The organism is Streptomyces sp. NPDC048603 (assembly GCF_043199475.1).
Classification (GTDB): domain Bacteria; phylum Actinomycetota; class Actinomycetes; order Streptomycetales; family Streptomycetaceae; genus Streptomyces.
This window is the reverse complement of sequence record NZ_JBICVY010000004.1, coordinates 283,271-394,410: the sequence shown is the minus strand read 5'-3', so window position 1 is coordinate 394,410 and position 111,140 is coordinate 283,271. Positions and strand designations below refer to the sequence as shown.

The window sequence follows — 111,140 nt, the reverse complement described above, 5'->3', positions numbered from 1 at the left end:
TGTACAGCGTGCGCAGGGAGACGGAGTGGTGCTCGGCGACGGCCCGCGGGGTGAGTTCGGGGTCGCCCAGGTTGTACTCGACGAAGCGGTTGATCCGGGCCCGCAGCGCCCGGGTGCGGGCCTCCGGCGACAGGTCCTGCGGGGCGTCCGTCTGCTGCGCCAGACAGGCCGCGGTCAGGTCCACGGCGATGTCGCCCAGCCGTGCCAGGTCCTGCGGACGGCAGTCGGCCCCCTGGGACTGCAGGGAGACGATGAACTGCGCCAGGATCGCCGCCATGCCGGTGCGGGCCGGGATGGGCCGGGCGAGCATGGCGTCCAGCCGCTCGGGGCGCAACGGGATGGCGCTGCGCGGGAACTGCAGGACGATGGCCTCGACGTGCCCGGACGCGTCCGGGACCCCCGCCTCCCACGGGTGCGAGGAGTCCCAGAACACCAGGTCGCCCGCGGACAGCGCCGACTCGTTCCGTCGCTGTGCGATCCATTCCTTCCCCGAGGTCACCAGGGCGAGCTGGTACTGCTGGGGGTCGCTCCGGCGGATCAGGGCCGGGGTGCGGCGCGAACGCAGCGGGGAGTAACGGAACTTCGACACCTGGAGCGCGCCGAGGTCCAGCGCGGAGACCTCGGCGTCGAAGGAGTCCGGGCGGTCAGTGCTGAGGGCGGTGGGCGCCAGCTCGCTGGCGACGACATCACTGAACCAGTCGAAGAGGTCCCTTGACGGAACGTCATCAGCGGAAATGTTCGTCCACATCGCTCGCGCACCCTCCCCCTTGCTCGCCTCCGATCCAGGCTAGCGTTTCGCTTCAGACGACGGGCTTGCCGTCGTGCGCGCCGCCGACGCAGACCCACGAGCCGGAGTCGTACAGGACAACTCCCCCACCGTCCTCGCACATCTGCCCGTCGACAGGGGGCGGCGGGACCTGCGCGACCACGGTGGCGTGCGCGACAGGAACGATGGGGCCGAGGGCGGCCAATATCACGGCGGCGGTGAACCCGAGGAGTCGTCTGCGCATCGGAAACCTCCGACAGGGACGAGTGACATGGTCGCCGCCAGCTTGGCCCCGTAAAGGTGTCGAGGGCGCACCCGACTACTCCATTCGGGTGATGGCTGTGCCCCGGCCATCGCATGGGAGGTCATCCCGGGAAGGGCTCTCCAGAGGCGTTCACCCAGGTGCGGCGGCAGTCTGGTGTCATGGAGAACACCCCCGAAGCAGTCGTGGGGCCACCTGATGACATCGGTCGACGGAAAGTCGTGATCAAGGGGAAGTCCGTCGGCAAGGTGCGGTCTCCCAACGGGCTGCTGAGAGTCCTGCGTCAGGCCGGTCTGACGTTTGAGGACGTCGAATGGCGCGGTGCGGACAGCACTGTCTGGCCGGATCGCCCGTGGCTTCGATGCGTGACCGGCGTCGTCGTGGCAGCCGCTCTCCTGGGGACCGCGTGTGCGCTCATCAGGATCGGAGCCAAGGACGCCGCTGATGCCCTCACCTTTGCCGGGCGAATGACCGGAATCGTCTTGTTGGCCGCGGGTTTGTTGGAAGCGCTTTGTGCGCTGGCTGCGGTCGACTACTGGGGCAGACGCAAAGTGCCTCAATCGGGGCCGGTCGTGCTGCTCGGGGTCTCGGTCGCCCTTTTTGTCAGCCTGGGTATGATCCTCATGCACATCCTCAACCGGTCGTATCCGTGGTACATGCTGATGTGGATAGCCATTGCGCTGGCTTCTTCCTGGGCTCTGTGGATGCTTCGTCAGGTGTGGAAGGCGTTTCGTCATCCCAGGAGAATCGCGATCGGGGCGACCGTCTCCATTCTTCTCGTCGTCACCAACCTGGCGTACGGGCTGGTTTACGTTCCCTCCGTGGCGCATCCAGTGGTGCACAGTACGGCCGAATTTGCGGCACCGAGTTTGGCGAGTTTGGGTGGCGAGAAGAAGGCCCTCTATGCCCGGATCCGTCTGAACATCAAGAACGTCGGCCAGGTCCCGGTCTACGTGCTGGGAAGCATCTACTGGATCAAGGTCAAGCCCGAACAGCGTCCAAGCAGCAAATACGCGGTGAAGGGGTCCGGTGAATTCATCGCGCCTCCGGGGCGGGCCCTGGGTGCGGCAGAGGAATATTCGGTGGATGTGGTCCATGAGATCAAGAACCCCGAAATGCTTGCACACGGGGCGGTCAGGGTCGAGACCGAGACGTACGTGATCAGGAAAGACAGGCTGACCATGACTGCCGATTACGAGGGTTCCGGGACGTGGCGAAACAAGCTTGTGGAGCAGGGCAAGGTCGCCGACCCTCCGGGGCCCGACGATAAGTCGTACAAGAGATATCAGTCCGGCATCTCCCAGAGCAGCGAGCTCCTGAACTGGATTCGAGGCCGGGAGCGTGTCACCGTCTGGTGGATTTATCGCGAGGAAAATCCGAATCTTGAGGTGGATGTGTCGCAGCCGGGTGAGAACAAGGTGTTTGCCCCCGACATCAAGAATGCTCAGGACCGGTACGGCCTCGCACGCGTGCGTGGCTCGATAGCGGAGGCGCCGGTGGCGGAACTCATGAAGTGGGCGCAGTCCCAGCGCCTGCGTTGAACCCGACCCCGCCCCCTCGCGAGGGCGGGGTCCCGCCTCAGAGGATCGCCACCGGTGCCACCGGGGTGCCCGTGCCGCCGACGAAGGGTTCGGGCATGGCGGAGAGGAAGAAGGCGTAGCGGCCCTCTTCTGCACAGGCTGTGGACAAGGTTTCGAGGTTCCAGTTCTGGCCCTGGTGCATGCCCATCTCGACCAGGTCGAGGGCGTGCACGGGCAGCCACAGGTCCTCGATCTCCGGGGGGAAGATCTCGAAGGTGAGGGTGTCGTTGGCCACGGCCGCCACGTCCCGTGCGTGGAACCACTCGGGGGTGCGCACCGAGAGTCCCGGGGACGGGAAGCCGTAGCCGTGCTTGTCGCCCGCCAGGTAGCTCCGGATCTGGCCCGTCCGCACCAGCACGATGTCGCCCGCCCGCACCTTCACCCGGCCGAACTCCTCGGCCTCGGCCAGGTCCGCCGGGGTGACCGCGTGGTCGCCGGGCAGCCGGTCCACGCCCTTGGCGCGGGCGACGTCGAGCAGGACCCCGCGCGAGGCGATCGGGGTCGCCTTGTCGATGCCGCTGAACTCGGCCCGGGCGTGCGGGGTGATCGAGGCGGCCGGGCGGCCGTTGTAGATCCGGCCCGAGTGCGAGACGTGGGTCAGGGCGTCCCAGTGGGTGGCCGCCTGCAGGCCCATGGTCACCGCGTCGTCGCTGCACGCCACCGTGCCCGGCCCGAAGATCTCCTGGTTGATCTGCACCATCGTGTGCAGCGGGTTGATCCGCCCGGGGATCAGGCCGGCCTGGACGCCGTCCTCCCTGAGCGGGAGGGCCAGCGGGACGCGCAGCCCGCTCCGGACCTCCCGCGCGGCCTTCCGCACCACCTCCGGGGTGATCAGGTTCAGGGTGCCGATCTCGTCCTCGGCTCCCCAGCGCCCCCAGTTGTTCACGCGCTTGGCGATCTCGTGGAACTCGGCCGGCAGGGACATGGGTCCTCCTCGGGGCTTGTGCGCGCGTATCCGACTGCCCCTAGAATCTAACGGTCCGTCAGAAACCGCGGGAAGGGGCCGGACGTGGGGAACTTCTTGGCAGGCAAGGTCGTCGCCGTCACCGGTGCGGGACGGGGCATCGGCCGGGCCGTGGCGCTCGCCGCCGCCGCCGAGGGCGCACGGGTGGTGGTCAACGACTACGGGGTCTCCATCGAGGGCGGCGAGCCCGGCAGCGAGGTCGCCGAGGCCGTGGTGAAGGAGATCACCGCGGCGGGCGGCGAGGCCGTGGCCGTCGCCGACGACGTGTCCACGATGGAGGGCGGACAGCGCATCGTCGACACCGCGCTCGCGCAGTACGGGCGGATCGACGGGGCGGTGTGCGTGGCCGGGATCCTGCGCGAGCGGATGCTGTTCAACATGAGCGAGGGGGAGTGGGACCCGGTCGTCGCCACCCATCTCAAGGGCACCTTCACCGTCTTCCGGGCGGCCTCCGCGGTCATGCGGAAACAGGGCTCCGGCACCCTCATCGGGTTCACCAGCGGCAACCACCAGGGCAGCGTCGCCCAGGCCAACTACTCCGCCGCCAAGGGCGGGATCATCTCGCTGGTCCGCAGTGCCGCCCTCGGCCTGCACAAGTACGGGGTGACCGCGAACGCCGTCGCACCCGTCGCCCGTACGCGCATGTCGGCCAACGTGCCCATGGAGCTCAAGGAGATCGGGGAGCCGGAGGACGTCGCCGCCCTCGTCACCTACCTGCTCAGCGAGCGGGCCAGGCAGGAGGGCATCACCGGGCAGGTGTACACCATCGCCGGCCCGAAGATCGCCGTGTGGGCGCAGCCGCGCGAACTGCGCGCCGGATACGCCGACGGCGCCTGGACCCCCGAGAAGATCGCCGACTTCCTGCCCGGCACAGTCGGCACCGACCCGATGCCGATGCTGGCGCAGCTGGAGGCCATGGCGAAGGCGGCGGCCGCCAAGGACCGCCCCAACGCGTAGGGGCCCCGCGGTGGACTTCGGATTCGGTGCGGCGGAGCGGGAGTTCCGGGCGGGCGCGCGGGACTGGCTCGCCGCCCACCTGGTCGGCCCGTACGCCGAGGCCGTGGGGGTGGGCGGGCCGGGCAGCGAGCACCAGGGGGTCGCCGCCCGGCGCGCCTGGGAGCGGGAGCTGGGGCGGGGCGGCTGGATCGGCCTGGGCTGGGAGGCGGACGCCGGCGCGTACGGGCAGCAGCGTGCCTCGCTCACCCAGCAGGTGGTGTGGGCCGAGGAGTACGCGCGGGTCCGTGCCCCCGGCCGGGTCGGCCACATCGGCGAGAACCTCCTCGCCCCCACCCTGATCGCGTACGGCAGCCAGGAGCAGCGGGACCGCTTCCTCCCGGGCATCGCGCGCGGCGAGGAGCTGTGGTGCCAGGGCTACAGCGAGCCGGGGGCCGGCTCGGACCTGGCCGGGGTCCGTACGACCGCCGTGCGCGAGACGGCGGCCGTGCGCGAGACGGCCGCCGTCCGGGAACGGGAAGGGGCGGCCGGGCGGACGGGCTACCGGGTCACCGGGCAGAAGATCTGGACCTCGCTGGCCCAGGACGCCGACTGGTGTTTCGTCCTCGCCCGCACCGAGGCGGGCTCCCGGCGCCACCACGGGCTGTCCTTCCTCCTCGTGCGCATGGACCAGCCGGGCCGGATCGAGGTCCGGCCGATCCGGCAGATGTCCGGGACCAGCGAGTTCAACGAGGTGTTCTTCGACGGCGCCCTCGCCGAGGAGGTCATCGGCGGCGAGGGGAACGGCTGGACCGTGGCCATGGGCCTGCTGGCCCTGGAACGGGGCGTGTCCACCCTGGTCCAGCAGATCGGCTTCGCGGCCGAGCTGGAGCGGGTGGTGCGGGACCACCTCCGGGCGGCGGGCGGCACCGCCGCGGCCGCCGACCCGGTCCTGCGGGACCGCCTGGTCCGGCAGTGGGCGGAGCTCCGCACCATGCGCTGGAACGCGCTCCGCACCCTGGGCGGCACCGCGGACACGGGCGCCCCGAGCGTGGCCAAGCTGCTGTGGGGCGGCTGGCACAAGCGGCTCGGGGAGCTGGCGGTGGCGGTCCGCGGTGCGGAGGCCTCGGCCGGGCTGCGGGACTGGGCGCCCGGTGCGCCGTACGAGGAGGGGCTGGACGAGGCGCAACGGCTCTTCCTGTTCACCCGCGCCGACACGATCTACGGCGGTTCGGACGAGATCCAGCGGAACATCATCGCCGAGCGGGTGCTCGGCCTCCCCAAGGAGCCCAGGAGGTTCAGTTGAGAGGCGTCGTGTTCGACGGCAAGCGGGCGCAGGTGGTCGACGACCTGGAGGTACGGGACCCGGGGCCGGGCGAGGTGCTGGTGGCGATCCGGGCGGCCGGGCTCTGCCACAGCGATCTCTCGGTGATCGACGGGACGATCCCCTTCCCGCCGCCGGTGGTGCTGGGCCACGAGGGAGCCGGGGTCGTGGAGGCGGTCGGTGCGGGCGTGACGCATGTGGCGCCGGGTGATCACGTCTCGCTCTCCACCCTGGCGAACTGCGGGGCCTGTGCCGACTGCGACCGGGGCCGGCCCACGATGTGCCGGAAGGCGATCGGGATGCCCGGGCAGCCGTTCTCGCGCGGCGGGCAGCCGCTGTACCAGTTCGCCTCGAACTCGGCTTTCGCGGAGCGGACGGTCGTCAAGGCGGTCCAGGCGGTCAGGATCCCCTCCGACATCCCGCTGACCAGCGCGGCCCTGATCGGCTGCGGGGTGCTGACGGGCGTGGGTGCGGTGCTGAACCGGGCGAAGGTGGACCGCGGCGAGAACGTCGTCGTCATCGGCACCGGCGGCATCGGGCTCAACGTGCTCCAGGGCGCCCGGATCGCGGGCGCGTCGGTGATCGTGGCGGTGGACGCCAACCCGGCGAAGGAGGCGGTGGCCCGGCAGTTCGGCGCCACCCACTTCGTGGACGCCTCGGCGGTGCCGGATCCGTCGGCGGCCGTGAAGGAGATCCTGCCGACCGGAGCGGACCACGTCTTCGAGTGCGTGGGCAACGTGAAGCTGATCCGGCAGGCCATCGACCTGCTGGACCGGCACGGACAGGCGGTGCTGCTGGGCGTGCCGGGCTTCACGGAGGAGGCGGCCTTCCAGGTCTCCTCCCTCTACCTGGACAAGACCATCATGGGCTGCCGCTACGGGTCCTCCCGTCCGCAGCGCGACATCGCGCTGTACGCGCAGCTGTACCGGGAGGGCCGGCTGCTGCTGGACGAGCTGGTCACCGAGGTCTACCCGGTGGAGGACTTCGCGAAGGCGGCGGACGACGCCCACCACGGGCGCGTCGCGCGCGGGGTCCTGACCTTCTAGGACGGGCCCGTCCGGGGAGGGCCTCCAGGGGGGGCTTCCAGGGAGGCCTCCAGGGAGGGCGGGGGAGCCGGGGCCGGCCCGGACCAGGCTCCCCCGCCCTCCCGGCACCGTGCCGTGGTCAGCTGTTCCGGCTGATCCAGACGGCGGCGAGTGCGGGCGTCAGACAGGCCGCGAGGAGAGGGAGATCGTCGAACCCGCCGACCTGGAACCCCTGTGCCTTGGGCAGCAGCAGGAGCAGCCCGGTCAGGAGCAAGCCCAGGGCGGGCAGGTGCACGCGCGGGCGGAACCTGCGAAGTGCGTGCACGTCCTCGGCTTCCATGACCGCCAGCACGCCGCAGTAGCCGAAGATGATCAAGGGTGAGGCGAAGAGGGCGATGCTCCCGGTCATGACCGGGCCCGGTTCCATCCGTTGGCCGTCGTCCGTCACTTCCGTGCCCGGATCGGCCGGGGCGTAGTACACCGAGACCCTCGTCCCCGGTGCCGGGGGTGCGTCCCTGGTGTACACGGCAGGGACGGTCACCTCGCGCGGTCCGCTGTCGAAGGGTATGCGGAGCACCAGGTCGGTCACCCAGTACTCGTCGCTGTCGCCGGAGGCCGGGTGGTGGGCCGGGTCGCCGGCCGACCGGACCACGGGCACCTCGCGCGGGCCGTATCCGACGGACTTCAGGCGCTCGGTCTCCCGGCCGTATTCGGCGGACACCATGGCGAACTGGAGGAGCGCGGCGAACGTACCGAGCACGATCACCGTGGCCAACAGCCAGCGCAGGAACGGATCGGCGGCCCCCGAGTCGCCGGCCGGGCGCTTGTCGAGGGGGCGGAGCCTGGCCCGGTACGAGGCCGCCACCCAGAGGGCGGCGAACACCACGGTCAGCCCGGCCAGCCCGAGCTCCGTCCGCAGCGGGGGATGGGGGCTCACCCCCCACAGGGCAGCCCCGACCGCCGCCGTGGCGCTGAGCACCATGCACCAGCCGGTCAGCGTGGTCCACACACTGCGCCCCGGCCGGAAGCCGCCTGCCAGACGTACCTCTCTCATCCCCGCCCCCTTGCCCAGGACGGCAGGATAGGAGAGTTGATCAGTCGGCGAAACGGCCGAACCTGCCCTTGTGGAAAAGCAGCGGTTCGCCCTCGCCGGCCGCGCCCATCGCCTCGACCCGGCCGACCACGATCAGGTGGTCGCCGCCGGTGTGCACGGCGTGGATCCGGCAGTCGATCCAGGCCGGTACGGCGGCCAGCCGGGGCGACCCGGTGACCGGGGCGGGGGCGTGCTCGACCCCGGCGAACTTGTCGGCGCCGCTGACCGCGAAGGCCCGGCACAGCTCGCCCTGCTCGGCGCCGAGGATGTTCACGCAGAAGACCCCGGCGCGGGCGATCCGCGGCCAGCTGGTCGACGTACGGGCCACCATGAACGTCACCAGGGGCGGGTCCAGGGAGAGCGAGGCGAAGGACTGGCAGGCGAAACCGGCCGGCCCGGACGCGCCGCCGCTCTCTCCCCCGCTCTCTCCGCCGCTCTCTCCGCCACCCTCGCCGTCCTCCGCGGTGGCCGGGGCGGTGATGATCGTGACCCCGCTGGCGAAGTTGCCCAGTACGGCGCGGAACTCGGCGGGACTGATCGGGGCGCGCTCGTCGTCGCCGACGGCGCGGAGATCGGGCCGCGGATGCGCGTCGACGGGCGCTGGCTCCGCGGCGGTGGGGGAGCCGACTGACCTGAGGTATCGGACGACGGTGGCCGCCATCCCTGCGTGTCCCATCACACTCCGATTGAAGCTGACGGATCGTCAGATTGGAAGCCTCGCGCTCCTGTCGCGCCGCCCTCCCGTGCCGGGGGTGGCTCGCGGAGCTTCCGCCAGGTGTACGCTCCTGCTTGCTTGAACGTGTTCAAATGCGAGTGGGGGGCGATGCGTCATGTCCGAGGCGGAGAACGGACCCCGGAGAAGCGGGCCGACGCCGGGGCAGTCCCGGCAGGGCCTGCCGGCGTATCCGATGACACCACCGCACGCGGCCGGTCCCGCACCGCGGCGCGGCGGCTACTTCGCCGTCGCCCCCGGAGCCGAAGCCGTGGCCTTCGCCCAGCTGATCCTGCTGGCCGTGGTCCTGCTCGTGCTCGGCATCACCGAGGACGACTACGGCGTCCCCGCCTACGACGCACTGGGGTTCCTCTTCGTCCTTCCTGTTCTCGGCCTGCTGGTCCTGCCCGTGCTGTGCCTCCTGCACAGCGCCCTCCTCACCACGCCGGTGATGGCGATGGCCCGCGAGTTCGCCGGCCGCACCCGGCTCCCCGAACCCCTCTGGGCGCTCGGCTTCCTGGCCGCCGGCGGAACCGTGCACGCCGGGCTGCTCGCGGTCGTCACCGGAGCGCCGTACGGAACGGCCTGGCTCTGGACCACCGGCAGCGGCGTGCTCCCGGTGGCCGCCGCCTGCCACGCCCACGCCAAGGGCATCGGCTGGGCCGGCATCCTCGGGCGCAGCGCCGCCCTGACGCCCGTTGCCGCCGCCCTCGTCGTGGCGGGCGGGATGACCGCGTACGAAGCCGGCGTGCTCTCCGCGTACGAGCCGCCCCGCCTGGAACGCGCCGCCTACGTGGGTACCTGGAGGGGGAACGGGGGAACGCTCCGGCTGGACGCCGACGGCCGCGCGACCGCCGAACACCTCGACCAGGACGACGGTTTCACGTCCGCCCGGCCCTGCGGCGGCACCGGCACCTGGACGGTGCGGGCGGCCACGGACCTCCGGCGGGCCGGCGTGGACATCCGCATCGACGGCTGCACCTCCCTGAACGAGTGGGAGGTGGCGGGCACGGCGGCCCGGCCGGAGCTCTTCGTCCTCCTCGAAGACCCGGACGCGGCGGACGTCCGCATCCTGACCAGGGAGGGCGGCGGGCAGTAGCCCCACCGGGTGAATGAGACGCCCCGAACAGGTCAGCCGTACGGCGGAGCGCGGCCGGACCGGTCATGGTGTCGGGGGCCGACGCGACGGACGGACCCCGAGGGATCCGGACGGTTCCGCCGGGATCCAGACCGCCCCAGACCGACCCTGGAGGACAGACAGCATGCTCGGCACCGACTTCCGCACCGGATCGCCCAACTGGATCGATCTGGGCAGTCCCGACACCACCGGCGCGGCCGCCTTCTACGGCCTCGTCTTCGGCTGGGAGTTCGTCCCGGCCGGACCCGACGCGGGCGAGTACGGCTTCTTCAGGAAGCACCACAAGACCGTCGCCGCGCTCGGGCCGCTCTCGGACGAAGGGGCCAAGAGCGCCTGGATGGTGTACTTCCAGTCGCCGGACATCCAGGCCACCGCCAAGGCCGTGGCGCAGGGCGGCGGCACGGTGCGGGCCGAGCCGATGGACGTGATGGGGGAGGGCTGGCTGGCCCAGTTCAGCGACCCGCAGGGCGCCGAGTTCGCCGCCTGGCAGCCCGGGAAGACCAGGGGGATCGAAGCGGCCTCCGCAGACGACACGCTGTGCTGGGTGGAACTGCACGTCGGCGACCCCGTCGCCGACATCGCCTTCTACCGGACGCTGTTCGGCTGGCGCTCGCAGGAGATGGACGTGCCGGGGATGACGTACCGGGTGCTCAGCATCGGGGAAGGCGACCAGGAGGACGGGTCCTTCGGCGGGGTGGCGCCGCTGCAGGAATCCGATGACGCGCGCTGGGTGCCGTACTTCGCGGTGGCGGACGTGGACACCACCGAGCGGGCCGTGATCGAGAACGGTGGCTCGGTGCTGCTGCCCGGCGTGGACGTGCCCGACGTCGGGCGGATCGCCTGGCTGGAGGACCCGAGCGGGGCGGTGTTCGCGGTGCTGAGGCCGAACCCGCGGCTGGAATAGGGCAGCGGGGGAGGGCGGGAGGGGGAGGGGAGAGGACGAGGGGCGGGGTCGGGGCGAGCGCTGATTCCCGACCCTCGCTCGCCCGGCCCCCGGCCCCTCGGCTCCCCGGCCTCTCCGGTCAGCAGCCCCGGTACTTCGGTGTGCGCCGCTCCACGAACGAGGCCACGCCCTCGTTTGCGTCCGCCGTGGTCATGTTGATCTCCACCGCCGTGGCCTCGGCTGCCAGCGCCGTGGCGCGGTCGCCGTCGAGCGAGGCGTTGACGAGCTGCTTGGTCAGGGCGAGCGCCCGGGTCGGGCCCTGCGCGAGGCGTTCCGCCCAGGCACGGGCCGTCGGCTCCAGTTCCTCCGCCGGGACCACCCGGTTGACCAGGCCGAGCGCCGCCGCGTCGGCGGCGTGCAGTGCGTCGCCGAAGAACATCAGCTCCTTGGCCTTCTGCGGGCCTACCAGCCGCGGCAGCAGGTACGCGCCGCCGCCGTCCGGGATCAGGCCACGGCGCACGAACACCTCGATGAACCGGGCTTGTTCGGCCGCGATGACCAGGTCGCAGGCGAGCGCGAGGTGGGCGCCGATGCCGGCGGCGGTGCCGTTGACGGCGGCGATCACCGGCTTCTCGCAGTCGAGGACGGCGGTGATCAGGCGCTGCGCGCCGCGGCGGATCATCCGGGCGACATCCCCCGCGACCCGCTCGCCGCCCGCCGCGGGCCCGCCGCGCAGGTCCGCGCCCGCGCAGAACCCCTTGCCGGTGGCGGTGATGACGACGGCCCGCAGGGCGGGATCGGCGTCGGCCTCGCCGAGCAGCGCGATGACGCGTTCCCGCTGGTCCCAGGTGACGGCGTTCATGGCCTCGGGGCGGTTGAGGGTGATCCAGGAGACGTTGTTCTCGATGCGGTGCAACACCGCGGCTTCGGGCTCGGCCATGGGGGTGCGTGCTCCACTTCTGAATGAGTGAATAAGCGTGTTCGGCTGGCGGCTGGCGGCTGGCGGCTGTGCGGCGGAGCGCGGGGGGTCCGCTGCGCGGGGCCCTTCCCCACCCCGCCCCTTCCCGGAACCGGGGCCTGCGGCCCCGGACCCCCCCTGTGGGGGCTGCGCCCCCACACCCCGCTCGGCGCTCCCCGCCAGGGGCGCGGGGAACTGCGCGACCAGCCACAACCGGCCCGCAGGCCCGGCACAACGGGGCCGCCCCCGAACCAGGGGCGGGGTCCGGGGCGAAGCCCCGGTTCCGGGAAGGGGCGGGGTGGGGAAAGGCCCGCGCAGCGGACCCGAGCCCCGACTGCGGACAGGCCCCGGCTGCGACAGGCCCGCTGCCGCCTCGGGGCCCGCTGCGGACAGGCCCGCGGTGCCGCCGGCCGGAGGCGGCTATCGGCAGATGGCCAGCGCATCCAGCGCGACCGCGCCCTGACCGCGCGGCAGGACCATCAGCGGGTTGATGTCCAGCTCCGACAGTTCGCCGCCCAGTTCCAGGGCCATCCGCTGGACCCGGAGGACCACCTCCACCAGCGCGTCCACGTCCGCCGGCGGCGCCCCGCGCACCCCCTCCAGCAGGGCGTGGCCGCGGAGTTCGCGGAGCATCGCGCGGGCCTGGTCCTCGCCGAACGGGGGCACCCGTACCGCCGCGTCGTGCAGGACCTCGACGAGGACACCGCCCAGGCCCACCGTGACGGTCGGGCCGAAGAGGTCGTCCTGGGTGACGCCGACGACCATCTCCACGCCCCGCTCGACCATCTGGCAGACCAGGATCCCGTCGAGCGGCACGTTCTCGTACCGCGCGATGTCCGTCAGCTCCCGGTACGCGTCGCGGATCTGGCTCGCCGAGGTCAGCCCGATCTTCACGAGACCCAGCTCTGTCTTGTGGGCCAGCTGCGGCCCGGACGCCTTCATCACCACCGGGTAGCCGACCAGCCCGGCCGCCCGGACCGCCGCCGCCGCGCTGGTCACCAGCTGCTCGCGCGGAACCCGGATCCCGTACGCGCGCAGCAGCTGCTTCGCCGCGTGCTCGCTGAGCTGCTGCCCCGGCCGCATCAGGGCCTGGGCCTTCCGGTACGAGGGCGACGGCGTGCGCGGGGCGTCGTCGAAGGGCGAACGGTAGCCCGTGGTGAAGCGGTGGTGTTCGAGGTAGGAGCGTACGGCGGTGATGCAGTTGCCGAAGGTGCGGAAGGTGGCGACCCGGGAGGAGCCGAGCAGGGTGGTGCGGTAGGCGTCCTCGGTCCCCACCGGGGAGCCCCACACCACGCAGATCAGTTTGTCCGTCTCCTCCGCCGCGTCCACCAGGTCCTGCGCGAGCTTGTCGCTCATGGGCGGGAACGGGCCGGTGATCGGGCAGATCAGCACGCCCACGGACGGGTCGGCGAGGATCGAGTCGATGATCTTCCGGCCGCGCCAGTCGCCGACCGGGTGACCGCCGTTGTCCACGGGGTTGGCGACGTTCAGGTACTCCGGTATCCACTGGTGCAGCTCGGCCTGCCTGGCCTCGGAGAGGGTGGGCAGGGAGAGCCCGGCCTCCGTGGCCAGGTCGGAGAAGTGCGCCCCGGTGCCGCCGGAGATGGAGTAGACGACCACCCCGTCGGCCTGTGGCCTGCGGGCGCGGGCGAGGAGCGCCGCGGTGTCCTGGAGCTCGTCCAGGCCGTCCACCCGGATCACGCCGAACTGCCGCATCGCGGCGTCCACGACGGTGTCCGCGCCGGTGAGCTTGCCCGTGTGGGAGGCGGCCATCCGGGCGCCGGTCTCGGTCCGGCCGACCTTGACGGCGACCACCGGGACCCCGTTGCGGGCGGCCCGGTCGGCGGCGAGCAGGAAGGACCGGCCGTCCTTGAGCCCCTCGACGTAGCAGGCGATCGCGCCGACCTCCGGCCGCTCGGCGAAGTAGGAGATGAAGTCGGCCGTCTCCAGGTCTGCCTCGTTGCCGGTCGGTGCCCAGTGGGAGAGGCGGATGCCCAGCTCCTGCAGGGTGTAGACGGGCCGGCCCTGGTGCCCGGACTGGGTGATCAGCGCGATCGCCGGCCCGTCCAGGTCCTCGCGGAACTCCTGGAAGGCGTTGAGGTTGGTGTTCGGGCCGAGCAGCCGCAGCCCGGAGCGCCGTACGGCCGCGGCGAGCCGGGCCTGCGCCTCCTTGCCCTGGTCCCCGGTCTCGGCGAAGCCGGAGGCGAAGGCCACTGCGAACTTCACCTTCGCCTCGGCGAGTTGCTCGATGACGGGGAGCGGGTCTGCCACCAGCAGGACGGCCAGGTCCACCTGCTCGGGCAGGTCGCCCACGGAGGCGTGGCAGGGCCGCCCGAAGACGGAGGCCCGGGTGGGGTGCACGGGGTGCAGCCGGGCGCCCACGCGTTCCGCCCAGGCGATGAGCTGGCGGGTGATGCCGGTGTTGGGTCTGCCCTCGGCGTCGGAGGCGCCGATCACGGCCACCGACTCCGGCCGGAAGAAGCGGTCGAGGTCGGGTACGTCGGCGTGCAGCGGCCGGCCGCTGACGTCGAGGGCGCCCGCGCCCGCCCCGTCGGCGGTGGGGTCGGCCGTCGTGGAGTGGACGGCGTTGCGGGCATGGTCCCCGCATGCCTCGACCCGTGCGCGGAAGTCGGTGGTGAGGGTGCCGTGAGTAGATCCAAGCATCGTTCCGCCCGCTCCTGCTCGATGACGCAGACAAACGCCATGTGAACTGACGCCTTGTCAGATTACTGAACTGACGCGTCGTCAGGAACAGGCCTGCGCAAGAATGCGGGCAGATGTTACGCGGCGGTACGTCCCGCACGCGCAAGGGACTTGGCGATCCGCTCGGCGTCCAGGGCCATCTCACGGAACATTCCGCTGATGGGGTTCGTGAAACCGGTGAAATACAGCCGTGGCGCATTCGGGGAGGTGCGCGAGCCGTGCACCACTGGCCTGCCGCGCCCGTCCAGCACGTCCAGGTGCCCGACCAGACCCTCCAGTCCCCGCCGGTAGCCGGTGGCCGCGATCACCGCGTCCGGGGTGATGCGCGAGCCGTCCGCCAGGACCACCCCGTCCCCGTCGAAGGCCTCCACTGCGGCGACCGGCACCACCTTCCGGGCCCGGACGGCCGCGATCAGCCCCACGTCCTGCACCGGGATCGCCCCTTCCAGGACCCGGCTGTACAGGCCGGCCTCCGGACGCGGGAGCCCGTACGCCGAAAGGTCCGGCACGGCCACCCTGGCCTGGAGCCTGCCGATCCGGTCCACCAGCCGTACGGGCAGCCGGCGCACCAGGATCCCGCTGCGCTGGGCCGGCCAGCCGGCCGTGGAGCGGCGCACGATGTGCGGGGCGGTGCGCACGGCGAGCCGCACCCGGGCGGCGCCGCCTTCCGCGAGGTCGACGGCTATCTCGGCGCCGGTGTTGCCGGTGCCGACGACGAGCACGTCGCGGCCCGCGAAGGGGGCCGGATTGCGGTAGCCCGCGGCGTGCAGCAGCTCCCCGGTGTACCCGTCGGCGCCGGGCCAGGCGGGGAGGGCTGGGGTGTGGTTGAAGCCGGTGGCGATGACCACGGCCCGGGCGGCGAGCCGCCGCCCGCCGGTGGCGTGCAGCACCCAGCCGTCACCGTTTCCGTCCCCGCTTCCGCCTCGGGCGCGCTCGATGCGGGTCACTTCCACGCCGGTGACGATCTCCAGCTCGTGGTGCTCGGCGTACTTCTCCAGGTACCGCACCACGTTGTCGCGGGCCACCCAGCGCCCGAAGCGGCGCGGCATCGGGAGCCCCGGCAGGGCCGAGAGGCGGCGGGTGGTGTGCAGACGGAGCCGGTCGTAGTGGCGTCGCCAGGAGGCGCCCACGGCGTCGGACTTCTCGACGACGACCGCACGGACGCCGCGCGCGCGGAGCGCGGCCGCCACGGCGAGACCTCCGGGGCCACCGCCGATGACGTACACGGGATGCGGCTCGGTGGTGGTCAGGTCAGGCGCTTCAGGCATGAAGGGTGAGCGTACCGTCACGTAGCGTTCATGGGTCTCGGTCGGGCGGGGAATCGGTTGCGGATCGGTCACGGCGGGGGAATGGGGGTGGGGCGGGCGCTCTCGTGCGGGCGTGCCGGAGCTCTTGCGCGGACGCGCCGGATCAGCTGAACTGACGTACCGTCAGATTTGTGCGTGGGAGGGTGGGAGGGGTGGCCGCATGCAGACCATCTGGCTGAGCGGGGCCGAGTGGCTCGCCGTACTGCGGATCGGCCTCGGCCTGTGGTGGCTGGAGAGCTGGCGGCACAAGGACAAGAAGGGCTGGTTCGAGCGCGGTACCGGCATCGCCTGGGCGGCCGACGTGGCGAACAAGCACCGGTGGCCCTTCGTGAAGACGGGCTTCGTGTCGGTGGTGCAGCCGCGGCCGAAAGTGATGGCGTACGTGGTCGTGTACGCGGAACTGGCCCTCGGCCTGGGGCTCGTCCTCGGGTTGCTGACCCCGGTGGCGCTGGTCGGCGGCCTGCTGCTGAACCTGCTCTACCTGGTGCTGATGATCCACGACTGGGCCGAGCAGGGCCAGAACTCGATGATGGCCCTCATCTCGCTCGTCGCGCTCTTCGCGATGAGCTGGCAGACCTGGTCCCTCGACTCGGCGATCGGACTCTTCTCATGACCGGGGCCCCCGCCTCCGGCGGCCCCCGCTTCGACCTGCCCGAGGTCGACGCGTTCACCCGGCCCTACTGGACGGCGGCCGCCGAGGGACGCCTGCTGCTCCGCCGCTGCGCGGCGTGCGGCCGCGCGCACCACTACCCGCGCGAGTTCTGCCCGTACTGCTGGGCCGGCGAGGACCGGGTGGCGTGGGAGCAGGCGAGCGGCCGGGCCGTCCTCTACACCTGGTCGGTGATCCACCGCAACGACCTGCCCCCGTTCGGCAGCCGGGTCCCGTACGTGGCCGCGGTCGTGGACCTGGAGGAGGGCCCGCGGATGATGACGGAGGTCGTCGACTGCGAGGAGGCGGACCTGCGCATCGGCATGCCCCTGGAGGTCACCTTCCGGGGGGAGACGGACGAGATCTCGGTACCGGTGTTCCGGCCGCGCGAACGGCCTGACGCGCGGCAGCCGGGGGCCTGAGGTCAGGGCCAGAGCAGCTCGCGGTCCCACCTGCTATTGGTGCCTGTGCCTGTGCTGATGCCGTCTTCGTCAACCTGTCGGCGGTACCGGAGCCGGACGTGCCGCCGCATGGCGTCGCCCTGGAAGAACTCGACCTCGTCGGGTGTCAGCGTGTACGCCGTCCAGGTCGGGACGGTGGCATCCGGCTCCGCGCCGGCGCGCTCCCACGCGGCGGCGGACGCCCGGACGAGCGTCTCGCGGGTGTCGAGGATCTCGCTCTGGTGGCCGGTGAGTGCCGCCGCGAGGGCCCCGCGGGACCGTACGGCTCCCGGACCGTCGGCGCTGACGCGTCCCCGGATACGGATCTGCTGCGCGACGGCGGGCCAGTAGAAGTGCAGGGCCGCGAAGGGGCGGGCGGCCAGCTGCTGCCCCTTGGCGCTGGTGGCGTGCGTGGCGAAGTGCCAGCCGCGCGCGTCCGCGTCGTGCAGCATCAGGGTCCGTACGTCGGGCAACCCGTCGGCGTCCACGGTGGCGAGCGTCATGGTGTGCGGTTCCACCTGCCGGGCCGCGACGGCGCCCAGGAACCACGAGTGGAAGAGCGTGAGCGGCTCCGCGGGAGCGGCGTCCGCATCGAACCCGGGCAGTTCCCGGTCCCACACGCGCTGGGCGCGCAGGGCTTCGGCGAACTCGGCGTGGGTGGTCACACGAACTCCTCGGTACCGCTCGGGGCCCAGCTTCGGACGTGGCCACGATAGGTGGCGTGGTGGGTGGGGCGGTACGCACCCACGGCCGAGGTGCGCTCGCTGTCCCCCGCGCCGGACCCGGCGGGACGGGGTTGGCCACCCACCCCTGGGGGCTGCGCCCGGACGGAGTCCGGGGCGTGAGCCAAGTACAGCTGACGGCCGTCGAGCGAGGGGGTGTTGGGAGGCGGGAGCGGGATTCCGGTTGTGGGAACGGGTGGGGTGGAGATGAAGCCCCGCCAGGACCTCGGCCGCGTGTCTTGGGCCGGAGCTCCGCTGGGTCGGGGGCGAGAGGGTGCCCGGGGGCTGCCCGTCAGTCCTCATCGTCCTTCCGTGCCGGCCGTCGGCGTCAAGGGCGCGACGTTGTCGCGTCGCCTCCGGCGATGGCCCTTCGGGCCACCCTTGACCCCGACGTCCGTCCCGGAACGACAAAGGACTGTCGGGCGGCCCCCGGGGGAACGGCATAGGGGGACCTACGGGTCGTGAGGCTCTGGCTCCGGCGGGCACGAGCCGCAGCTCCGCTCGGCCAGCCGCCCATCCGGGCGGACGCAGGACCGAAGTCGATCAGATCTACGTAATCCAGCTCGGCCTCACGCGCACCAGATCGCTACGCGCTCCTGTCTCTGAGCGAATGCGGCCCGCCAGCGGCCGGACATAGACCGCCAACGATCGCTACGCGCTCCTGACGAAATGGCGGGTGCGGCCCTCAGGGGCTGGGCGGATGACGCCCACGATCGCTACCCGCGCCTGCGGGATGGCGGATGCGGCCCGCTGTGGGCGGGGTGGCTCGCCATCGATGACTGCGTGCCGCATCCGCCGTCCGGCAGAAGCACGTAGCGAGCGTGGGCGGCCTCTGCCCAACCCCCGGCAGCCCGCGCCCGCCGACAAACAGAAGCGCGTAGCGATCGTTGGCGGTCTATGTCCGGCCCCCGGCGGCCCGCATCCGCCGAGAAATGAGAAGCGCGTAGCGATCTGGTGCGCGTGGGCCGAGCTGGATTACGTAGATCTGATCGACTTCACCGCTGCGTCCGCCCGGATGGGCGGCTGGCCGAGCAGGGCCGCTGCTCGTGCCCGCCAACGTCACAGCCAGGCAGGCCTCGGTCCCTCCATGCCGTTCCCCCGGGGGCCGCCCGACAGTCCTTGTCGTTCCGGGACGGTCGTCGGGGTCAAGGGTGGCCCGAAGGGCCATCGCCGGAGGCGACGCGACAACGTCGCGCCCTTGACGCCGGCGGCCGGCACGGAAGGACGATGAGGACTGACGGGCAGCCCCCGGGCACCTCCCTGACGCCGTCCAGGCGAAGCCGTGGCGCATATCCCGGTCTTGCCCTGCGGGCTGGTCGGCCTCGGGTGGAGTTCTGGCACCTCCTGTCCCGCCCCGCCGCCTGGTTCCGCCGTCCCGTGCGCCGCCCCAGATCCCGACCCCGCCCCAGATCCCGACCCCGCCCCCGTCACCCCCGCCCCCGTCACCCCCGCCCCAGCACCACCGTCCCCGATGAGCAGAACCAGCCGCCCGTGCCTGAGGCGACCGCCAGTTCAGGGAGGTTGCCGTTGCGTTTGCGGACCTGGCCGGGGCCCGCTTCGCCTCGGAGCTGGCGGACCGCCTCCACCAGGAGGAACAGGCCGCGCATGCCCGGGTGGCAGGCCGAGAGGCCGCCGCCGTCGGTGTTGACGGGGAGGTCGCCGTCGCGGAGCAGGCGGCCCTTCTCGACGAAGGCGCCGCCTTCGCCCTTCGCGCAGAAGCCGAGGTCCTCCAGGGTGACCAGGGTCATGTACGTGAAGGCGTCGTAGATCTCGGCGAGGTCCACGTCGGACGGGCGGACGCCGGCGCGTTCGAAGGCCAGGCGGCCCGAGACTGCGGCCGGGGACACCGTGAAGTCCTCCCACTCCGACATGGTCGTGTGGGAGACCGAGGTTCCGGCGCCCAGCACCCATACGGGGGACTTCGCGGTGTCCGGGACGTACTCCTCCGCCGCCAGGAGCACCGCGCAGCCGCCGTCCGAGCGGATGCAGCAGTGCAGCTTGGTGAAGGGGTCCGCGATCATGTCCCCGGACAGGACGTCCTCGACCGTGATTGGGTCGCGGAACATGGCGTCCGGGTTGGTCGCGGCGTTCGCCCGGGCCTGGACGGCGACCTCCGCGAGCTGCTCCAGGGTGGTGCCGTACTCGTGCATGTGGCGCCGGGCGGCCATGGCGTACTTGGAGATCAGCGTGTGCCCGTACGGGACCTCGAACTGGAGCGGGCCCCGCGCGCCGAAGGAGAGGTTCGAGGTGCGGCGGCGGGCCTTGATGTCGGCCCGGGCCGTCGAGCCGTAGACCAGCAGGACGGCGTTCACCGAGCCCGCCGCGATGGCGTCGGCGGCGTGCGCGGCCATGACCTCCCAGGTTGAGCCGCCGACCGAGGTGGAGTCCACCCAGGTGGGGCGCAGGCCGAGGTACTCGGCGACCTCGACCGGGGCCAGGGTGCCCAGTCCGGCCGAGGCGAAGCCGTCGACCACCGAGCGGTCCAGGCCCGAGTCGGCGAGGGCGCGGCGCGCGGCCTGGGCGTGCAGTGCGTACGGGGTGGGGCCGTCCACCCGTCCGCAGTCCGAGAGCGCGACGCCGACGACGGCCACTTTGCGGCGTTCCTTGACGTTGACCACGATGCTTCCCGCCATGAATCTGACGGTACATCAGATCGCGGCGATCGGTACATCCGTCGTATCCGTCGCCGTCCGGTCACCCGCCCCCTCCGGTCGGCGCCTTGCTCTGGGCATCTCCCCTCGCCCGCTCTAACATGACGCGCCGTCAGATACGGGAGGAGCCCGCCGATGGACGCCGCCTTCACCGCGGAGCAGGACGAGATGCGCCGCACCCTGCGCGAGATCCTGGGCAAACGCTGCGGTCCGGACGAGGTCAAGGCCGCCGTCCGGACCGCCGCCGGCTACGACCGCGAGCTGTGGCAGCAGCTCGGCCGGCAGCTCGGGCTGCCGGGGATCGCGGTCCCGGAGGAGTACGGGGGTGTCGGCTGCGGCCCCGCCGACCTGGTGCTGGCCTGCGAGGAGACCGGCCGGGCGCTGCTGCCCTCGCCCCTGCTCGGCACGGCCGTGCTCGCCGCCCCGCTGATCGCGGCCCTCGGCACCGCCGCCCAGCGGTCGGAGCTGCTCCCGCCGCTGGCGGCCGGCGGGCTCACCGCCGCGCTGGTGGTGCCGGGCACCGCGCTCGCCACCGCCCTCGCCCTGACCGGGGACAACGGCGCGGGGGAGTGGTCCGGCGGCGGCCGGGCCGGCGGGGTGCAGGCCCGGCGGGACGATACGGGGGGCTGGCGGCTGTACGGGGAGGCCGCCCAGGTGCTGGACGGGCACAGCGCCGGGCTGCTGCTGGTCGCGGCGCACACCGGGGGGTTCGCGCGCAGCCGCACCCTGCTGTTCCTCGTGCGGGAGGACGCGCCCGGTCTGGTCCGGGCACGGCAGGCCGTCCTGGACGAGACCCGGCCGCAGGCGCGCGTCCAGCTGAGGGACGTACCCGCCGAGTTGCTGGGGGCGCACGAGGACGGCGCGGCGGGCGGCGCGGACGTCCGGGGCGCGCTCGCCGCGGTCGGCCGTACCGCCGCCGCCGTGCTCGCCGCCGAGGCGGTCGGGGCGGCCGACCAGGCGCTGGCCCGGACCGTGGAGTACGTACGGGCGAGGGAGCAGTTCGGCCGGCCCGTCGGGTCCTTCCAGGCGGTCAAGCACCGGCTCGCCGACCTGTACGTACAGGTCCAGGCGGCCCGTTCGGCGGCCTACTACGCGGCCTGGGACCCGGAGCAGGGCGGGCTCGCGCTGGCCCAGGCGCTGGAGGCCCTGCGGATCACCGCCGGCGAGGCCATCCAGCTGCACGGGGGCATCGGCTTCACCTGGGAGCACGACGCCCACCTGTACTTCAAGCGCGCCGCCGCCGACGAGCTGCTCTTCGGTCCGGTGCACCGGCTGCGCGCCCACGCGGCCCACACCGCCGGGCTGTTCACCCCCACCGCGACGGCAGAGGAGAGGGCGGTCCTCCGATGACCCCTGGTCTCAAGCTCATGCAGAAGGTCTCCTCGACGAGGATGTTCGCGAGGATCGCACCGCACTTCATCCCGGCCATGGACAAGGCGGTGCACCGGCTGACCCGCGGCAAGGTCATGCTCAGTGCGCAGATGCTGCCCGGGGTCATCCTCACCGCGAGGGGTGCGAAGAGCGGCGAGCCGCGTACCACCCCGCTGGCCTGCATGCCGGAGCCCGGCGGGGCGACCTGGCTGCTGATCGGCTCCAACTTCGGGCGGCCCGGGCACCCGGCGTGGACCGCGAACCTGCTGAAGCACCCGGACGCCCGGATCAGTTGGAAGGGGCAGGACATCGAGGTCCGGGCCCGGCTGCTGGCGGGGGAGGAACGCGCGGCGGCGTGGCGGGCCGTGCTGCGCTTCTGGCCGCCGTACGCGACCTACCAGGCGCGGATCGAACGCGAGATCCGGCTGTTCCGGCTGGAGCGGCGCTGATCGCAGCACGCACAAGCTCACCACCGACCTTGCCAAAAACCACGGCCTGATCGGTATCGAGGACCTGCGCGTGAACAGCATGACCAAGTCCGCGAAGGGCAGCACCGAGTCGCCGGGCAGGAACGTCCGGGCGAAGGCTGGGATGAACCGGTCGGTCCTCGACAACACTCCCGGGGAGCGGCGGCGCCAGCTCGAGTACAAGGTAGGCCTGTACGGGTCCGTACTTGTCGCCGTGCCCGCATTCCACACCTCTCAGACCTGCGCCCGGTGTGGCCTGGTCGATCCCGAGTCCCGTCAGGGATGCGGCCGGCTGTTCGCCTGCACCCGGTGCGGGCATGAGGACGACGCCGACCACAATGCCTCGGTCGAGATCGAGGCCCGAGCCCGCCGGACGGGTGGCTCGGTCATCAACAGCACGCGCAGCATCCCCAGGGTGCGAGTCCAGGCCACCGGCCGGAGGCGGATGCGTGAAACCCCGAAGCCCGCTCACGCGAGCTAAAGGGAATCGCTCCCATTCATGGGGGCGAGCATCGTCACTTCGTCGGCTTCTTGCCCGTGATGCCGAGGTGCACGAGCAGCGCCAGGTTCGGCTTCAGCTCGGCTTGCTTGACGCCCCAGGTCTGGAAGCCCTTCTGGTGCGAGGCCACGGCCGCGAGCATGGCGACCAGCGAGCCGGAGACCGCGGCCGGGCTGACGTCCTTGTCGACCTTGCCCTTGGCCTGGAGCTCCTTGACCGATTCGGTGAGGGAGTTGGTGACCGAGTTCAGGATCTTCATGCGGATCTTGTAGAAGCGCTTGTCGCCCTCGGCCGCGCCGAGGTCGACGACGCGCAGGATCGCGTCGTTGCTCCGCCAGAACTCCAGGAAGCCGTCGACGAGCTCCTCGGCCGCCTGCCAGCCGGACTTGCCGACCCAGGAGCGGCCCTCGACCAGAGCCGTCAACTGCGCGCCCTCGGTCGCCATTTGCTCGGCGATCTCCAGGACGGCGCCCTCGACGTCCGGGAAGTACTGGTAGAAGGTCGCGGGGGAGGTCCCGGCCTTCCGGGCGACGTCGATCACCTTCACGTCGCGGTACGGCGAGCTGCTGAGCATCTCGCTGAGGCAGTCCAGCAGCTTCTGCCGCGTCGCCTGTCCGCGCCGGCCGGCAACGCGGCCGTCGACGGTGCGTACTTGTCCTGTCATGCCGTCAGCTTACCGAGGGGGGGTCGGGGCGCGATTCGGCCGCCTGCAAATGGGGTTACGGGGGGCTTGGCCTGCGATTCCCTGGCGGGGCGGGGCTGGGAGCAGTGCTCCGCCTGGAGCGGGTCCGACCCCGTGAGCGGGGTCGGGGTGCGGGGACACGCTGCGCGTCCGGCGCGGGCCGGTGTGCCGTGTGCCCACCTCCCCCAGACTCCGTCCGGGGGGACCCCCACCCCCAAGCTCTCGGCTTCGCTCGAGCAGGGGGGACCCCCATCGCCCTGCAGCACGCCTGCCCACACGGCGCGGGGTCCGGAATCGCCCGAATAGTCTTATCAACAGGCTGTGGACAACGGTTCTGGAGGATCATGGGTGGGCGCACAGCATGCCAAAACGGAAGGAAAGGCCCATGGCCGCATTCGCAGAGGGCACCCCCTGCTGGGTGGACGCCTCGCTTCCTGACGTCGAGGCGGGCAAGCGTTTCTACGGTGAGCTGTTCGGGTGGACCTTCACCGCGCCCTCCGCGCAGTACGGCGGCTACACCCAGGCCTACAGCCGCGGCCGCAACGTGGCCGCCCTGGCGCCCAAACCCGACGGCCGGATGCCCACAGTCTGGGGTGTCTACCTCTACACCGCCGACGCCTACGCCGCCGCCCGGCGGATCCGCAGCGCCGGCGGCCAGATGGTCATGGAGCCCATGCCGGTCGGCCCGTACGGCACGGCCGCGATGGCCGCCGACCCCGGCGGCGCCGTCTTCGGCCTGTGGCAGCCCGGCACCCACCACGGCTTCGAGGCCAGCATGGTGCCGTACACGTACTGCTGGACCGAGGTCTACACCCGGGCCCGCGACGCCGTCGACACCTTCTACGCGCAGGTCTTCGGCTACGTCGCAGAGGACCAGGAGGACGCCGGCATCGAGTACCGGACCTGGTCGCCGCCCGGCAGCCCGCCCGGCCCGGACACCGCCGTGGCCGGCCGGACGCTGATCACGGAGGCCTTCCCCGAGTTCATGCCCGCGCATTTCCTGGTGTACTTCGCGGTGCCCGACGTGGACGAGTCGGTGGCGACGGTGCGCCGCCTCGGCGGCCGGGTCAGCGCCGACCCGTTCGACACGCCGTACGGGCGGATCGCGGTCGTCGCGGACAATCAGGGGGCGGCCTTCGCCCTCCTCTCCGAGCCCGAGGCCGGGCCGGAGTCCGGGCCCGGGTCCGGATCGGAGTCCGGATCGGCGGCCGGGCCTGGCGCGGAGTCGGAGCCGGGTCGGCCCGGGGCCTGACAGAATCGGGGTGCGCGGGCCCGGACCTGGGTCCCGTACGGGGAGGTGTGAGGCGAGTGGTGGAGCAGCTGACGCAGCACGACCCGAGACGGATCGGCCCCTTCGAGGTGCTGGGCCGGCTCGGAGCCGGCGGCATGGGGCTGGTCTATCTCGCGCGGTCGGCATCCGGCCGCCGGGTCGCGATCAAGACGGTGCGCACCGAGCTCGCCGAGGACCAGCTGTTCCGGGTGCGGTTCACCCGCGAGGTGGAGGCGGCCCGCGCCGTCTCCGGCTTCTACACCGCGGCCGTGGTCGACGCCGACCCGCGCGCCGCCGTGCCCTGGCTGGCCACCGCGTACGTCCCGGCGCCCTCCCTGGAGGAGATCGTCAACGAGTGCGGGCCGATGCCCGCGCAGGCCGTACGGTGGCTCGCGGCCGGCATCGCGGAGGCGCTGCAGTCCATCCACCAGGCCGGCCTGGTGCACCGCGACCTCAAGCCGTCGAACGTGCTGGTGGTCGAGGACGGCCCGCGCGTGATCGACTTCGGCATCGCCAGTGGTGTCTCCAACACCCGGCTGACCATGACGAACGTCGCCGTCGGCACCCCGGCCTACATGTCGCCCGAGCAGGCGAAGGACTCGCGCAGCGTGAAGGGCGCCAGCGACGTCTTCTCGCTCGGCTCCACCCTGGTCTTCGCGGCCACCGGGCACCCGCCCTACCACGGGGCGAACCCGGTGGAGACCGTGTTCATGCTGCTGCGCGAAGGTCCGAACCTGGAGGGCCTGCCGGACGAGCTCCGGCCGCTGATCGACTCCTGCATGCAGATGGACGCGACGCTCCGGCCCACACCGGCCGACCTGCAGGCGCAGCTGGCCCCGCACCTGTTCGCCGCCGGGGACGACAGCGGCACCGCCTCGGCCTGGCTGCCGGGGCGCGCCGTCGCGATGATCGAGGCGCGGCGGGCCGGGCAGCGCACCAGCGGTGCCGGAGCGGCCGGTGCCGGTGGCGGCGGTGGTGCCGGTGCCGGTGCTCCCGGGCAGGGCCCCACCCACCGCCGCGAGCGCCCGGCTCCCGATGGCCGGCCCGCGCCCGGCGACCCGTGGGCGGACCCGCGCACCGGCCACGCCGCCCCGCCGCGGCCGCAGCACCCGCCGATCACCCCGCCGCCCGGCCAGGTGCCCGCGTCCGCGTCTGCGTCCGCGTCCGCACCCGCACCCGCTTCCGCCGAGCCGGTCCGGCTGGGCGCGTCCCCGGTGCCGATCGGCCCCGGCCCTCGTCCGGTCTCCGCCGCACCGGGCTCGGCCGACTCCGCCACCGGCTGGATCCGCCCGCCCGGCGGATCCGCGGCGTCCGCGCCCGCGGTGCCCGTTCCCGCCGTGCCCCGGCCCGGTCCGGCGCCGGACAGCGGCCGCTGGCGCCCCTGGCGGTTCCGCATGTCCAACGAGGTCTGGGGCACCCCGACCGTCGCCGGTGACCTCCTCTACGTCACCTCCTTCGAGGTCCACGCGCTGGACGTGGGCAGTGGCCGCCGCCAGTTCAAGACCCGCGACGTGGCCTGGGCGATGGCGGTCTCGGACGGCCGGATCCACGCCTCCGACGGTCCGTCGCTGTACGCGCTGGACGCCTCCGACGGCAGCGAGCGCTGGCGGCTCGCCTCCGACGCCTGGGTGTACGCGCTGCGCGCGGACCGGGGCACGGTGCTCACCGCCACGCGCGGCGGCGGCGTCCACGCGTACGAGGCGGCGACCGGGCAGCAGCTGTGGTCCCTGACCGGCGCCCAGACCGACTTCGAGACGGCCGACGCGGCACCGGTCCTGCACGACGGCTACGCGTACGTCTGGCAGGACGCCCGGCTGCGCGCGCTGGACGCCCGTACGGGCCGGGAGGCCTGGTCCTACCCGGTGGGCGACGCGGCCTCCTGCGGCAACGTGCCGGTCCGGGTCACCCCGGCGCAGGACGGGAACGTCTACGTGGCGGCAGGCACCCGGGTGCTGTCCGTGGACCGGGCCTCCGGCCGGGTCCGCTGGCACTTCGAGGCCCCCGCGGCGTTCCTGGCCGCTCCGGCCTTCGCCCCGGGCCCCGCGGTCACCGGCGGCGGTGTCTACCTGGCCGACTACCTCGGCACCGTCTACGCCATCGACGCCGCGACGGGCAAGGACCGCTGGCGCATCGCCACCGAGCCGCGACAGTCCACCGAGCCGGTGGTGGTCGCCGACGGCCACGTCCACCTGGCCTCGGGCAGTGCGCTCTACACGCTGGACGCGGTGACCGGCACCCCGAAGTGGCGGTTCGCGGCGGGCGCCGAGATCACCGGCGCCCCGGTGGTCGCGGACGGCCGGGTGCACTTCGGCTCGGCGGACCACTGCCTGTACACCCTGGACGCGGCGGGCGGCCAGCTGCGCTGGAAGCTCGCCACGGGCGGCGAGATCGCCGGCTCCCCGGTCGCCCGGGCGGGTGTGGTCTACGCGTGCAGCAAGGACCGCTGCGTCTACGCCCTGGACGCCTCGAAGGGCACGGGGACGCGGACGGGGTCCTGACGTGACGCCCCCGGTCCGGGCCCTGCCCGGACCGGCCGGGGAGGCGGCGGTTGCGGTCGGTGCGGAACGCTGTCGTCCAGGCGGACCGGCTGCCACGATCGTCGGGTGGACGAGGCCGTGGAGCAGCACCCGGACCGCACGATCGTCGAACGCTTCATGGAGCCGCCCGAGGACGCGGTCCTTCATGACCGGCCGGTCCGCATCCTCCAGGAAGTGCGCTTCTGGAGCGGTCTGGGCATCGCGCTGGTCGTGAAGGTGCCGGTCGCGGCCCAGGACCCGGAGGGCCTGGTCCAGTGGGCGCGCGACGGCGCGCTCAAGGTCGCGCTGACGCCCGTCCTGCTGCTCCTCTCGGTCCCCGTGGTCCTGGCGGTCCACATCGCCCTGGCGCGCCCCGACCACCGCAGACGGATGATCGGACGATTACCGGGCCCGCTGACCGCCGTGGGTGCCTTCCTCGGGCACATCCTGATGGCCGCGGGCGGGGTGCTGCTGCCGCTGTGGGCCTTCACCTTCGACAAGCCGCTGCTCAGCGGCTTCGCCGCGATCGCCGGCATCTATCTCGTCGCCCGGGGCGTCGGATTCGTCTTCTTCGCCGTACCGGCGATATCGCGGCACATGTTCCGCACGGTGGAGGTCCACCAGGCCCTGCCGGCCTTCCTGACCGTCGTCCTGGCCTGGGAACTGGCCCTCCAGGACGTCTTCTTCCCGGTGGGCGACCAGTTCGCGGACTCCACCGTGCTGCCCGTGGGCGGGGCGCTCGCGACGACGGCGCTCGCCGCCTTCGAGCTGTACCGGCTGCGGACCCGCCACGGGATCACGCTGCGGACGGTGACGGTGACGACCGGGGTTGGCCGCCGGACGGGGCGGAGCACGTAGCGCATTGCTGAGGGGTGCGGCACGAGGGATGCGGGGCGGCCCGCCGGGCTGCTCCCGGGACCCGGATCGGCCCCGCCGGGCTGCGCATCGCACCGGGAGTGACAGGATGGGACCCATGAGCAACGAAAACGTCTTCTTCGAGATCACCGCCGACGGCAAGCCGCTGGGCCGCATCGAGTTCAAGCTGTACGACGATGTCGTGCCGAAGACCGCCCGCAACTTCCGCGAGCTGGCCACCGGCGCGAACGGCTTCGGCTACAAGGGTTCCCCGTTCCACCGCGTCATCCCGCAGTTCATGCTGCAGGGCGGCGACTTCACCAACGAGAACGGCACCGGCGGCAAGAGCATCTACGGCGAGAAGTTCGCCGACGAGAACTTCACCAAGAAGCACGACCGCCCGGGCCTGCTGTCGATGGCGAACGCCGGCAAGAACACCAACGGCTCGCAGTTCTTCATCACCACCGTCGTCACCGGCTGGCTGGACGGCAAGCACGTCGTCTTCGGCGAGGTCGTCTCCGGCATGGAGGTCGTCGAGGCCGTCGAGAAGCTCGGCTCCCCCTCCGGCCGCACCGCCGCCGACATCCGCGTCTCCGACTCGGGCATCGTCACCGCCTGACCCCGGAATCCGTAAGCCGAACGGCCCCCGCTCCCCGCAAGGGGACGGGGGCCGTCGCCGTCCGCGGGACACCCCCTAGGCTGCCCCGCATGCCGACGTACGTGAGGTTCCAGGGCACCGTCCGCAGCCCCCGAGGGCACTTCCCGGGCGTGTTCGCCCTGGCCAACGGGCTCGCCCGGGAGGGCCGGCTCACCGAGGAGCAGCACCGCTTCTGGCGGGCCGCCAACGACTGGTACGACGCCGCCTACCCGGACCCCTCCGACCATGACCCGGCGGTCTACGACCCCGCCGTGAACCCGGGCGCGGTCGCGTGGTTCAAGGACACGGCGGGCCACCTCATCGAGCGGGTGGCCGGCTACCTGGAACTTCTCAACCTGCATGACGTCCCGTGGGAACGGGTGGAGTCCGCGGACCCCGGGCGGATCGTCTACGAGGACGAGGTGCAGGTGGTCGCGGTGCCCCGGTCCGGCTGACGGACGCGGGCGGCAGGCGCGCGGGGACGGCCGTCGTACCGCTTACGGAAGGGGGGTCGGACGGCGGCCGTCGTCCTTGGAGGCGGAGGCGGGGGCGGGGCGGGTCCGCCGGCCTCTGGTCCGAACCTACGCCCGGCCGTGCGGGGGCGCATGTCGGTGCCTGCTGGTACCGTCACCGGCTTGTAGTCCAGGGGGAGGAGCACCGGTCATGGCCGGTCGTAGTTTTGTCAGGGGCACGGCGGTAGTCGTCGCGGTCGCGCTCGCGTTCACCGTCGGCGGGTGCGGCGGCAAGAGCAAGAGCAAGAAAAAGAAGAAGAGCAGCAGCGTGTCCGTGAGTGAGGGGCTCGCGACCCCGTCGGCGTCGCCGTCGCCGTCAGCCGTGGGCCAGGACTTCCTCGTCGAGCTGACCTGTCCGACCACCGCCCGGCGGGCGACCACGGTGAAGATCACCTCCCAGCTCGACCGGTTGTCGAACTACAACGTGGTGGTACGGCTCGACGACGCCTCCGGGGTCGAGATCGAGACGGGCAGGCGCAGCGGCGTGCTGGAGGCGCGGGGGACCCGGACCTTCAGCCTTCCCATGATGAAGATCGCCAGGGCGGGCGAGGTCAAGACCTGCCGGGTGGTGGACGAGGACGGGGACAAGACGCCGAGGCCTTCCTCCTCCACGCGGGTGTCGGTGCCCAGGCCCACCTCGAAGGGGACGTCCGGTTCCTCGTCCGGGTCATCCGCCGGGTCCTCGTCCGGGTCCTCGTCCGGCTCCGGGTCCAAGGGGTCCAAGCCCCGCCGGCGCTGAGCGGCCGCGGGCCGGGCCCGGCCCGGCCCGGCTCGCGTTCAGCGCACCCGGAACCCCGGTGATGTACGCCGCGAGGCGAAGAGGGCGGCCTGGCGGTCCGGGGGGAGGTTCCCCAGGGCGATCAGGGCCGGTGCCTGGGCGAGGGCCTGCTGCAGGGCGGCCTGTTTGGCCGACCACAGGGCCCGTACGGTGCCCTGGACCGCCTCCGTGGGGAAGCCGGCCAGGGTTTCGGCCGTGCGGAGGACGGACGGCAGAAGCTCCGCCGGTTCGGTCAGCTCCGAGACCAGGCCGATCTCGTACGCGCGTTGCGCGCCGACGCGTTCCGCCGTGCCCATCAGCGCCATCCGGGCCGCCTCCCCGAAGGGCACGCGCTGGGCCATGTACACCGCCTCGTACGCACTCACCATGCCGTACGCGGTGTGCGGGTCGAAGTACGTGGCCGTGGACGAGGACACGATGAAGTCGGCCTCGCCCAGCAGGTAGAAGGCGCCGCCGCAGGCCATCCCGTTGACGGCGGCGATCACCGGCTTCCACAGGTCGCCCGCCTTGGGCCCGATGGCGGCGAGCGGGTCGTCCACCGAGTACGGCGAGCCGGGCTGCGGCACTTCCGCGTCCCGGTCGATGCCGGTGCAGAAGGCCGCCGTCCCGGCCCCGGTCAGGACGACCGCCCGGACGTCCTCGTCGAAGCGGAACTCCCGCCATACCGCCACGAGTTCCGCTGCCGTCGCCAGGTCGATCGCGTTGTGCCGGCGTTCCCGGTCCAGGGTGACGACGGCGACACCGGTGGTCTTGTCCCGTTCGACCGTCAGGCTCATGACGCCGCCAGAAGCCAGCGCGGCACGGTCATCCCGCCCTGCTCGGCGAAGGCCACCTGCACCTTCGCCCCGATCCGCAGCCGCGCCGGGTCCACCGAGTCGAGCGGGGCGTCCGGGGCCGAGACCAGGTTGCCCGCCAGCCGGATCTCCGGGGCCTCGGCGAGCTCCACGAGCACGACGTTGTAGGGGGCCTGGGCCGCGTAGGCGGGCAGCAGCGGCGGGTGCGGCCGGACGAACGACCAGATGCGGCCGCGGCCGCTCATCGGCTCCCACCGGGAGGCGAAGGACTGGCAGTGCGGGCAGCAGGGCCGGGGCGGGAAGCGGAGCCGCCCGCAGTCGGCGCAGGCCTGGACGCGGAGCTCGCCGCGGGCGGCGTACTCCCAGAAGGGTGCCCCGTCCTCGTCCGGGACGGGGAGGAGGAAGCCTTCGGCATCGGTGGTCATGGGAGGCGTTCCCTTTCAGTTCCGGAGGAGGATCGCGGAGGTGGGGACGCCCTCGCCCGCCGTCACCAGGCAGGTCGAGGCGTCCGGGACCTGCGCGGTACCGGTGCCGCGCAGCTGCTTGACGCCCTCGTTGATCAGGTTGAAGCCGTGGACGTACGCCTCGGACAGCCCGCCGCCGCCGGTGTTGATCGGCAGCCGGCCGCCGGTCTCCAGTGCCCCGCCCTCGGTGAAGGCGGCGCCCTCGCCGCGCCCGCAGAAGCCGTAGCCCTCCAGGGAGAGCGGGATGAGCGGGGTGAACGCGTCGTAGATCTGTGCCACGTCGATGTCGGCCGGGCCGAAGTCGGCCTGCTTCCACAGGTGGCGGGCGGCGGTCCAGGCCGGGCCGCTCAGCGGGTCGTCGTTCCAGTAGTTGACCATGCCGTGGTGCTGGGCGGGCAGGCCCTGCGCGACGGAGTGGACGTACACGGGCTTCTGCCGGCAGTCGCGGGCGCGTTCGGCGGAGACGATCACGCAGGCCAGTGCGCCGTCGGTCTCCAGGCAGTTGTCGAAGAGGCAGAGGGGCTCGCTGATCCACCGCGCGGTCATGTACATCTCGCGGGTCAGCGGCCGTTCGTACATCATCGCGGCCGGGTTCTGGTTGGCCCGGTTCCGGCAGGCCAGGGCCACGTTGAAGAGGTGGTCGCGGGTGGCCCCGTACTCGTGCATGTAGCGGCGGGCCAGCATGCCGATCTCGTCGGCCGGGCGGAGCAGTCCGAAGGGGCGGGTCCACTGGCCGGGCGTGGGCAGCTGGACGGCGGTGTTCTTCCAGGGGCGCGGGCCGGACCCGCGCTTGCGGGACCGCCAGGCGACGCCGACGGTCGCCTGTCCGGTGGCGATCGCGGCGGCGAGGTGGCCGACGGTGGCGCAGGAGCCGCCGCCGCCGTAGCCGACCTTGGAGAAGAAGGTGACGTCGCCGGCCCCGATGGCCTTGGCGACCTCGACCTCGTCGGTCTCCTCCATGGTGTACGAGGCAAAGGCGTCCACCTCGGCCGGTTCTATGCCGGCGTCGGCGAGGGCCGCGAGGATGGCGCGGCAGGCCAGTTCCTTCTCGGTCTGCGGGAGCCGCTTGGCGAAGGCGGTCTGCCCGATCCCGACTATCGCCGTGGCGTCCTTGAGTCCTGCGGCCATCGCCCCACCTCTTCAAGCGTGCTGCACCGGTGTGCTGACAGCCGCGAAGGCTACAGCTAATCTGACGGATAGTCAGCTACTGGCGACCGTGAGGGTGGTGGGCGATGGCCGAGGACGAGCGGGGCGATCTGCGCTGGGGCAGCATCCCGGGCCTGGTCCGCGCGGCGGCGGAACAGTACGCCGGGCTGGAGGCCGTCGTCGACGGCCGAGTGCGCATTCGTTACGAGGAACTCGGCGAACGGGTGGAGCGGGCCGCGGCCGCCTGCCTCGCCGCCGGTGTGGAACCCGGCGACCGCGTCGCCGTCTGGGCGCCCAACTCCCTCGACTGGATCGTCTCCGCGCTCGGCGCGGTCACCGCCGGAGCCGTCCTCGTCCCGCTCAACACCCGCTTCAAGGGCTCCGAGGCCGCCTACGTGCTGCGCCGCAGCGGCGCCAGACTGCTGTTCGTCACCGGCACCTTCCTGGGCACCTCCTACGTCGCCTCGCTGCGCCGGGCCGCCGCCGAGGGCCCCGGCACCGGGCCGCTGCCCGGCCTGCCCGACCTGCGGGACGTGGTGGTGTTCGCCGAGGACGCCCCGGAGACCTTCCGGACCTGGACCGAGTTCCTGGCCGACGGTGCCGACGTACCCCGCGCGGCCGTCCGGGTGCGCGCCGACACGATCCGCCCCGGCGACCCCTCCGACATCATCTTCACCTCGGGCACCACCGGCAGCCCCAAGGGCGCGGTCATCACCCATGCGCAGACGCTCCGCTGCTACGAGGTGTGGAGCGAGCTGGCCGGCCTGCGCGAGGGCGACCGCTACCTGATCGTGAACCCCTTCTTCCACACCTTCGGCTACAAGGCGGGGATCATTGCCTGCCTCATGCGCGGCGCCGTGATGGTCCCGCAGCCGGTTTTCGGCGTGGACACCGTGCTCGCCAACGTCGCCGCCGAACGCATCTCCGTACTGCCCGGACCGCCCACCCTCCACCAGTCCGTCCTGGACCACCCCACACGCGACCAGCACGACCTGTCCGCCCTGCGGCTGGTGGTCACCGGGGCGGCCGTGGTGCCGCTGCAGCTGGTGGAACGGCTGCGGGCCGAACTGAAGATCGCGACCGTGCTCACCGCGTACGGGCTGTCCGAGGCCGGCGGGATCGTCACCATGTGCCGGAGGGGCGACCCGGCCGAGGTGGTCGCCGCCACCTCCGGCCGCGCCATCCCCGGCACGGAGGTACGGGTCACCGGTCCCGCCGGGGAGGCCCTGCCGCCCGGTAAGCCGGGCGAGGTGCAGGTCCGCGGCCACAACGTGATGCGCGGCTACTACGAGGACCCGGAGGAGACTGCCCGCACCATCACGCCCGAGGGCTGGCTGCGCACGGGCGACATCGGCGTCCTCGACGAGGACGGCAACCTGCGCATCACCGACCGGATCAAGGACATGTTCATCGTCGGCGGCTTCAACGCCTACCCGGCGGAGATCGAACAGCTCCTCGGCCTGCACCCGGACATCGCCGACGTCGCGGTCGTCGGCATCCCCGACCCGCGGCTGGGCGAGGTCGGCAAGGCGTACGCGGTCCGCCGCCCCGGCTCCACCCTCACCTCGGACGACCTGATCGCCTGGTCCCGGCGCGAGATGGCGAACTACAAGGTGCCGCGGGCCGTGGAGTTCGTGACCGAACTCCCGCGCAACGCGAGCGGAAAGGTCCTGAAGACCGAGCTGCGGGCCCGCCGGGCGTCCCTCGCGTGACGGCGGGCGTCCCACGGGCCGCATACCGGGCCCGCGGTGACCCGTGCGTCACGGCGGGCTTACTGCGGGCTCATCACGAGGCCCTCCCGGGACGCCCCGGGCGGGCCCGGGGGGAGACTCCGGTTAGCCTGCACGCGTGACCAGGCAAAGATCAGTCGTTCGGTTCCGCTGGGAGATACCCGTCCTCGGGGGCATCCTCGCGCTCGCCGTCCTCATCGTGGGCATCGTCGTGCTGCTGCGAACCGGAGGGGACGGCTCGGACAGCGCGGAGAAGAAGCCGGAGGGCCCGCTGCGGTCCGAGGTGTCCGTACCCTTCCGGGCCTTCTCCGAGGGCTACGACTGCTTCCGCATCCCCACCCTGACCAGCACCGGGAACGGGCACCTGCTGGCCATCGCGGAGGCCCGCACCAAGAGCTGCTCGGACGTCGGTGACATCGACCTGGTCATGAAGCGGTCCACCGACAACGGGCGCACCTGGGGCAAGCTCCAGGTGATCCGGGGCGCCGACGACTCCGGCGGCTTCGGCAACCCCGTCCCCATGGTCGACGCCAAGTCCGGCCGCCTCACCCTGATCTACGCGTACAACGACTGGAGCGCCGGGCCCAAGGGCGACCGGGTCCGCGCCCCCCGCGAACTCCGCATGGCCCACAGCACCGACAACGGCGCCACCTGGACCGCCGCCCTCACCCAGCTCGACCAGCTCAAGCGCGACGACTGGACATGGGTCTCGGTGGGCCCCGGTCACGGCATCCAGCTCCAGCCCACCGAGTCCGGCAAGCCCGGCCGCATGGTCGTCACCGGCGACTACCGCACGCGCGACGACTCCCACGGCGCGATGCTCTACCACAGCGACGACGGCGGCCTCACCTGGCAGCTCGGCGCGAGCTGGGACGCGCCCCAGGGCCAGGCCGCACCCGGCGAGCCGGCCCTCAGCCAGCTGCCGGACGGCCGCGTCTACATCAACGCCCGTTCCATCCAGACCTGCGGCACCGACGACCACCGGATGTCCGCGGTGATCGACGACGTCACCGCCCCCGGCTTCCCGGACGCCGGTTTCGAGCCGGTGCCCCACCTGCCCGCCCCGCCGGTCTCCGGCTCCCTGCTGCAGCTGCCCGACGGCGGCCCGCTGCTGTTCTCCTCCCCGGCCCGCCAGGGCGGCGAGTTCTCCGACCGCTGGACGCTCGCCGTCCGCACCTCGGAGGACGGCGGGGAGACCTGGTCCGAGAAGGGCGCCGTGGTGGCCCGGGACCGGGCCGGCTATTCGGAAATGGCCCTCCTGCGATCCGGCGAGGTCGGCCTGCTCTACGAGACCGGGAAGTCCGCCTCCACAGGCTCCCTGGTGTTCACCTCCTTCACGCCGGGAGCGGTCAAGGGCGCCGCCGAGGACCTCACCCCGCGCAGGACCAGCGACGGCACCGCGAACAAGAACCACGCCCTGGTGCACGGTGACCCGCAGCTGGTCCCGCGCGCCGACGGCACGGCCCTCTCCCTCAACGGCACGGCCGACTTCCTCCGGATCGGCTGTGCGGACTCGCTGCGCATCAGCGGTGGGGACTTCGCCGTGACCGCCTGGGTGAAGTTCTCCAACACCCCCGGCCGGCGACCGCTGATCTGGGCCTCCGGCCAGAACGCCGCCAACAGGCAGCTGGTGGTGGAGACGGTCGACGGCCGCATCGAGGCACGGACCAACAGCGGCGCCCGCGCCGTGACCGTGTCGACCAAGAGCCGGTTCGACGACGACCGCTGGCACCACGTCGCCTTCCAGCGGCTGGGCAGCCAGCTCCAGCTGTCGGTGGACGGCGGCTACCGCCAGGTCGCCGATCTGGCGCCGGAGGACATGGACTTCCAGCCGTCCGACGCCTTCACGGTCTACGTCGGCACCCAGCCCGACCAGAAGGTCTTCTTCGGCGGGGCCGTGGACGACGTCCGGATCACCGGACGGGCGCTGACCGACGAGGACCTCAACCGCGTCCGGGCCAGGGAGAACTCCTCGGACCCGGCCGAGCGGGCCCGGCTCGTCTTCGCGAAGATCTGGTGACCAGAGCCTGTCCGGCGGATCGGGGTCGCCCCGGCCATGATCCGCCGGACAGGCCCTACGGCCGCCGGGCCAGCAGCAGGCGCCAGCGCGGAGTGCCGTCGGGCCGGTGCCCGAAGTGCTCCAGCGGGAGGGTCTCCACGGCGAAGCCGGCCCGGCGGAGGTCCTCCCGGACCCCGCCGAACGGGAAGGTCCGGTAGTACATCACGAACCGGGGCCGCCACACCGCGTTCCGCACCCGCATCACCGCGTCGAAACCGGCCGTCGCCCAGTAGTACGGCGAGGCCATCGGCAGCGGGGCCGGCACCGGGAAGGCGAACACGCCGCCGGGCCGCAGCGCCCCGTACACGCTGCCGAAGAGGGCGGGGCGCTCGGCCGGGAGGAAGTGGCCGAAGGCCCCGAAGCTCACCGCCAGGTCGTACGAGGACCGCAGCTCCGCGGGCAGCGCCCGCGCGTCCGCCCGGACGAAGTCCACGGCGGGCCGGCCGGTCCCGGAGGCCGTGTCGCGGGCGCCGTGGGCCCGTTCGGCCTCGGCGAGCATGCCGGCACTGAAGTCCGCCCCGGTCACCCTCTCCCGGCACAGCCGCCGGAGCACGGGGATCGCCGCGCCCGTCCCGCAGCACACGTCCAGGCCGGCCCCGAAGCCGTCCTCGTACCGGGCGAGGGTCTCCTCGACCGCGTCGAGCATCCGGTCGGGCGTGCGGAAGGGGGTCAGATCGAACTTGGGCGCGAGCAGGTCGTAGCCGTGCTCGGTGGACGACATGGCCTGCACGGCCAGTTCACGCAGGCTGGGGCCCTTCGGAGCGAACATGGCCTCACCTTAGGCACAGTTGCCCGGAAACACGCATGCAGCGGCCGCGGTGGCTCCCCCTCCGGGCCACCGCGGCCGCCGTCCCCCGTTCCCCCCGGTGGGTCCTCGTCCCCCGACGGACCTCCGAGTGTTTCCCCCTTGTGGTTCCCCCGCGTCCCCTGCGGGTTCCCCGTTCCCCCGTATCCCCCCGTGGGTCCCCCGTTCCCCCGTGTTCCCCCGTGGGGCCCCGCGCCGTGCCGGGCCGTGCCTTACGGGCGCGGGCCGGTGGCGTGGTTGTCGAGCGTCTGGAGTTCCTCGGCCGGAACGGCGCCGGCGCCCGTGGCCGGGGCGGTGCCCGTGCCGGTGCCCGTGGCGGGCTCGCCCAGCGGCTTGATCTCGATGCCGGTGGCGTGGTTGTCGAGCGTCTCGATGTCGCCGTTCTCCGGCGTCGCGTTCTCGGTCGTCGTCATCGTCACTCCTGAATGGGCGGGGCTTGGCCTTACCCGTTCGGCGATTCCCCCGCGGACCGCCGAACGGGTCTTCGTTCCGACCCGTCTGCCCCCGGCGCGGCGAGTCGATGCACCCATCATGTAGGACAGCGATAAACGAACGATGAACGCCCTCGTTCAGGCTGCCAGTTCGGACGCCAGCAGCGCCCTGACCTCGGCGAGTTCGGCCGAGCCGAGCTGCTCGAAGACGATCTCCGCGTCCATCCAGCAGGCCCGTGCCCGGTCCCGCTGCCCCATCCGGTGCAGCGCCCGGCCGAGCACCATCACCACGCAGGCCCGCCGCCACTCACCGCCCATCACCCGCAGGGCGATGGCCTGTTCGGCGTGCGAGGCGGCCAGCGTGGCCCGTCCGGCCGCCAGGTGGGCCTCGGCGATCCGGTAGTGGGTGATCCCCTCCCACAGCGGCTGCCGGTTGTCGTGGAACAGGGCCAGGGCGGCTGTCAGCTGGTCGAGGGCCTCGACGGGCCGGCCCGCCTGGACGAGCACGATGCCCAGGGCGTAGCGGCCGTTGGCCAGGCGCAGGGTCAGGCCCATCCGGTCGTAGATGGCGATGCCCTCCCCGGCCAGCTCTATGGCGCTGGACAGCCGTCCCAGTGCCGCGTGGATCCGGGACAGGTTGCAGAGCGCGCTGGCCTCGCCGACCTTGTTGCCGTCGGCCCGGAAGCGGTCGATGGCCTCCAGCAGGTGCCGCTCGCCGTCCGCGTGCCGCCCCTCGTAGAGGGCGATGATGCCGCGGTCGTTGGCCGCCCAGCAGCTGGACAGCGCGTCCCCGGTGCCGCGGGCGAGCAGTCCGGCCCGCCGGGCCTCGTCATCGGCCTCGGTGAAGCGGCCGGCGACCAGGTGGACGTTGGTCAGGACGGTCCGGGCCCGGCCCTCGGCGTACGGGTCCCCGGACGCCCGCGCCGCCTCGCACAGCGACACGGCCCCGGAGGCGTACTGCGTGGAGTTCGCCCCGGACTCCAGCAGGTCCTTGGCGGCCAGCAGCAGGTCGGCGGCCCGCCGGAGCGCGCCCACCTCGGCGTCGGTCCGCGCGGCCGCCTGCCGTACGCAGGCCAGCAGCGGGTTCCCCTCGGCGTACAGCCAGTCCAGCGCGGCGTGCCGGTCGGTGAACTCCAGCCCGGGGTAGCGGGTCGGGGCCAGGTGGGCGACGAGGCGGTCGCCGGGGCGTTCCAGGGCGTATACGGCGGAGGCCGTGGCCAGGTAGAAGTCGAGCAGCCGGGACAGTGCGGCGTCCCGCTCGGCCGGGGGCTGCTCGTCGCGTTCGGCGCAGGCACGCGCGTAGAGCCGTACGAGGTCGTGGAAACGGTAGCGGCCGGGCGCGGCCGATTCCACCAGGGAGCAGTCGACGAGGGTTTCGAGGAGGTCCTCGGCGTCGTACTCGGGGAGGTCCAGTACGGCCGCGGCCGCGGGCAGGGAGATGTCCGGGCCGTCGGCGAGGCCGAGCAGCCGGAAGGCGCGCTGCTGGGCGGGTTCGAGCTGGCCGTAGCCGAGTTCGAAGGTGGCCTTCACGGCCAGGTCGCCGGTCTGGAGCTCGTCAAGGCGGCGGCGTTCGTCGGCGAGCTTCGCGGCGAGGACGGAGACCGTCCAGGTGCGGCGTGCGGCCAGCCGGGAGGCGGCGATGCGGATCGCGAGCGGCAGGAAGCCGCAGGCGCCGACCACGTCCAGGGCGGCCTGCCGCTCGTGCCCGACCCGCTCGGCGCCGACGATCCGGGTGAACAGCTGGAGGGCCTCCTCGGGGGACATCACGTCGAGGTCGACGAGGTGCGCTCCGGCGAGGCCGGCCATCCGGACCCGGCTGGTGACGAGGGCGGCGCAGCCGTTGGTGCCGGGCAGCAGCGGCCTGACCTGGGCCGCGTCGCGGGCGTTGTCGAGGAGGACCAGGACGCGGCGGCCGTCGAGGGTGGAGCGGTAGAGCGCGGCCCGCTCGGCGGCCGAGTCCGGGATGGCGGTGTCGGGGGTGCCCAGGGCGCGCAGGAAGGAGCCGAGGACGGCGACGGGCTCGGCCGGGCGCGGGTCGGTGCCCTGGAGGTCGACGTAGAGCTGGCCGTCGGGGAAGTGCGGGCGGGCGGCGTGCGCGACGTGCACGGCGAGGGTGGTCTTGCCGACGCCGCCGATGCCGGCCACTGCCGAGACGGCCATGACCTGGCCCTCGGAGCCGGCGCCGGACAGTACTTCGGAGAGCTCGTCGACGAAGGCGGTGCGGCCGGTGAAGTCGGAGACGGTGGCGGGCAGCTGGGCGGGCCGGACCTGGACGGGCGCGGCGGCCGGGGCCGGATCGGCGGACCGGGCGAGCTCGGCGTCCCCGCGCAGGATCCGCTGCTGCAGGGCGGCGAGTTCGGGGCCCGGGTCGACGCCGAGCTCGTCGGCGAGGAGGCGCCGGGTGTCGGCGTACACGGCGAGGGCCTCGGCCTGCCGGCCGCTGCGGTAGAGGGCGAGCATGAGGAGCTCGCGGAGGCGTTCGCGCAGCGGGTGGGCGGCGGTGAGGGCGGTGAGCTCGGAGACGGCCTCGGCGTGCTGGCCGGTCTCCAGGTCCAGGTCGAGCCGGTTCTCCAGCAGGGTCAGCCGCCACTCGCTGAGCCGGGTGCGCTCGGTCTCGGCGTACGGGCCGGGGACGCCGGCCAGGGGTTCGCCCTCCCACAGGTCCAGGGCGCGGCCGAGCAGGGTGCGGGCCGTGGACCGGTCTCCGCCGGCCCGTGCCGCCTCGGCGTCGCCGGCGAGGCCGCGGGCGACTCCGAGGTCGAGGGCGGCGAGGTCGCCCAGGCGTATGGCGTAGCCGCCGGACTCGCTGACCAGGAGGCCGGGGTCGAGGATCTTGCGGAGCCGGGAGGCGTAGGTCCGGATCGTGGCAAGGGCCTGCGCCGGCGGGTCCTCGCCCCAGATGGCGTCGATGAGCTCGGGGGCGGTGGCGGTGCGGCCGTCGCGCAGCAGCAGGGCGGCGAGCAGGGCGCGCTGCTGCGGGCTGCCGGAGGCGAGGGGCTCGGTCCCGCGCCAGGCGCGGATGGGCCCGAGCACGGCGAACCGGGAGCCGCCGACGGCCGGTTCGGCCTCGGGTGTGCCTTCCATGTGTCTCCCCCTCTCATGGGCCGGGCCGGTGACGGTTGTGTTCCTGCTTCTGCGCGTTCCTGCTTCGGCGCGTTCCTGCTTCGGTGTGCCTGCTCCGGTGTTCTTGCTTCCGTGATCGGACGGATGTGGAGTGCAACGGTCAGTCTGCCCTGTTTGGGGCGAGCGCGGCAGCCCGCCAGGGCCCTGCTGTGTACCGAGCGCGTCCCAACTAGCTGACGGTTCGTCAGATCGACGCTACCGTGGGGTGCATGGAGACCTTCCCGAAGATCATCTCGGTGGACGACCACACGGTTGAACCTCCTCACGTCTGGCGGGACCGGCTCCCGTCCAAGTACCGCGACACCGGCCCGCGCATCGTGCGCGCCCCCTTGAAGGAGATGACCTTCCTGGGCGGCAAGTTCGCCCCGGTCATGGGCGCCAAGGGTGACGACGGGCCGATCGGCGACTGGTGGGTCTACGAGGACCTGCACCGGCCGCTGACCCGGCTGGACACGGCGGTCGGCTACGACCGCGACGAGATCCGGCTGGAGGTCATCACCTACGAGCAGATGCGGCCGGGCTCCTTCTCCGTCCCCGACCGCCTCGCCGACATGGACGTCAACCACGTCCAGTCCGCCCTCTGCTTCCCCACCTTCCCGCGCTTCTGCGGCCAGACCTTCACGGAGGCGAAGGACCGCGAGCTCGGGCTGCTCGGCGTACGGGCCTACAACGACTGGATGGTGGAGGAGTGGTGCGGCCCCCAGGCGCGGGGCCGGCTGATCCCCCTGACCCTGATCCCGCTCTGGGACGCCGAGCTGGCCGCGGCGGAGGTGCGCCGCAACGCGGCGCGCGGCGTACGCGCGGTCGCCTTCTCGGAGATCCCGCCGCACCTGGGCCTGCCGTCGATCCACACCGACGACTGGGACCCCTTCCTGCGGGCGTGCGACGAGACCGGGACGGTCATCGCCATGCACATCGGGTCCTCCTCGCGGATGCCCTCGACCTCCGCGGACGCCCCGCCGGCGGTCGGCTCCACGATCACCTTCGCCAACTGCTGCTTCTCGATGGTCGACTGGCTGATGAGCGGCAAGTTCGAACGCTTCCCCAACCTGAGGATCATGTACGCGGAGGGCCAGATCGGCTGGATCCCGTACATCCTGGAGCGGGCCGACGTGGTGTGGGAGGAGAACCGCGCCTGGGGCGGGGTGGCCGACAAGGTCACGCGCCCGCCGTCGGAGCTGTTCGCCGGGCACGTCTTCGGCTGCTTCTTCGACGACGCGTTCGGCCTGCGGAACCTGGACGCGATCGGTGTGGGCAACGTCCTCTACGAGACGGACTACCCGCACTCGGACTCCACCTGGCCCAAGTCCCGAGAGGTCGGCGAGGCCCAGATGGGCCATCTGCCGGCGGAGGACGTGCACCGCATCGTGCGGGGCAACGCGATCTCCCTGCTGGGCCTGACGGAGGACGGCCTGTGGGCGGGGCCGGGCGGCGCGTCCTAGAACCGGTCGTCGGGCCGCCCGCCTCCTGGTTCCGGGGGCCGCGGACGGACCCCGGCCAGTGCCGTGGTCCGTCCGTGAGGGCTCTGCGGGGGCGGGCCCTCGGCAGAGCGGGTCGTCACCCCGAGCTCTCGGGCGGGAAGAGCGAATCCTGCCTGCACCGTGGGTCCGCTGTTCCGATCCCTGTCCGGCCGCTCTCCGTGCACGTCTCGGGGTGGAACTCCGCGTAGAGGACGCGATGGGTCCACCGCCACCGGTCGCCGAAGCGCTCCATGTACCGGTACGACGGCTCCGGCGCATCCGGCCACACCTCAACGACTTCTGCCCATTCCCCCTGCACACTCACCTTCTGCAGGTTGCCCGAGGCGGCTTCGTCGAGCGAGGCGGACTCCGAGCTGGCGAACAGTTCACCGACGGCCTTGGCGCAGGTGTCCGGAACCTCCTTCTCCAACCGCGCCCGGTAGTCCGGGGTCATGAGGGCACACACGGTTTCCCCGTCGCCCTTTCGTACGGCCTCGGACGTAGCGACCCACGTGTCGCGTACTCCGTCCTCGCCCGGCCGGGCGCCGATCCCCGAGACCGAGTCACCCTGGGTGGCCCAGTAGACGCCCCCGCCGGTCCCGGCCAGCAGCAGGATGGCGATGGCGACTCCCCACGCTCCGCCGATCTTCGTCGTGCGCCGTGAGTTGTCGATGTCGCGACCCGCGACCGTGCCCCAGTTGTCACCGCCGATTGACGGACCGGTGACGGTGTCCCGCACGTCCCGGCCGGCCATCATCGCTCCATCGCCCGCGGTGAACGCGGTGGCGGGAGGATAGTTGGGCGGCGGCGGCAGAGGGCGCTTCTGGTTTCCAGGAGTGGGGTAGTCCGGTTCAGGCGTCATGAGTGTGTGGCGTCCTCTCCGGCCGTCACGTCACGAAGATGCCCGCCGGAGAGGACGGCGCCGTCGCCGGCGGCCATCTGTACGTTCTCGCCGGCGTCGACCGGTGAGGAAGCGCCGCTGGGAACGCGGGCGTGGGACCGCTCGATGTCGCCCTGGGCGAGGAGCGAGCCGTGTCCGGCCCGCATGGTGATGGCCTGGCCAGAGCTGCCCTGATTCCGCAGAAGCAGGACCAGGGACACCACCGCCGCGACAACGCCGGCAACGGCTCCGCTGACGCTCGCCACCTGATCGGCGCGGTTCAGATCCCCGAACAGCGCCAGAGCCACGAGGCCCACGGCAACCAATGCTCCCAAGCTTGCCAATGCCCCACATAAGATGCGCCTTTGCATCTCTTCTCCCTGTGCGTGCGACCGCTACGACTCAATGGGCTTCAGAAAGTAGCGCACCGGCGAGCGGGGCGGGCCCGGTCCGCTACAGCGGCTGCGGCTCCACCGCGGCCCAGCCCGTGCCGGACGGGGCGAAGACCAGGCCGCCCACCACCAGGAAACCGGCCGGGCCCTCCGGGTCGGTGCGGGCGGGGGCGGAGAAGCGTTTGACCGTCTTTCGCGCGGCCAGGTCGACGACCCGGCCCTCCGGCCCGCAGCGGACGTACGCCAGCCCGCCCGTCACCACCACCGCGTTCGCCTGCTCCGGCCGCTCCGGTGCGGAGCACTCCTCCGGCAGCGGGACGCGCCAGAGGCTGCCGCCCGACTCCTGGTTCAGCTCCGTGAAGCCCGGCTCTCCGCTGATCGAGGCGGCCGCGAAATAGATCTTCCCGGACGCCGTGGAAAGGCCCGACAGGGCGTGACCGCCGAAGGGAATGTCCACCGACGCGTCCTTCTCCGGGTCCGCTGCGTCCTTCTCCGGGTCCATGCGGAGCACCCCCTGCCTGTGCTCCCCGTGGCACAGGAACACCGTGCGCTCCTCGGCCGGCGCCACCGCCAGGCCGCGTATCTCGCACGTGTCCGACAGGTTCACCCTCGTTGTCTGCGTGCCCTTCGCGGAGTCGAGGGTGCTGACGAAGGTGTAGGAGGTCATGTTCGGGTTCTGGCCCAGGCCCTGCACGTAGACCCTGCCGCCGGAGGCGCGCAGCGCGGGGTAGCCGACGACGGAGTCCTTGGCCGGCGGGGCCTTCCAGAGCAGGCGTCCCACGGAGGCGTCCAGGGCGGTCACTTCGCCCTTGAGGGTGACGGCATAGGCGCGGTCGCCGTCCGCCGCCAGCCGCCGCAGTATGTGCGGCGTGGGTGCCGACCAGCGGCTCTTCCCGTCGGCCAGGGCGAAACCGAGGAATCCGCCCTTGCCGCCGAGCACCACGACCGTGTCGCCGGTCACCGCCGGGCCCTCGCTGTCCACCACGTCCACCGGGACCGACCACCGGACCCGGCCGGTGGCCGCGTCGAGCCGGGTCACCTCGCTCCGGCCGCTCGTGACGGTGGTGGTGCAGACCAGCGAGGAGTCGGCGTACACGCACGGGCCGAGCCCGTCGGCGCCGCTCCACGGCTGCCAGCCGGCCGGGCGGCGCTCGGGGGAGTCGGCGTAGGCGTTGGTGTTGGCCGGAGTGCCGCCCTCGGTGGGGGCGTACGCGGCGAGTACGCCGGTGTCTTCGCCGCTCCGGGTGGCGGAGGACGGGGAAGGGGAGGTGCCCGGGCCGGACGTGCCGGATACCCGGGCGCCGGTGCGCCAAGACGGGTCCAGGTAGAGCACGGCCCCGGCGATCAGCGCCACGGCGGTGACCGAGGCCATGGCCGTACGGAGCAGGAAGCGGCGGTGGGGCCTGGTGCCGGCGGCATCCGGGCGGGCGGGGGCGGCCGGTCCCGCGGGGCCGGCGAGGGCGGGCCGGCCGGGCAGGTCCGCCGGAGCCGTCGGCGGGCCGCTGGGGCGGGTGGACTCGACGGGGGTGGCGCCTCCGGCGGTGGCAGCGGGGCCGCCGGTTTCCCCGGCCTCGGCGGCGCCGGGTTCCGCGGCGGCCGGGGACGCCGCCACCGGCGGCTCCCAGTCCGCCGGTTCGGCGGCGGTGAACGCGGAGAGGAGTTCGCCCGGGTCAGGGCGGTCCGCCGGGTCCTTGGCCAGGCACCGTTCCAGAGTCCGGCGCAGGGGTCCTGTGAGCGGACCCAGCTCAGGCGGGTCCGAGACCACCCGGTAGGCGGTCATGAAGTGGGACTCGGCGTCGAACGGACCGCGGCCGGTGGCCGCGAACACCAGCACCGAGCCGAGCGAGAACACGTCCGACGCCGGGGTCACCCGGTGCGGCGCGGACAGCTGCTCGGGCGACATGTAGGGCGGGGTGCCGAGGATCTGGCCGGTCGCGGTGAGGGTCTGCTGGCCGGTGGCCCGCGAGATGCCGAAGTCGATGACCCGGGGGCCGTCCACGGTCAGCAGCACGTTGTCCGGCTTGAGGTCGCGGTGGATCAACCCCGTGGTGTGCAGCTCCCGCAGCGCCTCCACCAGGCCGAGCGCCAGCACCCGCAGTTCCGCACCGGCCACCGGGCCGTCCGCCTTCACCCGGGAGCCGAGCGTGCGGCCGGGCACCAGCAGGGTCGCCATCCACGGGCGTTCGGCATCCGGGTCGGCGTCCAGTACGGGCGCGGTGAAGGCCCCGCTGACCCGGCGGGCCGCCGCGACCTCCTGCCGGAAGCGGGTGCGGAACTCGGAGTCGTCCGCGAACTGCTGGTGCACCAGCTTCACGGCGACCATCCGGCCGGACGCCGACCGGGCCGAGTAGACCGTTCCCATGCCGCCCGAGCCCAGCCGGTCGATCAGGACGTATCCGCCGATCGAGCGCGGATCGCCGTCCCGCAGTGCCATTCCCGCCGTCCCCCCGCGCGTGTGCCCGTGCCCGCGCCCGTCCCGTGGACCGCGCCCGGCCCGGCGGCAGCCTATCCGTCCCCCGTCGGGCGGGACGGACCGGAGACCCGGTGCCGCGCGGCGTATGGGCCCGGCGCCGGGTGGGCGGGGGTAAGGGTGCCCGGAGCCGGGCGGTTCCGGTAGGACGGGGCCGGAGCCGACGGCGGAGCGCTGCCGGGCCAGGGCAGCGTCCGTTGGGAGTGGGCCCGTTCGGCCGCGGGCTCGTCCGGCGTGGGCTCGTTCGGGCCGGGCTGCCCGTTTGGGGCCCGGCCGGGCCATGGCTCCGCCGGTCCCCGGGACGTGCCGGAGACGGGCCCGCCCCGGTTCCGGATCGGCTCAGGGGCGCCCCAGCAGGGCCGCGCCCGCGACCGTGTCCGTACGGGCGGTGAAGAAGTCGGTGAAGGCGGCGGTGAACTCCTCCTCGCTGATCCGCCCGTCGCCGTCGGCGTCCAGCTGCCGGAAGCCGTCGTTGAGCTCGGCCGGGTGGACGCGGGAGCCGCCGAACAGGGTGCGGTACTCGTCCGCGCACAGATGGCCGCTCGCATCGGTGTCGGCGGCCCGGAACAGGGCCCGCATCGCCGGTGCCAGGCCCCGATCCAGATAGCCCGGGTCCCCGTCGACGCCCTTGAGCATCGCGGACACGAACTCGGCGCACTCCACCCCGCCGTCACCGTCCGCGTCCATCGCCCCGCACAGCTGCTTCCACCAGGTTTCGAAGGCGGCGTAGAGGCGGTCCTCGCGCTCGACGGGGAGCTCCAGCTGCCAGCACACGTTGTGCACCATCGCCTGGAGGTCGGCGGAGTCGACCCGTCCGTCGCCGGTCTGGTCGAGGACCTGGCGGAAGAACGCCTCCAGGCGGGCCGGCCGGGAGTCGGCCGTACGGGGACGGGGGAGGGGAGCGGGGGCGCGCCGCCGGTCGTCGGCGTGGTGGCTGCGGTAGCGCAGGTGGTCCGGCAGCCGGGTCATGATCTGGCGCGCCCCGTGGTGCAGGGTCCAGGACAGGGCGGCGGCGGTACGGGTCCGGGGCGTGCCGAAGCGGGTGTGCCAGGCCGGGGGCAGGTCGGCGATGGTCAGGCCGGTCAGCACGGCCGAGACGGCGACGCGCAGCACGGGCCAGGCGGGCCGGAGCCGGCCGAGCCGGCGTGGCGCCGGGGCTTCGCGGAGCGTGTCGAAGAGCAGATGACGGGCCACGGCCCCGAATTCGAGGACCTCGCGGACGTTCCGGTCGATATAGGCCGGCACGTCGGCGGCGGTGGCCGGGAGGACCTCCGCGGGGATGCCGAGGTCTTCGCAGACCTGCTTGAACTCGGCGTAGAGCGTGTCGCGTTCGGCGGGCCCGAGGGGGTCCCCGGAGAGGTCGCCCATGGCGGTCATGGCCTCGTACAGCGTCACCATCACCCAGGCACGGACCTCCGGGTCCTCCGCGGTGTACGGGCGCCCGGCGTCGTCGGTGCCGCGGATCCGGCGGTGGGTGCGCTCCAGGCGGGCGATCTCGCGCTGCCGGTCCTCGGGGCCGGCGAAGAACAGCCGGCGGCCGCTGTCCATCGTGTGCTCGATCCGGCGCCAGGGATGGTTCCGGTAGGTGGAGTAGCGGCCCATACCGGCCGCGACGGCCGGGTGCGCGGCCTGCAGGACGAGCAGCCGCCAGGCGACCAGGCCGATGCGCCGTTCGCCCAGGGTGCGGCGGAGGGGGGTGTCGGGGGCTGTGGCCGAGGGCGTCGGGGTGGGCGAGGGCGTGGGCGTCACGTGGTGCTCCTGGGGCTGGTGGGGCCTGCAGGAGGTACAACGGCCTTGTGAGGGGCCATGGGGTGGCGTCGCCGTGATGATCACCCGCATGTGCGGCGCTGCGAACTGCCGCACGTATGGATCGTGTTGGGCTGTCCCCGCTCCTGTCCACCGGCGTGCGGACCGATCGCGCCGACGCCGGTGGATGGTGGTGCCTACCGCACGAGCCCCAGGTGCACCGGGCCGTTCTCGGCCGGTGCCGCCAGCAGTTCCGGCAGGCCCGGCGGCCACGTGGGCTCAGTGAGCGCCGCGAGGGCGGCCCGGTCGAGCCACTGCCACCTTCCGCGACCCTTCTCGATCTTCTTCGGGACCCGGGCGGGGCCGCTGGTGACGTAGATGTGCTCGTGCTGCCGTACCGGCACGCCCTCGTGGGTGAAGTCGTGCTCCCAGGTGCAGAGCAGCCGCTGCGGGGTGAGATCGGTCCAGCCGGTTTCCTCGCGCAGCTCCCGCACAACGGTCTGCTCGGGGCTCTCACCCGGATCGATGCCGCCGCCGGGCGGCAGCCAGTGGATGCCGACCTCGACGTTGTTCTCGCGGAAGAGGAACACCGAGCCGTTGGGGGACAGGATCACAACGCGGGCGGCCCGCCGGGGAGTTCGCATCAGACCAGCGTACGATGCCGGTGCGCGGGAGCACGGTCTGTGACAAGGGGGAGTTGGAGCGTGACCGGAGGAACGGGGAGCCGTCCTGATCCACGTCGGGCGTACGGGCAGGAGCCCCCGCCCGTGCCGCCGAGGCCGGCCGCGCCTCCCGCCGTGTCGCCGACCGCGCCGCCGTATGCGCCGGGGGGCGTGCCGGGACAGTCGGGTCAGCCGGGGCAGCCGGGACAGCCTGGCCACGCGGCGCAGTTCGGGCAGCAGGCGCAGGCGGGACACCAGCCGCGGTGGGCCTGGTGGGTGATCGGGATCGTGATTCCCGTGATCGGAACGGCCGTCACGCTGTTCGCCACCGCGGACGGGGACTCGGGGTCCCGTTCACCTGCCGCCGCCCCCACGAACTCCCAGTCGTTGCCGTCGCCGTCGGGGCCATCCGCCACGCCGTCGGCCTCGGCGTCGCCGTCGTCGGGCGCCTCCTTGGCGCCACTCCCGGGGGTCACCGCGTCCGGATCGGCGTCCGCCCCGTCCGGAGCATCCGGGGCGCCCGGTCGCGAGGACCTCACGGCGCCGGCCGGGTACCAGGCGAGGCAGGGGCGGTGGGGGATCTCGCCGCCGTCCTGCGAGGAGACCCAGCTCGTGGATCTCGACGCAGGTGTGTCGACGAACGTCGAGACGACGGGTGACAGCGGGCCGAAGGACGAACAGGCGGCGGGCATCGAGGTCGAGTACCGGCCGAACCGGCACTCGTGCGGGGTGGACAACAGCCCGAGCGTCATCGAGCTGAGGTCGGTCACCGGGCGGCAGGTCGGGGTGCTCCGGGCGGATCAGCCGCACGATTTTGAGAGCTGCCGCGCGGCGGCGGGGACCGGCTTCGGCCCCGTCAGTCCCGGAAACGGCAGGTGGACGGACCGCGGCCTGGTGGAGGGCGCGGCGTTGTGCTCGGTCACCGACAAGGGCGCGGTGGCGATGGCCGTCCTGGAGAAGGTCGGCGAGAACGAGTCCGCTCCCACGGTGACGGGAAAGCTCGTCGTCTGGTCGAAGGACTGACGTCTGCCGTACCTCTTGTCTGACGTTATGTCAGATAAGACGATGGCCCCTGCCTATGACGGATCGTCAGAACGAGGTGGGTGCCGTGGCGCGCGTGTTTCCGGAGGGGCGACTGGTCTACGGGATGCAGCTCCCGGTGCAGTCGCAGAGCACCATCTACGCCGAGCCCTGGGAGGCGTCGGCCACGGCGGCCGATCTCGCCGAGGTGGCCCGGGCCGCCGACCGGGCCGGGTTCGGCTACCTGGCGTCCTGCGACCACGTGGCCATCCCGCGGCGTCTCGCCGCCGCCATGAGCACCGTCTGGTACGACCCGGTCGCCACCCTGTCCTTCCTCGCCGGGGTGACCGAGCACGTACGGCTGCTCAGCCATGTGGCGATCGTGGCGCTGCGGCATCCGCTGATCAGTGCCAAGCAGTACGCGACCCTCGACCACCTGTCGGGCGGGCGGCTGATCCTCGGGGTCGGCGCGGGGCACGTGCAGGAGGAGTTCGAGGCCCTCGGGGTCGACTTCGAGCGGCGCGGCGCGGTGCTGGACGAGGTGCTGGACGCGCTGCGGGTGGCGCTGGGGCCCGAGGAGTTCCCGGAGTTCGAAGGGGAGTTCTTCCGCTTCCAGGGGCTGGGGCAGTTGCCCCGGCCTGCCCAGGAGCGGGTGCCGGTGTGGGTGGGCGGCTCCTCGCCGGCCGCCGTCCGGCGGGCCGCCGTACGCGGGGACGGCTGGCTGCCGCAGGGTGATCCGCGGGACCGGCTGCCCGCGCAGATCGCCCGGATCCGCGAGCTGAGGGAGGCCGCCGGGATCGCGGAGCCGGTCGAGATCGGCGCGATCACCGAGGCCCTCTACGTCGGTGAGCCCGGCTGGGAGACCGGCCGCCGCACCCTGACCGGGAAGCCGGAGCGGCTGGCGGAGTCGCTGCGCGAGTACGCGGCGCTGGGCGTGGACCAGATCCAGGTGCGTTTCCGGAGCCGGGACCGGGGCGAGCTGTGCGACCAGATCACCGCTTTCGGGGCCGAGGTGGCCCCGTTGCTCAACGACTGAGGCGGCCGTACCCCGGTCGTCACGACGAGGACGAAGGAGACGGGTAGTGGGCAAGCTGGACGGGCGCGTCGTCATCGTTACCGGGGCGGCGCGCGGGCAGGGTGAGCGGGAGGCCCGGCTGTTCGCCGCCGAAGGGGCGAAGGTGCTGCTCGGCGATGTGCTGGACGAGCAGGGCGCGCGGGTCGCCAAGGACATCGGGGAGGAGAACGCCCGGTACGTGCGGCTGGACGTGAGCCGCGAGGAGGACTGGGCGGGGGCGGTGGCGGCCGCGAAGGAGGCGTTCGGCGGCCGGATCGACGGGCTGGTCAACAACGCCGGCATCCTGCGCTTCAACGAGCTGGTGAACACGCCGCTGGACGAGTTCCAGCAGATCGTGCAGGTCAACCAGGTGGGGGCGTTCCTGGGCATCAAGAACGTGGCCCCGGAGATCGAGGCGGCGGGCGGAGGCACCATCGTCAACACCTCCTCCTACACCGGGCTGACCGGGATGGCCTTCGTCGGGTCGTACGCCGCGACCAAGGCGGCGATCGTCGGCCTGACCCGGGTCGCCGCACTGGAGCTCGCCGCGAAGAACATCCGGGTCAACGCCATGTGCCCGGGAGCGGTGGACACCCCGATGGCCAATCCGGCGCTGCTGGACCCGGAGGGGCCGTCCGCCGAGGCCACCGAGGCGATGGCGGAGCTGTACCGGAAGGTGGTGCCGCTGGGGCGGGCCGGCCTGCCGGCCGAGGTGGCGCGCCTGGCCCTCTTCCTGACCTGCGAGGACTCCTCCTACATCACCGGTCAGCCGTTCGTCATCGACGGCGGCTGGATGGCCGGGGTGAGCATTCTCTGACGCGTCGTCAGGTATTGACGTCGCATCCCGCGGATGGAACAGTCGAACCCATCGATCTGACGATGCGTCAGAAATCAAAGGACGGTGAACCCCCTTGGAATTCGGCATCTTTGTGCAGGGATACGTGCCCGAGGCGCGGTCCAAGGTCGACCCCGAGGCAGAGCACAAGGCGCTGATCGAGGAGACCGAGTACGTCATCCAGGCCGACAAGTCCGGCTTCAAGTACGCCTGGGCCTCCGAGCACCACTTCCTGGAGGAATACTCACACCTGTCGGCGAACGAGGTGTTCCTCGGGTACCTCGCCCACGCCACCGAGCGCATCCACCTGGGCTCCGGCATCTTCAACCCGCTCGCCCAGGTCAACCACCCGGTCAAGGTGGCCGAGAAGGTCGCCATGCTCGACCACCTCTCCAAGGGGCGCTTCGAGTTCGGCACCGGCCGCGGCGCCGGCAGCCACGAGATCCTCGGCTTCCTGCCGGGCATCACGGACATGAACCACACCAAGGAGATCTGGGAGGAGACCATCGCGGAGTTCCCCAAGATGTTCCTCCAGGAGGAATACGAGGGGTTCCAGGGCAAGCACTGGTCGCTGCCGCCGCGCAAGATCTTCCCCAAGCCGTACGGCAAGGCCCACCCCGCCATGTGGTACGCGGCCGGCTCCCCGTCCTCGTACGCCATGGCCGCGAAGAAGGGCCTCGGGGTTCTCGGCTTCAGTGTCCAGAAGGTCTCCGACATGGAGTGGGTGCTGGAGCAGTACAAGACCGCCATCCGGGAGGCCAAGGCGGTCGGTGCGTTCGTCAACGACAACGTCATGGTGACCTCGACCGCGATCTGCGCCGAGACCCACGACAAGGCCGTGGAGATCGCCGTCAACGCCGGGATGAACCGCTTCCAGTCGCTGGTCTTCCGCTACCACGACACCTTCCCGCGCCCCGAGGCCATCCCGCAGTGGCCCGAGACGCTCCCCGAGTACAACGCGGAGATCATCGAGCTCCTCATCGCCGAGGAACTGATGATCTGCGGCGACCCGTCCGAGGTGCTCGCCCAGTGCAAGCGCTGGGAACAGGCCGGCGCGGACCAGCTCTCCTTCGGCCTGCCGACCGGGGTCTCCCGCGAGGACACGATGAACACCATCAAGCTCCTCGGCGAGCACGTCATCCCGAAGATCGACACGGACCCGGTCCACCGCACGACCCGCTTCCGCGAAGCGTCTGCCTGACGGCGGGCCCCGAACAGGGACGGCGTCTTCCCGGACCGCCGTCCCGAACCGGCCCCGGCCGGAGGCATGCCAGGGCCGCGGCCGGCCCGGCGGCCCCCGGCCGGGGCACGCCCATGACCGCAGCGGCACGCATGCCGACAGCCGGCCGGGAGAGACGACCGGCCAGGAGAAGGGACGTCATGCTCGACCACCTCATCAAGGGCGCGACCGTCGTGGACGGCACCGGCGCCCCCGCACGCGTCGCGGACGTCGGCCTCAAGGGCGGCCGGATCGCGGTGATAGCCCCGCCCGGCGGGATCACCGAGGAGGCCCGGACCACCGAGGACGCCACCGGACTGGTCCTCGCCCCCGGCTTCGTGGACCCGCACACCCACTACGACGCCCAGCTGTTCTGGGACCCGTACGCCACCCCCTCCATGAACCACGGGGTCACCACCGTCGCCGGGGGCAACTGCGGCTTCACCCTCGCCCCGCTCAACCCCGGCCGCCCCGAGGACGCCGACTACACCCGGCGCATGATGAGCCGGGTCGAGGGCATGGCCCTGGCCGCCCTGGAGGAAGGCGTCGACTGGACCTGGTCCACCTTCGGCGAGTACCTCGACGCCCTCGAAGGGCGGATCGCCGTCAACGCCGGCTTCATGGTCGGCCACTGCGCGCTCCGCCGCCACGTCATGGGCGAGGCCGCCGTCGGCGGGCAGCCCACCGAGGAACAGCTCCGGCAGATGCTCGACCTGCTGCACGAGGCCATGGACGCCGGCGCCTGGGGGCTGTCCACCACCCAGTCCGCCACCCACTCCGACGGCGACGGCGCCCCCGTCGCCTCCCGGCACGCCCGGCCCGCGGAACTGCTCGCCCTCTCGCGGGCGGTCGCCGAGCACGAGGGCACCCAGCTGGAGGCGATCGTCGCCGGCTGCCTCGACCAGTTCTCCGACGACGAGATCGACCTCTTCGTCGAGATGAGCGCGGCCGCCGGACGCCCCCTCAACTGGAACGTCCTCACCATCGACGCCGCCGTCCCCGAACGCGTCCCCCGCCAGCTCGTCCCCAGCGAACGCGCCCGCAAGGCCGGCGGCCGGATCGTCGCCCTCACCATGCCGATCCTCACCCCCATGAACATGTCGCTCGGCACCTTCTGCGCCCTCAACCTCATCCCCGGCTGGGGCGAGATCCTCGCCCTGCCCGTCCCCGAGCGGATCGAGAGGCTCCGCGACCCGGACGTACGGGCCGAGATGCTGCGCCGCGCCGACAGCAAGGAGGCCGGGGTCTTCCGCCGGCTCGCCCATTTCGGCCGGTACGTCATCGGCGACACCTACAGCAAGGCCAACGAGGGCCTCTCCGGCCGGGTCGTGAACGACATCGCCGCCGAACGCGGCCAGGACCCCTTCCACTGCCTGGTCGAGATCTGCGCCAACGACGACCTGCGCACCGTCCTGTGGCCCATGCCCACCGACAACGACCCGGCCACCTGGGCGCTGCGCGCCGAGACCTGGCAGCACGAGGACGTCATGCTCGGCGGCTCCGACGCCGGCGCGCACCTGGACCGGATGTGCGGCGCCCCGTACACCACGCGCTTCCTCGGCGACTGCCTGCGCGGCCGGAAGCTCGTCCCGCTGGAGCAGGCGGTGCGGATGCTCAGCGACGACCCCGCCAGGCTCTTCGGCCTGCGCGAACGCGGCCGGATCGCCGAGGGCTACCACGCCGACCTGGTCCTCTTCGACCCCGAGCGGATCGACGCCGGCCCCGCCACCCTGGTCCACGACCTCCCCGGTGACAGCCCGCGCCTGGACTCCCGCGCGATCGGCGTGGTCTCCGTCCGCGTCAACGGCGTCGAGACCATCCGAGACGACGAGGTCACCGGTGCCGTCCCCGGCATCGTCCTGCGTTCCGGCCGCGACACGAGGACGGTGAGCACCCGTTGAGCACATCGTCGGGCGGCAACACGGAAGGCAGGCTGTACATCGGGGGCGAGTGGGTGGAGCCGGCCGGCGGCCACTACGAGGTGGTCAACCCGGCGGACGAGTCCGTGGTCGGGGTGGCCCCCGAGGCCTCCCGCGCCCAGGTCCACGAGGCCGCGCGGGCGGCCCGTGATGCGTTCGCGACCTGGTCCCGTACGAAGCCGGAGGAGCGCGCCGCGATCCTGGACCGGGCCGCGGACATCATCCAGCGCGAGTACGGACCGTGGACGGCCCTGGCACAGGCGGAGACCGGCGCCCCCACCGGGATCGCCCGCGGCATGCAGGTCGGCGTCGGCGTGTCCCGCTTCCGGCGGTACGCGCGCGGAGCCCTGGAACCCGTGGAGAAGGGACTGCCGCCCCAGGTCACGGAGGCCGGCCCGATGGGGAAGGCGTCCGTCCTGGGCGCGCTGGAACTGCGCCAGCCGGTCGGCGTGGTCACCTGCATCACCTCCTACAACAACCCGTGGGCCAACCCGGCGGGCAAGGTGGCCCCGGCCCTGGCCATGGGCAACACGGTGGTGGTCAAACCGGCCCCGCAGGACCCGCTGTCGGTGTTCCGGATGGCGGAGGCCCTGGCGGAGGCGGGCGCCCCGCCCGGGGTGGTCAACGTCGTGGGCGGACGGTCGGTGGAGGTCGGCGAGGCGGCGGTCGACTCCCCGGACGTGGACATGGTGTCTTTCACCGGCTCCACGGCGGTCGGCCGGCGCATCGCCGAGGTCTGCGGCCGCGACATGAAGCGGCAGCTGATGGAACTCGGCGGGAAGGGCGCGGCCATCGTCTTCGACGACGCCGACCTCGACGCGGCGATGATGGGCATCGGCACCACCTTCTCCTTCTACTCCGGCCAGATCTGCACCGCGCCGACCCGCGTCCTGGTGCACCGCCCGGTCCACGACGCGCTGGTCGAGAAGCTCACCGGCTACCTCGCCTTCATGAAGGTCGGCGAACCGACGGCACCGGGCACGGTCGTCGGCCCGGTGATCTCGGCGGCCCACCGCGACCGCATCGAGTCCTACGTCGAACTGGGCCGGAAGGAGGGCGCCACCGTCGCCGTCGGCGGCGACCGCCCGCAGGTCCGCGCGGACGGCAGGGGCTTCTACACGGCTCCCACTCTCCTCACGAACTGCACCAACGACATGCGGGTGGTCCGCGAGGAGATCTTCGGTCCGGTGGTCGTGGTCGTCCCCTTCGACACGGAGGAGGAGGCCGTCGCCCTGGCCAACGACTCCGACTACGGCCTGATCAGCTACGTCTGGTCCGGTGACGCCTCCCGCGCCTTCCGGGTGGCCCGCCTCCTGCGTGCGGGCGGGGTCGGCGTCAACACCATCGGCCGGAACATGGAGGCCCCCTTCGGCGGCTTCAAGCGCTCGGGCGTGGGCCGCGACGTCGGCTCGTACGCGCTGCACGCGTACAGCGAGATCCAGTCGATCGTCTGGACGACGTAGTCGGGGGGAGGGGCGGTGCGGGGCGGAGTCCCGGCGGTCATCCGGCGTCGAGCCGGAACGCCGCCTCCCCCTGCACCCGCCCGTTGACCTGCAGCTGCACCAGGTGCTCCCCGGAGTGGTAGCGCCGGGTGGTGATCGGCTTGAAGGAGTGCCGCTTGGTGCCGGTGAGGGTCTCGCCGGGCGCCAGCGCCCGGGTGGCCAGCTTGAAGACCTTCGGGGTGCGGCTGCCGTTCGCCTTGACGTGCTGGATGACGTAGTCGAGGACCAGCTCCGCGGGACCGGCCGCGTCGTTGGTGACCTCGTAGTCGAAGACCAGGTACTCGCCGACGGCGACCCGCGGGGTGGTGACCCGCGGCCCGCCCACCGTGACCGGCGCGTCCGGGGCATGGCCGAGGACGGTCAGGGCCTCCGGCCGCCCCGCCTTGACCAGGGTGCGCAGGCCGTGCCGGACCACGCGGTCGGTGGTCGGCGCGGGGTCGCCGAGCCAGCGGCCGGCGGTCGCGACGGCCAGCTCGGGGTGGTCCCGGCTGATGTCGTTGAGGTGGTTGGAGACGGAGCGGCGTACGTACTCGGACTCGTCGCGGTACAGCGCGTCCAGCACCGGCACGGCCGGCCGCGGGTCGGCGATGAAGGCGGGCAGCTGCGCCGCCCACGGCAGCCGGGGCCGGCTGCCCTCGCTGGCCAGGCGGCGTACGTGCGGGTCGGGGTCGGCGGCCCAGTCCCGTACGACGGCCAGGGCGCGGGCGGGGTCGGCGCGCAGGAAGGGGCGTACGGCGGACTCGGCGGTGAGCCGCGGGGTGAGGTCGTGGAGCAGCGCGAGGCCGGGCTCGAAGACCTCCAGCCCGCGGACGGCGACGGCCTCGTTGACCGGGAAGGTCATCCAGCCGTCGAAGCCGGGGTCCTCGAGCGCGGTCCGTACGACGGCCTCGAAGCCGGGCCAGTCGGCGGGCAGGTCGTCGAGGACGGCGTCCCGGACGGCGGCGACCCGCCCGCTGTAGGAGAGGCCTTCGAGGGCGTCGGCGCGGGCGCGCAGCGCGGGGGCGGGGGACCGCCGGCCGGCGGCCCGGCCGAGCAGCCGGGCGAGTGCGCTGACGGTATCCGCGCCGATGAGTTCGTCTGCGGTGGGCACGGGCCCAGTCTGCCGGACGGAGGCCGGTCCGGGCCCGGCTCCGGGGCCTTGGAAAATTGCCACGGGAAAGTTTTGAAACGGACAAAACGGGTACTCCTGCGGTTTCCGCATTCCGAAACCCCGGAGTCGGCGCCTGCTGAATCGTGGATGGATGCCTGAGTGAACCTTTCATTGCGAGTGCGTGAACGGATTTGATCTCGCCAATCAAAGGGTTTTAGTCCTGTGGACTACCGGACTTAACTCCTCCGGATAAGGAAACCGCAGCATCTACCGTCCTGTCCCATGACACAGCTGGACATGCGGCCCCAGGCCGGAGACACGGTAAGCGGCGTCGCCGAGGGCGGCGTACGCGGCAAGGGACTCGGCAAGGGTTCCGTCGGCCTGCTGGGCAGTGCCGTGATCGGTGTCTCCACCGTCGCCCCGGTCTACTGCCTCACCTCGACCCTCGGGTCGACGGCGGGCGAGGTCGGTGTCCAGATGCCTGCCGTCTTCCTGGCCGGCTTCCTCCCGATGCTGCTCGTCGCCTTCGCGTACCGCGAGCTCAACAAGGCCATGCCGGACTGCGGCACCTCCTTCACCTGGACCGTGAAGGCCTTCGGCCCGCGCGTCGGCTGGATGTGCGGCTGGGGCCTGGTGATCGCCACGATCATCGTGCTCTCGAACCTGGCCGGCGTCGCCACCTCCTACTTCTGGCTCCTCGCGGGCGAGATCACGAACAACCCCTCGGTCGCCGCCCTGGACGACAACAAGCTCGTCCACATCACCACCTGCCTGACCCTGATCGCCCTCGCCACCGCGATCAGCTACCGCGGCATGACCGCGACGAAGGGCGTGCAGTACGCCCTGGTCGGCCTGCAGCTGGTCGTCCTCGCGATCTTCGTGGCCATGGCCTTCCAGAAGGCCTCCGCCGGCACCTTCGACACCGGCCTGGACTTCTCCTGGTCCTGGATGAACCCCTTCGCGGTCGAGTCCATGGGCGCCTTCACCGCCGGACTCTCGCTCTCGATCTTCATGTACTGGGGCTGGGACGCCTGCCTGGCCACCAACGAGGAGACCAGCGGCTCCGAGAAGACCCCCGGCCGCGCCGCGCTCCTGGCCATGGTCGTACTGGTCGGCTCGTACCTGGCCACCGGCATCGCCGCCCAGATGGCCGTCGGCTCCGGCGGCGAGGGCCTCGGCCTCGCCAACGAGGAGACCTCGGACAACGTCTTCGCGGCCCTGGCCGGCCCGGTGATGGGCCCGGTCCTGGGGATCCTGCTCTTCGTCTCGGTGCTCGCGTCCGCCGCCGCCTCGCTGCAGACCACCTTCATCCCGGTCGCCCGCACGGTGCTGGCCATGTCGGCCTACGAGGCGCTGCCGCCCTCGTACGCCAAGGTCCACCCGAAGTTCAAGACCCCGGGCCGCGCCACGGTCATGGCGGGCATCGCCACCGGCGCCTTCTACACGATCATGACGCTGGTCAGCGAGAACGTCCTCACGGACACGATCTTCGCGCTCGGCCTGATGATCTGCTTCTACTACTCGCTGACGGCCTTCGCCTGCGCCTGGTACTTCCGCAAGGAGCTCGGCCGCTCCGTCCGCGACCTGTTCCTCAAGGGCGTCTTCCCGGTCCTGGGCGGCCTGCTGCTGGCCGCCGTCTTCTTCAAGACCCTGTACGACACCTTCGACCCGGCCTACGGCTCCGGCTCCGGCATCCTCGGCGTCGGCAGCGTGTTCATCATCGGAGTGGGCCTGCTCCTCCTCGGCCTGGTGATCATGCTGGTCACGGCCCGCCGCAGCCCGGCGTTCTTCCGCGGCGAGGTGCTGACGAAGGAGACCCCCTCGCTGGTGGTCGAGGACTGACCCGACGGACCCCACCGAACGACCCACCGGCCTGACCGGTCCCCTCCGCTCTGTCACCGGGCCCCGGATCGAGAACCCTCGATCCGGGGCCCGCGGGCGTCGTGCGCGAGACAACGCCCGGGTCAACGGTCAACGCGGGACGCGGCGGCAAGTGACCCGCGGCGCGGTGAGGTCGTTGGGCGGGGCATGAACATGAACGTCATGAAGCGCACCCTCGCGGCCCTGGCCCTCACGGGCGGCGCCGCCGCCGCCCTGGTCCCCGGCGTCGCGCACGCCCAGTCCCCGTCCGAGTCCCCGTCCCCGGCCTCCGCCACCGCCGACGAATCCACCACCATGAGCGGCGTCGGCCCGGTCGTCGAGCGGGTCGCGGGCGTCGTGGACAACCCCTCCGGCGCGGTCAAGGACACCCAGACCGCCATCGGCGTCGCCGCCGAGGCCACCGGCAGTGCCACCAAGGCCACCCAGACCTCCCTCTCCGGCGCCGGCGGCGCCCTGCAGAACGGCCTCCCGAACGCCCCGAAGGTCGACTGACCCCACCTGCCCGCCCGCCTTGCCCATGGCCTTCACTCACCCGGCCGTCGCCCGTTGACTTCGGAACGTATTCCGAACTAACGTCGAAGGGTGCTGACACCCACGGTTTCGTTCTCCGAGCTGTCCAAGAACTCCAAGCGGGTCGCCGAGACCTTGGACAAGGCGCAGCGCGTGCATGTCACCCGTCGGGACGGTGAGGACATGTACCTCACCACTGCCGCCCACGACCGGCAGCGGGAAGAGACCGCCGACATCACTGCCCGCCTCTTCAGCGCACTCATCACGACCGACGGCGGGGCGAGAGCCATAAGCCTCGCCCTGCCTGCGGTCTTCCCGTGGGTGCGCCACTTGCCGGCAGAAGACCTTCGGCAGTTCATCGCCGAACTGAGCGGCTCGGCGCAGGATGTGGCGGACCTCGATGTGCATGCCAACCTGCACAGGGTGATCGCGGAGTGGCGGGCGACGGCACGCATCCTTGCCGACCCCGGACTCACCGCCGAGCTCACCCGCCCTCTGCCGGGGGAAGACCACGGCGAGGTGGTCGGTCCGTGAGTCCCAAGCGTGGCGACGACGTCGCTCCACCGGCGGTCGCGGGCGAGTGGAGGCTGCGGTTCGCCACCAATGAGGCGGCGAAAGGCTGGGGTGAGCTGGCTTCGGAGGCGCCGGGAAACACCAGGCGCTGCTTTGAAGCCCTCCGGAAGCATCCGACTTCGCAACTTGAGCCGAGTCGCCAACACCGGCTTCGAGGCCCCCTCGAGGCCAGATCCCTTGGAGGCAGGGAGCTGCCCCAATGGGAGTACGAAGTGACGGCCGGCGGGCGGGTCCGGTACCTCGTGGACGAGACGACACGGACGGTCTGGCTGGTGCACGCTGCCACGAGGCATCCGAAGGACACCGAATAGCCGGCGAGGCGAGGCGAGCCGCGGCCGTCACCCGGACGGGGTGAGGAGGAGCAGGGGGATCTCCCGGGTGGTGGTGGCGCGGTAGGCGGCGTACGACGGCATGGCCGCCACCACCCGCGGCCACAGGCGGGCCGCTTCCTCCGGGGTCGCGGGGCGGGCCGTCGCGGGAAGGGCGTGCCGTCCGACGTGCAGGGTGGCACGGGGGTCGGCGAGCAGGTTCAGGTACCAGGCCGGGTGCCGGTCGGAGCCCCGGTTGGAGGCGGTGAGGACGTACGCCTCCCCGTCCCGCACGTACGCGAGCGCGGTGCGGCGCAGCACGCCAGAGGTGCGGCCCCGGGTGGTCAGCAGCAGGTCGTCGATACCGGGCCGGGGGAGACCGCCGGTCTCCTCGAAGCGGCGGATGTGGGCGGCGACCCAGGCGTCGGGGCTGTCGACGACGGGCTCGGCCGGTGCTGTCATGCCGTCTCCCCGGCCGTGACGCCGGCGTGGGCCGCGTGCACGGTCGGGCTCTCGATCTCGTCGAGCAGGGCGCGGACGAAGTCGGCCGGGGTGATGCGGGCCGCCGCATCGGCGGGTGCCCACACGTACCGCCCCGCCGGAGTCCCCTCGTGGTCGAAGTCGCCGGACGGGCTGAGCACCGCCCAGTCGAGCGCGGCGGGGGCCGCCGCGCGCAGCGCGTCGGTGCCGGCGGCGTGGGCGGCGTAGAACGGCCTCCACTCCCGGGGATAGCCATCCGTGTCCATCAGCAGCCCCCCGGTCGCGGTCGGCAACACGGACGCCAGCCCGACGGAGACGAGCCGGCGGACCCCGGCGTCCGGGAGCCCGGCCGCCAGCGCGCGGCCGACGGCCGGGAAGAAGGCGGCGGGCGCCGCCGCCGGGTCGTACACGGCGACGATCGCGGAGTCGTGCCCGGCCGCGGCACGCGCGACGTCCTCGGGCGAGGTGACATCGGTGCCGGGACGCAGTGCCTCGGTGACATGGTGACCGCGACGACGCGCCTCGGCGACGGCGGCACGGCCGACCCGCCCGGCGGCACCGAAGATGATGATCTTGTGGCTGCTCATGGGTGGGAGGCTAGGGGGAAGGGCGGTTACCGATCGGATACCGCCATACGGTGAGGGGCGTGGAGGTGGGGGAGATGAAGCACCCGTCGGAGGGCGCGCCGTTGGATCCGGAGATGTTCGACCCTGTCTGTCCGTCCACGCTCGTTCCGTTCCGGGTGGGTGACAAGTGGGCGCCGATGATCCTGCGCTGCCTGGAAGGCGGGCCGCGCCGCTTCTCGGAGCTGAAGGTGCCGCTCCGGGGGATCACCTCGAAGTCGCTGACCCAGTCGCTGCGGGGGCTGGAGCGGGACGGCTTCGTGGCCCGGGTCGCGCCCGGCAGGGCGGGCGGTTACGCCCTCACCGCACTCGGGCGCGGGCTGCTGGGGCCACTGGACGCGGCGTGCGAGTGGACGCGGGAGCACTGGGACGAGCTGATCGACGCACGGGAGGCAGGGATGGCGGGCCGGGGGCCGCTCGAATAGCCAAATCCCGAGGGCCGGCCGGTCGTTGATCCGGGCATGGCTCTTTGGTTGCTCAATCACTTCAGCACCCTCACCCTCGGCATCCTCGTGGTCGGCTGCGTGGTCGGCCTGGCGGTGGCGGGAAGCCTCGCCACCCGGCGCCGCTTCCCGCACCTCGCGGGCGGCGAGCACAACGAGATGGTCGGCGTCGCGCTCGGCATGTTCGGCGCGATCTACGGGATCATCCTGGCGTTCGTGGTCGTGACGCTGTGGACCCAGGTGGAGAACACCCAGAACATCGTGGCCTCGGAGGCCACGGACCTCGCGCTGGTCGTCCGCAGCGCGGAAGTCTTCCCGCCGGAGGACCGGGCACGGATCGAGAAGGCGGTCGGGGAGTACACACGCGCGGTGGTCGAGGTGCAGTGGCCCCTGATGAGGGAGGGACAGCCGAGCTATTCGGCGACGGCGCGCCAGACGGCGGGAATGTACGCGGGACTCCAGGCGTACGAGCCGCAGTCGGCCCGCGCCCAGACCTTCTACGAGGAGGCCGCCGTGCGCCTGAACGACGTGGCGGAACAGCGTCGCGCCCGCATCACCATGGCCGAGACGTCACTGCCGGTACTGCTGCAGGTGCTGGTGTACGGCGGCGCGCTGGTCATCCTGCCGCTGACGTTCCTCTTCGGGCTGCGAAGCCTGAAGATGCAGCTGCTGTTCGTGTCGGCGGTGGCGGCCCTGATCGGCTTCAGCCTGCTGCTGGTACTCGTCCTGGACCGCCCCTTCTCAGGCGACCTGAGCGTCAGCTCGGCCCCGTACAAGGAGGGAGCCCTGGCGAGGTTCTGGACGGAGGAGTAGAGGGAGGGCGCGGCAGTGGGAAGAAGCAGAGCCCCTGGCGGCCCGCACCCGCTGAGAACTCAGGAGCGCGAAGCGATCTGGTGCGCGTGGGCCGAGCCGGATTACGTAGATCTGATCGACTTCACCGCTGCGTCCGCCCGGATGGGCGGCTGGCCGAGCGACAGCCGCCGCCCGTGCCCGCCAACGCCACTGCCAAGGGAGCCTGGGTCCCTCCATGCCATTCCCCCGGGGGCCGCCCGACAGTCCTTGTCGTTCCGGGACGGACGTCGGGGTCAAGGGTGGCCCGAAGGGCCATCGCCGGAGGCGACGCGACAACGTCGCGCCCTTGACGCCGGCGGCCGGCACGGAAGGACGATGAGGACTGACGGGCAGCCCCCGGGCACCCTCTCGCTCCCGACCCGGCGGAGCCCCGGCAACCGGCAATCCCGCCAAGCGGCTTGGCGGCCCTCCGCTCGCCCCCTGCAAGCTCGGCCGTACAGGTCGTACAGGTCGTACAGGTCGTACAGGCCGTACCGGCCGAGCCGCAGTCGAACGGCAGTTCTGTAAGGTCGTCGGGTCGACGATCAAGGGGGGCGCATGTTCAAGTCATCTATGCGGGGTACTGCCATTGCGGTTGTGGCTCTGGCGGCGGTCGGGGTTTCGTGTACCGCGACGCCGAAGGCCGACAAGCCGGCCGGGGGAGCCACGACGGTCACGGCGGAGGCCAGTGCGCCCGCCAGCGCGTCCGCCGGTGCCGTCGGAGGGAGCGGGGTAGCTGCCTCGCCTTCGGCGGGCACGGGTGACGGCGGTGCCGCCGCTACCCCCAGGCCCTCCGGATCGCCCTCCGGATCGCCCTCCGGATTGCCGTCCGACCTGCCGCCCGAGAAGGTCCGGGACGCCTTCGCCGGGCTGCAGGCGACCTTGAACGACTCCTGCACCCCGGGCAACTGCGAGTACTTCCTCGGGCGGGTGTACGACGAGCTCCACCGCCTGGACAAGGCAATGAAGGCGGACCCGAAGGGGCCCGGTCACTTCCCCGAGCCGATCGCCCTGGTCCGGAAGCTCGATGTGGAGCTCGGTGGTGACCGGTCCTTCGAGAACCTGAAGAAGCACCAGAAGACGCTGATCGGGACCCGCGACAAGATCAACACATGGATGCAGGGGCACCCCGATGACTACCGCTGACGGACCCTCCCGGAGATCCGTCAGGCGGTGGTGGGTGGTCGGCTGGGCCGTGCTCGTCGTGGCCGGGGGCACGGCCACCCTCTGCCTACAGGCCGGGGACGATGCCGGGGAGGGCCAGGAACACCTCAGGTGGGAGCGCTCCACGCCCACCGCCGGGCAGCCGGACCCGGACCCGGACCCGTGCCCGAGCCTCACCGGCGGGGACTCGGGCCGGCGCGCCGACTGCGCCTACTGGGAACGGAGTTAGCCCCAGGTCCGGGAGCAGAGCACCAGGCGGTAGCCGTCCGGGTCCTCGAAGGTGACGCCGTACTCGTCCCAGTAGGGGTTGTGGGAGGGGACGCGGGTGCCGCCGTGGGCGGTCAGGCGGTCGATCAGGGCTTCGTCCGGCTGCTCGCCGAGGTAGACGACGAAGAGGTCGTCGACCGTGGGGGTGGGGACTATCGGGTTGTCCGGGTCGAGGGTGAGCTCGAAGTGCCAGCCGCCGCCCTTCGGGCCGACCATGAGGAGGTCGTGCTCGCCGGGGACGTGCTCGGTGCTCCGCCACACGACGTCCAGGCCGAGGCCGTCGACGTAGAAGCGTTCGGCGGCGGCGAGGTCGCGCGACGGGCGGGCCACGCGGATGTGGGTGGAATTGTTGATCATGGGGCGAGCGTACGGGACGGGCCGGGATCGGCCGGACGGAAAACGCTGACCGTGTAGGACGTCCGGTGGACGAGGCGGCCGCACGGCATGTCGATGCGGATCATGTCCGGATCGGTGACCCCGCCTTCCGTGACCAGCCGGTGCAGGAAGGCCCTCAACTCGTCGTGCTCGTACGTCGTGAACACGGCCTCCCACTCGCCGTCCCGTAGCTTGGCCGCCTGCCGGCGCGCCGCCGCCTCCGCCCGCTTCTTGCGCTTCCGCTGCCCCGGCACCGTAACGCCACCCCCGTCAGGTACTTCGGTAGATCTCCCGCCGGTTGCCGACGGCGAGGACCCACACGACGAGCTGACCGTTCTCCAGTGTGTACACGACCCGGTAGTCGCCGACCCGCAGCCGGAATCGTGAGGCGCTGCCCTGGAGCGGCTTGACGTCGAAGCCGTTCTTGTCGCCGAGGGTGAGCGCTCGTTGCAGTGCCCGGCTTGGCGGGCGGCCTGCCTCGGCTACGTCGCCTTCGCGCTCGACATGATCTGGTCGATCTCCTGGCGTTCCGCCGCGTCCGAGGGCTGGGCGATGCCGAGGAGGAAGGCGGAGCGGTCGTCCGCGACGGTCATCACCGTGAGGCGGAGGTGGGCGGTGCCGCCCCTGCCGTCGTCGACCTTGAGGGCCACGGTGTGGGCGGGCCGGCCGCCGACCGTGGTCGGGCGGGACTCGTCGATCGTGGACCTGCCGTCCGGGAAGAAGAAGGTCGCGTTGGAGCGGGCGGAGCGTTCCGTCCGCTGCTTGAGTTCGGCCTCCGGGATGGAACCGGCCCGGCCCGCCAGGACCGTCGCGATGGAGTCGGGGGAGGTGTCGGGGGTGGCGGCGGTGGCCTTGCTGATCGTGGAGGTGAAGGCGTTGATCAGGTCTTTGTCCTCGGGCTGCTTCCAGCCCTCCGGGATCGCGTACGAGACCCCGGCCGCCTGGTCGGTGACCCGGGGGCGGCCCGCCAGCGGGCTGTCGTCCGCGTCGCGCAGCAGCCACCAGCCGGCCGTGCCGGCCACCGCGAGCAGGACCGCGGCCAGGGTGCACCAGAGCGCGGTGCGGCGGCGGGGCCGGGGCGGATGCATGGCCGGGGGCGGGCCGAACGCGTCCGGCGTGGTCCCTGCCGGATTCGGCGGCGCGGTCGGCGGGACGGCCGGCGGCGGGGTCGGCGGGGTGGTCGGCGGCGGTGGGGTGCTCATGGGGTGAGTCTGGCCGAGCGTGGAGCGGGACGCCTGAGTACCCCCGCTCAGGGAGGTACTCAGATCCGTGCCGTGCCGTGCCATGTCATGCCATCCCGTGCTTCGCCGTGCCATGCCGTGCCGCGTCATCCCGTGCTTCGCCGTGCCGTCCGCGGACCGGCCGGGCCGGCTACAGGTACTGCGCGAACTCGTCCAGGACGCGCAGGACTTCCGCCTCGCCGGCCGAGGGGAGCTGCACGACGACCTCCTCGATGCCCAGGTCGGCGTAGTGGGACAGCTTGCCGGGCGTGGGCTGGACCGCGTACGGGATCACATGGAGGGTTTTCGGGTCGCGGCCGGCGCGTTCCCACACGGTGCGGAGGGCCGGGAGGGTCTCGCTCAGGCCGCGGCCGCCGATGGGGATCCAGCCGTCGGTGAACTCGGTGATGTGGGTGAAGAGTTTGGGACCGGGAGTGCCGCCGATCAGAGTGCGCGGGCCGTGCAGCGGTGTGCCGTCCGCGAGTTCGCGGGGAGGCTGGGCCGGCTTGGGGTGGGCCATGCTGGCCCGGACGGAGCCGAACTCCCCGATGTAGCCCTCGGGTTTCGGTGCCCACAGGGCGCGCATGAGGGCCATCCGGTCGCGGACCAGTTCGCGGCGGGTGCCCCATTCGACGCCGTGGTCGGCGGCTTCCTCGACGTTCCAGCCGTAGCCGATGCCCAGGGTGAGCCGGCCGCCGGAGAGGTGGTCCAGGGTGGCGACCTGCTTGGCGAGGCCGATGGGGTCGTGCTGGGCGACCAGGGTGATGCCGGTGCCCAGGCGGAGCCGTTCGGTGACGGCCGCGGCCTGGGCGAGGGCAACGAAGGGGTCGAGGGTGCGGCCGTACTGCTCGGGAAGGTCACCGCCCATGGGGGCGTCGGTGTCCCGGGAGACCGGGATGTGGGTGTGCTCGGGCAGGTAGAGGCCGTCGAAGCCGCGTTCCTCCAGGACGCGGGCGATCCGGACCGGGGACGGGGTCCGGTCCGTGAGGAAGATGGTGGCGGCGATCCGCATGGGCGCTTGCACCTCCGGCGAACGGCGGGCCCGTTCGGCCGGCGAGGCTGTTCAGGTGCCGGGCCTGTCCGGGCGGCGGGTCTTCGGGTGATGCCCCACCGTACGGGCTGCGCCCTCGAATGTTGAGAGGACGCAACCTGTGTTCCGGGTGGTGGGTGGTGCCCGGTGCCCGGTGCCCGGTGCCCGGTGTCCGCGGCCCGGTGTCCGCGGCCCGGTGTCGCGCAGCCCGCTCCCCGCCCCGCCCCGTCAGCTCCGCGGGTAGCGGGCCAGCCAGCCCGGGGAGGAGACCGCGGGGCCGTGCAGGGTCGGGCCCTGGGTCATCTCCAGGGCGAAGTCGTCGGAGAGTTCGAGGACGGTGGCCCGGCCCTCCAGTTCCGCCAGCCACGGCGCGGGCAGGGCGGTCTCGCCGTGCAGGGCTCCCAGCAGGGCACCGCAGAGCGCTCCGGTGACCGTGGAGTCGCCGCCGTGGTTCACCGCCAGGCGCAGGCCGTGCCGGATGTCCTCGGCGACCATCGCGCAGTACACGGCCACGGCGAGGGCGTCCTCGGCGTCCCGGCCGTCGCCCGGCGACAGGGATTCCACCACCTTGGGGGAGGGCGACCCGGTCGGCACGGCGGTGACCGCCCGCTCCAGGGCGTCGGTGACCGGCTGCCGTCCCGGGCGCGACTCCAGCAGGGTGATCGCCCGCTGTACCGCCGAATCCAGCGAGTCGCCGCGGGTCAGGCCGTGCACGATCACGGCGAACGCGCCCGCCGACAGGTAGGCGGTCGGGTGGCCGTGGCTCTGCACCGCGCACTCCACGGCGAGCTGGAGGACGAGGGAGGGCTCCCAGCCGACCAGCAGCCCGAACGGGGAGGAGCGGACGGTGGCCGCGGCATCGCGCGCCGTGGGGTTCTTCGGCTTCCGCAGGGTGCCGAGGATGTCGTCGCCGAAGCCGGTCAGGCAGGCGCGGTCCGGGCCGCGGCGGGCGTAGAGCCACTCCTCGTGGGCGAGCCAGCCGTTGTCCCGGCGGCGTTCGTCGGGTCCCCAGTCGTGCTGGGTGGCGGCCCATCGCAGGTAGGCGCGGTGGATGTCGGTCGGCGGGTGCCAGGCGCCGGTGTCGCGGCGTACGTGGGCCCGGATCAGCCCGTCCACGGTGAACAGGGTGAGCTGCGTGGAGGCGGTGACCGTGCCGCGGCGCCCGTAGGCGGCGGCGGGTTCGGTGAGGCCCTCCAGGCCGTGGGCCTCGCGGATGCCGTCGAGGGAGAGGCCGGCCACGGGCGCGCCGAGGGCGTCGCCGAGGGCGGTGCCGAGCAGGGTGCCGCGTACCCGGCTGCGGAAGTCCTGCTGTTCGGCCCGGCCCCACAGGCCGGTGGTGATGGCGCTGGTCCGGACGGCGCCGGTCGTGACCACCGGGTCTGCCGGGTTCAGCGGGCCCGCCGCACTCGCCGTACTCGCCCCACTCGCCCCACTCGCCGTGCCGGCCGTATTCGCCGCACTCGCCGGGTTCAGAGCGTCCACAGGTTGTCTTTCGGCCAATGTCCCCGTGTGCTCCTCGGTGCCGTCGGTCGTGTTCTTCGCAGCGCTGCGCGTATCGGCGTCCATGCGGTATCCCCCCACCCGTCGCTCTGGCGCGCACTGTAGTGGACATGCCCGGTCGAAACCGGAAGGAGTCAGTCATGCAGCCGGTTAGCGACCGTAGATAGGCCGGAAAGCGAATCTTTCCGGCCGGACGGGGGCACAAGATCGGCATGGTTGGCATCAGTGGCATGTTTTGCCACTTGCCTTCAGGGGGGCCGGTTCCAGCCATTCCGTGTTCATGCGACGTTTCCCCCGGCCCCGGAGCCTCGCCGACATGAAGAAGGCAACCCTCGCCGCGACCGCCGTCGCCGCCGCCGTCACCGTCTCCCTCGCCGTCGTTCCGGCCGCCAACGCGTCGAGCTGGGACTGGCCGTGGAGCGGCCACCACCAGTCCGCCGACGCCATCCCGTTCACCGAGGCCACCGTCACCGCCGCCGCCGACGGATCGTTCAACCTGAAGTGGAAGGCCCAGGGCGTCAAGCGCGTCGAGATCCGGGCGAACGGAAAGGTCGTCGCCAAGGGTGGCGCCACCGGTGAGGCCGTGGTCACCGGCCTGCCCGCCGTCGGCCGCCAGTGGTTCTGGTTCGACGCGGACCGGGGTCAGGGCCTGCGCCTGGCCGACCGCCAGATCAAGCTCTCCGGCGCGGTCAACTTCCGCGACGCGGGCGGCTACCGCACCACCAGCGGCCAGTGGGTCAAGATGGGCGAGGTCTACCGCTCCGACGCCCTCAACAAGCTGACCGCCGACGACCTGGCCAAGCTGCAGCGCCTGCGCGTCAAGACGGTCTTCGACCTGCGCATGGCCGACGAGCGGGCCAAGGACCCCGACAAGGTCCCGGCCGGCGCCGAGTACGTCGTCGCCGACGTGTTCGCGGGCTCCGGCTCGTTCCAGACCATGCCGCGCACGCCCGACGAGGCCGTCAAGGCGATGGTCGACGCCGAGAAGGCCATGGTCAGCGGCGAGGGCGGCAAGAAGGCCTACACGCAGGTCTTTGAAGCGATCCGCGAGGACGACGCCCGCTCCGTCCTGTTCCACTGCACCGCCGGCAAGGACCGCACGGGCTGGTCGAACGCCGCCCTGCTGACCGCCCTCGGTGTGCCGCAGGAGACGGTCATGGCCGACTACCTGGCCAGCAACGACTACCGCAAGGCCGCCAACGACGCGATCCTCGGCCACCTGCCGCCGCAGCAGGCCGCCGTCTACAAGCCGCTGCTCGACGTGCGTCCCGAATACCTCAACGCGGGCTTCGACGAGGCCGAGGCGAAGTTCGGCACTTTCCAGGGCTACCTCAAGGACGGCCTGGGCATCGACGCGCGCGAGCTGAAGCGCCTGAAGAAGGACCTGCTCGTCGGCTGATCCCCCGCCGATTGTTGCCGTGTTCTGTTTACGTCCCTCTTATGTCCGGGACACGTCACGAAGGGGCTCCCGGCCTGGCCGGGAGCCCTTTGCGTCCCCTATCAAGATCCACAGAGGCGTCGTGCCACACCCGCGACGCGCAATCCATGGGGGAGTGAAGAGAACAGTGGGCAACACCAGCATGCGCAAGACCACCCTGGGTGCCGTGGGCCTGGCCGTCGTCGGAACCCTCGTCCTGACCGGCTGCAAGGACGGCAACGAGGAACTGACCCCGGGCCCGTCCGCGGCGTCCCCGTCCGCGCCGTCCTCGCCGTCGGCGCCGTCCGAACCGTCCGATCCGTCGGCGGCGGTCTCGCCGCCCGCGAGCCCTGCGGCCCCCGCGAGCCCGGGCGCCCCCGATGCCCCCGGCGCCCCCGCGGGCACCGCCAAGGACGGCCAGCAGTTCAAGCTCGGCGAGGCGGCCGCGTTCCCGTTCAAGTACGGGAGCACCAAGGGCGACATCGCGCTCACCGTCACCAAGATCGAGAAGGGTGACCCCGCCGACCTGGACGCCATGAAGCTCGGCGACAAGGTGAAGGGGAAGGTCCCCTACTACATCCACTACACGGTCAAGAACATCGGCAGCACCGACCTCGCCTACAGCTCCGTCGGCCACATCCGAGGCCTCCTCGGCGACGGCACCGAGGCCCAGGACCTGATGGTCATCGGCAAGTTCGCGAAGTGCGACAACGAGTCCCTGCCGAAGGGCTTCACCAACGGCAAGACCCAGACCAGCTGCGCCATCGCGCTGGCCCCGTCCGCCGAGACCAAGGTCGCCGCCGCCCAGTACTGGGGCGACCCCTTCCTCATGGGCAAGGGCCTCGTCTGGAAGTAGTACGCCCGCTCACCCGCGTGTGAAGAGCCCCTCCGGCACCGCAGCCGGAGGGGCTCATCGCGTACACCGGACGTCTCGTCGAGCCGGGCGACCGCGAGCCCGGCGTGATCGACGAGACACCCCTTCAGTCCACCAGCGGCAGCAGCTCCGGCAGGTGCCCGTCCGAGGACGCCGCCGCGCGACGGCGTTCCTCCGGGACCTCCCCGTACAGCGTGGTCCGGGGCCGGGCCGGCCGCCCCGCCGCCGCAGCCACCGCGACCAGGTCCTTCACCGACTTGTACGAGCCGTACGACGACCCCGCCATGCGCGAGATGGTCTCCTCCATCAGCGTGCCGCCCAGGTCGTTCGCCCCGGACCGGAGCATCTCCGCCGCGCCCTCCGCGCCGAGCTTCACCCAGCTGGTCTGGATGTTGGTGATGTGCGGGTGCAGCAGCAGCCGGGCCATCGCCGTCACCGCCCGGTTGTCCCGGACCGTCGGCCCGGGCCGGGCGATCCCCGCCAGGTACACCGGCGCGTTCGTGTGGATGAACGGCAGCGTCACGAACTCCGTGAAACCACCCGTCCGTTCCTGGATCCGCGCGAGGGTCCGGAAGTGCCCGAGCCAGTGCCGGGGCTGGTCCACGTGCCCGTACATCATCGTCGACGAGGACCGGATGCCCAGCTCGTGGGCGGTGGTGACGACGTCGATCCAGTCGGCGGCCGGCAGCTTCCCCTTCGTCAGCACCCACCGCACCTCGTCGTCGAGGATCTCCGCTGCCGTCCCCGGGATCGAGTCCAGCCCGGCCTCCTTCGCGGCCGTCAGCCAGTCCCGTACGGACATCCCGGTGCGGGTCGCCCCGTTCACCACCTCCATCGGCGAGAACGCGTGCACGTGCATGCCCGGCACCCGCTCCTTCACCGCCCGCGCGATGTCGAAGTACGCCGTCCCCGGCAGGTCCGGGTGGATGCCGCCCTGCATGCAGACCTCGACCGCGCCGACGTCCCACGCCTGCTGTGCGCGGTCCGCTATCTGCCCCAGCGACAGCGTGTACGCGTCGGCGTCCGTGCGCCGCTGCGCGAACGCGCAGAACCGGCAGCCCGTGTAACAGACGTTGGTGAAGTTGATGTTCCGGGTGACCACGTACGTGACGTCCTCGCCGACCACGTCCCGGCGCAGCTCGTCCGCGATCCGGCACAGCGCGTCCAGCGCCGGCCCGTCCGCGTGCAGCAGGGCCAGCGCCTCGGCGTCGGTCAGCCGGGTCGGGTCGTCCGCTGCGGTCGACAGCGCCGCCCGTACGTCGCCGTCGATGCGCTCCGGCGCCATCCCCGGGTCCGGGGCCATGCCGGGGGCCGCGGCCTCCCGCAGCGCCTCCCAGTCCCCGTAGACGTGGTCGAAGTCCTCGCGCCGGTCGCCGGTCCGGCCCTCGCTGTCGATGGTCCGGTGCAGGTCGGTCCGTCCGGCGGCGGTGAACGCCTCGTCGGGCTCCTGCCACGGACGCCCCGTCACCTCGGCGTCCGGGAGGGCCAGCCCGGTCTCCGGGTCCGCCAGCGCCCGTACGTGCGGCAGCACCCGCGGGTCCAGCCACGGTTCCCCGCGCCGCACGAACTCCGGGTACACGCACAGCCGCTCGCGGAGCTCGAAGCCGGCCGCGGCGGACCGCTCCGCCAGCAGCTCGATCTGGGGCCACGGGCGCTCGGGGTTGACGTGGTCGGGGGTCAGCGGGGACACCCCGCCCCAGTCGTCGACGCCCGCGCCGATCAGCCGCGCGTACTCGTCGTCGACCAGGTTCGGCGGGGCCTGCAGGCAGGCCGAGGGCCCCATGATGTGCCGGGCCACGGCCACCGTGGCGACGAGGTCGTCCAGCTCGGCGTCCGGCATCCCGCGCATCGCCGTGTCCGGCTTGGCGCGGAAGTTCTGGATGATGAGTTCCTGGATGCCGTGGTACGCGCGGGAGACGCGGCGCAGCGCGAACAGCGACTCCGCGCGCTCCTCGACGGTCTCGCCGATGCCGATCAGCAGTCCCGAGGTGAAGGGCACGGAGGACCGGCCGGCGTCCTCCAGCACCCGCAGCCGTACGGCCGGCTCCTTGTCGGGGGAGCCGTGGTGGGGCTGCCCGGGCTCCGACCACAGCCGTTCCGAGGTCGTCTCCAGCATCATGCCCATGGACGGCGCGACCGGCTTGAGCCGCTGGAAGTCCGCCCAGGACATCACCCCCGGGTTGAGGTGCGGCAGCAGGCCGGTCTCCTCCAGGATCCGGATCGACATGGCCCGTACGTAGGCGAGGGTGTCGTCGTACCCGTGGGCGTCGAGCCATTCGCGGGCCTCGGGCCAGCGGTCCTCCGGCTTGTCCCCGAGAGTGATCAGCGCTTCCTTGCAGCCCAGTTCGGCGCCGCGGCGGGCGACGTCGAGGACCTCGTCGGGGGACATGTACATCCCGTGCCCGGCCCGGCGCAGCCTGCCGGGCACGGTGGCGAAGGTGCAGTAGTGGCACTTGTCGCGGCACAGCCGGGTCAGGGGGATGAAGACGCTCTTCGAGTACGTGATGACGCCCGGCCGGCCGGCGGCGGCGAGCCCCGCGTCGCGGACCCGCGCGGCCGAGGCCGTGAGGTCCTCCAGGTCGGCACCGCGCGCCCGGAGCAGGACGGCGGCCTCCGTCACGTCGAGCGCGACGCCGTCCCGGGCCCGCCGGAGCGCGCGGCGCATGGCGTTGTCGGTCGGAGCGGGGTTGCCCGGCGGATTGCCCGTAGTGGTCATGGGCCGAGCATACGATCGGCCGTCATCGCATCAGCTCTCCGGCGTTGACCAGCAGGGATTGGCCGGTTATCGCCCGGGCCCGGTCGGAGGCGAGGAAGGCCGCGGCGTCGGCGACGTCGCCGTCCGTGGCGAGCTCCGGCAGGGCCATGCGTTCGGCGAGCCGGGCCTTCACGGTCTCCTCGGGGACGTTCTCGCTGTGCGCGGTGAAGGTGACGAACGCCTGTACCGGCGGCCCCCACATCCAGCCGGGCAGCACGGTGTTGACCCGGATCCGGTGCGGGCCGAGCTCGCGGGCCATGGAGTACATGGCGGAGGTCAGGGCGCCCTTGGAGGCGGCGTACGCGGCCTGCTGCACCTCGTTCGGCGCGGCGACGGCGGACTGGGTGCCGATGATGACCACGGACCCGCCGTTCTCCTTGAGCGCCGGCAGGCAGGCGCGGGTCATCCGGAGCGTGCCGAGCAGGTTGACGTCGACGATCTGCTGCCAGGTCCCGAAGTCGGCGTCCTCCAGGCCGCCGAAGTACGAGTCCCAGGCCGCGACGTGGACGACGGCGTCGATCCCGCCGAACCGCTCGGTGGCGAGGTCCGCCAGGGCGCGGCACTGCGCCTCGTCGGTGATGTCGGTGGTGCGGTAGGCGGTGTGGATGCCGTCGGGGTCGATCTCGGCCGCGGACTTCGCGAGGTTGGCCTCGGTGCGCGCCCCGAGCACGGCGTTCCCGCCGTCCCGGACGACGGTCGCGGCGACCTGGTGGCCGAGTCCGGCGCCCACGCCGGAGACGATGACGGTCTTCCCTTGCAGCAGCATGTCGCCTCCCGGCGGGGCCAGTTGTCTGACGGCGAGTCAGATTAGGTGGCGGGCCCGCAGGAGGGAAGGGGCCGGACGGGGGTCGGACAGGGGACGGGTGGGGGCTGGGTGGGGGCTGGGTGGGGGACGGGCCGTGACCGGATTCGAGGCGGGCCGTTCTCGGCCACGGCCGAAACATCGCTGATCGGCCCGGCAAACGCCGCGCCGGTCAAGATCACCGTATCGAGGTAATGCGAGCCGGTCGCAGGGGGCGGATGGGTGCACGGGCCGTTACTGTTCCCCAGGATCTGGACGGATTCCACGAATCCCCGGATTCCCCGATATTCCCCGCCTTTCCCTCTTTTCCTCTTTTCTCGTTCTCTTCTCTTTCACCGGTGACGCGCGGGTGTGCGCCGCTCACCGCCCTTGCGAAGGAGTTCTCGACCGATGAGCGTTGACACCGGCCCCGAGGCACAGCTGCAGCCGCCCCGGCAGTCCAGCCTGGCCACGGCGGCGGCCCGCAACCTCGCCACCACGACCAAGTCCGCCCCGCAGATGCAGGAGATCACCTCCCGCTGGCTGCTGCGGATGCTTCCCTGGGTGGAGACCAAGGGCGGTACCTACCGGGTCAACCGCCGCCTGACCTACACCGTCGGCGACGGCCGCATCGAGTTCGTCCAGGACGGCGCCAACGTCCGGGTGATCCCCCGCGAACTGGGCGAACTGGCCCTGCTGCGCGGCTTTGACGACGAGGGCGTGCTCATCGGGCTCGCCAACCGGTGCGTCCAGCGCGAGTTCCAGGCGGGCGAGGTCCTGGTCCGGCGCGGCAACCCCGCCGAGCAGATCCACCTGATCGCGCACGGCCGGATCGGCCAGACCTCCGTCGGCAAGTACGGCGACGAGGTCCGCGTGGCCGTGCTCGCGGACGGCCAGCACTTCGGCGAGAACGCCCTGCTGGACGCGGACGCCACCTGGGACTACACGGCCACCGCCGAGACCTCCGGCACCCTGCTCACCCTCTCCCGCGCCGACTTCGCCGCCGTGGTCGCCCTGGCGCCCGGCCTGCAGGGGCACATCGAGCGCTTCAGCTCGCTCCCGCTGCAGCGGCAGAACAAGCACGGCGAGGCCGAGATCGCGGTGTCGGCCGGCCACACCGGCGAGCCGGAGATCCCCGGCACCTTCGTCGACTACGAACTCAACCCGCGCGAGTACGAACTCTCCATCGCGCAGACCGTGCTCCGGGTCCACACCAGGGTCGCCGACCTCTACAACGGGCCGCACAACCAGACCGAGGAACAGCTCCGGCTGACCATCGAGGCCCTGCGCGAGCGGCAGGAGCACGAACTCGTCAACAACCGCGAGTTCGGCCTGCTCCACAACGCCTCGTTCAAGCAGCGGATCCAGACCCACTCCGGTCCGCCCACCCCGGACGACATGGACGAGCTGCTGTGCCGGCGCCGCGGCACCAAGTTCTTCTTCGCCCACCCCAGGACCATCGCGGCGATCGGGCGCGAGTTCAACGCCCGCGGGCTCTACCCGGACCACGTCGACCTCGGCGGACAGCAGGTACCGGCCTGGCGCGGGGTCCCGATCCTGCCCTGCAGCAAGATCCCGATCAGCAAGGACAACACCAGCTCGATCCTCGCCATGCGCACCGGCGAGGAGAACCAGGGCGTCATCGGCCTGCGCCAGACCGGCCTGCCGGAGGAGTACGAGCCGGGCCTGTCGGTGCGCTTCATGGGCATCAGCGAGCAGGCGATCATGTCCTACCTGGTCACCACGTACTACTCCGCCGCAGTTCTGGTACCCGACGCGCTCGGCATCCTGGAGAACGTCCAGATCGCCCGCAGGCAGGACTGACACCGGGCCCCTCCCGGGGCCACCCGGACCGGGAGTTCCCGGTCCGGGTGCCCCTGGACGTGGGCTCACCCGGACCGGGGGCCTTCCGGACCGGTGCCCACCCCGGGTTCCTGGGCCTCCCGGGCCGATCCCGCCCCTCACCGGGACCCTTCGGGGCTGCGGCCCCGACCCCCAGGGCCTGGCGCCGGCCGTTCCGGGCCCGTCCCGGTCGGCCGCGCGGCCCGCGCACTTGCGCGGGTGCGGGACCAGGACCCGGGTCCTGCAGCCGGGACCGCCGGAAACGGACCCGAGGTCCTGGAGCGGCACACCGGGCCGGTCTTGGAACGGGATCCCGGGCCGGGCTTCTGGCTGGGTCTTGGGTCCAGGACTTCGGGAGGGACCGCGAGCCCGGACAGCCGGACCCGCCGGACGGGAGGAACAGCGGACCGCTGGATCGCCGGACCAGCGGACGTCAGTCCGCCGGACCAGCGAACTGCCCGACAGCCGGATCCGCGGGACCAGCGGGACCAGCGGACCGCCAGGCCGCAGGACCCGGACGACCCGCAGGACCCGGAGGACCAACGGACCGCCCGGCCGGCGGAGTGCCCGACAGCCGGACCGGCGGATCGCCGGACAGCCCCATCACCTCATCAAGGAGCCTTGGATGCCCGAGCCCGGGCTTTCCCCCCTTCAGTCGAGCCTGCCGGGCGCCGCAGCCCGCTTCGGGGCCCACGGCCACGGCCGTGGTGCCGAAGCCCTTCCGGCGGCCGACGGCGTACAGGACGCGGTCGCGGCGGTGGCCGCGGTCGCCGCCGCCGTGGGGGTGTCCACAGCGGGCGGCTCCCCGACCGCGCCAGGACCCGCCGGTGCCGCCGTCCAGGGTGCCGCCACGCGACGGGCCCTGCCGACCGGGCCCGCGCTCCCCTTCGGGCCGGCCGTCCGGCCTTCGATCCCCGAACCGCCCGTATCCGGCGTGGACGTGGACGCGTCAGCCGTCCCGACGCCCGGCGGCGACCTCGTCGCCGAGCCGGCCCGCGCGGCCGCCGCCACCGCGCCGGCCCGGGAGGAGAACCCCGCCAACCCCGCCCTGGAGCGGATCATGCGGGGCCCCAGCGGCGTGGGCACCTCGGGGCTGTACTTCACCCCGCGCGAGGAGCCTCCCGCCCCGCCCGCCGCGGACGGTCTCGCACGAGCCCTGGCATCGGCGGCGACAGCCGCGGCCACGGTCGCGGCCCCGCCGGAAGCCTCCGGCGCTCCGGCGGAGGGCAGGCCGATCCCCGGCCTCTACTACCACCCGGTGCCCGAGCCCGACGCCGCCCGCGTCGCGGAGGTCAGCCGTCGCATCAAGCGGTGGGCGGTGGACGAGGTGGAGGCGTATCCCCCGGAGTGGGAGGACCAGTTCGACGGGTTCTCCGTGGGCCGCTACATGGTGGCCTGCCACCCCGACGCCCCGACCGTCGACCACCTGATGATCGCCACCCGGCTGATGGTCGCCGAGAACGTGGTCGACGACGTCTACTGCGAGGACCACGGCGGTTCGCCGGTCGGTCTCGGCGGACGCCTCCTGATGGCGCACACCGCCCTCGACCCGGTCCACACCACGCGGGCCTACCAGCCCGGCTGGGCGGACTCGCTCCTCTCCGACGCCGCGCGGCGCTCCTACCGCTCCGCCATGGAGTACTTCGTCCACGCGGCCACCCCGTCCCAGGCCGACCGCTTCCGGCACGACATGGCACGGCTGCACATGGGCTACCTCGCCGAGGCCGCCTGGGCCGAGACGGACTACACGCCCGAGGTGTGGGAGTACCTGGCCATGCGCCAGTTCAACAACTTCCGCCCCTGCCCCACCATCACCGACACCGTCGGCGGCTACGAACTGCCGGCGGACCTGCACGCGCTGCCCGCCATGCAGCGGGTCATCGCGCTGGCGGGCAACGCCACCACCATCTCCAACGACCTGTACTCGTACACCAAGGAACTCGAGGCCCGCGGCAAGCACCTGAACCTGCCGGTGGTGATCGCCGAGAGGGAGGGCCTGTCCGACAAGGACGCCTACCTGAAGGCGGTCGAGGTCCACAACGACCTCATGCACGAGTTCGAGGCGGCCTCCGCCGAGCTGGCCGCCTCCTGCCCCGACCCACGCGTCCTGCGCTTCCTGCGAGGCGTGGCGGTGTGGGTCGACGGCAACCACTACTGGCACATGACCAACACCTACCGCTACAGCCTGCCCGATTTCTGGTAAGAGGATTGGACTTATACGTGACCACCGAGATGACCCCCGCCTCCGCGTTCATCCCCGCCCCGGCGACGCCTTACCAGGGCGACATCGCCCGCTACTGGAACGCCGAGGCCCGCCCGGTCAACCTGCGGCTGGGCGATGTGGACGGCCTCTACCACCACCACTACGGCATCGGCGAGATCGACCACGCCTCCCTCGGCGACCCCGAGGACAGCACGTACGAGAAGAAGCTGATCGCCGAGCTGCACCGGCTGGAGTCGGCGCAGACCGACGTCCTCCTGGACAACCTCGGAGCCATCGGGCACGACGACACGCTGGTCGACGCCGGCTGCGGCCGCGGCGGCTCGATGGTCATGGCCCACCAGCGCTTCGGCTGCAAGGTCGAGGGCGTCACGCTCTCCTCCAAGCAGGCCGACTTCGGCAACAACCGGACCGCCGAACTGGGCATCGGGGACTCCGTCCACGCCCGGGTCTGCAACATGCTCGACATGCCCTTCGAGACGGGCCAGGCGGCGGGCTCCTGGAACAACGAGTCCAGCATGTACGTCGACCTGCACGACCTGATGGCGGAGCACTCCCGCATCCTGGCCGTGGGCGGCCGCTACGTCACCATCACCGGCTGCTGGAACCCGCGTTACGGCCAGCCGTCGAAGTGGGTCTCCCAGATCAACGCCCACTTCGAGTGCAACATCCACTCCCGCCGCGAGTACCTGCGGGCCATGGCCGACAACCGCCTCGTCCCCCAGGCCGTCATCGACCTGACCCCGGACACCCTCCCCTACTGGAAGCTGCGGGCCACATCGTCCCTGGTCACCGGCATCGAGGAGGCCTTCATCAAGTCCTACGAGGACGGCTCCTTCCAGTACGTCCTGATCGCCGCCGACCGCGTCTGACACCGCGGTGCACGCTTGACGGCAGGGCCGGACCCGTTGACCCGACGGTTCCGGCCCTGCCGCACGGTTGCGACACACTCGGGATATGAAGACTTCCCGGACGCTCGCGACCGCCGATGAGATACGTGCCTACCTCGTCGGACAACTGAACATGGCGCTGACGCGGCCCGGGATGTACGGCGGTGAACAGGCCCTGAGCATGCTGGTCGACCACTTGCTGGTCGTGGAGTCCCGGCCGGAGGAGTGCCACGAGTCCGCCATGGCCTCGGTCTACGCCGAATTCGCGCACCGATGCGACTGGCTCCTGCCTGAGCGCGTTCTCCCGATGAAGGAGTACGAAGCCCTGCGCGGGAGGGCGCGTCAGTGGGCTGCCGAGGACCGCACCTGGGCGGACGTGACCGCCGAGTTCGGGAGCCCTTCAGTGAGGTTTGGTGCCCGAGACCCGCGCTCCGTCAAGACCGCCGTCTACATCGGGGAGGACCCGGCACAGCCGATGGTCGTTTTCCACCTGGGGGCCGGTCGGGCGGTTTCCGAAGCACAACACGAACAGCAACAGGCGGTGCTCCTCGCCGTCCGCTGCGGTGACGGGCCGCTCCCCACGACGTTCACCTTCGCCCCCGAGGGATACCGCCGTACCCCACCGCCCGATCGCCCTTGCGGCACATGAACGCACCGTCTTCGTCGCGCGGTTCAGGAGCCCAGTGCGGCGGAGATCCGGACCAGGCGGTTGGTCGACCGGGCGAAGTTGTGGGCGGGGTTACGGCAGGAGTGGCCACCGTCGTTGACCAGGTAGCCGCCGTCCTCGGCTGTCGTCCAGTGCGTGGGACCCCACGGTCCCTGATACGACAGGCGAGCCGCGGCCAGCCGCTCGGGCACCTCGACCTGAGTGCGCGCGCGCAGCGCCGCGGTCAGGCGCTCGACGGCATCGTCCGGGACGGCATCGTCGCCGAACGCCGGAAGCAGGAGCAGCAGGCGGGCGTGGGGATCGGTCGTGCTGCCGCCGGGCAGGCCGTTGTCTGCCGCAGCGGTCAGCTCGGCCCAGGACAGGCCGGGACCCATGAAGTTCCCGTCGTCCTGCGCCAAGTGCTCGGCTACGTCCCAGTCAGGGTGGTGCACGAGGTAGTCGATGCCTGCCTCCCCCTCCAGCGCGCGATACACCACATGCAGGCGGTGGTCACCGGCGAGCGGCACGGTGAAGACGGGCCAGGTGTCACCTCCCAGAAGCCGGGACAGCAGGGCTGCTGCTTCCGGTTCCTCCGTGCCGCCGAGATGCAGGTGGGCCAGCCAGAACAGGTGCTCGTCCAGGCGTTCGGGCTCGTGGCGGAAGGGGCCTCCCTCATAGCCCGGGATCCGCGCCAGAGCTGTCTGCGGGTTCGTCACGAGGATCACCGTTCTCAGTGCCGGTGGACTGGGGCCGTGCCGTCCACCCAGTGCCAGTTCACCGGGGCGTACTGGCGCTTCAGCGCGTTGCGTCCGGGGCCGTAGGCCTTCAGGGCGGCGCGGACCGCGTCCTCCAGGCCGGCCAGGTCCTCCGGGACCGGCACCCGGAGCAGCAGGTGCTGCTTCTGGTGGACGAGGAGCAGTTCGCCGGCCGGCGAACAGCCCATGAGGAGGAAGTTGGTGAGCGCCTTGAACGGCGCGTCCGAGGTGGGGATCCGGGAGCGCATCCGACCGTCCGCGTCCCACGCGTAGAGGCCGTAGCGGTTGAGGTGGAAGGCTCGCCCACGGTACGGATCGCCCACCACGGTCCAGTAGAAGCCGGTGAAGGGGCTGTCCTCGTACCGGTGCATCCCCTCCAGCTTCCCGCGTTCCTCGCCCTGCCCGTCGAGCAGCAGGAACGAGAACACCTGCCCGCGGCTGCCCGACCGGTAGGTCTTCCCGAAGACGGGGACGACGAACAGGTCATCGCCCATCGCCGCCGGACGGCCCATCTTGCAGCCGGTGTAGTCAAAGCGGGTCCGGTCGTCCGTGGACACCATCTCGGTCAGCGAGGGGGACGGCCGGTTGCTGCCGCCGACGGGGGCGCCGTCGTACACGACGTGCGGGTACCGGTCGGCCTCCTTCTGCCGGTCGGAGCGCGCGTCGTGCGTCGCGATGGCCCGCAGGGTTGCCTTGGAACCGGGGCCGAGCGTGCTGCCGGGCTCGGAGAGCGCGACGAGGTTGGCGACCTGCCCGGCCCAGTTGCTCACCCCGTACTCGGCCACCCCGCACAGCAGCCGGCCGGAAGGCGTGACGTCGATCGAGAAGGCGTACGGATCGCCGTTCCGTTCCTTTTCCTCCTCCCAGCCCCAGGGCGAACGCCACGACTCCACGAGCCGGCTCAGATCGGCCGAAAACAGGTGGGTGTTCCCGGGCTTGGAGCTGACCGCCACCGTCCCGTCCGCGAGGACCGCGAGGCAGAAGTCCGATCCCTCGGTGAGCCCGGTGGGCGCACTGCCCTCCGTCGCGCCGCCGTAGAGGGCCGTCGCGGTGGGCGTCCCGTCGGGGGCGTACCGGGTGATCAGGTGGTAGGTGAAGTCCATCTGGAACGGGTCGGGGGACGCGCCGTCCCGCCTCCGGTAGCGCACCGCCCGGGACAGCGCGTACGTCTCGCCGGCCGCGTTCGCGGCGACGCCGGACGTCATGAACGCCCACCCGTCGGAGTGCTTCGCGGTCAGATCGACGCGGTGCTCACCGACGACCGAAGCGGGCAGGGTCAGGGGAAGGGTCGCAGCCATGATCGCCATCTTCCTCCGGGCCACTGACAGCGGTGTGGGGAGGTGTCCCCGGGCTGTGGATGCACGGGTACTCACCAAGAGCTGAGTAGGTGCGCTCTGCGCCAGGACCAGGGTGGACCGCGACTCTTGGGGCATGCGCCAGATATCCCCGAAGCTCGCCCCCGTCCTGATGTTCCTCCTGCCCGTCGTGGCATGGGCCGCCTGGCTCGGCTGGGACCAGCACCGTGACGTGCACCCCGACGGCTCGGTGTCCGGCCCGTACGAGGCGTGGCAGGTGATCGGGCTGGTGCTGACCCTGCTCGCACCGCTCTACTGGGCCGCGTCCCGGAGCCGCATCGCGGGCGCAGTGCTCGGCACCACGGCCGGTCTCACCCTCGCCGCCTACTACGACTGGTCGGACGACGCCAGCGGCCTCTTCATGATCGGCGTGGTCATGGTCATGGTGGGAAGCCTCGCGGCGACCTCCCTTGTCTCCCTGCTGATCGCCTCCGTGACACGGGCCGGACGCCGCGGCCTCCCGGGACCGTCCGGAGTCTGACACCACCGTGGTCCGCTGTCCTTGAAGCGTCGGCGCCAGTTCCGCCCACTAGGGTTGGCCGCCACTCAACCCAGGAGGCCACCATGAGCGTTCATCCCGACGTCGCCGAACTACTGGATCTCGTCCCGGCCGATTTCCCGGGCGGCGAGCGGATCAACTGGGCCGCGGCCGAAGCCGAACTGGGCACCCGGTTGCCGAGTGACTACAAGGCCGTGCTGGACGTGTACGGCGTGGGCGACATCGGCGAACTCGTCATACTGCCGCCGCTCCCGAGCGATGTGCGCGGGTGGGAGGGGTGTCACATCGGAAGCATGACGGCCGGTGTGCGCGGGCTCTGGGACGACGACGGAGGCGTCCCGGGCGTGGCGCTCGGCGCCGATGCCGTCCTGCCCTGGGGATCCGGCATGAACGCCAACGAGATGGCCTGGCTCATGAACGACCCCGATCCGGACAAGTGGCCTGTCGTGGCCTGGCGCCGACACCACGAGTGGGGTGAGTCGCCTTGGGCGCTGTTCGACTGCGGCATGGTCCAGTTCGTCACCCGCATGATGCAGGGCCGGTTCGACACCTGCCCGCTCGGTGACGAATCGCTCTGGAAGGAGACGGGCACGTTCGTCAGCTGGCGCGAGCAGGACCGACGATTCCGCACGGGACTGGATCCGCACACGGGCTACTAGCCCAATCCCTACGCCCACATGTTCCCCATGGCTGAGGACTGACCCTGAGCATGACCTCTTGCGACAACGACGACGACCTGCTGTCGGCCATGCAGGGTGCCGACTCGCCGTCGTGGTCGGTACGGGCGGCCGCGGGCCGGCGTCTGGCGGCCGGAGCGGAACAGCCCGAGGCGGCAGCGGTCCTGCACCGCCTGCTGCTGGACGCACAGGACACCGCGGTCACCCGCGCCACGGCCGAGGCGCTGCTCGCACGGTGGGACGTGTGCGGGCTGCGCTTGGTGCTGGCCGCGCTGGCGCGCGCGGACGCGCAGACCGGCGACTGGCTGGAGGTCGCCCTCTACGACGTCTGCCGTCAGTCCGAGGAAGACCTCGCCCGCCTTGAACGGCTGGCGTCGGAGCTGGTGTCGGACCCCGATCCCGCGATCGCCGGCGAAGCGCTCAGGCTCGCCGGGCGGCCGTGACGAAGCTGCCCCAGGCGGCGGGGGAGAAGTTGAGGTGGGGGATGGCGGTGTCCTTGGAGTCCCGGACCAGGACGGCGGCGACCGTGGTCGCGACCTCGATGCAGTCGTTGATGTCGCTGGAGCTGCTGTAGCTGCTCTTGAACCATTCGAGCTCGGGCTTGCCGTTCATGTTTCTCCCAGCACTTGCTCAATGAAGGCCAGCGACTCCCGTGGCGTGAGAGCCTGGGCTCGGATCATGCCATAGCGCAGCTCAAGAACCCGCAGGTGTTTTGGGTCGGTGAGCGGCCGACCGCCGACCTGGCTTTCGTCCCGCCCGACAGCTGAACCGTCGGGGAACTTCAGCACTTCGGCATAGCCAGTCATTCCCGCATGGCCGCCTTGGTCTGTCGGCATGACCTGGATCGAGACATGGCGGAGCTGCCCCACCTCCAACAGACGCTCCAGTTGGCCCCGCATCACCACTGGCCCCCCGATGGGACGACGAAGCGTCACCTCTTCCTGCACGAAAGTGAGAGCGGGAGCAGGGTTGCGGTCGAATACGGTTTGCCTTGCCACGCGAGCGGCTACACCCCTCTCCACTGCTTCTGGGCTGTAGGAGGGCCATCGCGTCTCGAAGAGCGCCTGCGCGTATTCCCCGGTCTGTAGCAGGCCGTGTATGGCGTGGATGCTGTAGACGCCGATCTCAACGGCTTGTGCCTCCATCTTGGCCAGGTCTCGCACCCGCTTCGGATAGCGGGCCTGTTCCACGTCCCGCCGCATCGCCGCCAGGCGGCCTCCGGCCGCCAAGACCTCGTCCGCCTTGTCCAGGTACTCGGGGCGGGGAATCCGCTTCCCCGACTCGACCTTCCGGACCAGGTCCTCCCCGTATCCCATCCGGGTGGCGAACTCCGCGACGCGGAGACCTGCCGCCTCGCGCCACACCTTCAGGTTGCGGCCGACCGAGGCCACGACCGCGGCGCCCTGTTCGTCCTCCGGGTCGACCTCCCAGCCAGGCTCTTCCCGGCCGCCGCTGTCGCTGTCGTTGTCGCTGTCCACGCTCATGCGCACCCACTCCCGACGTGCCCGACATCCTCAACGCCCCGTACCCGCAAGGGCGGTCCGGACAGGCAGGACAAGGCCGGACAACGTCCGGACAGTCCCGCTACACACGGGCGCCGAGACTTCTCAGGGTATGCACGCACGGCCACGCTGAGTGACGTGAACGACGAACTGCTCTTCTGCGTCCAGCTGTCCTCCACCCCGCGCGGGGCGCGTCTCGCCCGGCTGCTGGCGGTGGAGCAACTCCGTTCCTGGGGGCTCCCCTTGGAGGGGCCGGCGCAGATCGTGGCCGAACTGGCCGCCAATGCCGTCACCCATGGCAGGGTCCCCGGACGGGACTTCCGGCTTCTGCTGACCGCCGTCGAGGCCGGTCCGCTCCGGATCGAGGTCACCGATACGCGGGGTGACCGCGAGCCGGAGGGGACGGGGCACGGGCTGGCGATCGTCGGGGCCCTGGCCGATCGGTGGGGAGTCGACCGGGGGCCCGTACCGCGCAAGACCGTCTGGGCGGAGATCGGTCCGGCACGGCTCAGCCGGCCGTCCGGGCACGGCTGACGGAGAGTTCGCGGACGGACTCGGCGACGGCCCCGAAGTCGTTGCGCAGGATCTTGGAGTGGTTGCTCGCGACCTTCGCGCTGACCCGGATGTTGGGGTTGCGGGCGCACACCGGGTCGATGTTGGCGCGGATCTGCTCCATCAGCTCCGGGTCGCCGCCCAGGTTGCCGCCCGTGGCGAGCACGTAGCGGACGGGTGCGGTGATGCTGTCGAGGACCGGGACGAGGGAGCCGGGCGCGCAGAGCTCGTTGGCCTCGATGTTGATCTCGGCGTGCTGCTCGGCGCTCATCCGCGCGGCCAGGCCGAGCCGGCGGGCGATCGGGAACAGCGGGCTCAGCCGGCGGAACAGTTTGCGGATCTGCGCCCGGGCGGCGTCGTCGAGCCATTCGTGCGGGAGGGCGCCGTCCACGGAGACGACTCCCAGGGCGCGGTCCGGGTTGCGGGCGGCCCAGTGCATCGCGAGCGCCGCGCCGTAGGACCAGCCCACCAGGATCGGCCGGTCCACGCCCCTGGCCTTGAGGACCGCGTCGAGGTCGCGGACGCAGGCCTCGAACGAGTAGTCCGCCGAGCGCTCGGACTTGCCGCGGGCGCGCTCGTCGTAGGTGATGTGCCGGTAGTCGCCGCCGAGGGCGGCGATCACGCGGCGCCAGTGCTTCTGGTCGGCGTAGGAGCCGTTGAGGTAGACCACGGTCGGGCCGGAGCCGCCGGTGTCGGTCACGGCGAGGGCGGTGTCGTCGATCGGGACCATGCCGGTCCAGGCCTGCTGTTCGGTGTTCATGGTCTGGCTTAGCCTTTCTTCGGGCTGGTTACAGGCTGCGGGCGGTGATGTCGCCGTAGGCGGTGGTGGCGCGGATGTTCAGGTCGGCGGCCGGGCCGCTGGTGTTGTTGAGGGCGTTGTGGATGCGGCCGTAGGCGGTGCCGGCGTCGAGCGTGGCGGAGGCTCCGCGGGCGGCGCCGATCAGCACGTCGCCGGAGTCGGTGCGCAGGACGACCGTGCCGCGCACGGCCTCGGAGATCCGGATGTCGCCCTTCTGGGTGCTGATCTCCGTGGGGCCGCTCAGGCGGCCGACCGCGATGTCCCCGGCCTGGACGGTGAGGCAGGCGCTCGCGGCCTCGTCGAGCTTGACGGTGGCCTGCGCGCCCTCGAAGGTGACGTCGCCGAGCCGTCCGACGCCCCGGAGTTCGGCGGCGGAACCCTTGGCCTCGATGTGGGAGCCGGCGGGCAGCTGGACGGTCACCTCGATGGCGCCGGAGTTCCCCAGGAGCCGGTTCTTGGCGGCAGGGACCCCGATCCGCAGGCTGCCGTCGGCGAATTCGACCGTGGTCTCCTCCGCCGCCTTCACATCGCGGCTCCTGGAGGCGTCCGCGGGGAGGACCTCGACGATGGTGTCGGCCCGGTCGGCGGCGATGAAGCGGATGCGGCCCGCGGGGACGTCGACGGCGGCGGTGATCGGGGCGAGGGTCTGGAACTTCTGCATCGTGCTGCTCCTTCGTGTGCGGCGCGAGCCTTTGCGGCCCGCTCTTTCCGACAGGCGAAAAGCTACGTTGCGTTCGAAGGGTCGGCAACTATTTCATTGCGCATGTTCGGTATTTGTGCAGGTCAAAGCCGCAATTTCGTTGCACTGAACTCGCGCATAACGCAACGTCGCAAGGCTTGCGTGTTGCAATGAGCTGCGACCGAACGCTATGTCGGAGGGGTCGGCTGCCGGAGGGGTCGGCAGGTTCGAGGTCATCGCGGCCCGGGTGGGTCGCGGCACGGTGAGTGCGATGCGAAGACTTCGTCCAGTGGGGCGGGCCAAAACCGGTGGAGCGGCGCCGCTGTGCGCCCTTACCGTGCTGCCGGACCTGTCGTCTGGGCAAGGACGTGCCGTTGTACACCCTGTGAGACCTCCCGAGCGCTGATTCGTCGCGCGTCGCGCCATGTGCGCCGCGCTGCCTTTTGCTGCGGACTTCTCACTGAAACCGGTGTACTTCTGTGCTCGAAAACTGGGCGGTCGTGCCCACCCGCCTGCCACTCGTCCTCCGACGTTGCCCCGCGTGCGCGTCCGAACGCCACCGTGCGAGCGGCAAGTTCCGCGTCAACGCCAACCACAAGCTCATCGACGCCTGGCTCCTCGTCCTCTGTACCGGGTGCGGGGACACGGCGAAGCTCGCGGTCCTGGAGCGGATGAACGTGCGCTCCGTGCGGCCTGAGCTGCTGGACCGGCTGCACGACAACGACCCCGGCCTGACGGCCGAGCTGCTCCGGGATCCGGTCGTGCAGCGCCGCAATCGCATCGCCCTCGACTGGGACGGTGCCTGGCGCCTCGACACCGGGCGGTCGGATCACCCGGACCCCGTACGGGGGCTCCCCTGTCCGGGCGAATCCGAGAGCTCGGGGAAGACCGATGTCTCGGTCCGCTTCGAGGCGCGGATCCCCGTGCGGCCGGTGCGGCTGATCGCCGAAGGCTGCGGTCTTCCGCGGGGTGAGGTCGAGAGGCTGATCACTGAGGGCAAAATCGTTTCTTCGGTCCGCTTGGGCGGCAGGCTCTCCGGCGACTTCACCTTCATGCTCAAACGCTGAAGCCTTCCGACCAGAACAGCCCGCGGCCTACGGGCCGCGGGCTGTGCCGGTCGGTGCCGATGGGTCAGCGTGCCGAGGGCGGTCCGCCCGGGAGTCGCAGGGCCAGGCCGTCGAGCATGGCCTCCAGGCCGTAGTCGAACTTGGCGTCGCGGGCGGCGACCGGGTCGAACGTGTCGGTCGCGGCCTCGGCGTAGGCGTCGGTCAGGTGCTCGTGGCCTTCGGCCGCCAGCTGGGCGGCCGGCATCAGGCGGGCGACGAACTCCGCCTCGGACTCACCGGACTTGGCCACCGTGGTCAGCCAGGCCGCCTCGGTGGTGGCCATGCCGATCACGTATCCGCAGATCGCCTCGATCGCGCGGCTGGGGGAGGGGAAGCCCGCCTCGACGAACACCGATCCCAGCCGGTTCGAGAAGTTCATCAAGTTGGGGCCGAGATGGGCCAGGCCCGCCTGGCCGAGCACCGAGGACAGCCAGGGGTGGCGCAGGGCGGTCGCGCGGAAGGAACCGGCGGCCGCGGTGGCCGCGGGCCGCCAGCCGCCGGAGCCGGTGGGCGGCACCGCCACCGCCACCTCGGCGAAGACCTGGTCCACGGCGAGTTCCATCAGCTCGTCCTTGGTGGCGACATGGCGGTACAGGGAGGTCGCGCCCGCGTTGAGGCGTGCGGCCAGCTTCCGCATGCTCAGGGCCTCGATGCCGTCGGCGTCCAGCATGGCGATGGCCTCCCGGACGATCGCGTCCTGGGAGAGCCCGGGCTGTTCCGCCTCGCGTGCGGCCCGGCGGGCCCAGACGGAGGGGACGGGTTGCGTCTTCTGGCCGGCAGCCATGGCTCACTCCTCTGCGTACGGTGTGCGCATTCAGCGTACAGGGATTGAGAGTTGCGAACAGTGTGCGCAGCGGCGTACGGTGTTCGCAACGGACGGAACAGTGTTCGCATCAGCCGGAACAGTGTGCGCAACGTGTGCGCAACCCGAGGGGGGAAGACCGATGACAGTCGATGCCGGGGCCCGTAGCCCGCACCGCTGGTGGATCCTGATCGTGCTGTGCCTCAGCACCCTGGTGCTGGTGGTCGACAGCATGGCGCTGACCGTCGCCGTGCCGGCCATGACCGAGGACATCGGGGCGAGCCCCCAGCAGATCCAGTGGATCCTCGACTCCTACGTGCTCGTCTTCGCCGGTCTGCTGCTGACCTCCGGGAGTCTGGGGGACCGGTTCGGCCGGCGGAAGGTGATGATCGTCGGCCTGCTGCTCTTCGGGGCGGCGTCGCTGGCCGCGGTGTTCTGCACGAACCCCGGTGAGGTCGTGGCCGCCCGGGTGGCCATGGGAGTCGGCGGCGCGCTGATCATGCCGTCCACCCTGTCCATCCTGATCACGGTCTTCGACGAGGAGGAGCGGCCGAAGGCGATGGCGGCCTGGGGCTCGGTGTCCATGCTCGGTCTGGTCGGCAGCCCGGTCCTCGGCGGTGTCCTGATCGACCGCTTTTCCTGGCACTCGATCTTCTTCATCAACGTCCCGGTCGTCGTCCTGGCCGTCGTCGCCGGTCTGCTGCTGATGCCCGAGTCCAAGGCCCCCTGGCAGAAGGCCGACCCCCTGGGTGCCGTCCTCTCCGCCGTCGGCATGACCTCCCTGGTCTGGTGGATCATCGAGATCCCGCAGCACGGCGCCTTCGAGGGCCGCGGGCTGGTCACCCTCGCCGTCGCCGTCGTCTCCCTGGTCGGGTTCGTGGTCTGGGAGAACACCACTGCCTCGCCGATGGTCCCGCTGGTCCTCTTCAGGCACCGCAACTTCACCGGCGGTTCGGTCGCGCTGGCCCTGGTCCAGATCGGCAACGGCGGTCTGCTCCTGGTCCTCACCCAGTACCTTCAGTCGGTCCTCGGGTACTCCCCGGTCGCGGCCGGTCTGGCCTTCACCCCGCTGGCCGTGGCCGCGCTCATCGGCAACGGGGCCGGCGCGAAGCTGGCCGCCAAGGTCGGCTTCCGCAAGCTGATCCTGGCCGGGATGCTGCTGATGGCCGCCTCCTTCGGTCTGCTGACCACCGTCACCACCGACGGCGGGTTCACCGTCCCGGCCGTCGCGCTCGGCCTCCTCGGCCTCGGTGCCGGCCTGGCCATGCCGGCCGCGGTGGGTGCCCTGATGGGGACCATTCCGGCGGACAAGGCGGGCGTGGGATCCGCCCTCAACGACACCATCCAGCAGGCCGGGACCGCCCTCGGCATCGCCATCCTCGGCTCCCTCCTCACCAGCGGCTTCTCGGCGAAGATGCCGGCCGGTACCCCCGAGCAGGCCAGGCAGTCCATCGGCGGCGCGCTGGCCGCCGCCCAGGGGGACGCGGGACTGGTCCGGGCCGCCAAGGAGGCGTTCACCGCCTCGATGTCCACCACCCTCACCGTCAGCGCGATCGGCATCCTCGCCGCCGCCCTGCTCGCCGTGGTGGTCATGCGTGAGCCCAAGCAGGACCTCCCGGAGGGAGAGGGGGAGGGGGCGGCTGCCGCCCCGGAGAAGGAGCTGGTGTCGGCGGCCTGACCGCCCCTTAGCCCGCTGTTCCGTGCCGGAAGGCCGGCGCCCGTACGACAGGGCGCCGGCCTTCCGGCGTACCCGGAAAGAAATCTGCCCGGTGGGCGATGAGTTCCGGGCGCCCGGACGGTCTGAACTGATGAACGCGCCCGGCCCGCAAGGGCGGAGCGCGGGAACGGGAAAGATGTGGACGCCGTCCACATCAACCGCTAGAGTCATCGATGTGGACGCCGTACACATACGGCGCCGAAACCGGAGGCGGATTCACATGCGTGTTGTGGTCAACGAGTTCATCAGCCTGGACGGCGTCGTGCAGGCCCCGGGCGGCCCCGAGGAGGACACCGACGGCGGCTTCCGCCACGGCGGCTGGACCCACCAGTACTTCGACGACGAGGTGATCGGCGGCTTCATCGCCAAGGGGTCGAGCACCACCGACGCCCTGCTGTTCGGCCGCAGCACCTGGCAGACCATGGCCGGCGCCTGGCCGGAGCGGGCCGGCGATCCGTTCGCCGACTGGATGAACTCCATCCGCAAGTACGTGGTGTCCGACACCCTGACCGACACCGAACTGGCCGGCTGGGGCAACTCGGTGCGGTTCGGGGTGGACGAGGGCGTCGCGCAGATCCGCAAGCTGCGTGAGGGCGAGGGCCGGGACCTGACCGTGATGGGCAGCCCCACCCTGGTCCGCACCCTGCTCGCGGAGGGGCTGGTCGACGAACTCCGTCTGGTGGTCATGCCGGTCCTGCTCGGCGGCGGCAAGCGGATCTTCCCCGAGGACGGCGGGCTGCGCGCCATGGAGCTGGTCTCCACCGCCTCCAACGACAAGGGCGCCCAGGTCCTCACCTACAGGGCGGTGAACGCGTGAGCACACCTGCGCCCAAGGGCAACCCGGCCTCCTACTTCCCGTCGATCGAGAAGAAGTACGGCCGGCCCGTCGGGGAATGGCTGGAGCTGGTGCGCAGCTCCCCACTGGACCGGCACATGGACCTGGTCAACTGGCTCAAGACCGAGCACGGCATCGGACACGGCCACGCGAACGCCCTCGTCGCGCACGTGCTCCGCGGGAACTGACCCGGGGTGGCCGCCACCCCGGGCGGCCGGCCCCGGGCGGCAGCGGGGCCCGAGTGGCACCCCGCAGGACCCGGGACGGCGCGGGCGCCGACCATGCGATGCCGGCCCCTCCGGACCGTGATGCAGAATCGGCCGACGCCCGCGGTCATCGGGTCAGGGCTTGTTCAGATCTTTTCGGACGTGGTTGTAGAGGCTTGGGGTTCTTCTTGGCGTGCCGACCGCAGCTCACACCGCGGCCGCCGCGGCCAGCCGGCGCAGGCCCTCGGCGATCTCGGCCGGGGTGTGGGTGGTGAAGGAGAGGCGCAGGGTGCGGGGGTCCGGGTCCGCGCCGAAGAAGGGGGCGCCGGGGACGAAGGCCACGTCGCCCGCGACCGCCGACTTCAGCAGGGCGGTGGCGTCGTGGCCCTCCGGGAGGCTGGCCCAGACGAACATGCCGCCCTCCGGCCGGTTCCACTCCGAGCCCGGCGGGAGGGCCCCGGGCAGCCCGGACAGCAGGGCGTCGCGGCGCTCCCGGTAGGCGTCCCGGATGCGGCCCACATGGGCGTCCAGGTCCGAGGCCGCCAGGTAGTGTGCCGCCGCCAGCTGGTCGACGGTCGAGGTGTGCAGGTCGGCCGCCTGCTTCGCGACCACCGCGGCGCGCCGCAGCGCAGCCGGGGCCCGCAGCCAGCCCAGCCGCAGCCCCGGAGCCATGATCTTCGAGAAGCTGCCGAGCAGCGCCGTACGGTCCGCCGCTCCCGGGTGCGCCGCCACCCACGGCACGTCCGTGCCCTCGTAGCGGAGTTCGCCGTACGGGTCGTCCTCGACCAGCCAGAGACCGAGGCGGGCCGCGGTCTCCGCGACCGCCGCGCGCCGGGCCGCCGGGAGGGTGCGGCCGGTGGGGTTCTGGAAGGTGGGGATCGTGTAGAGGAGCTTGGGGCGTTCGCGCAGGACGAGTTCCGCCAGGGCGTCCGGGAGGATGCCCTGCTCGTCGCAGGGGACGGCGACCACGCGGGCCCCCGCCAGCCCGAAGCACTGCAGCGCGGCGAGGTAGGTGGGGTTCTCTACGAGCACGACGTCGCCCGGCTCGACCAGGGTGGCCGTGATCAGGGTGAGGGCCTGTTGCGAACCGGTGGTGACGAGCAGGTCGTCCGGGCCGGTGGGCAGGCCGCGGGCGGCCACCCGGGCCGCGACGGCCTCGCGGAGCTCCGGCGCGCCCTCGGTGGTGGAGTACTGGAGGGCCCGGCGTGGCGCGGCCGTGAAGGCCGCGTCGTACGCGGCCTGCAGGCCGCGGGTGTCGAACAGCTCGGGCGCGGGCAGTCCGCCCGCGAAGGAGATCACCCCGGGCCGCTCGGTCAGCGCGAGGATCTCCCGTACGGGCGACCCTCCGACCGAGGTCGCACGGGCGGCGAACGCGGGCGGCGGTATCTGGTCGCGCATACGGGGCTCCTTGGCCGGAACGGTGTGGTTGGCGGACACCCTAGTGAATGAACATGTATCCGCCAACTACTTGTCCGGGGTCCGGACTCCCCCGCTAGAAGGCGCCGTTGAGGCCGAACCACTGGCTGTCGCGGACCACGGCGGAGGTGAACGTGCCGTCCCCGCGGCCCGCGTGCAGCAGCAGCCGGCCGTCGGGCAGGGTCGTCACCAGGTCGTTCCGGCCGTCGCCCGTGCTGTCGCCGTTCGCGATGAACCCGCTCATGGCGTTCCAGCCGGTGCCGATCAGCCGGCGCGGCGAGAGGGCCGAGGAGCCGCCGGGGTACAGCCACAGCCGGTCGGTGGCGGCCTCCCGGGCCAGCAGGTCGGGACGGCCGTCGCCGGTCAGGTCCCCGGCGCCCACCAGGGCGTTCATCGCGCCCCAGCCGCTGCCTCCGATGAGGATCCGCGGGGCGAGGCCGCCGGCCGCGGTTCCCGGGTAGAGCCAGAGCCGTCCGGTGGCGGTCTCGCGGGCCACCAGGTCGCTCCGCCCGTCCCCGGTCAGGTCGCCGAAGGCGGTGATCAGGGACATGCCGTTCCAGCCGCTGCCGCCGATCAGGCGGCGGGCCAGGAAGTCGCCCGCCCCGGTGCCCGGGTAGAGCCAGAGCCTGCCGGTGCCCGGTTCGCGCGCGATCAGGTCCTCGCGGCCGTCGCCGGTGAAGTCCCCGTGCCGGGTGAAGGAGTCCAGTGCGTTCCAGCCGCTGACGCCCACCAGCCGGCCGGTGCCGTCCCCCGGCAGGAACCACAGCCGCCCGGCGTCGTCACGCACCAGCACGTCCGGTCTCCGGTCGCCGTTCAGGTCGCCGAAGCCCGAGGCCCGGGGCGCCGTCACCGACCGCCAGACCGGGTAGGCGGGGAGGGTGCACTCGCGGGCGGTGCGCACGAACTTCAGGGAGCTCTTGTCCAGTTCCGTGGTGCCGGAATGCCCGTCCGCCGGCAGGTCGGGGCGGGCCGCCGTCCAGGTGCCGGTGAGCGGCTCCACACGGTGGTCCCGCCCGGAGTACAGACAGGCGATGGAGGTGGTCCGGTTGATGTAGGAGCGGATCCGGTTGTCGAAGGTCGCGCTGAAAGAGGTCAGGTCCCGGTCGGTCTGCAGCCTGCTGCCGGTGCCGTTCGCCCCGGTCCAGGCGCAGAACCGGCCCACCGGGCAGTCGTCGTACGAGGCCGTGCCGGCCTGGGCGGCGGGGGCGGCGGCCAGCCCGAGGGCGGCGAGCACGAGTCCGATGGCGGCGGTGCTGCCCCGTCGCAGAAGTCCCTTGCGCACGGGGGCGTTCGTGGCGGTGTTCATGGCGGTGTCCCCTTCGCGGTGGTGGCGTGGCACAGGCGAGGGATGCGCGCGGGGGCGCCGCGGGTTCCCGGCCCGGCCGGGTGGTGCCCGGCTGTGGCCGGATCGGCACAATGTCCGTGAGGGGTCCCGGTGTCCCGACCCCTCGCCATCTGATGCCCCATCAGCTACACCGGTGGCATGACGACCGAAGAGCAGGAGAGCCGGGCCGCGCGCCGCGTCGACGACTACGCCGAACTCGCGGCCGCGGGGCCGTACGGCGTCCACCCGGGCCACGCGCTGATCACCATGGTGGAGCCGCACCCGGGCCACGAGTACGCGTACAACCGCTGGTACGAGGACGACCACTACTACGCCGGGGCGATGGCCATGCCCTGGATGTACGCCGGACGCCGCTGGGTGGCCACCCGGGACCTCCAGGAGCTGCGGTACCCGGAGAAGTCGGCTGTGGCCCAGCCCGTCACCGCCGGGTGCTACATCTCGACGTACTGGATCACCGACGGCCGCTACGACGAGCACATGAAGTGGACCGTCGGCATCAACAAGCGGCTCAACCGGGACGCCCGGGTCTACCAGGACCGGACGCACGTGTTCACGTCCTTCCAGGACCACGAGGCGACCGTCTACCGCGACGGCGCGGCCGGTCCCCGCGACTTCCACGCGCTGGACCACCCGTACCAGGGGCTCGTCGTGCAGGTCGTCGACGCGGAGGGGCCGGAGCAGCGGGACGGGCTGCTGGAGTGGCTGCGTTCCCGGTGCCTGCCGGGGCGGCTGGCGGGCGGCCCGGCGGCGATGGTGACGGTCTTCCGGCCGACGCCGCTGCCCGGGGACCGGATGACCTACGTGAAGCAGGTCGAGGGGGTCGACACCCGGCTGACGCTGCTCTGGTTCCTGGAGGCCGATCCCCGCGACTGCTGGGACCGCTTCCGGGGCCTGGACACGGAACTCGCGGAATCCGGTCCGGGCGGCCGGGTGGAGCTGGTGGCGCCCTTCGTCCCGACCGTGCCCGGGACGAACCGGTACGTCGACCAACTCCGCTGACGGGAGCGGCGGGACGGCGGCCGGGGGACGGGGGCCGGCCGGCGGGGCGCGGTGGCCGGCGGGGAAAAGGCCGAGCCCCCTCGGCCGGGACGGCGGACCAGTCGAGAGGGCTCTGTCGGTGTCGCTCTTCGGTTGTGCCGGTGGTGCGTCGTGAGGCTCAGACGAGGCGTCCCAGCCGGCCCGAGGTGACCTCGGTGACGAAGGAGGTCCAGGAGGCGGGCGCGAAGGCGACGGACGGGCCGTCCGTCACCTTCGAGTCCTGGACCGCGATGGCTTCCGTGACGGGGGACTTGACTTCGACGCATGCGCCGTTTCCGCCGGAGTAGGAGGACTTCATCCAGTTTTCCGTGGCGCCCAGGCGAATGGCCATGTTTCTTCTCCGGTTCAGCGAGTGGGTCCGATTACCGCCGGCCTTTGGTCTGGTCCGGCGTGATCGACGCTACCGGCACCACCTGATAGGTGAAGTGGTCATTCACCCGACCGGGTGGCATATTCCATCCGGGTCTTCTGCGGCCGGGCGGTGACGGTGTACCGTACCGGCCGCCTCTCCGGCTGGTCTGTTTTCGGCCCTTCTCGGGCCTTCTCAGGCCTTGTTCGCGTATTCGGCGATGATGTCGGAGATGAACTCCCTGGTCTGCTCCACGTTGTGGGCCTGGGCGCGCAGGTGCTCGTACATCACGCTGTACTTCTGGACGTCGTTGGCCTTCTCCAGGTACAGGTCGCTCGTGACGCCCTCGATGTAGACGACGGTCGAGTCCGAGGCGTCCGGGAACTCGAGAATGGCGTACTGGCCGTTGACCCCCGGATGCGCACCCATGGAGAAGGGCATCACCTGGACGGTGACGTACGGCCGCTCCGACTGCTCTATCAGGTGCTCCAGCTGCCGGATCATCACCTGGGCGTCGCCCACGCGGCGGCGCAGCACCGCCTCGTCGATGACGGCCCACAGGCGCAGCGGGCCGACGTCGGGATTGCTGTTGTCGCTGTCCGAGAGGCGCTTCTGGCGGTGCATGCGGACCTGTACCCGCTTGTCGATGTCCGCGGGCGAGGTCTCCGGCAGCGCGCCGCGGACCAGCGCCTGGGCGTACTCGGCGGTCTGCAGCAGCCCGGGCACCATCTGCGGCTCGTACACGCGCAGGCTGGCGGCGTCCGTCTCCAGGCCGATGTAGACGCTGTACGGGATGTCGCCGAAGGCGTGCCACCACCCCTGCTGGCGGGACTCCTTGGCCATCTGCATGAGGGAGTCCACTACCCGGGGGTCCTGCACCTCGTACACCTCGCACAAGTCGCGTACGTCCCGCTGGCTGATGGAGCGGCGGCCGTTCTCGAGCCGGCTGATCTTCGACTGGGAGACCAGCAGGCGCTCGGCGACCTGCTCGGCCGTCATGCCTTTGTCCTCACGGAGTTTGCGCAACTCCATGCCGAGCCGGCGCCGCCGGACGGTGGGATTGACATTGGACGCCACGGAAACGGCACCTCCGCCTTCTGTCGCTCTGTTGTTCTGTCGCTGCTCTGGGAGCTCTGCGTGTCTGCTGGTGAGCAGACTGCCACCGAAGGCGGGCCCGGCGGGCGGGAATGCGCCATCGCGCGGTGATCTTGCCTTGATCGCACGGCAATTCGGGCGCGAAAACGAAACGCGCGGGGCGGCGGGGCCGGTGTACCGGCCCCCACCACCCCGCGCGTCGGCGGCTCCCGGAGAGACGTTGCGGGTCTTCCGGACGCTGCTGTGTCGGTGCTGCTGTGCTGCTGTGCTGCTGTGCCGCTCGTGCTCCGGTGCGTCAGTGCGCCGCGCCGGCGCGGGCCATCGGGGCACCCCGGCGGGGCTGCAGCGGTACGCCGCTCGCCGTGGCGCGCGCGGCCGGTGCGGCGGCGCGTTCCCGGCGCGGCTGTGCGGCCACACCGTTCTGGACGTCCATCACGGCGTGCGCCACGAGGCCGCCCATGGGGTCGTGCCGGATCAGGTCGCGCAGCCTGGAGCGGGACGACCGTCCTTCGTTGCCCGGGTACAGGTGCTTGCCGAGCCCGACCGCGTGGGCCAGGGCGGCGAGCGCCGCGGTCCGCGGGTCCGGGGGTACCCCGGTGCGGATCGCACTGTCGAGCCGGGCGCGGATCTCCCGGCTGATCGCCGTGTCGGTCGCCTGGTAGCGAGTCGTCGGCAGCACCCCGCACATCTGTCCCGCCACGGCATGCACCATGCCGCACCGCTCCAGATGAGAGAGGTACGTCTGGCGGAGCCCCAGCCGGGGTCCGCCGATCCAGTGGACGGCCCTCACCGGGCTGCCACGACGGCGCAGCAGCTCCAGTGCGGAGTCCAGAGTCGGATCTCCTGTCGGCCGTGGCATCACCACGGCGATACGATCCCCGTCAGGGGCTATCCGTCCGGCCAGAGCCAGCTCCACTAGCTGCGCTCCGGCCAGTCCGAGGTCGAGCGACTGCGGCTGCGCCGTGGTACCCGTGGTCGGGTCCAAAGCGAGCAGCAGAAGCTCCTCGGGAATTGTTCTGCGGCTCCTGCCCATCCATGCCTCCCCGCGTGGATGAGTGACAGGGTGACCCCTCTCACATTCATCTGTCGAGAGTGCCTGTCTTCTTTGTGGGGGAACCGGCAGACATGTCGTTCTCGTCTAGCACGGGGGCGATGCCCCCGAGACGGGACACTGGTAGACGGTTCGGACAGCGATGGAGGAGGAACTGGTGGCGGGCGAGTCCCCCGACAAGTCGGTAGAGCAAGGTTCGTCGGGCGCGGCGGCCTCCACGGAGCAGGAGCGCGAGCGCGACCCCCGCCTGTCGGTGCTGCGCCCGCGCGACCCGGAGCCGCAGCCGAAGCCGAAGCAGGCGCCGGACGCGCCGGAGGCGGCGGACGACCCGCTGCGTGCCGCGGTCGCGGCGTGGGTGGCGACGGCCGATGCCGACGCCGACATCGATGCCACCGCCGATGCCCCCGGTGAGCCTGACGCCGCGTCGGACGAAGCCGCCCCCGCCGCGGACCCCGACGAGCGTTCGGACGCGGCCGAGGCCGTCTCCGGTTCCACGGCCGAACCCGCCGACGAGGCTCCTGCAGAGGACGCGTCCGCCGACGAGGCGCCGGGCGCGAAGCGTCCCGCCGCTTCGAAGCCGACGGACTCGAAGCCGACGGACTCGAAGCCGACGGACTCGAAGCCGGCCGCCGAGGAGCGTCCCGAGCCCGCCGGCGCGCGCCCGGCCGGCGCCCCGGCGGACTCCGCTCCGGATTCGGAGCGCACGGCCGTGTTCCGCGCCTTCGACCGGCCCGCACGCGGTAATACGGATTCCGCTTCCGTTTCGGCGCCGGCCGCCGAGCGGCCCGCTGCCGATGGCGCGGCCGCTGCTGCCCGTCCGGCCGCCGAGTCGGCGGATTCCGGTGCGGACGCGGAACGTACGACGGTCTTCCGTGCGGTCAGGCGGCCCGTGGCGGAGACCCCGGCCCCGGCCGCGAAGAAGGACTCTGCCTCGGATTCCGGTTCCGATTCTGATTCCGAATCGGATTCCGCTTCCGCTTCCGCTTCGGCGTCGGCCGCCGGGCGTCCGAAGGCTGACGCTCCGGCGGATTCCGCCGCGGACTCCGAGCGGACCGCGGTGTTCCGGGCGTTCGACCGGCCCGTGGCCCGCGGCACCGCTCCGGCCCCGGACAAGGCCGATGGCACCGGATCGGATTCCGGTTCGCGCCCGGGCGCCGCTCCGGCCAAGCCGGCCGGCGGTGCTGCCGCCGATGCGGGCACCAAGCGCCCGGAGCCTGCCGACGAGGAATCGGACTCCGAGCGGACCGCGGTGTTCCGGGCCGTCAAGCCCGGCTCGGCCGCGGGCGAGAAGAAGCCGTCAGGTGGCCCCGCGACCGGTTCCGCTTCCGAGCGTGGGCGGGGTGACTCCAAGGACGCCGAACGCGTTCATCGGGGCATGCGCGACGACTCCGAGGATTCCGCTTCCACTCAGGAACACAGCGGTGACAGCGGTGACAGCGAGAAGACCGCCGTCTTCCGTGCCGTGCGGCCGCCGGCCGCTCCGTCCGTCACCGACGAGAACTCCGGCTGGTTCCGCCAGAAGGACGCCGGCCCAGGGGCGGGCACCGGCACCGGCTCCGGTCCCGCCGCGCCGCGCTCCGGGGGTGACGGCGAGCGCGCCAGCACGTTCGTACCGCTCCGTACCGACGAGGACCTGCCCCGTCCGGCGCAGCCCGGGCAGCAGCCCAAGGCGGCGCCCAAGGGCCAGGCTCCGGCCGCGGCTCCGGCTCCCGGTCCGGCTCCGGCTCCGGCTCCGGCCGCGCCCACGCCCGCCGCCGACGTACCCGCCCCGCCGCTCCTCCGCGACGGGACGGAGCGGACCACCCAGCAGCCGCTGCCGCCCAGGCCGCCGCTCGACCTGCTCGCCGAGCTCAGCAACAACCCGCCCCCGCCGCCCAGCGCGCTGCGGACCACCATGCGGCGGGTCAAGATCTACACCCCGTTCGTGGTGCTGCTCGCGGTCGTCCTGGGCATCGTCCAGCTGGTCCGGCCGCTGCCGGAGCCGACGCTGGTCATGACCGCGAAGACCGCCTACACCTTCGAGGGCGCGAAGCCGGAGCTCCCGTACCCGAGCCAGGGCCAGTCCTTCATGGCCGCCGCCGGCCTCGGCACCGTCGGTTCCTCCGGCGAGCAGAAGCCCGTGCCGATCGCCAGTGTCACCAAGTCGATGACGGCGTACATCATCCTGCGCGACCACCCCCTCAAGCCCAAGGAAAAGGGCCCGATGATCGAGGTGGACAAGACCGCCGAGCTCGAGGGGCAGAAGGACAAGTCGGACAACGAGTCCACCCTCAACACGGTCAAGGAGGGCGACAAGATCTCGGAGTACGACGCGCTCGCCGCCCTCATGCTCCCGTCGGCGAACAACATCGCGCGGCTCCTCGCGCGCTGGGACGCCGGCAGCCAGGAGGCGTTCGTCAAGAAGATGAACGACACCGCCAGGGAACTCGGCATGACCAACACCACGTACACGGACCCCTCGGGCCTGGACGCGACCACGGTCAGCACCGCCGAGGACCAGGTCAAGCTGGGCCTCAAGCTGGTCGAGATCAAGGCGCTGACGGACATCACCAGCCTGCCCGAGTGGACCGACCCGTCCGGCAAGAAGTGGCGGAACTGGAACGACCTGGTTCCGTTCAACAACTCGCTCGGCATCAAGACCGGTTCCACCACCAAGGCCGGCGGCAACCTCCTCTTCGCCGCGTACAAGGAGATCGGCGGGACAAGGCAGCTGGTCGTCGGTGCCGTCCTGGCCCAGCACAAGCCGCCGATCCTGGGCACCGCGATCAACGCCAGCAAGCAGATGATGCTGTCCACACAGAAGCTGCTGACCGGCGCGAAGGTGGTCAAGAAGGGTGACGTCGTCGGTTACGTCGACGACGGCCTCGGCGGCCACACGCAGGTCGTCGCCACCAAGGACGTGGAGGCGATCGGCTGGCCGTCCGTCACCGTGACCGTCAAGCTGGCCGACGGCGGCAAGCTGCCGCAGTCCGCCACGGCCGGGACCGAGGTCGGCATGCTGACCGTCGGCGAGGGCGCCAGCCAGGTCAAGGTGCCGGTGGCGCTGAAGACCGACCTGGCCGCGCCCGGCATCGGCAGCAAGCTGACCCGCATCGGCTGAGGCCGGCGGCAGGAGCAGGGATCCGGTTTCCGGCGCCCCGGGCAACCCCGGGGCGCCGGTCCGCGTCTTCGGGGCAGGGCCGGGGACGGGACGCAGTGGAAGAGGGCGCAAGTGACCACCGCCGAACAGCAGACGCAGGGTCCGCAGCAGGACTCTGTCGCGGACCCGGACATACGGGACACCGAGCGCGTTCCGGCGCCCGGTCGCGCCCCCGTGCCGGGCCAGGCCCCCGGGCCCGGCCGAGCCCCGCACCAGGGACCCCTCGGGCGGGCCCTCCACGGCGGGCTGGAGCAGGTCCGGCGGCACCCCGTCGTCGTGGCCACCGCGCTCGCCGCCGTGCTGCACGTGATCTGGTTCTACTGCTTCGCCAACAGCGGCGGTGACCTCGCCGCCCAGGACGCCTGGGCCGAGTTCGTCGGGCGGCATCCGGACTCCGCGTACAACCTGGCCTGGTACGGCGGCATGCACCCGGTCTCGTACAGCGTGGTCTCGCCGTACCTGATGCACATGCTCGGCGTGCGTACCACGCTGATGATCGCCGGAACCGTCTCCGCGGGCCTCCTCGCGCTGGTCCTCACCCGCTGCCGGGGCGCCGTCCGGCAGCCGGTCTGGCCCGCCCTGGCCGGCGTGTACGGGCTGTTCTGCAACGCGCTGTCCGGCCGGGTCACCTTCGGACTCGGCGTGATGTTCGCGCTCGGCGCGGTCGCCGCGGCCTTCTGCTGGCCCCGGAAGTGGGCCCGGCGCCGCTGGGCGAAGGCGGCCGTGGCCGCTCTGCTGGCCGGGCTGGCGACGGCGTCCAGCCCGGTCGCCGGCCTCTTCCTCGGGGTGATCGCGGCCGCGCTGTTCCTGAGCGGGCGGCGCCCGGGGGCCTACGCGCTCGGCCTCGCGCCGGCCGCCGTGGTCGGGCTCTCCGCCTGGCTGTTCCCGTTCTCCGGCACCCAGCCGATGAAGTTCGGCTCGGCCTGGCTGCCGTTCGCATCCGGGCTGGCGGTCTTCCTCCTCGTGCCGAAGAAGTGGAAGACCGTACGGCTCTCGGGCGCCGTCTACACCCTCGGCGTCTTCCTGACCTGGGCGATCGACTCCCAGGTCGGCTCGAACGTGACCCGCCTGGCCATGCTCTTCGGCGGCGCGGTGCTGCTCGCCGCCCTCGCCCACGAGGTCCCGCGCACCCGGCGCTGGTACGCCGTGCTGATCGCGTTCGCCGGGGTCAACATCTGGATCACCACCAACAGCATCACCGACATCGTCCGCACCACCCCGATGGCCGCCTGGAACCGGGAGCTGGCGCCGCTGGTCGACCAGCTGCAGAAGGCCGGCGCCGAGCGCGGCCGGGTCGAGGTGGTGCCGGCCAGCAGTCACCGCGAGTCCTCGGCCTTCCCCTCGTACGTGAACCTCGCACGCGGCTGGAACCGGCAGGCGGACCTGGAGCGCAACCCCCTCTTCTACGACGACACCCTGGACGCCGACAACTACCGCGCCTGGCTCGACCGGTGGGCGGTGCACTACGTGGTGCTGCCCGCCGACAAGCCCGACTCGGGCGGCCAGGACGAGGCCGTCCTGGTCCGGGAGGGGCTGCCCTACCTGCAGCAGGTGTGGGGCGACGCGAACTGGCAGCTGTTCAAGGTGCACGAGCCGGCGGAGATGGTGAGCGGCCCGGCCCAGGTGGTGCGGGCCTCCGCCGGGGAGATCGTCATCGACGTGAAGGCGGCCGGTCCGGTGCTGGTGAAGGTGCCGCACTCGCCCTGGCTGGGCCTGGTGGACGCGGGCGGCAAGTCGGTGACGCCGCCGCGGGAGACCGAGGAGTCCAAGGACGCGCTCGGGGCCCACGCCCAGAAGGAGTACGAGAACGTGGCCGGCTGCCTGTTCAAGGCGGAGCCGGACCTGGAGGGTGACGTGTGGACCCGGCTGCTGGCGCCGGCGCCGGGACAGTACCGGCTGGCCGCGAAGTACCAGCTGCCGCGCGGCACGCCCTGCCCGGAGGAGCTGATCACGGCCGAGCTGGGCGTACCTGACCGGGTGGGCCCGGACGGACCGGGCCCGCGTCGGCCGGACACCCCCTAGGGGGCGCTGCCGGCCGAGCAGGCGCGTGGCCCGGGTCGGCGCCCGGCCCCGGTCTTGCTAGAGGCGCTTGGCGCTCCGCAGCGTGGAGGCGTAGTAGCCGTTGCCGTCCAGGCGCGAGGTGCCGCCCTTGTCGCCGATGGTGGGGCCGTTGGCCTCCTCGCGACTGGAGATGAAGATCTTGTGGCCGTCGGTGTCGGTGCCCAGGTAGATGCCGGTGTGGTCCAGGCGCTCCCCGGTGCGCGCGTCCAGCTTGAAGAACAGCAGGTCGCCGGGCTGGAGCACATCGATCGTGGAGGGCCGGCCGTCCGCGCCGACGCCCTTGAGCGGGATCACGTTCACCCCGGTCTTGGAGCGGGCCATGCCGTTCGCGGTGCGCGGCAGACCGTCTCCGGCGGTGTCGCTGGCCATCAGCGGGAAACGGGCCCGGTAGCCGAAGACGGTGCGGACGAAGCCGGAGCAGTCCATCGACCGGTAGCGGAGCTTCTCGGGCTGTCCCTTGGTCCCGCTGCGGAAGGTGTACGGGATGCCGAGGTAGTCGTAGAAGTCCGACTCCTCCAGCCGGTAGTCGTTGCCGACGGAGCCCTTGGGGTTGATCGGGCCGAAGTCCGCGTCGCCCGCGTAGGAGACCCCGTTCGCGTCCTTCTTCACCGGCGCCTGGTCGCCGTACTGGAAGGCGATGGCGAAGACGTCGTCCTCCTCGCTGCGGAAGTACTTCTTGAACCAGTCCTTGAACCACTGCTCGCGTTCGGCGCCCGGCCGCCACTCCTCCGGCATCAGCCGCACCCAGTCGGTGGTCACCACACGGGTCTTGGTGGTGGCGGGCTCGGTGAAGGTGCGGCTGGGGCCGGTCAGCGTCGCCGTGCGGGCGCCGTCGGTGAAGGTGGCGAGGATGGAGCCCTTCCCGTCGCGCAGCACGGAGCGCTGGGGGTTCTTCAGCCGCTCCCACTTCTGCTCGCCGTCGCCGCCCTGGGACCCGCCGCCGTTCGGGGTGTCGGTCACGGACATCACGGCCGGCGCCTTGGCCTGCTCCTCCTTGCGCAGCTCGACGGTGAAGTACGCGCTGCCGGCGATGAGCGCGGTCAGGACGACGGCGTGCAGGACGGGACGGGTGCGGCGTTTGGCGGTCATCGGTCGCTTCCGTAGGCGTGAGGACGTGAGGAGGACGGAGGGCGGAGGGCGGGGGACGGAGCAGGTCAGGCGTGCGGCATGAGGCCGAGCAGGATTCCGGCGGTCAGGACGACGTAGGTCATGAGCGTCGCGGAGCCGGTCGCCAGCAGGGTGGCGCCCTTGGGCTGGCGGACCAGCTGGTAGGCGATCAGGCCCGGCACGATGAAGCCGAGGGTCTGGTTCGCGTACAGCAGCGGGAACTCCATCTGGAGCACGATCACCACGGCGCCCTGGAGCAGGACGCCGATCAGCACGACCGCCGCGAACAGCCGCTTTCCGTAGAGGATCACGAAGCGCTGGACGACGAGCGTGAGGGTGTAGGTGAGCGCGGTCACGCCGACGACGATCGCGGCCCGCTGCAGGTCCTCGATCAGGGTGAGGGCGAGCCAGCCGGGCGTGATCATGCCGCCGGGGGACAGGTTCGTCGTCAGGTAGCAGACGAGCGAGAACAGGAGCCCCAGGGCGATGCCGATCGCGGCGATCTCGGGGGTGAGGACGGCGGGGATCAACGGGGTTCTCCTGAGCTGGGCCACTGCGGGGCCGAGGGGTTGTCGTGGTTCTGCTCGTCGTGCTGCGCGTACGGCCGGGGGCTGTTCTGCACGTACTGCTGCGGCGGCCGGGGCGGTTGGAGCTGCCGGGGCTGCTGCCGGGGCGGCTGCTCCAGGGGCTGGGGCAGCCTGGGCTGCTGCATCTGCTGCATCTGCTGCGGCGGCTGGATCTGCTGGGGCTGCCGGACCGGCCACACCTGCGGTTGCATGGAACCCGGCTGACCCGGCTGACCCGGCTGACCCTGCTGTACCTGCTGTACCTGCTGTCCCGGTTCGGGTGCGGGGTGGAAGGACTGGGCCGCGTAATAGTCCTGCGGGAAGCCCGGCCGCTGCGGAGGCGTCCGGAGGGCCGCGTACTCCCGGCGGCGGGCCTCCTCGGCGGCGCTCAGGTCGGCGTACGGGTCCAGTGGCCGGGTGTACAGCGGCACGGTCTGGTCGTGCCGCGGTGCGGGAACGCCGTGGTGCTGGACGGGAACGCCGTGGTGCTGCGCGGGAACGCCGTGGTGCTGCGCGGGAACGCCGGGGTGCTGCGCGGGAACGCCGGGGTGCGGGGCCGCCGCGGCCGGACGTGCGGGGGCCTGGGGCGCCGGCGCCGAGTCGCCGTCCTCCTCGAAGGACGGGAGTTCGGCGAGGTGCTCCAGCAGGATCTCGCCCTGCCCGTGGATGTTGCCGATGGCGACCAGCGAGGACTCCGGGCCGAGGTGGGCCAGCAGCTCGTGCATGAACTCCTCGCCGTCGCGCCCGTCGCCGCCGAGGTCCACGGCCCGGTCGCGCCACTGCGCGGGGATGGCGTCGATGGCGCTCTTCGAGGGGTGCCCGATCACGAACACCTTGTCGGGCTGCAGGTCGGGCACGATCTGGCCCATCTGGCCGTTGCGCTCGACCCGGTCCGGACGGCAGTTGATCACGACGTTCAGCGGGCGGCTGATCGCGCCGAGGCCGAGCAGCTGGTTGATGTTCATCAGCGTCGACTCGGGGTCGTTGGCCGCGAAGACGTTGGCGAACCGCACGCGCTTGCCGCCCGGAGCCACGTACCGCTCCACGGAGAGCACACCGGGGTCCGGCGGCGCGTCGTACATGCCCTGGAGGGCGGTCTCCCGGTCGATGCCGAGCAGTTCGGCCACGGTCAGCGCGATGGCCACGTTCTCCTTGAACGTGAACCAGCTGAAGCCGCGCAGCTCCTCGTCGCTGACCGTCTCCGGGTCGGCGTAGACGAGCTTGCAGTCCCGCGCGTCGGCCTCCTCCTGGAGGATGTGGAAGCGGTCCTTCTCGGCGGTGACGCAGATGCCACCGTGCGGCATCGAGCGGGACAGCGAGCGGCCGATGTCGTCGAGGGTGGGGCCCATCTCGGCGACGTGGTCCTCACGGACGTTGCACAGCACGCCGATCGTGGACTGGATCAGCTTCTGCTGGTTGAGCTCCTGCAGCGGCGGCATGACGGCCATGCACTCCATCACCAGCGCGTCCGGCCTGTAGGCGGCGGCCCGCCGCACGATGCCGATCTGCTCCACCACGTTGGCGATGCCGAACTTGCGGTAGACGGGCTCCTCGGTGGCGTCCGGGTGGATGAACCGGGCCGCGGTGCCGGTGGTCTTGGCCACCGTCACCAGCCCGCCACCGCGCAGCGCCCCCGCGCACAGCCGGGTGATGGAGCTCTTGCCGCGGATGCCGTTGACCAGCACCCGGGTGGGTATCTCCGCCAGGTTGGCGAAGTGCCGCCGCTGCTCGACGATGCCGGCGACCAGCATGATCAGGCAGCTCACGACGAGCACGATGTAGAGGAAGAGCACGCGGATCAGTTCCTTCCGGCCTGCTGGGCCCGGTCGGTGTGAGCGGGGTGCGCGGGATGCCCGGGGTGACCGGCGGTCTCGCGCTTGCGCAGCTCCACGAGCTGCTGCCGGATGACCTCCAGGCTGCGGGTGACCGCGCCGACCTCGTCGTGGTGGCGGGGGAACAGCACGGTGCGGCGGTCGCCGTCGGCCAGTGCCTCCGCCCGCGCGGTGAGCTCCCGCAGGGCGCGGACCACGATGATGTGCAGCCAGCCGAGGCAGGCCACCGCCGCGGTGAGGCCGAGCAGGCCGGCCAGCACGGTGCGGTTCTGCAGGTTGTACTCGGGGATGGCGAGGCCCTTGGCGGGCTGCCAGCTCACCACCGTCCAGGCCAGCGGCTTGGCGGCGCCACCGCCGGCCATCGGGACCGCGGCGGCGATGGTGATGTCGTCGCCCTTGCCGCGGAGCAGCACGCTGCTGGGCCGCGGGCCCATGCCGACCTTCTGGTTGGCGCCGGAGACCAGGGCGCGCAGGCTCTCGTTCGGCAGCTCCTTGAAGGCCAGGTAGCCGTTGTTGCCGCCGATGACCCGCCGCTTCTCGTCGAGGACCCGGATCTCGCCCAGGCCCGGACGCTTGAGCAGCGAGTTGAGGAAGTCGATGCGCAGCTCGCCGACGACGTACGCGCCCTTGAGGCCGGGGGCCGGGGCGTACTCGACGATGACGGGCTCGTTGCCCGATTCGAGCAGGACCACCGGGGTGGCGGAGGGGCCCTTGCCGCTCGGGTGGTGCGGCTCGGCGCCCGCCCGTGCGGTGACGGTGCCGTCGGCGCGCAGGACGTAGAGCGAGGCGTAGCGCGGGTGCTGGGTGAGGGTGCGCTCCAGGATCGAGGTCACGTCGGCGGAGCTGCTGCCCTCGCTGATCAGCAGGCCCATGGAGGTGAGGTCCGCGTGGCCCTCGTTGAGGGCGCGGCGGATCCGGTCGGCCATGGTGTCGGTGCGTTCGCGCTGGTCGTGGATGATCGTCTGCGGTACGGCGACGTGCTCGCCCGCGCGGTTGAGGAGCAGGACCAGCGGCGCGGACCACAGCAGCAGGAGTGCCCCGCAGGCGGCGACCAGGGCGCGGGCGCCGATCCGGCCGCGGCCGCGGCCCGGGTCGTGGCCTTCCTGCTCCTCGGGGGCCTCGCCGAGGAGCTGCCGGCGGAGCCGCTCCAGGGCGGTGCCGATCCGGGCGGCCTCGCCGTAGCGGGGGCGGTTGACCGGGCGCCGGAGGTCGCCGCGGCTGATGCGGCGGCTCTCCAGGAAGAGGGCGATCAGCGGCCGCTGGACGGTGCCGATGAGCAGGGCGACGGCGAGGAGGCCCACGAGGAGCAGGGCGCCGGCGGCGGCGATCCCGAAGAACGAGTCGACGGTCGCGGCGCTCTCCTCGGTGACGGTGAGGAGGGAGATGACGGTCAGCCCGAGAGAGGTGGCGTCGGTGCCCTTGCCGGCTTCGGGGCCGGCGAGGGAGGCGTAGCCGACGACGGCGCGTTCGCCGTCGTCCTCGGGGCCGAGGAGGCTGCCGCTGACGCCGAGGAAGCCGCCGCCACCGGGCTCCTTGGTGGTGAGCGGATGGGCCTTGGTCTTCTTCGCGGCGGTCTTGGCGAACTTCTTGAGCTGCTTGCGGGCCTGCTCGGTCTCGGCCTTGACGTCGTCGGACTGGATCTGTTCGTCGTTGGCGAGGCCGTCGCTGCTGAGGATCTGGCCGGCCGAGTCGGTGACGGCGATGGCCCGGAACTTGCCGAGGCTGATGCCGGGGAACTTCAGGCTGCTGGAGGCGACGAGCAGCATCTGCGGCCGGCCCGGCCAGGACAGGACGGCGAAGGTGAGCAGGCGGGTCTCGCCGTTCTCCAGCCGGACCATGCGGGGGGCGATGCCGTCGGGTTCGCCGAGCTTGGTGCGGTCGATGGCGGTGAGCGGGAGGTTCTCGCCGCGCTGGGCCTCCAGCCGGCCGGAGCTGATCTCGATGACGGCCGTGCCGCGCCACTTCTGGTAGACGTTGCCCAGTTTGTCCAGGACGGTGTCGGCGGAGACGGGCGGGCCCGCGTTGAAGAGGCTCGTGGTGCGCGACAGGTCGGTGATCGACTCGTCGAGCGAGGCCCGCAGGGCGATCGCGCCGTCCTCGGCGAAGTGCTGCTGGGAGGTGCGGACGGCCTCGCTGACCGGCGGCGCCGCCACCTTGCCGAGGAAGGCCGTGAGGGCGGCGACGGCGAGCAGCAGTGCGGACAGCGCGGCGATCGGCGGCCGGATGCCGCCGAGCAGCGACATGTCCGCTCTTCGGCGGGCTTTCTGCTGCCGCTTCGTGCGCGACGCGGACAAGGAGGGCTCCTGAGGTTGTGCGGGCTCGGGGAGGGGAAGGGCGGGGCGGTCGGGCCGGACGGTCGGGCCGGGCCGGTCCGGACGCCGGTCAGTCGCGGATGCGTTCGAGTGGCTCCAGGCCGTCCGCGCCGGCACCGCGGTTGAGCAGGGTGCCCTGGGTCCGGTCGTAGGCGAGGCGGAAGCGGGCGCGGCGCTGGTCCGAGAGCTCGCCCTGGTTCCCGGTGCCGTTGAGGGCCGCGGCGAGGTCGATCAGCCGGTGGTGCTGGACCTGTCCGGCCTCCGGCAGCTTCGGGCCGTTCGCCGTCTGCTCGGGGTCCGGCGGGAGCTCGACGAAGGTCGGCACGTAACGGGGCCGGACGTCCCACTTGCCGTTCTTCTCGGTGAACTCGAACCAGCCGATGACGCCTTCCTCGGACAGTCCGCTGGGCACCTCGTGCCGGGCGAGCTGGTTGCCGAGTCCGTACGCGACCCAGGTGTCGCCGATCTTCTCCATGGGCTGCACCACGTGGGCGTGGTGGCCGATGACGAGGTTCACGCCGGTCTTCTTGGCGATCTTCTTGGCGAGGCTGAGCTGGAGGGAGTTGGGTGCGGGCTGGTGCTCCTTGCCCCAGTGGATGCTGAGGATGACCACCTCGGCGCCGGCCGCGCGGGCGGCCTTCTCGGCGGCGGAGATGGAGTCGAGCGAGGTCTTGTTGACCAGCCAGGGCTTGTCGGCGGGGACCTGGCGGCCGTTGAACCCGCCCGCGAAGGAGATCTGGGCGACCTTGACGCCCTTGACGTCCATGATCAGCGGCTTGCCGCCCTCCTGGGCGTTGCGCGCGGAGCCGGTGTGCTTGAGGCCGGCCCGGTCCAGGGCGTCCAGCGTGCTGCGGACGCCTCCCTCACCGTGGTCGAGGGCGTGGTTGGAGGCCGTCGAGCAGGTGTCGTAGCCGATGTCCTTGAGGGTGGCGGTGATCTGCGGAGGGGCGAGGAAGTCCGGGAAGCTCCGGAACGGCCCCTCGGGCTTGCCGAGCACCGGCTCCATGTGGCATATCGCCAGGTCTGCCCGGCTGATGACCGGTTTGACCCCGGCCATGATGGTGCCGAAGTCCATGTCCTTCTTGCCGGCGGCCTTCGCGTCCAGCTGGGCCTGGGCGGTGAGCTCCGGATGGATGAGCACGTCGCCGGCGGCGGCCACGGTGAACGACCGCCCGCCCGAGCCCTTGGCCCCGTCCGGACCTCCGGCATCGCCGTCGCTGCTGCCGCCGAGCAGGCTGCAGCCCGTGAGGGCGCCGGTCAGCAGGAGTGCGAGCATGCCGGTGAGCAGTCGGCCGGGGGAGGGTCTGGTCGTCACTTCGATAGTTTTATATGGCCATGACTTTCTTTCGCCCTTCGTCGCCCCGGAGACGAATAACGATTTCAGCAATTTTGGCGCTGGCGGCTGCCGTCGTCGGAATTGTGGTGTATTTCACGCTCCCGGCAATGCAACCATCCGGCGACGCGGCGAAGGGGCCGGTCCGCGATGCGGTCACCGACGCCGTCGATCTCGAAAAGCGTATTGCCGCGTTCACCCAGAGTTTCGGTGAACGGGGTGGTTACCGGATTCCCACGGAGCGTGAACGGCGCACCGTGGCCGGCGGGGTCGCCCTGGTGCTGGACGGCCGCATGGAGGAGGCGGGCGCCAAACTGGCCGAGGTCGATTTCGCTGTGCAATCGATCAAGGACTCCGTCAGCGGCCACCGCTACGCAGAGGTGGCCGACGCGGCCGCCCGCTCGGACGGTGCCAACCGCGGATGGGGCCGGGTCTACGTCCACCTGGACGCCAAGCCCGCCTGGATCGTACAGGTGCCGCACCCCGTGGCCGACCAGAACACCGAGCGCCTGGGTGCCCAGGTGCTGCGCGGGGCGCCGGGCGGGGTCCTGGTGCTGGCCGGGGCGCACCGCAACGCGGCCGACGGGGGCGCCGCGGACGTGGCGCACCGGACCGACTCGGTCTTCCACGACGTGATCGGCGAGCTGATGAGCCGGCGCCTGCCCGGTTTGCAGCTGCACGGGTTCGCGAACTCCTCCATCCCCGAGTTCGACGCGGTCGTCTCGACCGGCGCGGGGGACCGGGCGGTGAACGAGGCCAAGCTGCTGTCCCGGGAGCTGGACGAGCGGGGGCTCGACGTGTGCCGGGCCTACACCCGCAAGTGCCGGCTGTCCGGGGCGTCCAACGAGCAGGGGCTGGTGGCGGCCGAGGAAAGGCTGGGATTCCTCCACCTCGAAATCAGCAGGCGGAATCGGATTTCTGACGGCCGCCTCGGCGAGGTCGCGGAAGCGATCGGTGTGCTCACGCAGCGGTGGGCCAAGGGCTGACCGGCCGGGAAGCGGCCGCGACCGACCGGGAACGGCGGGGAAGGGTGATCAGGGGCGGGAGGCGCCGCCATCAAGCGGTCGGCCGCCCGCTCGGCCGCCCGCTCGCCCGCTCGCCCGCTCGCCCGCTCGGCCGCTCGCCCGCTCGGCCGGCCCACCGGGTGCGCGCATCCCGCTCTCTGCCTAGGATCCGAGTAGTCCGATTGGATGCGATTGGATGCGATTTGGTGCCCGATGGGCGCTTTCCCTGAAGGAGTGACGACGGGATGACCGAAGAGCGGAAGAGGCCGGACCTCCGGGATGCCCTGAGGGGCCAGGAAACCCACCAAGCCCCCCTGACCCCCGGCCAGCACGGCTTCGACGGCCCCGTCCGGAGCAAGATCAAGGGCGGACCGCACACGAAGGCGGCCCTCAAGCGGGCCGGCACCCCCCAGGGCGACCGTATCGGCGAACGTACCAAGGGCCTGAGCTGACCCGGAGCGCGAAGGGCCGGCCCGAGGAGATCACCTCCTCGAACCGGCCCTTGCCGCTGCTGTGCCCCCGGCAGGATTCGAACCTGCGACACCCGCTTTAGGAGAGCGGTGCTCTATCCCCTGAGCTACGAAGGCGGGGATCTGTACGGAGACCTGGCTGTGAGGCCGGGCCGCCGCGGTCAGTGTAGCGGGTGACGCTTGATCCGCATCTGCGATATGCGGCGGTGGTGCTCCCGGGTAGGTGCGGGAGGGGGCCGGCCTGTCATGCCGCAGGGGTGAGGTCGATCATGGAGTGAACCCGAAATTCCGACACCCGAAGAGTTCAGGCGGACGCGGTCGACCTCGTGCGTTCCTCGCCGGACCATTCCTCACCGACATCGCCCACGGCCTGGGCATCCATCTGGAGACCGCGCGCAAGTGGGTCCGC

At 72.0% G+C, this 111,140-nt stretch carries 104 protein-coding genes and 1 tRNA gene (2 of these 105 running past the window's edge); 53 read left to right on the top strand and 52 right to left on the bottom strand.

Annotated elements, in window-relative coordinates:
• Both ACGFQ9_RS11630 and ACGFQ9_RS11625 read right to left on the bottom strand, forming a co-directional pair.
• Window positions 1-748: the 5' portion of a helix-turn-helix domain-containing protein gene (locus ACGFQ9_RS11630; protein ID WP_393573541.1), read on the bottom strand. Its footprint begins 329 nt before the window's first position; the window shows 748 of its 1,077 coding nt (coding positions 1-748); it begins with the start codon at window positions 746-748; its stop codon lies off the left edge, out of view.
• Window positions 749-800: 52 nt separating this feature from the next.
• Window positions 801-1,010 (bottom strand): hypothetical protein, encoded by a 210-nt coding sequence (locus ACGFQ9_RS11625; protein WP_393573540.1) that lies wholly within the window; start codon window positions 1,008-1,010, stop codon window positions 801-803.
• Between the two features lie 179 nt (window positions 1,011-1,189).
• Here ACGFQ9_RS11625 and ACGFQ9_RS11620 point away from each other — a divergent pair, with 179 nt between their 5' ends.
• A complete protein-coding gene (locus ACGFQ9_RS11620) occupies window positions 1,190-2,569 on the top strand; it encodes a hypothetical protein (RefSeq protein ID WP_393573539.1) in 1,380 nt (459 codons plus the stop codon).
• A gap of 37 nt (window positions 2,570-2,606) precedes the next feature.
• On the opposite strand, the gene ACGFQ9_RS11615 is transcribed toward ACGFQ9_RS11620, so the two are convergent.
• Window positions 2,607-3,533: a cyclase family protein gene (locus ACGFQ9_RS11615; RefSeq protein WP_393573538.1), complete on the bottom strand. Its 927-nt coding sequence runs from the start codon at window positions 3,531-3,533 to the stop codon at window positions 2,607-2,609.
• Between the two features lie 84 nt (window positions 3,534-3,617).
• Here ACGFQ9_RS11615 and ACGFQ9_RS11610 point away from each other — a divergent pair, with 84 nt between their 5' ends.
• From ACGFQ9_RS11610 to ACGFQ9_RS11600, 3 genes are read left to right on the top strand one after another with little or no spacing between them, the layout of a single operon-like run.
• Window positions 3,618-4,529, top strand: a complete 912-nt coding sequence (locus ACGFQ9_RS11610) for an SDR family oxidoreductase (RefSeq protein ID WP_393573537.1) — start codon at window positions 3,618-3,620, stop codon at window positions 4,527-4,529.
• Between the two features lie 10 nt (window positions 4,530-4,539).
• Entirely contained in the window at window positions 4,540-5,811 is a 1,272-nt protein-coding gene (locus tag ACGFQ9_RS11605; protein ID WP_393573536.1) for an acyl-CoA dehydrogenase family protein, read from the top strand.
• Window positions 5,808-6,875 carry a Zn-dependent alcohol dehydrogenase gene (locus ACGFQ9_RS11600; protein WP_393573535.1) on the top strand — a complete coding sequence of 356 codons (1,068 nt, stop codon included), beginning with the start codon at window positions 5,808-5,810 and terminating at the stop codon, window positions 6,873-6,875. Before ACGFQ9_RS11605 ends, ACGFQ9_RS11600 begins: the two co-directional genes overlap by 4 nt.
• 118 nt (window positions 6,876-6,993) lie before the next feature.
• Here the strand turns inward: ACGFQ9_RS11600 and ACGFQ9_RS11595 are convergent, their stop codons facing one another.
• Both ACGFQ9_RS11595 and ACGFQ9_RS11590 read right to left on the bottom strand, forming a co-directional pair.
• On the bottom strand, window positions 6,994-7,908 hold the full coding sequence (locus tag ACGFQ9_RS11595) for a hypothetical protein (RefSeq protein ID WP_393573534.1): 915 nt from the start codon (window positions 7,906-7,908) through the stop codon (window positions 6,994-6,996).
• 40 nt (window positions 7,909-7,948) lie between these two features.
• Window positions 7,949-8,623, bottom strand: coding sequence for a flavin reductase family protein (locus tag ACGFQ9_RS11590; protein WP_393573533.1), 675 nt, complete (start codon window positions 8,621-8,623; stop codon window positions 7,949-7,951).
• Between the two features lie 232 nt (window positions 8,624-8,855).
• On the opposite strand from ACGFQ9_RS11590, the gene ACGFQ9_RS11585 reads away from it, so the two are divergent.
• Window positions 8,856-9,758 (top strand): hypothetical protein, encoded by a 903-nt coding sequence (locus ACGFQ9_RS11585; RefSeq protein WP_393573532.1) that lies wholly within the window; start codon window positions 8,856-8,858, stop codon window positions 9,756-9,758.
• 163 nt (window positions 9,759-9,921) lie between these two features.
• The gene (locus ACGFQ9_RS11580) at window positions 9,922-10,701 is read left to right on the top strand and encodes a VOC family protein (protein ID WP_393573531.1); all 780 of its coding nucleotides are present in this window, start codon (window positions 9,922-9,924) and stop codon (window positions 10,699-10,701) included.
• A gap of 118 nt (window positions 10,702-10,819) precedes the next feature.
• On the opposite strand, the gene ACGFQ9_RS11575 is transcribed toward ACGFQ9_RS11580, so the two are convergent.
• The 3 genes from ACGFQ9_RS11575 to ACGFQ9_RS11565 all read right to left on the bottom strand — a co-directional run bounded on the left by ACGFQ9_RS11575 (window position 10,820) and on the right by ACGFQ9_RS11565 (window position 15,609).
• Entirely contained in the window at window positions 10,820-11,620 is an 801-nt protein-coding gene (locus ACGFQ9_RS11575) for an enoyl-CoA hydratase/isomerase family protein (protein ID WP_393573530.1), read from the bottom strand.
• A gap of 438 nt (window positions 11,621-12,058) precedes the next feature.
• Window positions 12,059-14,302 (bottom strand): acetate--CoA ligase family protein, encoded by a 2,244-nt coding sequence (locus ACGFQ9_RS11570; protein ID WP_393573529.1) that lies wholly within the window; start codon window positions 14,300-14,302, stop codon window positions 12,059-12,061.
• Window positions 14,303-14,418: 116 nt separating this feature from the next.
• Window positions 14,419-15,609, bottom strand: a complete 1,191-nt coding sequence (locus tag ACGFQ9_RS11565; RefSeq protein ID WP_393573528.1) for a flavin-containing monooxygenase — start codon at window positions 15,607-15,609, stop codon at window positions 14,419-14,421.
• Between the two features lie 199 nt (window positions 15,610-15,808).
• On the opposite strand from ACGFQ9_RS11565, the gene ACGFQ9_RS11560 reads away from it, so the two are divergent.
• Both ACGFQ9_RS11560 and ACGFQ9_RS11555 read left to right on the top strand, forming a co-directional pair.
• A complete protein-coding gene (locus tag ACGFQ9_RS11560; RefSeq protein WP_393573527.1) occupies window positions 15,809-16,261 on the top strand; it encodes a DoxX family membrane protein in 453 nt (150 codons plus the stop codon).
• Window positions 16,258-16,719 (top strand): Zn-ribbon domain-containing OB-fold protein, encoded by a 462-nt coding sequence (locus tag ACGFQ9_RS11555; RefSeq protein WP_393573526.1) that lies wholly within the window; start codon window positions 16,258-16,260, stop codon window positions 16,717-16,719. Before ACGFQ9_RS11560 ends, ACGFQ9_RS11555 begins: the two co-directional genes overlap by 4 nt.
• Before the next feature lie 2 nt (window positions 16,720-16,721).
• Here the strand turns inward: ACGFQ9_RS11555 and ACGFQ9_RS11550 are convergent, their stop codons facing one another.
• Together ACGFQ9_RS11550 and ACGFQ9_RS11545 are read right to left on the bottom strand one after the other, a co-directional pair.
• On the bottom strand, window positions 16,722-17,402 hold the full coding sequence (locus ACGFQ9_RS11550; protein WP_393573525.1) for a pyridoxal 5'-phosphate synthase: 681 nt from the start codon (window positions 17,400-17,402) through the stop codon (window positions 16,722-16,724).
• A 1,499-nt stretch (window positions 17,403-18,901) separates the two neighbouring features.
• Window positions 18,902-20,092, bottom strand: a complete 1,191-nt coding sequence (locus tag ACGFQ9_RS11545; RefSeq protein ID WP_393573524.1) for an acetyl-CoA acetyltransferase — start codon at window positions 20,090-20,092, stop codon at window positions 18,902-18,904.
• 153 nt (window positions 20,093-20,245) lie between these two features.
• Between ACGFQ9_RS11545 and ACGFQ9_RS11540 the strand changes: the two genes are divergently transcribed.
• The 3 genes from ACGFQ9_RS11540 to ACGFQ9_RS11530 all read left to right on the top strand — a co-directional run bounded on the left by ACGFQ9_RS11540 (window position 20,246) and on the right by ACGFQ9_RS11530 (window position 22,429).
• On the top strand, window positions 20,246-21,460 hold the full coding sequence (locus tag ACGFQ9_RS11540) for an acyl-CoA dehydrogenase family protein (RefSeq protein ID WP_393573523.1): 1,215 nt from the start codon (window positions 20,246-20,248) through the stop codon (window positions 21,458-21,460).
• Complete coding sequence (locus tag ACGFQ9_RS11535; protein WP_393573522.1) at window positions 21,457-21,930, top strand: nitroreductase family deazaflavin-dependent oxidoreductase; 474 nt, start codon at window positions 21,457-21,459, stop codon at window positions 21,928-21,930. The genes ACGFQ9_RS11540 and ACGFQ9_RS11535 overlap by 4 nt, the downstream gene beginning before the upstream one ends.
• A gap of 79 nt (window positions 21,931-22,009) precedes the next feature.
• Window positions 22,010-22,429: a zinc ribbon domain-containing protein gene (locus ACGFQ9_RS11530; protein WP_393573768.1), complete on the top strand. Its 420-nt coding sequence runs from the start codon at window positions 22,010-22,012 to the stop codon at window positions 22,427-22,429.
• Between the two features lie 34 nt (window positions 22,430-22,463).
• Here ACGFQ9_RS11530 and ACGFQ9_RS11525 read toward each other — a convergent pair whose 3' ends face one another.
• Window positions 22,464-23,111: a TetR family transcriptional regulator gene (locus tag ACGFQ9_RS11525; protein WP_393573521.1), complete on the bottom strand. Its 648-nt coding sequence runs from the start codon at window positions 23,109-23,111 to the stop codon at window positions 22,464-22,466.
• Window positions 23,112-23,514: 403 nt separating this feature from the next.
• Between ACGFQ9_RS11525 and ACGFQ9_RS11520 the strand changes: the two genes are divergently transcribed.
• From ACGFQ9_RS11520 to ACGFQ9_RS11495, 6 genes are all read left to right on the top strand, one after another.
• Window positions 23,515-24,381 (top strand): VOC family protein, encoded by an 867-nt coding sequence (locus tag ACGFQ9_RS11520; RefSeq protein WP_393573520.1) that lies wholly within the window; start codon window positions 23,515-23,517, stop codon window positions 24,379-24,381.
• 56 nt (window positions 24,382-24,437) lie between these two features.
• Window positions 24,438-26,897, top strand: coding sequence for a PQQ-binding-like beta-propeller repeat protein (locus ACGFQ9_RS11515; RefSeq protein WP_393573519.1), 2,460 nt, complete (start codon window positions 24,438-24,440; stop codon window positions 26,895-26,897).
• Between the two features lie 105 nt (window positions 26,898-27,002).
• A complete protein-coding gene (locus tag ACGFQ9_RS11510) occupies window positions 27,003-27,773 on the top strand; it encodes a hypothetical protein (RefSeq protein ID WP_393573518.1) in 771 nt (256 codons plus the stop codon).
• Between the two features lie 115 nt (window positions 27,774-27,888).
• The gene (locus tag ACGFQ9_RS11505; protein WP_393573517.1) at window positions 27,889-28,389 is read left to right on the top strand and encodes a peptidylprolyl isomerase; all 501 of its coding nucleotides are present in this window, start codon (window positions 27,889-27,891) and stop codon (window positions 28,387-28,389) included.
• An 89-nt stretch (window positions 28,390-28,478) separates the two neighbouring features.
• Window positions 28,479-28,862: a hypothetical protein gene (locus ACGFQ9_RS11500; RefSeq protein ID WP_393573516.1), complete on the top strand. Its 384-nt coding sequence runs from the start codon at window positions 28,479-28,481 to the stop codon at window positions 28,860-28,862.
• Window positions 28,863-29,070: 208 nt separating this feature from the next.
• A complete protein-coding gene (locus ACGFQ9_RS11495; RefSeq protein WP_393573515.1) occupies window positions 29,071-29,658 on the top strand; it encodes a hypothetical protein in 588 nt (195 codons plus the stop codon).
• A 38-nt stretch (window positions 29,659-29,696) separates the two neighbouring features.
• On the opposite strand, the gene ACGFQ9_RS11490 is transcribed toward ACGFQ9_RS11495, so the two are convergent.
• The 3 genes from ACGFQ9_RS11490 to ACGFQ9_RS11480 are packed head-to-tail and all read right to left on the bottom strand — an operon-like array spanning window position 29,697 to window position 32,083.
• The gene (locus ACGFQ9_RS11490) at window positions 29,697-30,473 is read right to left on the bottom strand and encodes an enoyl-CoA hydratase/isomerase family protein (RefSeq protein ID WP_393573514.1); all 777 of its coding nucleotides are present in this window, start codon (window positions 30,471-30,473) and stop codon (window positions 29,697-29,699) included.
• Window positions 30,470-30,916: a Zn-ribbon domain-containing OB-fold protein gene (locus tag ACGFQ9_RS11485; RefSeq protein ID WP_393573513.1), complete on the bottom strand. Its 447-nt coding sequence runs from the start codon at window positions 30,914-30,916 to the stop codon at window positions 30,470-30,472. Before ACGFQ9_RS11485 ends, ACGFQ9_RS11490 begins: the two co-directional genes overlap by 4 nt.
• 15 nt (window positions 30,917-30,931) lie before the next feature.
• Window positions 30,932-32,083 carry a lipid-transfer protein gene (locus ACGFQ9_RS11480; RefSeq protein WP_393573512.1) on the bottom strand — a complete coding sequence of 384 codons (1,152 nt, stop codon included), beginning with the start codon at window positions 32,081-32,083 and terminating at the stop codon, window positions 30,932-30,934.
• Between the two features lie 104 nt (window positions 32,084-32,187).
• On the opposite strand from ACGFQ9_RS11480, the gene ACGFQ9_RS11475 reads away from it, so the two are divergent.
• Together ACGFQ9_RS11475 and ACGFQ9_RS11470 are read left to right on the top strand one after the other, a co-directional pair.
• Window positions 32,188-33,813, top strand: coding sequence for a FadD3 family acyl-CoA ligase (locus ACGFQ9_RS11475; RefSeq protein ID WP_393573511.1), 1,626 nt, complete (start codon window positions 32,188-32,190; stop codon window positions 33,811-33,813).
• A 136-nt stretch (window positions 33,814-33,949) separates the two neighbouring features.
• Window positions 33,950-35,851, top strand: a complete 1,902-nt coding sequence (locus tag ACGFQ9_RS11470) for an exo-alpha-sialidase (protein ID WP_393573510.1) — start codon at window positions 33,950-33,952, stop codon at window positions 35,849-35,851.
• A 55-nt stretch (window positions 35,852-35,906) separates the two neighbouring features.
• Here the strand turns inward: ACGFQ9_RS11470 and ACGFQ9_RS11465 are convergent, their stop codons facing one another.
• The 3 genes from ACGFQ9_RS11465 to ACGFQ9_RS11455 form a co-directional block, all read right to left on the bottom strand.
• Window positions 35,907-36,659, bottom strand: a complete 753-nt coding sequence (locus ACGFQ9_RS11465) for a class I SAM-dependent methyltransferase (RefSeq protein ID WP_393573509.1) — start codon at window positions 36,657-36,659, stop codon at window positions 35,907-35,909.
• 248 nt (window positions 36,660-36,907) lie between these two features.
• Window positions 36,908-37,108: a hypothetical protein gene (locus ACGFQ9_RS11460; RefSeq protein WP_393573508.1), complete on the bottom strand. Its 201-nt coding sequence runs from the start codon at window positions 37,106-37,108 to the stop codon at window positions 36,908-36,910.
• A gap of 156 nt (window positions 37,109-37,264) precedes the next feature.
• Window positions 37,265-40,210: a BTAD domain-containing putative transcriptional regulator gene (locus tag ACGFQ9_RS11455; protein ID WP_393573507.1), complete on the bottom strand. Its 2,946-nt coding sequence runs from the start codon at window positions 40,208-40,210 to the stop codon at window positions 37,265-37,267.
• 248 nt (window positions 40,211-40,458) lie between these two features.
• On the opposite strand from ACGFQ9_RS11455, the gene ACGFQ9_RS11450 reads away from it, so the two are divergent.
• Complete coding sequence (locus ACGFQ9_RS11450; RefSeq protein ID WP_393573506.1) at window positions 40,459-41,691, top strand: amidohydrolase family protein; 1,233 nt, start codon at window positions 40,459-40,461, stop codon at window positions 41,689-41,691.
• A gap of 115 nt (window positions 41,692-41,806) precedes the next feature.
• Here ACGFQ9_RS11450 and ACGFQ9_RS11445 read toward each other — a convergent pair whose 3' ends face one another.
• The 6 genes from ACGFQ9_RS11445 to ACGFQ9_RS11420 form a co-directional block, all read right to left on the bottom strand.
• Entirely contained in the window at window positions 41,807-42,571 is a 765-nt protein-coding gene (locus tag ACGFQ9_RS11445; protein ID WP_393573505.1) for a hypothetical protein, read from the bottom strand.
• Window positions 42,568-42,897: a hypothetical protein gene (locus tag ACGFQ9_RS11440; protein WP_393573504.1), complete on the bottom strand. Its 330-nt coding sequence runs from the start codon at window positions 42,895-42,897 to the stop codon at window positions 42,568-42,570. The genes ACGFQ9_RS11445 and ACGFQ9_RS11440 overlap by 4 nt, the downstream gene beginning before the upstream one ends.
• A 145-nt stretch (window positions 42,898-43,042) precedes the next feature.
• A complete protein-coding gene (locus ACGFQ9_RS11435) occupies window positions 43,043-45,415 on the bottom strand; it encodes a PQQ-binding-like beta-propeller repeat protein (RefSeq protein ID WP_393573503.1) in 2,373 nt (790 codons plus the stop codon).
• A 375-nt stretch (window positions 45,416-45,790) separates the two neighbouring features.
• Window positions 45,791-47,200: an oxygenase MpaB family protein gene (locus tag ACGFQ9_RS11430; protein ID WP_393573502.1), complete on the bottom strand. Its 1,410-nt coding sequence runs from the start codon at window positions 47,198-47,200 to the stop codon at window positions 45,791-45,793.
• A gap of 194 nt (window positions 47,201-47,394) precedes the next feature.
• Window positions 47,395-47,841, bottom strand: a complete 447-nt coding sequence (locus ACGFQ9_RS11425) for an NUDIX hydrolase (RefSeq protein WP_393573501.1) — start codon at window positions 47,839-47,841, stop codon at window positions 47,395-47,397.
• A 206-nt stretch (window positions 47,842-48,047) separates the two neighbouring features.
• Entirely contained in the window at window positions 48,048-48,398 is a 351-nt protein-coding gene (locus ACGFQ9_RS11420) for a hypothetical protein (RefSeq protein WP_393573500.1), read from the bottom strand.
• A gap of 73 nt (window positions 48,399-48,471) precedes the next feature.
• Here ACGFQ9_RS11420 and ACGFQ9_RS11415 point away from each other — a divergent pair, with 73 nt between their 5' ends.
• The 6 genes from ACGFQ9_RS11415 (at window position 48,472) to ACGFQ9_RS11390 (ending at window position 55,369) form a co-directional block, all read left to right on the top strand.
• Window positions 48,472-48,882 carry a hypothetical protein gene (locus tag ACGFQ9_RS11415; RefSeq protein ID WP_393573499.1) on the top strand — a complete coding sequence of 137 codons (411 nt, stop codon included), beginning with the start codon at window positions 48,472-48,474 and terminating at the stop codon, window positions 48,880-48,882.
• Window positions 48,883-49,006: 124 nt separating this feature from the next.
• Window positions 49,007-49,915: a TIGR03619 family F420-dependent LLM class oxidoreductase gene (locus tag ACGFQ9_RS11410; protein ID WP_393573767.1), complete on the top strand. Its 909-nt coding sequence runs from the start codon at window positions 49,007-49,009 to the stop codon at window positions 49,913-49,915.
• A gap of 46 nt (window positions 49,916-49,961) precedes the next feature.
• Entirely contained in the window at window positions 49,962-50,750 is a 789-nt protein-coding gene (locus ACGFQ9_RS11405) for an SDR family NAD(P)-dependent oxidoreductase (protein ID WP_393573498.1), read from the top strand.
• Between the two features lie 94 nt (window positions 50,751-50,844).
• Entirely contained in the window at window positions 50,845-51,969 is a 1,125-nt protein-coding gene (locus ACGFQ9_RS11400; RefSeq protein WP_393573497.1) for an LLM class flavin-dependent oxidoreductase, read from the top strand.
• A 179-nt stretch (window positions 51,970-52,148) separates the two neighbouring features.
• Window positions 52,149-53,888, top strand: coding sequence for an amidohydrolase family protein (locus tag ACGFQ9_RS11395; RefSeq protein WP_393573496.1), 1,740 nt, complete (start codon window positions 52,149-52,151; stop codon window positions 53,886-53,888).
• Window positions 53,885-55,369 (top strand): aldehyde dehydrogenase family protein, encoded by a 1,485-nt coding sequence (locus tag ACGFQ9_RS11390; protein WP_393573495.1) that lies wholly within the window; start codon window positions 53,885-53,887, stop codon window positions 55,367-55,369. Before ACGFQ9_RS11395 ends, ACGFQ9_RS11390 begins: the two co-directional genes overlap by 4 nt.
• 37 nt (window positions 55,370-55,406) lie before the next feature.
• On the opposite strand, the gene ACGFQ9_RS11385 is transcribed toward ACGFQ9_RS11390, so the two are convergent.
• Entirely contained in the window at window positions 55,407-56,498 is a 1,092-nt protein-coding gene (locus tag ACGFQ9_RS11385; protein ID WP_393573494.1) for a DNA alkylation repair protein, read from the bottom strand.
• Between the two features lie 282 nt (window positions 56,499-56,780).
• Here ACGFQ9_RS11385 and ACGFQ9_RS11380 point away from each other — a divergent pair, with 282 nt between their 5' ends.
• The 3 genes from ACGFQ9_RS11380 to ACGFQ9_RS11370 all read left to right on the top strand — a co-directional run bounded on the left by ACGFQ9_RS11380 (window position 56,781) and on the right by ACGFQ9_RS11370 (window position 59,423).
• The gene (locus ACGFQ9_RS11380) at window positions 56,781-58,340 is read left to right on the top strand and encodes an APC family permease (protein WP_393573493.1); all 1,560 of its coding nucleotides are present in this window, start codon (window positions 56,781-56,783) and stop codon (window positions 58,338-58,340) included.
• A 201-nt stretch (window positions 58,341-58,541) separates the two neighbouring features.
• Complete coding sequence (locus ACGFQ9_RS11375; RefSeq protein ID WP_393573492.1) at window positions 58,542-58,871, top strand: hypothetical protein; 330 nt, start codon at window positions 58,542-58,544, stop codon at window positions 58,869-58,871.
• Between the two features lie 90 nt (window positions 58,872-58,961).
• Entirely contained in the window at window positions 58,962-59,423 is a 462-nt protein-coding gene (locus tag ACGFQ9_RS11370; RefSeq protein WP_393573491.1) for a prevent-host-death family protein, read from the top strand.
• A gap of 377 nt (window positions 59,424-59,800) precedes the next feature.
• Here the strand turns inward: ACGFQ9_RS11370 and ACGFQ9_RS11365 are convergent, their stop codons facing one another.
• The gene (locus tag ACGFQ9_RS11365; RefSeq protein ID WP_393573490.1) at window positions 59,801-60,232 is read right to left on the bottom strand and encodes a nitroreductase family deazaflavin-dependent oxidoreductase; all 432 of its coding nucleotides are present in this window, start codon (window positions 60,230-60,232) and stop codon (window positions 59,801-59,803) included.
• Window positions 60,229-60,837 (bottom strand): NAD(P)-dependent oxidoreductase, encoded by a 609-nt coding sequence (locus ACGFQ9_RS11360; protein ID WP_393573489.1) that lies wholly within the window; start codon window positions 60,835-60,837, stop codon window positions 60,229-60,231. Before ACGFQ9_RS11360 ends, ACGFQ9_RS11365 begins: the two co-directional genes overlap by 4 nt.
• A gap of 74 nt (window positions 60,838-60,911) precedes the next feature.
• Between ACGFQ9_RS11360 and ACGFQ9_RS11355 the strand changes: the two genes are divergently transcribed.
• From ACGFQ9_RS11355 to ACGFQ9_RS11340, 4 genes are all read left to right on the top strand, one after another.
• The gene (locus ACGFQ9_RS11355; protein WP_393573488.1) at window positions 60,912-61,298 is read left to right on the top strand and encodes a winged helix-turn-helix transcriptional regulator; all 387 of its coding nucleotides are present in this window, start codon (window positions 60,912-60,914) and stop codon (window positions 61,296-61,298) included.
• 36 nt (window positions 61,299-61,334) lie between these two features.
• Window positions 61,335-62,129, top strand: coding sequence for a DUF4239 domain-containing protein (locus ACGFQ9_RS11350; protein ID WP_393573487.1), 795 nt, complete (start codon window positions 61,335-61,337; stop codon window positions 62,127-62,129).
• An 840-nt stretch (window positions 62,130-62,969) separates the two neighbouring features.
• Window positions 62,970-63,293 (top strand): hypothetical protein, encoded by a 324-nt coding sequence (locus tag ACGFQ9_RS11345; RefSeq protein ID WP_393573486.1) that lies wholly within the window; start codon window positions 62,970-62,972, stop codon window positions 63,291-63,293.
• On the top strand, window positions 63,280-63,540 hold the full coding sequence (locus ACGFQ9_RS11340; RefSeq protein ID WP_393573485.1) for a hypothetical protein: 261 nt from the start codon (window positions 63,280-63,282) through the stop codon (window positions 63,538-63,540). Before ACGFQ9_RS11345 ends, ACGFQ9_RS11340 begins: the two co-directional genes overlap by 14 nt.
• On the opposite strand, the gene ACGFQ9_RS11335 is transcribed toward ACGFQ9_RS11340, so the two are convergent.
• From ACGFQ9_RS11335 to ACGFQ9_RS11310, 6 genes are all read right to left on the bottom strand, one after another.
• Window positions 63,537-63,935 (bottom strand): VOC family protein, encoded by a 399-nt coding sequence (locus tag ACGFQ9_RS11335; RefSeq protein WP_393573484.1) that lies wholly within the window; start codon window positions 63,933-63,935, stop codon window positions 63,537-63,539. The two genes, ACGFQ9_RS11340 and ACGFQ9_RS11335, sit on opposite strands and share 4 nt — an antisense overlap.
• Window positions 63,932-64,207, bottom strand: coding sequence for a hypothetical protein (locus ACGFQ9_RS11330; RefSeq protein WP_393573483.1), 276 nt, complete (start codon window positions 64,205-64,207; stop codon window positions 63,932-63,934). Before ACGFQ9_RS11330 ends, ACGFQ9_RS11335 begins: the two co-directional genes overlap by 4 nt.
• A 16-nt stretch (window positions 64,208-64,223) precedes the next feature.
• Entirely contained in the window at window positions 64,224-64,406 is a 183-nt protein-coding gene (locus tag ACGFQ9_RS11325) for a type II toxin-antitoxin system RelE/ParE family toxin (protein WP_393573766.1), read from the bottom strand.
• Window positions 64,407-64,435: 29 nt separating this feature from the next.
• Window positions 64,436-65,155, bottom strand: a complete 720-nt coding sequence (locus tag ACGFQ9_RS11320; protein ID WP_393573482.1) for a hypothetical protein — start codon at window positions 65,153-65,155, stop codon at window positions 64,436-64,438.
• Window positions 65,156-65,324: 169 nt separating this feature from the next.
• Entirely contained in the window at window positions 65,325-66,185 is an 861-nt protein-coding gene (locus ACGFQ9_RS11315; protein ID WP_393573481.1) for a TIGR03619 family F420-dependent LLM class oxidoreductase, read from the bottom strand.
• Between the two features lie 246 nt (window positions 66,186-66,431).
• A complete protein-coding gene (locus tag ACGFQ9_RS11310) occupies window positions 66,432-67,544 on the bottom strand; it encodes an ADP-ribosylglycohydrolase family protein (protein WP_393573765.1) in 1,113 nt (370 codons plus the stop codon).
• A 475-nt stretch (window positions 67,545-68,019) separates the two neighbouring features.
• Here ACGFQ9_RS11310 and ACGFQ9_RS11305 point away from each other — a divergent pair, with 475 nt between their 5' ends.
• Entirely contained in the window at window positions 68,020-69,102 is a 1,083-nt protein-coding gene (locus ACGFQ9_RS11305) for a tyrosine-protein phosphatase (protein ID WP_393573480.1), read from the top strand.
• 154 nt (window positions 69,103-69,256) lie between these two features.
• Window positions 69,257-69,976, top strand: coding sequence for a hypothetical protein (locus ACGFQ9_RS11300; RefSeq protein WP_393573479.1), 720 nt, complete (start codon window positions 69,257-69,259; stop codon window positions 69,974-69,976).
• Window positions 69,977-70,100: 124 nt separating this feature from the next.
• Here ACGFQ9_RS11300 and ACGFQ9_RS11295 read toward each other — a convergent pair whose 3' ends face one another.
• The gene (locus tag ACGFQ9_RS11295) at window positions 70,101-72,710 is read right to left on the bottom strand and encodes a bifunctional FO biosynthesis protein CofGH (protein WP_393573478.1); all 2,610 of its coding nucleotides are present in this window, start codon (window positions 72,708-72,710) and stop codon (window positions 70,101-70,103) included.
• A 22-nt stretch (window positions 72,711-72,732) separates the two neighbouring features.
• The gene (locus tag ACGFQ9_RS11290; protein WP_393573477.1) at window positions 72,733-73,515 is read right to left on the bottom strand and encodes an SDR family oxidoreductase; all 783 of its coding nucleotides are present in this window, start codon (window positions 73,513-73,515) and stop codon (window positions 72,733-72,735) included.
• A gap of 426 nt (window positions 73,516-73,941) precedes the next feature.
• Between ACGFQ9_RS11290 and ACGFQ9_RS11285 the strand changes: the two genes are divergently transcribed.
• The 4 genes from ACGFQ9_RS11285 to ACGFQ9_RS11270 all read left to right on the top strand — a co-directional run bounded on the left by ACGFQ9_RS11285 (window position 73,942) and on the right by ACGFQ9_RS11270 (window position 79,132).
• The gene (locus ACGFQ9_RS11285) at window positions 73,942-75,354 is read left to right on the top strand and encodes a family 2B encapsulin nanocompartment shell protein (RefSeq protein WP_393573476.1); all 1,413 of its coding nucleotides are present in this window, start codon (window positions 73,942-73,944) and stop codon (window positions 75,352-75,354) included.
• A 643-nt stretch (window positions 75,355-75,997) separates the two neighbouring features.
• Complete coding sequence (locus ACGFQ9_RS11280) at window positions 75,998-77,575, top strand: family 2 encapsulin nanocompartment cargo protein terpene cyclase (RefSeq protein ID WP_393573475.1); 1,578 nt, start codon at window positions 75,998-76,000, stop codon at window positions 77,573-77,575.
• 29 nt (window positions 77,576-77,604) lie between these two features.
• Window positions 77,605-78,465, top strand: a complete 861-nt coding sequence (locus ACGFQ9_RS11275) for a geranyl diphosphate 2-C-methyltransferase (RefSeq protein WP_393573764.1) — start codon at window positions 77,605-77,607, stop codon at window positions 78,463-78,465.
• Window positions 78,466-78,550: 85 nt separating this feature from the next.
• Entirely contained in the window at window positions 78,551-79,132 is a 582-nt protein-coding gene (locus ACGFQ9_RS11270) for a hypothetical protein (protein WP_393573474.1), read from the top strand.
• A gap of 23 nt (window positions 79,133-79,155) precedes the next feature.
• On the opposite strand, the gene ACGFQ9_RS11265 is transcribed toward ACGFQ9_RS11270, so the two are convergent.
• Window positions 79,156-79,845, bottom strand: a complete 690-nt coding sequence (locus tag ACGFQ9_RS11265) for a hypothetical protein (protein ID WP_393573473.1) — start codon at window positions 79,843-79,845, stop codon at window positions 79,156-79,158.
• 14 nt (window positions 79,846-79,859) lie between these two features.
• Window positions 79,860-81,182 carry a hypothetical protein gene (locus ACGFQ9_RS11260; RefSeq protein ID WP_393573472.1) on the bottom strand — a complete coding sequence of 441 codons (1,323 nt, stop codon included), beginning with the start codon at window positions 81,180-81,182 and terminating at the stop codon, window positions 79,860-79,862.
• Window positions 81,183-81,315: 133 nt separating this feature from the next.
• Here ACGFQ9_RS11260 and ACGFQ9_RS11255 point away from each other — a divergent pair, with 133 nt between their 5' ends.
• From ACGFQ9_RS11255 to ACGFQ9_RS11245, 3 genes are all read left to right on the top strand, one after another.
• Complete coding sequence (locus tag ACGFQ9_RS11255; RefSeq protein WP_393573471.1) at window positions 81,316-81,720, top strand: hypothetical protein; 405 nt, start codon at window positions 81,316-81,318, stop codon at window positions 81,718-81,720.
• Window positions 81,721-81,803: 83 nt separating this feature from the next.
• The gene (locus tag ACGFQ9_RS11250) at window positions 81,804-82,397 is read left to right on the top strand and encodes a hypothetical protein (protein WP_393573470.1); all 594 of its coding nucleotides are present in this window, start codon (window positions 81,804-81,806) and stop codon (window positions 82,395-82,397) included.
• Window positions 82,398-82,447: 50 nt separating this feature from the next.
• Window positions 82,448-82,858 (top strand): hypothetical protein, encoded by a 411-nt coding sequence (locus ACGFQ9_RS11245; RefSeq protein WP_393573469.1) that lies wholly within the window; start codon window positions 82,448-82,450, stop codon window positions 82,856-82,858.
• On the opposite strand, the gene ACGFQ9_RS11240 is transcribed toward ACGFQ9_RS11245, so the two are convergent.
• Complete coding sequence (locus ACGFQ9_RS11240) at window positions 82,836-83,027, bottom strand: DUF397 domain-containing protein (protein ID WP_393573468.1); 192 nt, start codon at window positions 83,025-83,027, stop codon at window positions 82,836-82,838. The two genes, ACGFQ9_RS11245 and ACGFQ9_RS11240, sit on opposite strands and share 23 nt — an antisense overlap.
• Window positions 83,024-83,899 carry a helix-turn-helix domain-containing protein gene (locus tag ACGFQ9_RS11235; RefSeq protein ID WP_393573467.1) on the bottom strand — a complete coding sequence of 292 codons (876 nt, stop codon included), beginning with the start codon at window positions 83,897-83,899 and terminating at the stop codon, window positions 83,024-83,026. The genes ACGFQ9_RS11240 and ACGFQ9_RS11235 overlap by 4 nt, the downstream gene beginning before the upstream one ends.
• A gap of 156 nt (window positions 83,900-84,055) precedes the next feature.
• Between ACGFQ9_RS11235 and ACGFQ9_RS11230 the strand changes: the two genes are divergently transcribed.
• Complete coding sequence (locus tag ACGFQ9_RS11230) at window positions 84,056-84,451, top strand: ATP-binding protein (RefSeq protein WP_393573466.1); 396 nt, start codon at window positions 84,056-84,058, stop codon at window positions 84,449-84,451.
• Here ACGFQ9_RS11230 and ACGFQ9_RS11225 read toward each other — a convergent pair.
• On the bottom strand, window positions 84,426-85,229 hold the full coding sequence (locus ACGFQ9_RS11225) for an alpha/beta fold hydrolase (protein ID WP_393573465.1): 804 nt from the start codon (window positions 85,227-85,229) through the stop codon (window positions 84,426-84,428). The two genes, ACGFQ9_RS11230 and ACGFQ9_RS11225, sit on opposite strands and share 26 nt — an antisense overlap.
• Before the next feature lie 28 nt (window positions 85,230-85,257).
• Window positions 85,258-85,929 (bottom strand): DUF4097 family beta strand repeat-containing protein, encoded by a 672-nt coding sequence (locus ACGFQ9_RS11220; protein ID WP_393573464.1) that lies wholly within the window; start codon window positions 85,927-85,929, stop codon window positions 85,258-85,260.
• A gap of 497 nt (window positions 85,930-86,426) precedes the next feature.
• Here ACGFQ9_RS11220 and ACGFQ9_RS11215 point away from each other — a divergent pair, with 497 nt between their 5' ends.
• The gene (locus tag ACGFQ9_RS11215) at window positions 86,427-87,014 is read left to right on the top strand and encodes a DUF1062 domain-containing protein (RefSeq protein WP_393573463.1); all 588 of its coding nucleotides are present in this window, start codon (window positions 86,427-86,429) and stop codon (window positions 87,012-87,014) included.
• 64 nt (window positions 87,015-87,078) lie between these two features.
• Here ACGFQ9_RS11215 and ACGFQ9_RS11210 read toward each other — a convergent pair whose 3' ends face one another.
• Window positions 87,079-87,837, bottom strand: coding sequence for a TetR/AcrR family transcriptional regulator (locus tag ACGFQ9_RS11210; RefSeq protein WP_393573462.1), 759 nt, complete (start codon window positions 87,835-87,837; stop codon window positions 87,079-87,081).
• Between the two features lie 160 nt (window positions 87,838-87,997).
• On the opposite strand from ACGFQ9_RS11210, the gene ACGFQ9_RS11205 reads away from it, so the two are divergent.
• The 3 genes from ACGFQ9_RS11205 (at window position 87,998) to ACGFQ9_RS11195 (ending at window position 90,595) form a co-directional block, all read left to right on the top strand.
• Window positions 87,998-89,533 (top strand): MFS transporter, encoded by a 1,536-nt coding sequence (locus tag ACGFQ9_RS11205; RefSeq protein ID WP_393573461.1) that lies wholly within the window; start codon window positions 87,998-88,000, stop codon window positions 89,531-89,533.
• A gap of 259 nt (window positions 89,534-89,792) precedes the next feature.
• Window positions 89,793-90,389 (top strand): dihydrofolate reductase family protein, encoded by a 597-nt coding sequence (locus ACGFQ9_RS11200; protein WP_393573460.1) that lies wholly within the window; start codon window positions 89,793-89,795, stop codon window positions 90,387-90,389.
• Window positions 90,386-90,595 (top strand): DUF4287 domain-containing protein, encoded by a 210-nt coding sequence (locus ACGFQ9_RS11195; RefSeq protein WP_393573459.1) that lies wholly within the window; start codon window positions 90,386-90,388, stop codon window positions 90,593-90,595. The genes ACGFQ9_RS11200 and ACGFQ9_RS11195 overlap by 4 nt, the downstream gene beginning before the upstream one ends.
• A gap of 225 nt (window positions 90,596-90,820) precedes the next feature.
• Here the strand turns inward: ACGFQ9_RS11195 and ACGFQ9_RS11190 are convergent, their stop codons facing one another.
• The gene (locus ACGFQ9_RS11190) at window positions 90,821-92,011 is read right to left on the bottom strand and encodes a PLP-dependent aminotransferase family protein (RefSeq protein WP_393573458.1); all 1,191 of its coding nucleotides are present in this window, start codon (window positions 92,009-92,011) and stop codon (window positions 90,821-90,823) included.
• Window positions 92,012-92,105: 94 nt separating this feature from the next.
• On the bottom strand, window positions 92,106-93,335 hold the full coding sequence (locus tag ACGFQ9_RS11185) for an FG-GAP-like repeat-containing protein (protein ID WP_393573457.1): 1,230 nt from the start codon (window positions 93,333-93,335) through the stop codon (window positions 92,106-92,108).
• 177 nt (window positions 93,336-93,512) lie between these two features.
• Here ACGFQ9_RS11185 and ACGFQ9_RS11180 point away from each other — a divergent pair, with 177 nt between their 5' ends.
• Entirely contained in the window at window positions 93,513-94,373 is an 861-nt protein-coding gene (locus ACGFQ9_RS11180; protein ID WP_393573456.1) for a hypothetical protein, read from the top strand.
• A 157-nt stretch (window positions 94,374-94,530) separates the two neighbouring features.
• Here ACGFQ9_RS11180 and ACGFQ9_RS11175 read toward each other — a convergent pair whose 3' ends face one another.
• The 3 genes from ACGFQ9_RS11175 to ACGFQ9_RS11165 all read right to left on the bottom strand — a co-directional run bounded on the left by ACGFQ9_RS11175 (window position 94,531) and on the right by ACGFQ9_RS11165 (window position 96,889).
• A complete protein-coding gene (locus ACGFQ9_RS11175) occupies window positions 94,531-94,743 on the bottom strand; it encodes a DUF397 domain-containing protein (protein WP_393573455.1) in 213 nt (70 codons plus the stop codon).
• 213 nt (window positions 94,744-94,956) lie between these two features.
• Window positions 94,957-95,838, bottom strand: coding sequence for a helix-turn-helix domain-containing protein (locus tag ACGFQ9_RS11170; RefSeq protein ID WP_393573454.1), 882 nt, complete (start codon window positions 95,836-95,838; stop codon window positions 94,957-94,959).
• A gap of 313 nt (window positions 95,839-96,151) precedes the next feature.
• Window positions 96,152-96,889 carry a GPP34 family phosphoprotein gene (locus ACGFQ9_RS11165; protein ID WP_393573453.1) on the bottom strand — a complete coding sequence of 246 codons (738 nt, stop codon included), beginning with the start codon at window positions 96,887-96,889 and terminating at the stop codon, window positions 96,152-96,154.
• Window positions 96,890-97,049: 160 nt separating this feature from the next.
• On the opposite strand from ACGFQ9_RS11165, the gene ACGFQ9_RS11160 reads away from it, so the two are divergent.
• Together ACGFQ9_RS11160 and ACGFQ9_RS11155 are read left to right on the top strand one after the other, a co-directional pair.
• On the top strand, window positions 97,050-100,007 hold the full coding sequence (locus tag ACGFQ9_RS11160; protein WP_393573452.1) for a hypothetical protein: 2,958 nt from the start codon (window positions 97,050-97,052) through the stop codon (window positions 100,005-100,007).
• Between the two features lie 111 nt (window positions 100,008-100,118).
• A complete protein-coding gene (locus ACGFQ9_RS11155) occupies window positions 100,119-102,068 on the top strand; it encodes an MFS transporter (RefSeq protein ID WP_393573451.1) in 1,950 nt (649 codons plus the stop codon).
• A gap of 57 nt (window positions 102,069-102,125) precedes the next feature.
• On the opposite strand, the gene ACGFQ9_RS11150 is transcribed toward ACGFQ9_RS11155, so the two are convergent.
• The 5 genes from ACGFQ9_RS11150 to ACGFQ9_RS11130 all read right to left on the bottom strand — a co-directional run bounded on the left by ACGFQ9_RS11150 (window position 102,126) and on the right by ACGFQ9_RS11130 (window position 109,239).
• Window positions 102,126-103,196, bottom strand: a complete 1,071-nt coding sequence (locus ACGFQ9_RS11150) for a C40 family peptidase (protein ID WP_393573450.1) — start codon at window positions 103,194-103,196, stop codon at window positions 102,126-102,128.
• 65 nt (window positions 103,197-103,261) lie between these two features.
• Window positions 103,262-103,744: a poly-gamma-glutamate biosynthesis protein PgsC/CapC gene (locus tag ACGFQ9_RS11145; protein ID WP_393573449.1), complete on the bottom strand. Its 483-nt coding sequence runs from the start codon at window positions 103,742-103,744 to the stop codon at window positions 103,262-103,264.
• Entirely contained in the window at window positions 103,741-105,573 is a 1,833-nt protein-coding gene (gene pgsB / locus ACGFQ9_RS11140) for a poly-gamma-glutamate synthase PgsB (protein WP_393573448.1), read from the bottom strand. The genes ACGFQ9_RS11145 and pgsB overlap by 4 nt, the downstream gene beginning before the upstream one ends.
• Before the next feature lie 5 nt (window positions 105,574-105,578).
• Entirely contained in the window at window positions 105,579-107,855 is a 2,277-nt protein-coding gene (locus ACGFQ9_RS11135) for a HAMP domain-containing protein (RefSeq protein ID WP_393573447.1), read from the bottom strand.
• A gap of 139 nt (window positions 107,856-107,994) precedes the next feature.
• Window positions 107,995-109,239 (bottom strand): CapA family protein, encoded by a 1,245-nt coding sequence (locus tag ACGFQ9_RS11130; RefSeq protein ID WP_393573446.1) that lies wholly within the window; start codon window positions 109,237-109,239, stop codon window positions 107,995-107,997.
• Window positions 109,240-109,253: 14 nt separating this feature from the next.
• On the opposite strand from ACGFQ9_RS11130, the gene ACGFQ9_RS11125 reads away from it, so the two are divergent.
• Window positions 109,254-110,243: a hypothetical protein gene (locus tag ACGFQ9_RS11125; protein ID WP_393573445.1), complete on the top strand. Its 990-nt coding sequence runs from the start codon at window positions 109,254-109,256 to the stop codon at window positions 110,241-110,243.
• 263 nt (window positions 110,244-110,506) lie between these two features.
• Window positions 110,507-110,713: a hypothetical protein gene (locus tag ACGFQ9_RS11120; RefSeq protein WP_393573444.1), complete on the top strand. Its 207-nt coding sequence runs from the start codon at window positions 110,507-110,509 to the stop codon at window positions 110,711-110,713.
• A 62-nt stretch (window positions 110,714-110,775) separates the two neighbouring features.
• On the opposite strand, the gene ACGFQ9_RS11115 is transcribed toward ACGFQ9_RS11120, so the two are convergent.
• A tRNA-Arg gene (locus ACGFQ9_RS11115) sits at window positions 110,776-110,848 on the bottom strand.
• A 157-nt stretch (window positions 110,849-111,005) separates the two neighbouring features.
• On the opposite strand from ACGFQ9_RS11115, the gene ACGFQ9_RS11110 reads away from it, so the two are divergent.
• Window positions 111,006-111,140: the 5' portion of a hypothetical protein gene (locus tag ACGFQ9_RS11110; protein ID WP_393573443.1), read on the top strand. It continues 63 nt past the right edge of the window; 135 of the gene's 198 nt are visible here — the first part of the coding sequence; the start codon lies at window positions 111,006-111,008; its stop codon lies off the right edge, out of view.

Bases quoted from the DNA above. Each gene is read 5' to 3' on its own strand.
- ACGFQ9_RS11625 (WP_393573540.1), bottom strand. From the start codon at position 1,010: ATGCGCAGACGACTCCTCGGGTTCACCGCCGCCGTGATATTGGCCGCC.
- ACGFQ9_RS11620 (WP_393573539.1), top strand. From the start codon at position 1,190: ATGGAGAACACCCCCGAAGCAGTCGTGGGGCCACCTGATGACATCGGT.
- ACGFQ9_RS11615 (WP_393573538.1), bottom strand. From the start codon at position 3,533: ATGTCCCTGCCGGCCGAGTTCCACGAGATCGCCAAGCGCGTGAACAAC.
- ACGFQ9_RS11595 (WP_393573534.1), bottom strand. From the start codon at position 7,908: ATGAGAGAGGTACGTCTGGCAGGCGGCTTCCGGCCGGGGCGCAGTGTG.
- ACGFQ9_RS11590 (WP_393573533.1), bottom strand. From the start codon at position 8,623: ATGGGACACGCAGGGATGGCGGCCACCGTCGTCCGATACCTCAGGTCA.
- ACGFQ9_RS11585 (WP_393573532.1), top strand. From the start codon at position 8,856: ATGACACCACCGCACGCGGCCGGTCCCGCACCGCGGCGCGGCGGCTAC.
- ACGFQ9_RS11580 (WP_393573531.1), top strand. From the start codon at position 9,922: ATGCTCGGCACCGACTTCCGCACCGGATCGCCCAACTGGATCGATCTG.
- ACGFQ9_RS11575 (WP_393573530.1), bottom strand. From the start codon at position 11,620: ATGGCCGAGCCCGAAGCCGCGGTGTTGCACCGCATCGAGAACAACGTC.
- ACGFQ9_RS11570 (WP_393573529.1), bottom strand. From the start codon at position 14,302: ATGCTTGGATCTACTCACGGCACCCTCACCACCGACTTCCGCGCACGG.
- ACGFQ9_RS11565 (WP_393573528.1), bottom strand. From the start codon at position 15,609: ATGCCTGAAGCGCCTGACCTGACCACCACCGAGCCGCATCCCGTGTAC.
- ACGFQ9_RS11560 (WP_393573527.1), top strand. From the start codon at position 15,809: ATGCAGACCATCTGGCTGAGCGGGGCCGAGTGGCTCGCCGTACTGCGG.
- ACGFQ9_RS11555 (WP_393573526.1), top strand. From the start codon at position 16,258: ATGACCGGGGCCCCCGCCTCCGGCGGCCCCCGCTTCGACCTGCCCGAG.
- ACGFQ9_RS11545 (WP_393573524.1), bottom strand. From the start codon at position 20,092: ATGGCGGGAAGCATCGTGGTCAACGTCAAGGAACGCCGCAAAGTGGCC.
- ACGFQ9_RS11540 (WP_393573523.1), top strand. From the start codon at position 20,246: ATGGACGCCGCCTTCACCGCGGAGCAGGACGAGATGCGCCGCACCCTG.
- ACGFQ9_RS11535 (WP_393573522.1), top strand. From the start codon at position 21,457: ATGACCCCTGGTCTCAAGCTCATGCAGAAGGTCTCCTCGACGAGGATG.
- ACGFQ9_RS11530 (WP_393573768.1), top strand. From the start codon at position 22,010: ATGACCAAGTCCGCGAAGGGCAGCACCGAGTCGCCGGGCAGGAACGTC.
- ACGFQ9_RS11525 (WP_393573521.1), bottom strand. From the start codon at position 23,111: ATGACAGGACAAGTACGCACCGTCGACGGCCGCGTTGCCGGCCGGCGC.
- ACGFQ9_RS11520 (WP_393573520.1), top strand. From the start codon at position 23,515: ATGGCCGCATTCGCAGAGGGCACCCCCTGCTGGGTGGACGCCTCGCTT.
- ACGFQ9_RS11505 (WP_393573517.1), top strand. From the start codon at position 27,889: ATGAGCAACGAAAACGTCTTCTTCGAGATCACCGCCGACGGCAAGCCG.
- ACGFQ9_RS11500 (WP_393573516.1), top strand. From the start codon at position 28,479: ATGCCGACGTACGTGAGGTTCCAGGGCACCGTCCGCAGCCCCCGAGGG.
- ACGFQ9_RS11495 (WP_393573515.1), top strand. From the start codon at position 29,071: ATGGCCGGTCGTAGTTTTGTCAGGGGCACGGCGGTAGTCGTCGCGGTC.
- ACGFQ9_RS11490 (WP_393573514.1), bottom strand. From the start codon at position 30,473: ATGAGCCTGACGGTCGAACGGGACAAGACCACCGGTGTCGCCGTCGTC.
- ACGFQ9_RS11485 (WP_393573513.1), bottom strand. From the start codon at position 30,916: ATGACCACCGATGCCGAAGGCTTCCTCCTCCCCGTCCCGGACGAGGAC.
- ACGFQ9_RS11480 (WP_393573512.1), bottom strand. From the start codon at position 32,083: ATGGCCGCAGGACTCAAGGACGCCACGGCGATAGTCGGGATCGGGCAG.
- ACGFQ9_RS11475 (WP_393573511.1), top strand. From the start codon at position 32,188: ATGGCCGAGGACGAGCGGGGCGATCTGCGCTGGGGCAGCATCCCGGGC.
- ACGFQ9_RS11465 (WP_393573509.1), bottom strand. From the start codon at position 36,659: ATGTTCGCTCCGAAGGGCCCCAGCCTGCGTGAACTGGCCGTGCAGGCC.
- ACGFQ9_RS11460 (WP_393573508.1), bottom strand. From the start codon at position 37,108: ATGACGACGACCGAGAACGCGACGCCGGAGAACGGCGACATCGAGACG.
- ACGFQ9_RS11455 (WP_393573507.1), bottom strand. From the start codon at position 40,210: ATGGAAGGCACACCCGAGGCCGAACCGGCCGTCGGCGGCTCCCGGTTC.
- ACGFQ9_RS11450 (WP_393573506.1), top strand. From the start codon at position 40,459: ATGGAGACCTTCCCGAAGATCATCTCGGTGGACGACCACACGGTTGAA.
- ACGFQ9_RS11445 (WP_393573505.1), bottom strand. From the start codon at position 42,571: ATGACGCCTGAACCGGACTACCCCACTCCTGGAAACCAGAAGCGCCCT.
- ACGFQ9_RS11435 (WP_393573503.1), bottom strand. From the start codon at position 45,415: ATGGCACTGCGGGACGGCGATCCGCGCTCGATCGGCGGATACGTCCTG.
- ACGFQ9_RS11425 (WP_393573501.1), bottom strand. From the start codon at position 47,841: ATGCGAACTCCCCGGCGGGCCGCCCGCGTTGTGATCCTGTCCCCCAAC.
- ACGFQ9_RS11410 (WP_393573767.1), top strand. From the start codon at position 49,007: ATGCAGCTCCCGGTGCAGTCGCAGAGCACCATCTACGCCGAGCCCTGG.
- ACGFQ9_RS11395 (WP_393573496.1), top strand. From the start codon at position 52,149: ATGCTCGACCACCTCATCAAGGGCGCGACCGTCGTGGACGGCACCGGC.
- ACGFQ9_RS11380 (WP_393573493.1), top strand. From the start codon at position 56,781: ATGACACAGCTGGACATGCGGCCCCAGGCCGGAGACACGGTAAGCGGC.
- ACGFQ9_RS11375 (WP_393573492.1), top strand. From the start codon at position 58,542: ATGAAGCGCACCCTCGCGGCCCTGGCCCTCACGGGCGGCGCCGCCGCC.
- ACGFQ9_RS11365 (WP_393573490.1), bottom strand. From the start codon at position 60,232: ATGACAGCACCGGCCGAGCCCGTCGTCGACAGCCCCGACGCCTGGGTC.
- ACGFQ9_RS11360 (WP_393573489.1), bottom strand. From the start codon at position 60,837: ATGAGCAGCCACAAGATCATCATCTTCGGTGCCGCCGGGCGGGTCGGC.
- ACGFQ9_RS11355 (WP_393573488.1), top strand. From the start codon at position 60,912: ATGAAGCACCCGTCGGAGGGCGCGCCGTTGGATCCGGAGATGTTCGAC.
- ACGFQ9_RS11350 (WP_393573487.1), top strand. From the start codon at position 61,335: ATGGCTCTTTGGTTGCTCAATCACTTCAGCACCCTCACCCTCGGCATC.
- ACGFQ9_RS11340 (WP_393573485.1), top strand. From the start codon at position 63,280: ATGACTACCGCTGACGGACCCTCCCGGAGATCCGTCAGGCGGTGGTGG.
- ACGFQ9_RS11335 (WP_393573484.1), bottom strand. From the start codon at position 63,935: ATGATCAACAATTCCACCCACATCCGCGTGGCCCGCCCGTCGCGCGAC.
- ACGFQ9_RS11320 (WP_393573482.1), bottom strand. From the start codon at position 65,155: ATGAGCACCCCACCGCCGCCGACCACCCCGCCGACCCCGCCGCCGGCC.
- ACGFQ9_RS11315 (WP_393573481.1), bottom strand. From the start codon at position 66,185: ATGCGGATCGCCGCCACCATCTTCCTCACGGACCGGACCCCGTCCCCG.
- ACGFQ9_RS11305 (WP_393573480.1), top strand. From the start codon at position 68,020: ATGAAGAAGGCAACCCTCGCCGCGACCGCCGTCGCCGCCGCCGTCACC.
- ACGFQ9_RS11295 (WP_393573478.1), bottom strand. From the start codon at position 72,710: ATGACCACTACGGGCAATCCGCCGGGCAACCCCGCTCCGACCGACAAC.
- ACGFQ9_RS11290 (WP_393573477.1), bottom strand. From the start codon at position 73,515: ATGCTGCTGCAAGGGAAGACCGTCATCGTCTCCGGCGTGGGCGCCGGA.
- ACGFQ9_RS11285 (WP_393573476.1), top strand. From the start codon at position 73,942: ATGAGCGTTGACACCGGCCCCGAGGCACAGCTGCAGCCGCCCCGGCAG.
- ACGFQ9_RS11280 (WP_393573475.1), top strand. From the start codon at position 75,998: ATGCCCGAGCCCGGGCTTTCCCCCCTTCAGTCGAGCCTGCCGGGCGCC.
- ACGFQ9_RS11275 (WP_393573764.1), top strand. From the start codon at position 77,605: ATGACCCCCGCCTCCGCGTTCATCCCCGCCCCGGCGACGCCTTACCAG.
- ACGFQ9_RS11270 (WP_393573474.1), top strand. From the start codon at position 78,551: ATGAAGACTTCCCGGACGCTCGCGACCGCCGATGAGATACGTGCCTAC.
- ACGFQ9_RS11260 (WP_393573472.1), bottom strand. From the start codon at position 81,182: ATGGCTGCGACCCTTCCCCTGACCCTGCCCGCTTCGGTCGTCGGTGAG.
- ACGFQ9_RS11255 (WP_393573471.1), top strand. From the start codon at position 81,316: ATGCGCCAGATATCCCCGAAGCTCGCCCCCGTCCTGATGTTCCTCCTG.
- ACGFQ9_RS11250 (WP_393573470.1), top strand. From the start codon at position 81,804: ATGAGCGTTCATCCCGACGTCGCCGAACTACTGGATCTCGTCCCGGCC.
- ACGFQ9_RS11245 (WP_393573469.1), top strand. From the start codon at position 82,448: ATGACCTCTTGCGACAACGACGACGACCTGCTGTCGGCCATGCAGGGT.
- ACGFQ9_RS11240 (WP_393573468.1), bottom strand. From the start codon at position 83,027: ATGAACGGCAAGCCCGAGCTCGAATGGTTCAAGAGCAGCTACAGCAGC.
- ACGFQ9_RS11235 (WP_393573467.1), bottom strand. From the start codon at position 83,899: ATGAGCGTGGACAGCGACAACGACAGCGACAGCGGCGGCCGGGAAGAG.
- ACGFQ9_RS11225 (WP_393573465.1), bottom strand. From the start codon at position 85,229: ATGAACACCGAACAGCAGGCCTGGACCGGCATGGTCCCGATCGACGAC.
- ACGFQ9_RS11220 (WP_393573464.1), bottom strand. From the start codon at position 85,929: ATGCAGAAGTTCCAGACCCTCGCCCCGATCACCGCCGCCGTCGACGTC.
- ACGFQ9_RS11210 (WP_393573462.1), bottom strand. From the start codon at position 87,837: ATGGCTGCCGGCCAGAAGACGCAACCCGTCCCCTCCGTCTGGGCCCGC.
- ACGFQ9_RS11205 (WP_393573461.1), top strand. From the start codon at position 87,998: ATGACAGTCGATGCCGGGGCCCGTAGCCCGCACCGCTGGTGGATCCTG.
- ACGFQ9_RS11200 (WP_393573460.1), top strand. From the start codon at position 89,793: ATGCGTGTTGTGGTCAACGAGTTCATCAGCCTGGACGGCGTCGTGCAG.
- ACGFQ9_RS11190 (WP_393573458.1), bottom strand. From the start codon at position 92,011: ATGCGCGACCAGATACCGCCGCCCGCGTTCGCCGCCCGTGCGACCTCG.
- ACGFQ9_RS11185 (WP_393573457.1), bottom strand. From the start codon at position 93,335: ATGAACACCGCCACGAACGCCCCCGTGCGCAAGGGACTTCTGCGACGG.
- ACGFQ9_RS11180 (WP_393573456.1), top strand. From the start codon at position 93,513: ATGACGACCGAAGAGCAGGAGAGCCGGGCCGCGCGCCGCGTCGACGAC.
- ACGFQ9_RS11175 (WP_393573455.1), bottom strand. From the start codon at position 94,743: ATGGCCATTCGCCTGGGCGCCACGGAAAACTGGATGAAGTCCTCCTAC.
- ACGFQ9_RS11165 (WP_393573453.1), bottom strand. From the start codon at position 96,889: ATGGGCAGGAGCCGCAGAACAATTCCCGAGGAGCTTCTGCTGCTCGCT.
- ACGFQ9_RS11160 (WP_393573452.1), top strand. From the start codon at position 97,050: ATGGAGGAGGAACTGGTGGCGGGCGAGTCCCCCGACAAGTCGGTAGAG.
- ACGFQ9_RS11150 (WP_393573450.1), bottom strand. From the start codon at position 103,196: ATGACCGCCAAACGCCGCACCCGTCCCGTCCTGCACGCCGTCGTCCTG.
- ACGFQ9_RS11135 (WP_393573447.1), bottom strand. From the start codon at position 107,855: ATGTCGCTGCTCGGCGGCATCCGGCCGCCGATCGCCGCGCTGTCCGCA.
- ACGFQ9_RS11125 (WP_393573445.1), top strand. From the start codon at position 109,254: ATGGCCATGACTTTCTTTCGCCCTTCGTCGCCCCGGAGACGAATAACG.
- ACGFQ9_RS11120 (WP_393573444.1), top strand. From the start codon at position 110,507: ATGACCGAAGAGCGGAAGAGGCCGGACCTCCGGGATGCCCTGAGGGGC.